Source organism: Streptomyces sp. NPDC048295, assembly GCF_040652135.1.
Classification (GTDB): Bacteria; Actinomycetota; Actinomycetes; order Streptomycetales; family Streptomycetaceae; genus Streptomyces.
In genome coordinates this window covers 227,408-342,750 of the sequence record NZ_JBEZLL010000002.1, presented here as the reverse complement: position 1 = coordinate 342,750, position 115,343 = coordinate 227,408, and the positions used below count along the sequence as shown (strand labels likewise).

Here is a 115,343-nt window from a genome sequence, read left to right as displayed (position 1 = left end):
GCGGGCGGCAGGCCGGTCCCTCGTTCGATCAGCGCGGCCAGCGAGTCGACGGCCACGGGCCGGCCGGCTTCGGCCAGGCGGCCCCGGGCAGACTCGAAGGCGTTTCGCTGCTCGGCGACTTCGGGACGGTAGTCGAACACGATCATGTGCTGGATCGAGCTTCCCTCGATCACGGCTTCGACAGCGGTGTCCAGACGCTCGATGCTGGTGGCGAGGGCGCGCGGCTCCGTCTCCGCGATGATCGGTGTCAGCTGGGACAGCGGCGCACTGGACTGCAGAGGCACGGACACGGCACCGGCGTGGATGCACGCGAGGTCGAGTGTCGCGTAGTCGGTGCTGGCGAAGCCGAGCGTGCAGATGCGGTCGCCCGCGCTCAGCAGGTGCTGCGGATCGTGGTGCCACGTGGCGGCGACCGCACGGACACGTGCCCACAGTTGGCGGTAGCTGATGGTGTCGAACTTCGGGAGCAGCCGCGCCGTCGAAGCTTCCTCCGCGCGTTCACCGAGGGCCGGCCGGTCCCCGTAGCCCTCCAGCACGGCCGCCATGACCTCGGCGAGTCCCTTGTCGGGATCGCGCACTGCCGCAGTGACCGCCTCCAGTGGATCGGTCATGATCAGGCCTCCCTTGGCGTCCTGGTGATGCCGGCGCGTCCTGGCTGTGGATGTCGCCGGGCACGTGGCTGCGTGCGTTGACCGGCCGTCGATTCCGTGAGTCACTCCTCAAGGCGGCCCGCGGTGCGGCGCGCGCGGTGTGGCGCCCGGCCGTGACCGCGTGCATGTCCGCGACCGTGTCCGTGGCCGCAGATTGAGCACCCGTGGGTGCGTGCGGACCTCACCAGCTGACCGGCAGCGCTTCCACCCCGCGGATCAGACGGTTGGTACGCCAGGAGATCTGGTCGACCGGCACGGCGAGGCGCAGACCGGGCAGACGGCGGAGCAGGGATTCGAGCACGAGCCGCAGCTCCATCCTGGCCAGCTGCGCGCCGAGGCAGTGGTGCACGCCGTGCCCGAAGGTGACGTGTGGAACGCTCCCTCGGTGGAAGTCGATCTCCTCCGGGTGGTCGAACACTGCGGGATCCCTGTTGGCGATCCCCAACTCGGCGACCACCGCGTCGCCCGCTCGAATGGTCTGCCCGCTCAGTTCCACGTCCTCGATGGCGATGCGAGTGAAGCCGGCGGACGCGCTGATCGGGATGATCCGGGAGAGTTCTTCGACCGCGTCGGGCACCAGGCCGGGGTCGGCGACGAGTTTCTGCCAGAGATCGGGCCTGGTCAGCAGCGTGTAGACGAAGTTGCCGAGCTGGTTGGCGGTGGCCTCCTGGCCTGCGGACAGCAGGCTGACCCCGAGGCTGACCAGTTCCTCGTCGAGGAGCCGGTCCGCCTCGTCCTCCACATTGGCCAGCTCGCCGAGCAAGTCGTCGGTGGGGGCGGTGCGGCGGAGTGCGACCAGGCCGGCAAGGTAGTCGTTGAGGTGTCCCCGGGCCTGCGTGGACTGCGCCGGATCGGACAGCATCAGCAGGCCGTCCACCCAGACGTTGAACCGGTCGCGGTCGGCGACGGGCACGCCGAGCAGTTCGCAGATGACCGTGATCGGCAGCGGCCAGGTCAGCGTCCGGGTCAGGTCGGCAGGCCCACCTTCGGCGATCATGGTGTCGAGCAGGCCGTTCACGATCCCCTGGACGCGCGGGCGGAGCGCTTCGACACGGCGCAAGGTGAACGAATTGGCCACCCGGCGCCTCAGTCGGCTGTGCTCCGGCGGGTCCATGCTCAGCATCGAGGTGCTGGGCAGACCGGTGGCGACCGTGCGGGGGATGTCCTCGCCCACGGCGGCGGCACGGCTGAACCGGGGATCGGCCAGTACCGCCTTGACGTCCGCGTACCGTGTGACCAGCCAGGCGTCGCCACCGTAGGGCAGACTCACCCGAAGCACCGGCTGTTCACCGCAGATCTCGGCCAGCTTCGGATCGACTTCGAGTCGGTCGACCGGACCGAACGGGTAGGCCCGTATCCCTTCCCCTGTGGCGGTCATCGTGTCAGTCCTTTCAGTCCTGGCAGACGGTCGGCAGTGCATTCGGTGGCATCGGTGAAGGGGAGTTCAGGTCAGGGCCGCGCTGCGCCCGCCGTCGATGACGAGCGTGCTTCCGGTGATCCATGCGGCGCGATCCGAGACCAGGAAACCAACCGCCTCCGCGATGTCGTCCGACTGACCGATTCGCCCGAGCGGGATTTCGTCGGCCCAATCCACGGAATCGTTACCGAGGTAATCCACGATCTTTTCGCGTGCCTCGTCCGCCCCTGGCGTCATGACGTTCCCGAGAGAGACGGCGACGACGCGGATTCCCTGCGGCGCCAATTCGACCGAAAGCCCCTTGCTGTAGGTCTCCAGTGCGGACTTGGCGGCTGCGTAGTGCAGGATCATCGGATAGGACGCAATGGTGGCAATGGACGAGACGTGTACGACAACTCCGCCTCCGCTCTCACGCATGGACGGGACGAGTGCGGAATTGAGGCGGACCGCGGCAAGGAAGTTGATATCCACCGTGTGCTGCCAGTCGTTCTCGATGTCCAGTGCGCTCTGAAAGGCCCGGCAGCCACCCGCATTGTTGATGACGATGTCCACCCCGCCGAGATTCTCCAGGGCGGCGTCCGCGAACTCGCGCACACCGTCAGGCGTACTGAGGTCGGCTCTGACGAACTTGGCGGCGGACGGGGTCTGCTCGGTCGGATTGCGGGCGGACGTCACGACAACGGCGCCGGCGTCGAGCAAGTTCTGCACGATCGCGGCGCCAATACCGCGGCTGCCGCCGGTCACCACGGCCCGCTTGCCTTCCAGCTCATTGGCAGACTTTCCAGTCTTTTCAGCAAGGCGATCTCGACTCACTCCGGGATCCGCCTCCTCTCTTGCCTCAACAGGCCTTTCCGCGCATTGGATCGATAACGAAGATCAACTCTCCGAATACTTTTCGAAACGAGAGTTTCACTCCGGCCGACCGTGGCGACGCGGAATCACGATGACCACTATCAACGGCCTCCCCTACACGGTCAAGCTGATAATTTCGATGCACTGCATCGCATCATGCGATACAAGCCGGAATGACCTCTGCGACCTGGACATCGCTATCGGCACCGTCAATAATCATGCGCTACCGGTATGCGGCAGCAGCATTTTCCGCACAGCTCGGGAACGTTTCGCCAAGGGCTGCCCCGCACTGCTTGATGGATCAGCGCGCGGCAGTGGGACGCGTGGTGAAACGGGTGCACACGGGGCGTCCGTGTAAGCAGTGCCGACACATCTGGAGGAACAATGGCCAGCCTGGACGAGCCGTTCACCGTGGGCGACCTCACGGTCCCCAACCGGATCGTCATGGCCCCGATGACCAGGATGCAGTCCCCCGGCGGCGTGCCGGGCCTGGACGTGGCGGAGTACTACGCCCGCCGGGCGGCCCACCAGGTCGGACTGATCATCACCGAGGGCACCTACATCAACCGGGCCGCCGCCGGAGCGTACGAGAACGTGCCCCACTTCTACGGCGAGCAACCCCTCGCCGGCTGGGCCCATGTGGTGCGGCGGGTGCACCAGGCCGGCGGCAGGATCATTCCTCAGCTGTGGCACACCGGGGTCGCACGCTTCGGGACGGAACCGCCCGCGGAGGGCCCGTCCGGGCTCGGACTCGATGGCGCCCCGGCCGGCCGTGCCATGACCCGGCGGGACATCGACGACACGGTGGCCGCATTCACGGAGGCCGCCGCGACCGCGGAGCGGCTCGGGTTCGACGGCGTGGAACTGCACGGCGCGCACGGCTATCTGATCGACGACTTCCTGTGGAGCGGGACCAACCGGCGTACCGACCGCTACGGCGGAGACCCGGCCTCCCGCGCCCGTTTCGGCGCCGAGATCGTGCAGGCGATCCGCGCGGCCGTCAGTCCGGGGTTCCCTGTTCTCTTCCGGCTCTCCCAGTGGAAGGTCAACCACTACGAGGCCCGCATCGCGGAGAGCCCGGACGAGCTGGCGCAGCTGCTCATGCCGCTGGCCGAGGCCGGTGTCGACGCGTTCCACGCCTCCACCCGCCGCTACTGGCTGCCCGAGTTCGACGGCAGCCCGCTCAATCTGGCCGGCTGGGCGCGCAAGCTGAGCGGCAAGGCCACGGTGACGGTCGGCTCTGTCGGCCTGGACCAGCAGTACGGTGTGGGCGACTTCGCCCAGGGCTTCACCGAGCGGGCCGGGCTGACCGGCATCGAGGAACTGGTGGCCCGCCTGGAGCGCGACGAGTTCGACCTCGTCGCTGTGGGCAGGACGCTGCTGGCCAACCCGGACTGGGCGGCGAAGGCGCTGCGCGGCGAGCTGGACCGGACCGTCCCCTACGATCCGGCCGTGCTCAGGACCCTGGTCTGACGGCGTACGTCCGCTCCCGGTGAGCGGGGGATCTCCAACGGTCGGCCGGACGATGGGCCGGCAGTTCACGAACTGCCGGCCATGTCCGCAGAGCGTTCCGTGTCACACGGCCGAATTCACCCGGCCGCTGACCGAAACCGCAGAACCCAGCACTTCCAGGAAGGCCCTGCCACGGCTGCTGAGGTGCAGATCGGGCATCATGGCCACGCCGAGGGACGAAGGCGGCACCTCTCCGGCGATCTCGACCGATCGGACCCTCCCGCCGTCCAGAGTCCGTGCATGGGCCGCGCGTTGGTACATCAACGCGAACCCGGAGCCCGCGGCCACCAGTCCGCGCATGGTCTCAGGGCTCGTTGTCGTGATCACTTGCGGCATACGGACGCCCGCAGTGGCGAACATCGTCTCGAAATGGTGGAGTACGGCCGGAACGTCCAGGGTCACGAACGGTCGAGCGGCCAGCTCGTCCAGAGCGATCGAGCCGGTCATGCCCATCGGGTCACCATCCGCCAGCAGGGCATGCACAGGCAGATCGGCCAGCGGGTGAAACCTGGCACCGCCCGACAGGAAATCGTAGGTGACAGCCAGTTCGCACCTGCCGTCCTGCAACAGTTCCACCAGCCTTTCCGATGCCTCGTGAACGTGCAACTGCATGGCCGCATAACGTTCTTCAGCCATGCGGCGGACCAGGGGCAGCAGGAAGGGGGCGATCGAGAAGAAGAATCCGACATCCAGCCGGCCGGCTGTATGGCCTGCCAGGGCATCGCCCTGAGCCTTCAGGTTTCTGGCCTGCCCCAGCAACGCGCGCGCCTCCCGGAGCAGGTGGCGGCCGCTCGGGGTCAGGGTGACACCGCGGGCGTGATGGCGGAGCAGCAGCTGCACACCGAGTTGGCGTTCCAGTCGCATCACAGCGGAGGAGACCGTCGACTGCGATGCGCAGAGCTGTTCCGCCGCCTCCGATATATTGCCGAGCTCGGCGGATACGACGAAGTACCGCAACTGCGTCAGGCTGAAGCCCAGCCGATCACTCATCGCGCACGCCCGGAGAGCTCGTGATGCGCGGCCCGTCCCCGCCGGGCACACGGTTCCGCCAGGGCGCCGGGACGCGCACACGGGCCGGCCGAATGATTCATGATCCCTCTTCTGCGTCTCGTGGTGGTACGGGTGTGGGGAACCGGGCTCCTGCCGGGCCGATCGCATCCCGCGGTCAGAACCGCCGCCGGGGGGCGCCATGTTCGCGGAGCCATTCGTGGACGGCGAGTGCGGTCGGCTCCGCGTACTCCTCAAGCATGGTGAAGTGGTCCCCCGCCACCTCCGTCCGTACGTGTTCCAGCGGCCAGTCGGCGCGCGCTTCGTTGCCGAGCAGTCCGAGCAGGGTCTTGTCCTCCGCCGCGCTCACCAGGAGGGTCGGGGTGGACACCGGCAGCGGGCGCCAGCCTTCGAGCGACTGCGCGTACCACGCCATCGCCGTGAGCTGATCGTCGAGGACGGGCAGTTGGGGGAAATGGTCGAGCAGCCGCCGTGTGAGTACCGACATTCCCCGGATCATGGCGGTTCCGGCGGGCTGGAGCGTATCGAGCAGCACCAGTGCGGCGGGTGGAGCACCGGCCTTCTCCAGCCGCCGTACCAGCTCGTGGGCGGGCCACCCTCCGGAGGAGTAGGCGACGAGCGCGAACGGCCGGCCGTCGAACCGTCGGAGCAGTGTCCTGGCAAGCCGGTCCGCGGCCGCTTCCAGGTTCACCGGAAGCGGCTCACCGGTGCCGTATCCGGGAAGGGAGACCGTCCACACCTGGCGGCGGCCGCGGAGTGCGGCTGCGAACTTCACGTACTGGTGGGCCCCGGTGGGGGCGATGAGGGAGGGCAGGCAGACCAGAGCCGGTTCCTGGTCGCCGTCCGACAGCCGCAGGGTTTCCGGCTCCGGCCCTTCTCCGGTCGCGGAGGTCGGACGGAGCCGGGCGGCGATCGACAGCAGGTCACCGGCCTGCTGTGCGCTGCCGGTCCGCACCGCCGCGCGGAAGAGCGCGGCAATGGGCTGTGCCGGTCCGGTGGCGGGAAGCGCGGACGGCTCCGGCGGCCGGAACGCGGGGGTGGGGACGGGTGTCCCCACCGGCGCGGGGTTCAGGCGAGCCAGGAGGGCGTCCACCCGAGTGCCGCCGGCCGCCAGGAAGTGGCCGGCGAGTTCCTCGACGGACTCGGCGTCGAAGAGCAGAGTGGACGGAACCTCTCCGAGGTCCTCGCGCAGCGCGGTGGTGAGCTGGAGGACGAGGATGGAGTCCATCCCGTAGTCGCTGAGCGGCGCGGAGTCCGCGATCTTGTCCGGCGGAATACCGAGGGTCCGTGCGGCCTGGTCTCTGAGGTACGCGGCCATGATGCCGGCCCGGCTCTCCGCACCGGTGCCCGGGGCACCGGCTGTCCCGCCGCCGGCCGGGGACTGTGCCGGGGTGGAGTGGGGGTGCGGGGTCGCGGTGGCCTCCGGCAAAGGCTCCGGGAGCGCCCGGGGAGCGGCGGTCTCCCGCTGTGCCGGCTGGGCCACTGACTGCCGGGTGATCCCGTCGCTCTCGGCGGCGATGATCTGCTGCCCGAGCTCAAGCGTCTCGGGCAGCACGGAGACGACGGAGGAGAAACCTTCGCTCACCAGCACCTCACGCCAGTTCGCGGGCGAAAGCGCGGGCGAACCGGGTATGCGCAACGCATGGTCCTGGAAGAGCCACCAGCCCTCCAGCAGTCCGAACGTGAGATGGCTGGAGACATCGAACGCCGCCAGTTCGTTCAGCAGGAGCCATCCCCCGTCGCGCAGCGCCGCCTTCGCGTTGCGGATGGTGTTCCGGGTGTCGCGTGTAGCGTGCAGCACGTTCGCGGCGATGACCAGGTCGTAGCTCCCGCTCTCCATTCCCTGCCCGGCCAGCGGCTGCTCCGCGTCGAAGCGGGCGTAGGCGAGATACGGAACCTCCGGTCCGTACTCGGTCCTGGCGTGGTTCAGGAACGCCTTCGAGAGATCGGTGTACGTGTAGGTCTCGATGTGGTCCTGGAACGGGCGCAGGGCGGCGAACATCCCGGCGCTCGTGCCGCCCGTACCGGCGCCGATCTCCAGGATGCGCAGGCGTGCGGCCGGGTCCAGACGCAGCCGTTCCGCGACGATGGCGGCCGCCGTGTCCGTCATGGCCCGGTTGTACATGTCGGCCACGCGGTTGTTGCGGTACGTGCCTTCGACGAGCGCGACGGAACCGCGCGGGAACAGGATGTCGGTGGGCCTGATCCTGCCGGTGAGGATGTCCGGCAGCGCACGGAGTGCGGCATCGAGCAGGGCGAGCTCGGCCGCCTTGTCGGGATCCGCGGACCACTCCTCGCGGCGCCGGTCCCATTCGCGGCCGAGGACGTCCAGCGGCGGGGCCGACGGCGGAACGATACGGAGTGCGTGGTCGAGCCAGGTGTCGTACCGCTCCAGGATTCCGGCACGGCGGCGCGGCCCGGCGACATCGCCGCGGGACGGCGGAGTACCGAGGCCCCGCAGGCCGCCGAGTGCTTCCAGGTGTCCGCGGACCATGCGGGCGAGGAGCGGATCGCGCTCGCTCCTGCGCCACTGCGCGATCGCGCGGATCGCCTCCCATGCGGACGGCGCCCCGGTGCCCGCCACAACGGCGGCGGATGTGACGCGTGACCGTGCCCTTCCGTGGACCGTGACCCGTGTCGCCGGGTCGATCGCCGCGATGGCGTCCGGCTTCTGCGCCTTGATGAAGCTCAGTTGCCGCTGCGGCCCGCGGAGCAGCGTGTCGAGTGCCTCCATCGCCTCGGGCGGCTCGATCGAGAGGAGGCCCCAGCGTGCCATGCGTTCCCGGTGGAGTTCGGTCGAGGCGCTGCCGATGCTCCCCCACCACCCCCAGTTCATCACCTTCACCGGGCATGCCCAGTGCCGGGCGAGGAACTGGGCGTAGGCGTCGCTGAAGGTGCATCCGGCCGCGTAGTTGCTCTGCCCCGCGGCGGTCGCGAACGACTGGACGGACGAGAAGAAGAGGACGAAGTCCAGGGTCTCGTCCGCGAAGACCTCTGCCATGGCCACGCTGACGTCGGCCTTCGCGGCGAGGCCGGCGCGCAGTGTTGCTTCGTCCATGCGCGCCAGGCTCTGGTCCCGCAGGTCCAGCGCCGCCTGGATGACGCCGTGGATCCGCGGATGGTGTCGCCTGATCTCCTCGTGGGCGGTACGCAGCGACGCGGGGTCCGCGGCGTCGGCGGAGAGGTAGCGCACACTGCCGCGGCCGGTGCAGGTGCTCAGCTTCGCTCCGATCGACGCGTCCTGCGGGCGCCGCCCGATCCAGATCACATGGGCGCCGTACTGCTGGACGACATGCCGGGTCCATACGGTGCCGAGCCCGCCCGCACCTCCGATCACGACATAGACACCGCCTTCCCGGTACGCGGCCCGCGGTACGGTCCCGGGCCGGCACGGCACCCAGCGCCGGACCAGCCACTGGCCCGCGCGGCGCACCAGGGTGTCGCTCCCCGCGCGGTCCGGGAGTGTCGACAGCTCCTCGGGGAGGTCGGCGGTGTCGATGTCCGTCCGGCGGACCGACCAGTTCGTGTACTCCTGCCCGAGCGAGCCGAAGAGGCCGTGCAGCCCGGCGTGGGCGGGTGCCGTCGGCTCGGTGTCATGGGTGGCCAGGGCGCTCCGTGTCACCAGTGTCAGGGCGAGCGCTTGTGCGTCGTGTCCCGTGCGGACGAGGGCCTTGATCATGCGGAAGGCCGCGATGACGCCGTCCTCCTGGGCCGCGGTGAAGCCGGCCGTGTCGGTCGGCCGGAGCGCGCCCGGGTCCTCCGGCGCCGCGCCGGGCGCGATCCAGACGAGGTGGCCGACCGGCGCCAGGTCCCGGAGCCGGAGCGTGATCTCGTCCGTCGAAGCGCTCGGGGCGAGGTCCCATAGCGTGACCCGCGGGTACCGGCGGGCGAGCGCGGACCGCTGCTCGGTGGTCCCTCCCACCACGAGGACGTGTGCGGCAGGCGCCAGGGCACCGGCTCCGGAGGTGCGCTCGGACACGGCTTCCCAGACCGGTGCGAACAGCGAGGGTGCCGGTTCCTTCACCCGGCGCGAGGTGTAGCCGGTCATGCGGACACAGACCTCCCCGTCGCCGTCGACGAGGTCCACGTCGAGTCGGCTCAGCGCGGTCGCCGTCTCCGTGCCGTCCGCGACACGGACGACAGCCCACATCGAGTCGGTGCAGGGTGCGAAGAGTTCGCACCGGTCGAGCGCGAACGGCACCACGGTCTCCACGGAGGCACTGCCGTCGGCGAGTTGCAGCGCGATCGAGGACTGGATGGCCGAGTCGAGCAGCGCCGGCGGCAGAACGTGTCCGGCGTCGGCTGGGTCCGACTCCGCCGGCAGGGCGAGCCGTGCCAGCACGGTGCCGGTGCCGACGTGTGCCTCGCGGACTGCGCGGAGGGACGGCCCGTGGACGATGCCCATCGCCGCGAGCGCCTCACGGACGCGTTCCGCGGATACGGCCGTCACACACACCGCGCGGATCGACGCGAGGTCGACGCGGTCGGGGCGGGCTGTGCCGGAGGGTGACATGCGCCCGGTGGAGAACACGACGGGGCCGTCGTCCCGGCCGGCGTTCGAGGCGATCTCGAAGGTGAGTTCCTCGCCCTCCGCCGGCCTCACCAGGACATCGACGCTCAGTGGCGCGCCGTCGAAGGCCACCGGCCGTACCCAGGTCATGTCGCGTATCAGCAGTGGCGTTGTCGCCTCTGTGCCCCACGCACGCGCCGCGGCCTCCCGTGCCATTTCGAGGTGGGCGGCGCCCGGGAGGACGCGCTGACCGCGCACCGTGTGATCGCGGAGCACGGCCTCGTCGCCCTTGAACACCGTCGAGGCCCGCAGGGTGCCGGGAAGGTCCGCCATTGCCGACGACCGGTGGATCGGCGGCTGGTCCGCGACCGGCCGACTCGGGGTGACAGGCCGAGGCGGCAAGGGCGGTGGCCCGGCCCAGTGGCTCTCTCCGGCGAACGGGTAGGTCGGCAGCGGGACCCTGAGATGGGCCCCTGCCACGAACGCCGCCCCGTAGTCGAGCTCGACCCCCTGCGCGAAGTACCTGGCGAGGGCGGTGAGGTCCGCCCGGTACGGTGCGGCGTCCTCATCGGGTTCCGTCGGGTGTGCGCAGCGGTGGAGGCATTCCTCGCCATGGCTCTTCTCCGCACCGGCGCCGGCGCCCGCGGCACCCTTGCGCACCGGCACCGCTTGGCCGGTGAACGCCCTTGCTCCGTCCGGTCCTTCGCCGAGGATCCGCAGCAGCTCCGTGCGGTCCGCCGCCACGCAGGCGAACCGGTGGGCGAACCAGTCCCTGCCGGCGGCAAGCGTGTAGGCGAGGTCGCCCAGGTCCGGGAGGTCCGTGCTACGGCAGTATTCCGCCAGCCGGGCCATCTGCTGGACCAGCTGCTCGCGCGAGTGCGCGGAGAGGACCACGAGATACGCGGGACGTGGCGTACGAGCCCGGGCACGGGCAGCGGGGGGCGCTTCCTCGATGACGAGATGCGCGTTGGTGCCGCTCGCGCCGAAGGAGCTGACCGCGCCCCGGCGCGGTCCGCCGTCGGCCGGGGCCTCCCAGCGATGGCTGCGTGTACTCAGGTAGAAGGGGCTGCCTTCGAGACCGACGGCGGGGTTCGGCTTGTCGAAGTGGAGTGAGGCCGGGATCTGCTGGTGCCTCATCGCGAGGAGGATCTTGAACACTCCCGCGACACCTGCGGCGAACTGGGTATGGCCGAGGTTCGTCTTGACCGAACCCAGAGCGCAGTAGCCGGACTTGTCCGTACCGGCCCGGAACGCGCGACTGAGCGCCGAGAATTCGATGGGGTCCCCGAGCGGGGTGCCGGTGCCGTGCGCCTCCACGAGCCGGATGGACTCGACGTCGACGCCGAAGGACTCGTAGGTGTCGCGGAGCAGACGTTCCTGCGAAACGGAACTGGGTGCGGTGATGCCATTGGTCGCACCGTCGTGGTTGACGCCCGTGGCGCGGACCACGCCATGGATGTGGTCCCCGTCGGCGACGGCGTCGTCGAGTCGCTTGAGCACCAGCACACCGACACCTTCGCCCGGTACGAATCCGTCGGCACGGTGGTCGAAGGTGTGGCAGCGTCCCGTCGCGGAGAGCATTCCGGCGCCGTCGGCCAACTCGTAGAGGCGGGACGTCGACTGGACGAAGACCCCGCCCGCCAGCGCCATGTCCGTCTCGCCCGACCAGAGCCCCCGGCACGCCAGGTCGATCGCGACGAGCGAGCTGGAGCACGAGGTGTCGACCGCCAGCGCGGGCCCCTTCAGATCGAGGAAGTAGGAGACGCGGGCCGGGATGAGGGATGCCATGTTCCCCCAGAACGCCTGAGCGGGCGCGTCGTCCCCGACGGCCTCCTGGTAGTCGCCCTTGTAGCAGCCCACGTACACGCCGCAGCGGGTCCCGCCCAGGTGCCGGCCGGCGTACCCCGCGTCCTCCAGTGCCTTCCACGCCTCTTCGAGGAGCAGCCGCTGCTGGGGATCCATGGCCGCGGCCTCGACGCCCGAGATACCGAAGAACAGCGGGTCGAACCGGTCGATCCCGTGGAGGAATCCCCCTTGCGTGCAGCGCGCGGAGCCGTCGGCGCCGGTGTCCGCGAGATTCCAGCGGGTCGCCTCGGTGATGAGATCGTCACCGTTCACGAGATGCGTCCAGAGGTCGTCCAGGCTGTCGGACCCGGGGAACCGCCCGCTCATCCCGACAATCGCGATCGGGGCGTGGACGGTGGGCCGTTCCGCGGGAAGCAGGCCGGGGGTGGTCCCCGGACGCGCTTCACCGGCGACGGCCGGCGGCGGGGCGGCGGGGCCGATGTCGGCGTACTCCGCGAGCAGATGCGCGACGAGTCGGTCGGCGGAACTGTGGTCGAAGACGACGCCGGTCGACAGGTCGAGCCGGAGGATGTCGTTCAGCAGATGGACGAGACGGACCGCGAGGATGGAGTCGAGTCCGTAGTCGGCGAACGCGAGCCCGCCGAGGACCTCGTCCGGCTCCATGACCAGCACCTGCGCGATCGTCGCACGTACGGTGCGGGCGACCCATTCATCACGCGAGACATCGGGCGCGGCGTCCGGCGTGCCGTCGGATGTGAGGCGCGGCCCGGCCTCTTCGGGCTGCGGTGCGGCGGCGACCGGAGCCGCGCCGGGCGACGCCTCCCCGACCGGCTCCAGGTCCCCGATCCAGAACCGGTCCCGTGCGAACGGATACGTCGGCAGGGATATCCGGCGGGGCGACGCGGTTCCGTGCAGCCGCCTCCAGTCCAGGTCCACTCCGCCGACCCAGAGCGCGGCCAGCTTGTCGTGCTTCCCCTTCCGGGCCCACCGTTCGACCAGGAGTTCCCTGAGGTCGTCGTCGGCCGAGATCTCGGCGACGGCGCCCAGGACCTGTCCGGCGCTGCCCCGGTGGAGGCCGGGTGTCCCCGCCCCGTCCCCTTCCTCCGCGTACCCGCGCAGAACCCGCAGGAGCTCGGGCACCGAGGCGGTGGTCACCGCCAGGCGCTCCTTCATCGCCTCGCGTCCGACCTGCAGGGTGAAGGCGAGATCCGCCAGACCGACCGCTCCCCGCTCCGTCCTCCCGCGTTCGAGGAACGCCACCAGACGCGCGGCGGAGTGCCGCAGCCGCTCCGGTGTCCGCGCCGAGAGGACGACGAGTTGCTCGCCCTCCTCGGACTCCGGCCGGTCCGGAGCGGGGTCCGGCACGTACTCCTCAAGGATCACGTGGGCGTTCGAGCCACCTGCTCCGAAGGACGAGACCGCCGCGATCCGTGGTGTCTGCGAGTCCCAGGGTGCGAGCGTCCGCTGGACGAAGAACGGCGTCTCCTCGAACCTGATGCCGGGGTTCGGCTCTTCCGCGTGCAGGCTCGGAACGAGCGTGCGGTGCCGGAGCTGGAGTACGGCCTTGGTGACACCGGCGATTCCCGCGGCGGCCTCCAGATGTCCGATCACCGACTTCACCGAGCCGATCGCGCAGAACTGCCTTTCGTCCGTGGACTCTTCGAAGGCGAGCGAGAGACCCTTCACCTCGATCGGGTCTCCCAGCTCCGTGCCCGTGCCGTGTGCCTCGACGTAGCTCACCTCCCGGGCCGGAACCCCGGCACGGCCCAGTGCGTCGCGGATCAGTTCCGCCTGGGCGGTCGGGCTCGGCACCGTATAGCCGTGGGACCGCCCGCCGTGGTTGATGCTCGTCCCGCGGACCACCGCGAGGACCTGGTCGCCGTCCGCCAGAGCGCGGGCGAGGGGCTTCAGCAGCACGGCTCCCACACCCTCGCCGGGCACGAATCCGTCGCCGCCGTTGCCGAAGCTCCGCACGCGGGGCTGCGAGGACAGCATGGTGGAACGGCACAGTTCGACGTAGTCGGAAGGATGCAGGTAGAGGTTCACCCCACCCGCGATGGCCAGCTCGCAGGAGCCCCGGCGCAGGTGCTCGCAGGCTTCATGGATCGCCGTGAGCGAGGAGGAGCACATCGTGTCGATCGTCAGGCTCGGGCCGTGGAGGTCGAGGACGTACGAGGTCCGGGCGCTGAGCGAGGCGAAGGAGAGCGAGGGCACGACCGTCTCACCGGACGGCAGCCGGGCCGCGCCGTGCCGTGCGTGGCCGGACTTGGTCACACCGGCGAAGACGCCCACGCGCCGCCGATGGCGTCGGGCCAGCTCCGCGCGGGTGTAGCCCGCGTCTTCGATCACTTCCCAGGAAGCCTGGAGGAAGAGGCGCTCCTGCGGGTCCATGGCGTAGGCGTCACGCGGTGCGATCCGGAAGAATTGCGGGTCGAACGCGTCGAAGTCCCGCAGGAATCCACCCCACTTGCTGTAACTGCGCCCGGTGGCGACGGCGGTGGCGCGGTCCGGCTCGTAGAAGCCGTCCAGCGGCCATCGGTCGGGGGGAATCTCCGTGATGGAGTCGTGTCCGGCCGTGAGGTTCGCCCAGAACTCGTCGGTGTTCTCGGCCTGCGGATAGCGCCCGCTCATCCCGATGATCGCGATGGCGTCGTCGGGCACGGGCGGGCCGGGAGCAGGTGCTGCCCCGGGTGTGTCCCGCGCCACCGGCACCCGGACCCCGCCGGACGGTCCGTCGGCCCGTGCGCCGGGGGCCGGCGGGGTGGGCGCACCGGCGAGTGCTCCGGCGACGGCGCGCAGCGTGGGGAATTCGTAGAAGAGCGTCGTCGGGACCTCGCCGTACACCGAGGACAGCTCCCTGTTGAGCTGCACGACCATGACCGAGTCGAGGGCCAGGTCGTCGAGCGGCCGGTCGGCGTCGACGTCGTGGAGCGGAAGCTTCGTGACCCGCGCGAAGAGCTCCACGACCGACCGGAGTGTCTCCCGGTCCGTCCGTCCGTCGGCCGTCTCCGGTGCAGGAGAGGCAGCGGCGGGCGGGGGCACGGATGCGGGCCTGGCCGGCTCGCCGTGGTGCACCCAGATCTGGTGCTCGCCGGCCTCGCCCAACCGCCAGGCGCCCAGGAGGGCTTCGAGTCCTTCGTCCGACTCCATCGGCACGAGACCGCGGCTGCGCCGGAGGTAGGCACGGGTCGCGTCGTCGACCGCCATTCCGCCGTCTTTCCAGAGCGGCCACGCGATCGCGACCGTACGTCCCGAGCGTTCGGCCGCCGCGACGCGCGTGTTGCGGCCGGCGGCGTACTCGCCGAGATAGCCGTTGGCCGTGGCGTAGTCGGACTGGCCGGGATTTCCGGTGACTGCCGTACCGGAGGAGAAGACGAGGAAGGACTCGATGGGCATGTGCGCCGTGGCCCGGTCCAGGTGCACCGCGCCGTCGACCTTCGGGGCGAGGACCTTGTCCCACTCCTCCGTCGTCTTGTTCGTGATGTACGCGTCGTGGATCACGCCTGCGGCGTGCACGATTCCGTGGATCGCACCGGTCTCCTCACCGACCCGCGCGATGAGATGGCGTACCTCCTCCCAGCGGGAGACGTCCGCGACGGCGTACCGGGCCACGGCACCGGCCTCCCGCAGCTCGGCGAGGAGTCGGCCGGTCCGGGCATCCGGTGCCGAGCGTCCGACGAGGAAGAGCGTCGGGCGTACGGCGTCCCGTGCGATCCGGCGGGCGACCACGGCGCCGATGCCGCCGGCGCCTCCGGTGATCAGGTACACGCCTCCCGAGCGCCAGGGCGTGCCCGTGCCCTCGGCCGCCCGCGGCACCCAGGTCCGCACCCGTCGCTCCGTGCCCCGGTACAGAACGAGTGCGTCGTCCGCGTGCCGGGCGTTCTCCAGGACGATCGCCGCGATGCCGTCCGCGTCGCGCCCGCCGTCGAGAGCGAGGACCTGCCCGGCGATGTGCGGGCATTCGAGCGCCGTCGTGCGCAGAAGTCCCGCGAGCGCGGGCCCGAGCGCTTCGTCGCCGTCCGCCGGTGTCACGACCTGTACGAGGGTGGCGCCGTCGCGCGCCTGCCCGGCCAGCACCCGGACGATCTCGAAGACCTGTCGCGAGAGGTCGGTGAAGCGGGTCTCCGGGCGCCGCTTGGTGGTCGTGACGGCATGGCAGTGCGCACTCGGCAGGCGGCGCTCCACGCCGTCCCGCACGGCCGCCGGCGCTCCGCAGAGGATCACGACGTGATGCGTGTACGGGGTCCCGTCGGCCAGGTCCCGCGACGCGGGCTTCGGGGTCCAGCGGGGTACGGACAGCGTCGTACCGACCGAAGGGCTGTGCTCGGCGACGCTGTTGACCTTCTCAGCGCTGCCGGGGAGCCAGTACCTGTCGCGTGCGAATGGGTACGTGGGCAGGTGCGCGCGCCGGGGCAGGGCCGAACCGGCGGCCCCGTACGACCGCCGCCAGTCGACTTCCTCCCCTGCGCTCCAGCGCGCGAGCACACCGGCGAGGCCGTTCGGTGCCGGCCGGGCACCGTGCTGCGGCCCTCTCGCCGGTCCGTTGATGAACTCCCTTAATTTCTCGCCGAGTTCCCGGCGGGAGGACACGACCCAGCCGACCCGTTCGGCCATGGCTTCGCGCCCGGTCTGGAGCGTCCACCCGATCGAACGGAGCGCGGCGGGACGGGGCGTGTCCTCCAGGTAGGCGAGCAGGTTCCGCGCCCGCTCCCGGAGCTGCTGCCGGGTACGCGCGGACAGAGGTATGACGACCTGGCTCCCGGGGCCGTCCGCGTCGTGCGCCGGACTCGTGTGCGCGGCCTCCCCGGTGTACTCCTCGATGACGACGTGGCAGTTCGCGCCGCCGAATCCGAAGCTGCTGACCCCCGCCCGCCGCGGCGCGGGCCCACCGTCACGGTCGCGGGGCGGCTCCCACGGTTCATTGGCGCGCACGATGCGGAACGGGCCGCCGTCGAGCTGAATGTAGGGGTTGATCCGGTCGCAGTGCAGGCTCTGCGGGAGGGTGCCGTGCCTCATCGCGAGGACCACCTTGAGCAGCCCGGCGATGCCGGCGGCGGCTTCCAGATGACCGATGTTGGTCTTCACGGAGCCGAGCCCGCAGGTGGCGGGGCCGTCGCCGCCGAGCTGCCGGAACGCGGTCCGCAGCGCGCGCACCTCGACGGGGTCGCCCAGGGCCGTGCCGGTGCCGTGGGCCTCCACATAGCCGATCGTGCGGGGGTCGATGCCGCCCATCGCGCGCACCACGAGGTCCGACTGCGCGGTGCCGTTCGGCGCCGTGAGGGAGTTCGCCCGCCCGCCGTGGTTCTCCGCGGTCCCGACGATCACGGCGAGGATCGCGTCCCCGTCGCGCTCCGCGTCGGCGAGGGGCTTCAGTACGACGGCACCGACGCCCTCGCCGCGTACGTATCCGTTCGCCTCGCTCGCGAAGGTCTTGCACCGTCCGTCGGGACTCAGCATGCCGGCCCGCCCGGCGCTCACGAAGGTGTCGACACTGAGCAGGAGGTTGACCCCGCCCGCTATCGCGGCGTCGCACGCCCCGGAGCGGATGGCTTCGACGGCCCTGTGGACGGCGACGAGCGAGCTGGAGCAGGCCGTGTCGACGGGCTGGCTCGGGCCGTGGATGTCGAGTACGTAGGAGATGCGGTTGGCGAGCATGGAGTGGGCGTTGCCCGTGGAGGTGAAAGCGTCCGGCGGCGTGCCGTGGGCCGCGAGCAGGGTCGCGTAATCGGTCCCGGAGACACCGAAGAACAGCCCCGTGTTCGCCGGCAGACCGGACGGGGCGTAGCCGCTGTGCTCCACTGCGTTCCAGGCGGTCTGGAGCGCCAGCCGGTGCTGGGGGTCCATCAGCTCGGCCTCGCGCGGCAGGATGCGGAAGAAGGCGGCGTCGAACGCGTCCACGTCGTCGAGGACGGCCGCGTGGTGCGGAAACTCGGCTGCCTCCGCGATCCGCGCATAGGCCCTGTCGTACCGGTCGAGGGGGAAGGCCGTGACGCTGTCGGTCCCCGCTGCCAGGTTCGCCCAGTACGCGTCCAGATCGGGGGCGCCGGGGAACCGGCCCGCGGCTCCGATGACGGCGACCGCCAGGGGTGGGTCCGCGGGCGCCGGGCGCTGTGGGCCGGCCGGCACGACGTCAGGAGACCCGGCCGTCCCTTCGGCCGTTCCGGCCCTCTCACCACGGGGCCGGCTTCCGGGACTCGGTGCGGGCTCCCCGGCGGGGTCCGGCGGGAGCGTCTGCTCGTACGCCGCGCGCAGCAGGACTTCGTGCTCCGTGAAGAGGTGCCTGCCCAGCGAGTCGAAGGTATTCCGGTCGAAGAAGACCGCGGGGGTCAGATCGATCCCGAACCGCTCGCGTACCTGCTTCGACAGGGTGACGAGCGAGATCGAGTCGAAGCCGAAGGCGTCGAAGCCGGTACGGGAGTCGAGTTCACCCAGCTCGAACTTGAGTATGCCGCTCGCCATACCCCGCAGTTCGTCCACCGCGAAGGAGATGACGCCCTCGCTGTCCTCCCCCGGTGTCCCCCGGTCCGCTGCCTCGGATCCGTCCACCGCTCGTTCGCTCATACCCGGGTCCTTCCGTGGTCCTTCGTCATCGCCGCACCACATGTCGCAGAGCACGCCGAGCACCCGGCCGTTCCGGTCCAGCAGGCCGACGGAGCCGCCGAGGCCCTCTGCGTCGGCGGTCACGTCGAAGACGACGTAGGCGACCGGGACGGCCCCACCGCTCGCGTCGGTGAAGAGCCGGATCTCGTCGATCCGGTGGGGCACGGTCCGTGCCCAGTCCGGTGAGCCCTGCCGCTTCGCTTCGGACTGGAGGCCCTGCGCGACGGCGGCGAGGACGTGCGGGGCGAGGGTGACATGCGGCTTCACATGGTCGCGCTGGAGTTCGGGGGTGCCGACCTTGAGCACCAATCGTCCGTCGCGCAGCCGGAATGCGGCCTCTGTGCCGCTGAGTTCCGGGGCGTATCCGATTCCGCCCTCCGCGAATTGTGCGAGGAACTCCGCCGGGGAGAGCGGCTCTGCCCGGTCGGGCGCGAGCACATCGGCGGCGATTCGCGCGAAGGAGTCCGTGCGGGGGTGGCCCGACGGCGGCGTACGGTTCTCCTCACCCGCCGGCACGTCGAACGCCGCCACGGTCGTCCGATTCCCCGCCGCGTCCTGCGCGAACACGAGTCCGGAGGCCGGCTTCCCGTCGAAGGTGTCGAAGACCGTCACCAGGCGGGCGGCGGTCGCCCAGTCGACCGGCCCCAGGAGGCGGAGCCGGTGTACGACCGACCCGTCGGCGAATCCGGAGACCTTGGTGGCGGCGATCGCCAGGTCGATGGCGAACGTCGGGACCACTCCGCGCCTCTTCTCCTGCCGCTCCCCCGAGGTGCAGGCGTAGTCGAGGAGATCGTCCAGGTGCACGTCGAGCACGTACCGCAGCCCGTCGGCATCCGATTCGTTCCTGCCGAGGAACGGGTGGAGCTTGTCGCGCAGCGCGAGCGGCTCGATCACGGACGGCGCGCCCTCCTCCGGGGTGACCCAGCAGCGCACACGCTCGAACGGGTACGCGGGCAGAGAAACCCGCCGGGGTGTGGGTGCTCCCCCGTCGGCGTCCCGCCAGTCGACGCTCCTGCCGCCCACCCAGGTGGTCGCGAGTTTCCGGACGCCCTCGTTCCGCGAACCACCACTCGCGAGCGCCGCACCGAGGTCCCGGTCTCCCGCCAGGTAGCGGTCGACGGCGGCGACGGCTTCCCCCGTGGTCTTCGCGAGGAACGCCCAGCGGTGCGGGAGTTCGTTCTTGCCGACCCGGAGTGTGAACGCGATCGCCGCGGGGTCCGTCTCCGTTCCGGCGGCCAGGTATGCGCGGAATCGGGTGAGACATTCCTCCAGGGCCGAGTCATTCGTCGCGGAGAACACGAAGAGTTCCTCTCGCCCGCCCTGTGCGCCGTGCGGATCGCTGTCGGGCTGCGGATACTCCTCCAGGATGATGTGCGAGTTCATTCCTCCCGCGCCGATCGAAGTGATCCCCGCCCGTCGAGGATGCGTGATCCTGCGTCCGTCCACGGTTGTCACCGCGGGCTGCCATGCGGTGAGCTGCCGCTGCAGACGGAACGGTGTACGGGAGAAGTCGATGTCCGGATTGGTCACCGAACTGTGCAGCGAGGGTGCGAGTTTCCCCTTCTGGAACTGGAGGACGACCTTGGCGATACCGACCATTCCGGCAGCGTGCAGAAGGTGTCCCATGTTCGACTTGACGGAGCCGATCGCGCAGAACTCGGTGTCCTGTGTGTACTTCTGAAAGGCCGTGGTCAGAGCCTTCACTTCGATCGGGTCGCCCAGTGATGTCCCCGAGCCGTGTGCTTCCACATAGCTGATGGTCCGCGGATCGACTCCCGCGTCGTCGATCGCCTTCTCGATCGCCCGCGCCTGCATGCGCGGGCTGGGGACGGTGAAGCCGTTGCGTACTCCCGCGTTGGCGAGGGCCGTTCCCTTGATGACGGCGTACACGTGGTCACCGTCGCGCTCGGCCTCGACGAGCGGCTTGAGGACGAGGGCGCCGACGCCCTCCCCGAGAATGGTCCCGTCCGCGCCCAGGCCGAAGCTCCGGATGACATCGGAGGTCGCCGTCGTGAAGTGCTCCTGCGACGAGCTGATGAGGTTGTAGGGGTGCAGCAGCAGATTCACTCCGCCCGCGACCGCCATCCGGCACTCGCCGGCCCTGAGCATCTGCACGGCCTGGTGCACGCAGGTGGAGGACCCGGAACACATCGTGTCCACGAATATCGAGGGCCCGGTGAATCCGTAGAAGTACGAGAGCATATTGGGCAGCGTCGCCGTATAGCTGCCGCTTGCCGGGGAGCCGCGCTTCAGACTGTTCTGAAATCCGTACAGGTTGTAGTGGTTGCTCATGGAGCCGGCGAGCACACCGACGTCTCCGTCGTACTGCCGCTGGATCGTCTCGCGTGAATAGCCGGCGTCTTCGAGCGCCTCGACGCCCGTCTGCAGGAACAAACGGACCTCTGGCGACATGTTCTCCGCATCGCGCTTGGAGATGCGGAAGTAGCGGGGATCGAACATCTCGATGTCCCGGAGGAAGGTCCCCGTGCGGATGGAACTCTTGCCGAGAACGCTGCGGTCCCTGCTGTAGACCGCGTCGTGGTCCCAGCGTTCGCGCGGTACTTCGCGGAACTCATGGCGGCCCTCTTTGAGCACGGCCCAGAGTTCACCGAGGGTGCCGGCTCCGGGGTAGGTCCCGGAGATACCGATGATCGCGATGTCGTGGTGATCGTCGCGCCGCCCGGGTGCGGCAGACCTGTTCCGGGCGGCGGGTGTGCTGCCGGTGTCAGGAGCGGACGGTACGGGTGGGGCGGGGGCCGGCGGCTCCTCCGTCCCGGCCGCAGGCACTGCGGCTGCCGGCACTGCGGCTGCCGGCACTGCGGCTGCGGCTGACGGCGCCGGGGTTCCGGCGCTCAGGATCGCGCGGAGCTTGTCACGGTGTTCCGCGACGAGGTGGCCTGCGACGCCCTCGATGGTCGTGTACTCGAAGAAGATCGTCTTGGACAGCGGGCCGAAGAACACTTCGAGCGACGCGGTCGTCTCCAGGATGGCGAGCGAGTCGATCCCGTAGTCGACGAGGTTGACCGTCTCGTCCAGCGTCAGGGGGTCGCGGTGCAGCACCCCGCCCACGATGCGGCACAGGAGAGCCGTCGTACGCTCCGTCAGCTCTTCCTCCGCGACGGGGGCCGCGGGCTCCATGGGGTCGGTGCCCGCGGGTGCGGAGCGGGGCGCTTCCGGGGGCGGGGCGGCGGCCGTGAGCGTCGCTGCGGGGCCGTACGCCACCACGGTGTGGGCGGGCGCGTCGCGCAGTACCCCGCCGAGAACCCGGAGGCCGTCCTCCGTCGGGAGGGGTTCCCAGCCTCGGTCCCGGCGCATCGACTCCTGTGTCACGGGGTCCATGGACATCCCGCCGTCGGCCCACAGCGGCCAGCTGACGACTGACGTCCTCCCGCTCCGCTCGCCGATGTCCGCGAGGGCCCGGCGATGGTGGGCGAAGGCGTCCAGGAAGGCGTTGGCCGCAGCGTAGTCCGACTGCCCGGAGCCGCCGTACACCCCTGCCACGGAGGAGAAGGCGACGAAGAAGTCGAGCGCGAGGCCGCGCGTGGCCGCATCGAGATTGAGAACGCCGTCGACCTTCGGTTCCAGGACCGCCCCGACGTCCGAAACATCCTTGGTGAAGAGGTACGCGTCACGGAGGACGCCTGCCGCGTGGACGATCCCGTCGATCGCTCCGTGGTCCCGTGTGATGGCGCGTGCCGCACGGTCCACGTCGTCCTTCGAACCCACGTCGACGGGGAGGTAGTGTGCCTCGACCCCCGCTTCGCGCAGCTCGCGCAGAGCCGTCTCGCTCGAGGCTCCGGGCGCCGATCGGCCGCTCAGGACGACGACGACGCCCGCACACCGCCCGAAGTACCGTGCGACATGCAGCCCCAGGCCGCCGAGACCGCCCGTGACCCAGTAGATCCCGCCCTCCTTCAACGGCGGGATCTCCGCTCCTTCGCCCAGGCCGAATCCCACGGGCCGTGCCGCGTGACGGGTGCCGTCGGCCCCGTAGCGGATCTCGCAGTCGGCCGACGGGTCCGCCGCCTCTGCCCGGAAGACCTCCGCGATCCGCTCCGGCGACGCGGTGTCGAGTCCGGCGACGCGTACGACACGGCCGGTGACACGGGGGTTCTCCAGAACGACGGTCCTGAACAGACCGGTCAGCGGCGCGTGGTAGTGCCGCGGCACCCGATCGTCCACCAGGACCACGAACCGGTGCGCTCCCCCGGGCCTCGACCTCACCAGCTCCATCACGTGCTGGAAGACCAGGTCCGCCACGGCCCGGACGCCTTCGGCGACATGACCGGGCGCCACCTCGGGAAGACGGGCGAGGGTGAAGCCGGTCGTGTCTTCCACGACGGCGGCGTGTGCGGCGGCCCGTCCACCGAGGTACCCGCGCACGGACGGGCGGGCCGTTGCGGTGTCCTCCTGTACGCCGAGGGGCGTCCGCACCCAGGGAACGGCGGCGGTGACGATGTCTGCGCCCATTCCACGTCCGGACCTCGCCCCGTGCGGCCGCTGGACGAGCCCACGCAGGCTGACCCGCACCACGCCCTCGGGGTCGCAGAGGTCGATGTCGAACACGTCCAGTGTGCTCTGTCCTTCGCGGCGCCGTACCCACGCCCATGTCTCCGACGCACAAGCGCCGTGGACCGTGAGCTCCTCGAACGCGAAAGGCAGTGCCGGGCTGTCGGCCGGCTCCCGTGAGGTCTCCGCCAGGAGCACGACCGAGGACTGGAGAGCCGCGTCGAGCACGCTCGGAGGCAGGACGTATCCGGCGTCCGCCGTCTCACCTGCGGCGGGCTTGCCGATACGCGCGATCAGCTCCCGCGTCCCCAGCCGGAGCTCCATGAGGCCGCGCATGGCCGGTCCGTACTCCATGTCCCGGTCGTGGAACGCCGCGTACACGTCCACCGGGTCGCGCTCGACGGGGCAGGCTGCCAGCAGCGCCCCGAGATCGACGCGATCCGGCTCCTCCGGCCCGCCGGCCTCGACGACTCCCGAACTGTGGACCACGGCCGGGTCCGTGCCGGTGGCGACCTCGAAGGCGAGGGTGGCGCCGTCCTGCGGGGTGAGCCGGACACCGACGTCGACCGGCGCGTCCCGTACGACGAGCGGGCGCCGCCATGCGACGTTGCGGAGCCGGACGACCGCCGGCCTCGCCGCGTCGGGCCCCATCGCGTGCGCGGCCGCGGCCCGGACCATCTCGATGTGAGCCGCCGCCGGCAGCACAGGGGCACCGCCCACGACGTGCGAGGCGAGAAACGGCTCCTCCCCGGTGAAGGTCGAGCGGTACCGGTGTCCGGCGGGGCCGGAGATGTCTGCGTGAACGAGTGGATGCGCGGCGGCGGTGTTCGCTGCCGATGGTGTCGCGCCTGCCTCGGCGTCCTTCTGCGGAACGCTGAACCAGTGCCGCTCGCGGGCGAAGGGATATCCGGGCAGCCGTACACGTCGTGGACGTGGCCGGGGTGTGCCGTGACCGGGTCGATCCGCCCAGTCCACCGCCCCGCCCTGTACCCAGAGCGACCCTGCCGTCCACAGCTCGGCCAGTTCCGCTTCCGTACCCTCCACCGTCCCGCCCAGGTGGAGTTCGCCCGCTGCGCGGGTGCCGTCCGTGAAGTCCCGCAGAAGCGAATCGAGTTCGGCGCGGTCCGCGACGGCGAACGCGACCCGGGCGGGCATGGGCTCGCGGCCGACCCGCAGGGTGTACGCGATGTCGGCGAGCGCCTGCGACGGGTGCTCGCGCAGGTGGGCGAGCAGATTGCCCGCGACCGCGCGCAGCCTTTCCGGGGTCTTCGCGGAGAGCGGCAGGAGCTGCGGGCCCCGGAGGGGCCCGTCCTCCACCCCCGCATCGGTCTCATCGGTGAGATGTTCCTCAAGCACGACATGCGCGTTCGTACCGCCGAATCCGAACGAACTCACCCCGGCCCGCCGTGGCCGGATCCTTCCGTCCGCGCCCGGGGCCGACGCGGCCCAGGGCCCGGTGTCACGGATGACGTGGAACGGGCTGTCCTCCAGCTTGATGAGCCTGTTCTGATTCCGGAAGTTGACGTTGGCGGGCAGGATCCGAAGTGCCAGCGAACTGATCACCTTGGCGATTCCGGCAACTCCGGCGGCCCCTTCCAGATGCCCGATATTGGTTTTGACAGAACCGATTCCGCAGCTCGCCGGCTGGGCCACGGTGCCCTGTGCCGCGTGCAGGTTCCGGAAAGCTTCCTTCAGAGCCATGATCTCGATCGGATCACCGACGGGCGTTCCGGGGCCGTGCGCCTCGATATAGGTGACAGTCTCCGGCCGGATCCCGGCGCGGGTGTAGAGCCCCTCGATCAGATTCGCCTGTGCCGTCGGATTGGTGACAGTGAGAGACTGGGTCCGGCCACCGTGGTTCGTGGCGACGCCCTTGATGACCGCGTGGATGGGATCGCCGTCCGCGAGGGCCCGTGCGAGGGGCTTCAGCAAGAGCATTGCTCCGCCTTCGCCTCGGACGTAACCGTCGGCACTCTGGTCGAAGGCGCTCGCGCGGCCGGTGCGGGACAGCATGCTCGCCTGGCTGAACGCGACGAAGTGCTTCGGCGACCAGATCAGGTTGACTCCGCCGGCCAGGGCGACACCGCACTCGCCGTTGCACAGCGCGCGCACCGCTTCGTACACCGACACGAGCGAGCTCGAACATGCCGTGTCGTTGGTGATGCTCGGGCCCTGGAAGTCGAAATAGTAGGAGATGCGGTTCGCAATGATCGAGTAGGCCGTCCCGGTGGGGAAATAGGCGTCCGTCCTCACCCCTTCACGTTCCATCATCTCCGCGTAGTCCGCATGGCAGACACCCATGAAGACGCCCGTCTCCGTACCGGCGAGGGCACTCGCCGCACAGCCTGCGTTCTCTATCGCCCGCCAGGCGAGTTCGAGAGCCATGCGCTGCTGGGGGTCCATGCTCTCGGCCTCGCGAGGCGAGATATTGAAGAACTCGGCATCGAAGCAGTCCGCATGCTCGACAAAGCCTCCCCAGACGCTGTTCGTCTTCTGGGCCCCGAGTCTCGGATCACCGAAGTACTGGTCCTTCGACCAGCGTTCCGGCGGGACTTCCGAGATGAGCGACCGGCCCGCGGCGAGATGCCTTCCGAGCTCCTCCAGTGTCTCCGCTCCGGGGAATCGCAGAGCGAGCCCGATGATCGCGACATCATCCGTCGCGGGCGCCGGTCCGAATGCACTCATCGGATTCCTCCTGCAGAGGGGAAGTTCTGGCCCGCCGGCCCCGATCCCCGTGATCTCCGTTGATCAATGATGGTGCCCACCTTGAAGTCGGCCTGTGCTGCCGGATCCTCGGGCATTCCCTGTCCGAGGACGAACTGCTGATTGAGGACCGCGGTCGACAGCAGGTAGACGAAGGCCTGGTCCTCTTTCGTACTGATCTCATCCGTGGGCGTGGCCATGATCTTCTTGACAAGCTTCCGGGCGAACACCGGATCGATGCCGTCGATCTTCTCCAACTCCGTCGCCGAGAGGAGGAGTTCCAGGTAGCCGGGCCGCTGCTGCTTGAAAACGGCTGCGCCGGGGGCGCGGTACGGCTGCTTCCGGCGAGTGAGGCTGGATTCGGGCAGCTCACCCCGGAATGCCTTCTTGAGGATGGCCTTCTCATCGAGACCGTCATCGAAGCGCAGATTGATCGACGCCGCCGTCCGGACGACCGCCGGATCGAGGAACGGGCACCGGTTCTCGACACCGTGGGCGAGACTCATGCGCTCTCCCTGGGTGGAGAGGAGATAGCCGGGAAGCAGCGTCTTGAATTCGAGCCACTGCGCCTTGCGGACAGGGCTCAGCGCGGCATAGCCGGGTGTCGCGTCCGTCAACGCCATGAGGTCCGCGAACGGCTCGTCATGTCGTCTCAGCAGACGCGCGGCGAAGCGGCCGTTCTGGTAGCGGAGTTCGTGGGAGAAGAGACCGGGCAGCCGTTCGACGGCGAACTGCTCGAACAGGCCTTTCATCCGCGCCCGGTTCGCGGGGCCGAAGTGGCTCAGCTCCGGGTGGAGGCTGCCGAGCCTGGCCATTCGCTCGTCATCCGACAGATCGCTCCATGAAGCGCGCAGCAGCGTCTCGCGGAAGAGCGAATAGCCGAGGAACGCCTCATCGGCACCCTCACCACTGAGGATAACTTTGATTCCGGCGTCCCGCGCGTGGCGGGACAGGAGGTACATGGGAACGAACGCGGCACGGAACGCGGGTACTTCCGCGTGATACACGGCGGACGGGAAATTCGCTGCGATATCGGCACTCGATACGGAAATGGAGGAGTGGCGGGTCCCGAGGTGCGAGGCAACGACCTGCTGGCTGCTCGACTCGTCGAAGACCGCGTCGTCGAACTCCACGGAGAAAGTGCGGACCTCGTGCGAGGAGAGGTCTGTCGTCAGCTTGGTCACGATGGAGGAGTCGAGGCCGCCGCTCAGATAGACACCGACCTCGACGTCGCTCCTCAGCCGCATCTCGACGCTCTCGCGCAGGGCGTCGCGGACCGATGCGGCCGCTTCCCGTTCAGAACCGGTGAACGGCGGTACGTCGAGTTCGAGCTCCGCGTAGTCGGCCAGAACGGCCCGCCCGCCGCGGACGGTCAGGTAGCACCCCATCGGGAGCTGGCGGATGTGCTTGAAGGGGGTCCGGTCGGGCAACGGCGTCCATATCGCGAAGGTGGTGGCGAGTTCGCGGGGATCGAGCTCGAAACGGAACCCCCGGAACGCGCGGAACGCCTTCATCTCGGAGGCGAAGAGGAATTCTCCGTTCCCGCCCGCCTGGGCGTCGCAGCCTTCGCGGTCGACGTAGAAGAGCGGCCTCTTGCCGTATCTGTCACGTGCCAGGAAGAGTTCTCCCGACCTCGCGTCCCGGATCGCGGCCGCGAACGCGCCGTTGAATCTGGGCAGGCACGCGGGACCCCATTGCGCCCATGCCTGCAGGAATACCTCTGTGTCGGAGCGAGTGCGGAACCGGTGGCCGAGCCCTCTCAGTTCCTCACGCAGTTCGATGTGGTTGTACAACTCGCCGTTGAAGCAGATCCAGTAGCGTTCCGTCGGGTCGGCCATCGGCTGGGCGCCCATGGCGAGGTCGACTATCGACAGCCGTGCTGTGCCCATGGCGATGCCGTCGTCCAGGTAGTAGCCCGCCTCGTCCGGCCCTCGGTGGCGGATGAGCGACAGCATCGAGGTCATCACCTCCGGCGTTTCTCCGGCGCGGAGCGAGGGCGCGACGAAGCCTGCGATTCCGCACATGCGGGGTCTCCTTCTCCAGTGATCGTCGCGGTCTCAGCGGCCGTCGCGCTCAGCGAGCTTGTTCGCCACGAAGGCATCGATGGCCTCCAGTGAAGAGAAGATGTTCCTGAGGAATTCCTCGTCCTTCAGCTGGAGCGAGAAGTCCCTTTCAAGAGCGGTCAGGAGCTGGATGTATCCGAAGGAATCCATCACCCCCGTCTTGAACAGATCGGTCTCGGCGGTCAGTTCCCCGTCGAACTCCACGAGGAACTGGTCCTCGATGAGCCTCTGTATGTGCTGCTTCCTGCCCATGTCTCACACCCCGCTCTTGATGGGAGCGTCCTGATTACCGGTCTTCACAATGCTTTTCATCATACGGAGAAGGGATTTACCGCCTATCTCCTCGTACTCGATATCATTGCCGAGAGAAAGGAGGTACCGGATGCTGTCGGCCCATTGCACCGGCTCCACGAGCTGCCTGCCCAGCATCTCCGGTATCGCCCCCCGCTCATAGGGTCGCCCCGTCACATTGGAGATCACGGTTGTTCTGGGCTCCGCGAACGTGAACCCTTTGAGAAAACTCTCGAATTCCGAGCGAACAGGCTCCATGTGGCGGGAATGGAAGGCAGCGCCCACCCGCAGCGGGGCAAAGCGAATACCCCGTGCCTTCAGAGAGGCATGGGCGGCACGCAGCGCACTGTCGCTGCCGGCGATGACGACCTGGGCGTCGGTGTTGTAGGCCGCCACGTCCACCCCCTCGACGCCGTCCTCCCGCAACACGTCGAGCAGGCGCGGAGCAGGGGTGTTCATGACCGCGCTCATCCCGCCGACCGATGTCGCCGCCATGAGTTCGCCGCGCTTCTTGACGAGCCGCAGCCCCGTCTCGAAGTCGAAGACCCCGGCCGCCAGGAGCGCGTTGTACTCCCCCAGGCTGTGTCCGAGACAGTAGTCGGCAGGCGGGCCCTCGCGGTGCTCACGCTCGAACGTATGCAATGCGTTGACGGTGAACAGGGCCGGCTGTGTGCACTCCGTCCGTGAGAGCACATCGTCCTGATTGTCACGGCAGCGCGAGACGAGGTCGTACCCCAAAAGGTCGCAGGCGAATCGCGTCATGCCCGGATAGCGGCCGAAAACATCTGCGCCCATACCCCGGAACTGTGCTCCTTGCCCAGGGAAGAAAATCGCGAACACCGTGATGCCTCCAGGGTCTGCGCCGGTGGTTGGCCCGCACCACGCGGCGACGTCGGTCCCGCACATGCTGTGCCACCCCCCTTGCGGTCCACTGGCCGAAATGCTGACGACCCGGCGCGATCCCTTGTCCGGACACTTGCCTGCCGGCTGCCGTTCGCTTGCCGGTCGCTTCGGCATGCAGGTGAAGCACATTGCCAATTACGTGATCGTTTATTGGCCATTCATCAGCCGAATCACGTGACTGAACACCCGCTGTTCTAGGATCAATTCACCGGAGAAGTCTCAAGCGTGAGAACGAATGGGGCCGAAGATGTCTGTACGTCAGGCTCAGAGCGCACTGCTGCCTCCGCTGTCGGCCGCCCGCTCCGGACCGGTGCTGCAGGTCCTGGGGCCCATGTCGGCACAGTACGGAGGGCACGACATCCCGCTCGGCCCGCCACGTCGCAGGGCGCTGCTTGCCCTCCTGCTGATCAGGCTCGGCCGGGTCGTCCCCACCACTGTGCTCGTCGAGGAGCTGTGGCGGGATGACCCGCCTCGGCGTGCCGTCGCCACACTGCAGAGCCATATCTCCCATCTGCGCCGGGCACTGGCCCCCGTGGCCGGCCCCGATCGAACGGCGGTCCTCCGGTACCGGGCCCCCGGGTACGTCCTCGAGCTGCCTCCGGAGCTCGTGGACGTCCACCAGTTCGAACAACTCTTCTCCGCGGGGCGCCGTTTCCTCGCCCGCCAGGATCCGGTGGCCGCCCGCGACCGGCTCACCCGCGCGCTCGAACTGTGGCGCGGCTCCCCGTACGCGGAGTTCGTCACTCACCAGCCGCTCGCCGACGAGAGCACCCGGCTGGAGCAGGTCCGGCTGACCGCCCTGGAGGCCTCCGCGGAGGCCGGTCTCGTCCTGGGCAGGACCGCGGAGGTGGTCACGGAACTGGAACGCGAGGTGCGTCAGCACCCCACCCGGGAGCGCCTGGTGGGCCATCTGATGACCGCGCTGTTCCGATCGGGCCGGCAGGCGGAGGCACTGGAGGTCTACGAATGGACCCGCAGCTACCTGGTCGAGGAGTACGGCGTGGACACGACGGCCGAACTCCAGCAGCTGCACACCGCTCTGCTCCGGCAGGAACTCGGTGGGCAGCGGGCGCATACCGTGCCGAGTACCGAGCTGCCCGCCAGGGACGAAGAATTCCCCCGGCCCGTCCGGACCGTGCTGTCCGGCGCAGCGGGGCAGGTGGCAGAGGACTTTCCCGCGACCGGGAAGACCGCCATGCGCAGTATGGGGAAGCCGAGGGAACCGGACCGTACGGCAGCGGCCACGTCCATGGCCCCTGGGCTCGCTTTCTTCGAACCGGTGCTGCCCCCGCCGTTGATAGGGCGGGAACGGGAGTTGCGACGCCTGGTCGCCGCGACGTCGGGTGCGGCGACGGGTCGTGGACATCTTGCCTGTGTGTTCGGCTCGTCCGGGCTGGGCAAGTCCCACCTCATGATGGAGCTCGTTCAGCGCCTCCGGAGCAGGGACGAGGGCATGGAGACGGTCCGGAGCAGTTGCTTCTCCGGTGAGGGAGTCCCGCGGTACTGGCTGTGGACCCAGGTGCTGCGCCGGCTGTCGGCGGCGCGACCCGACGCCTTCGAGGCTGCTGCCGCGCCGTTCGGCTCGCTGCTCGCCTCTCTGCTGCCCGGACCGCAGGCCGGGTCCGGCGCCGGGAACGGCCGCGCCCCTGACAGCCCACAGAGCCCCTTCCGGATCCACGACGCGCTCTGCGAAGTGCTGTTCTCGCTGGCGGCGCAGAAGCCTCTGGTGCTGGTGCTGGAGGACGTGCACTGGGCGGATGCCGTCTCTCTGGACCTGCTCCGGCTGCTGACCACCCGCCGCCAGGGGCATTGCCTGAGTATCGTACTGACCGGCTGGGACCTGGAGGCCTGGCCCGATGCCTCGCGGTTCCGGGTGATGACCGAGGTGCTCAAGGGCCCGGACGTGGAGATACTGCGGCTCACCGGTCTGGCCCGCCCGGATGTCGCCACGCTGGTCGACGCGCACGCGGGGCCGGGCGTCGACGAGCGGATCATCGACGCTCTGCACCGCCAGAGCACGGGCAGTCCGTACTTCGTCCTGCAGATGCTCTCCCTCCTCTGCGATGTCAGGGACCTGCGCGATCCCGGCGCCACGGACGACATCCTCGGCCTGATCGTGACGTGCGCGCGCAAAGTGCTGCGTCAGGAGTTCGCCATGCTGCCGGAACCGGTCCTGCGGCTTCTCCGGCTGTGCGCGGTCGTCGCACCCGACATCGACCTGGACACGGTCTGCCGCGCCGTCGGCAGCAATGCGGCCATCGCCATCGTGGAGTCGGCCATCCGGTACGGCCTGCTCGCTCCCGACCGGCAGCACACCGGACGGCTCCGCCTCACCCCTCCCCAGGCTCAGGAGGTACTCGTCGGCGAGCTGACGGAAGAGGAATGCCAACGGCTGCACGCCCGGTACGCCGACGCGCTGTCCTCGCACATCCGGCTCGGAGACGATCCGGAGGAGACCGATCGCGTCGCTCGCCACGCCTGGCTCGCCAAGGACGTCATGCCTGCGGAGCGGGTGCTGGCCTGGCTTCTGCGCGCGGCGGAGAACGCGGAACTGCGGCTGGCCTCCGAGGAGCGCGAGATGTGGCTGCGCCGTGCGGTAGGGATGGCCGGCTCGCTGCCCGACGGCACGACCGTCCGCGACCTGAAGCAGTGGCTCCACCTGGAGTTGGGCCATGTGCTGGGCCAGGTACGCGGATTCGGTGACGCGGAGGCGGAGGCCGAGATCACCCGGGGACACACCCCGGATACGGCACCTCATACGCCGGACGACCCGGCGGTCCTGTCGGTACTGGCCGTGTCGCTTCTCGTCCGCGGCTGCTACGACGAGTCACGGCAGTTGTCCGTCCTGCTGAGGAACATCGCGGAGCGCACCGAAGGGCCGACGGCCCGGCTCGGCGCGGCGTACGGCGAGGGAATTGCGCTGTTCGTCCACGGGCACCTGCCCGATGCGCTCAAGGAGCTGGAGCACGGCGCGGAACTGGCGGAGCGCCTCGCCCGCGAGGGCCGATTACCGGGCGGAATGTACCGGTCCGACCCACGCGTCTACTTCCGCTGCTACTGCGTCCTCACCCGCTGGCTGCTGAACGACCGCGCGGCGGCCACGGAACAGCGCCGTCGCCTGTTGCGGCTGACGCAGTACGAGAGCAGGCCGTGGGACCGGGTCCAGGCCCTCTATGTCAATGCAATCGTGGCCGCCTGGGAGGGGGACGTGGAGACAGCGCGAACCTCCGGCGCCGAGGGCGTCGCGCTGGCCGCCGAGCATGGGCTGCATTACTGGAAGGCGATGCTCCAGCTGCCGCTGGGCTGGGCCCTCACCTGCGCCGGCCGCCGCGAGGGGATCTCGGCCATGAAGAACTCGCTGGCCGAACTGCGGCAGTCCAGAACGACCATACGTCTCCCGCTCCACCTCGGGCTGCTGGCCCAGGCCCAGCACCACGCCGGACAGCGCGAGGACGCCGTGGACACCCTGCGCACCATGGTGGCGGTGGTCGAGCACCGGCGCGAGTACGTGTACCTCAACTCCGCTCTGCCCGCCACGCACCTTCTGCACGAGCTTCTGGGCCCGGAATCAGCGGAAGCGGTGCTGCCTGAGTGAGTGGTGCTCCGCACCACCGCCCGGTCGGGCTCGAACAGGAACCCGGCGGCGGCCCGCCACCTCCTCCCTCGTGTTGATCTCGCCGCGCTGCCCCTTCAGGGGAGGCAGGCCCACGGGAACGCGTCCGCCACAACTCCCGGCACCTGCGCCGTCGTATCGACCAATTCGTCCACGCCGCACGGGAGTCGGATGACGTCGTCGCCGAACACATGTGCGCTGTCACGACGTTGCCGGACGGCCGACCCGCACCAAGCTCGACGACGTACGACGAGGGGGTGGCTTCAGGCGTTGAACAGGCCGGGGTTCTCGCGGACGTAGTCGGCCACTCCCGAAGGGGACCGCCCGATGACCCGCTCGACCCCGTCCGTCTTCCGGTCGTACCGGTTCTCCGCGTGAAGCCGGGCCATGGTGGAGATGTGCTGGAGAACGTGGTCGGGCAGCCCCAACGGCCTGAGATCGTCGTCGATCCATTCCTGCAAGGGGACGTCGGTGTAACCGACCTGTCGGCCCAGGGCTGCGGAGACCTCCGCCGCCATGTCTGCGACGTCCTGCGAGCGCGGGCCGGTCAGCTCATGGATCCGGCCGACGTGCGGGGCGGGATCAGCCAGGATCTCCTCCACGACCGCGGCGACGTCCCTGGCCGCCACGGGGGAGGTCTTCGCCCGGCCGAAGGGCAGCCTGATGCTTCCGCACTTCGCGATCGAGGAGAAACCCACACGGAACAGCGGGTTTTCCATGAACACGGTGGGTCTGATCTCGACGACGGGCAGGCCCGACCAGCCGAGGACCTGCTCCACCAGCCACTGCTGCCGGTGCTGCACGGACTCGGAGGTACTGGTGAGGTTCATCTCGGAGACAGTCAGCTGCGACATGTTCACGAACACATCCAGGGCCCCGTACGCACGTGCGACGGCCGCCACCGTCACGGCAGCCTCCAGATACTGCGCCGACACGCCCATGCCGAAGTACATCCGTCCGCAGCCGGCCACGGCGTCGGCGACGTCGCCCGCGCGCGTCAGGTCTCCGACGACGGTCTCGGCGCCCGTTGCGCGCAGCGCCTCGGCCCGCTCGTCGTCGCGGCGCACCATGGCCCGGACGGGCAGGCCCCGACGCCGGAGGCCTTCGACCACGGAGCGCCCGACGGCGCCGACGCTGCCTGCCGCGCCTGTCACCAGAATGGGAGGCACGCTGGTTTCCTGGGTGCGGTCCATAGGAGCAGCTTGTGGTGGGTGCGACCAAGGCGCCACTGGAGCCCGCCGAACCGTAGGTGCTGCGAGAACGGTCGGCCCCTGTGGCGGAATCCCCATGCCCAACCGGCCGGCGAGGTGCTCAGCAGCCGGCTGAAGCGCACTGCCACACGATCTGCAGTGGGCTGTGCAGCGGATCCGCGGCGCAATCCGACCGCTGCGTGCCCGATCGCAGCCATACGACGGAGGACCCGGGCGCATGCCGGGCGCGGGCTCGATACGGAGCTGGGCGTCGATGTCGTGGTGGCCCCCGCCCACAGCACGGTCTGCCCGGCCCGGTGCACTGGGGCGACGCTGTCCTCGAAGGCATCGGCCATCTGGGCGCCGGAGCGGGTCCGCTGTCCGTTGACCGGATTCCAGTCGTCGACGTCGGCGCGCGAGATGACGTACTCGGCACGGGGGAATTCCGGTCACCACTCTCCGTCGTCCGTCACAGGGGTGCGGGACGGGATTCGGCGCCATGCAGCGAGGTGTTCCGTTACTGCCCCTACGTTCCCGGCGACTGCCTCCCGGCCGGGACGAGTCTGCTGCAGATCACCGGCGTCCCCCGGGTCGCCACGGCCGCACGGATGGGCGACAGCCTGCTGGGGGACACCGAGATCACCATCGGTCAGTGCCTCGAAGCGGTCGCCGAAGGGTCCGCACTCAGCACCCCCACGCCGAGGGAAGGGCCCCGCAAGCTCCCACCGACAGCGGGCCACCCGCTCACGCCTCCGGAGGCCTACGCCTTGCTCTGCTCGGCGGCTTCGGGGTCGGACCCGCGGGGCCGCTCAGCGGGTTCCGGCCGGAGTATCCGCGCTCAGCCAGGGGTCGCCGCCGCATTGCGGGCGAGCTGGTCGTCTCTGGTCGCAGCGGTCGGCACAGCCCCGTCGAGAAAACCCGCGCAGCAGCGGCAGCAGCAAGACCGCCGCTCCCTCCCCGGCATCGTCCACGACGGCGGCCGTCAGGGCGGACAGCTGCTCTTCCTCCGGCCGGAGCAAGGCACGGGCATTCACGAGGACCCGGGCCTGTTGCCGTGCGGGCAGCAGCTCCGGCACTCGCGCCGCCCATGATGGAACGCCGGTCGGCCGGGGCGGAGTCCGGCGGTACGGCCCGCCCCGCAACAGCATAGCGGTGCCTCCCATTTCCCTCGGAGGCCGCTCGTGAATACTCGCCGGAGAACAAGTTCTTCATTCCGCCACGATCTTGCCCAAAGCCCTTCTAAGATCGCTGACAAGGCGGTTCTCCGCATCTCTATGTACTCCCTCACGAGCAGGGCATCAGGCCCTTCTGAACGCTGAGAGCAGGAGATGACATCTACGAATGAACATGTGAAGGGAGCCGCGCCCGGGCCTCGTCGGCGACGGCCGGGCATGCCCGGTCGCCGTACCCTCGGCTGCCTGGCCGCGCTCTCCTTGGGAATCGGTAGCAGCTCGTTAGCCGTGGCGCCCGCGGCGCACTCACAAGCAGAGGACGGGTCGGTGACGGTCCGGGTGATCCGGGCCGTCGACAACAGCGGAGTGTGGACACCCGCGCTGGAACCGGGCCTCGCGGGCGTCAAGGTGACCCTCACCGACGACGCCGGAGGGGGCATCGAAGGGGTCACGGCGGCCGACGGCACCGTGACGCTGACTCCCGCAGCGGGCGGGTCCACCAGCGGCAAGTACCGCGTGCAGGTGGTGAATCCGAAGCCGGGGGTGATGTTCCCGGCCTTCGCCTCGCGCCAGGGACTGGACGGTGCGCCCAACCAGTTGAGCAGCAATGAGGAGTTCGTCGACCTCTCCGGCCAGAAGAACGTGGCGTACACCACCGGGTTGTGGACCCCGGGTGACTACTGCCAGAAGAACGCGCCACTGGTGACGAGCTGTCAGCCCACCACGCGCGAGGGCGGGAACCAGCGCACGCTGGTCTCCTTCCCGTACGACGCGCGCGGCCAGGACGGCGTCGACGTCAACGTCACGGACATCGCCACCAACGCCGAGACCGGCACACTGTTCGGCATCACGTGGAACAAGGCCGACCAGCGGGTGTTCTCCTCGGCCGTGGCCAAGCGCACCACGGACTACGGTCCGGGCGGCGCCGGGGGCATCTACGTGACCGATCGCGCGCAGAAGAAGACCACTCTGTTCACCGTCGTCCCGGACGTGGGGACGACGGCGCACGGCTCCGGTACCGACGACGGCTTCCTCGCCGTGCCGGGCAAGGAGAGCCTGGGCGGTATCGAGATCACCGATGACGGCAGGGACCTGTTCGTCGTCAACCTCAACAACCGCAAGCTCTACCGCTATGACGCCACGGTGGCGACCGCGGCGGCGCCGAAGGCCGTCTACACGATCCCGGACCCGGGCTGCCCTGCGGCCGGGGACTGGCGCCCCTTCGGCCTGGGGATGCAGGACGGCACCGGCTACCTCGGCGGGGTCTGCTCCGGCGAGTCCACCGGGAAGGTCTCGGACCTGCGCGCGGTGGTTCTGCCCTTCGACCTGGGCACCGGCGCCTTCCGGAAGGCCGTGCTGAACCAGCCGCTGGACTACCCGCGCGGCTCGACGGTCGGCTCCGGCCCCTGCGACGGCACGGGCTGGTTCCCGTGGACGAACACCTACCCGGTCTCGCAGAACGGCCGGCAGTGCGGCAACTCCACCATCGCGCAACCCGAACCGGAGTTGGGCGAGGTCGCCTTCGACACCGACGGCTCGATGCTGCTGGCCTTCCGCGACCGCTTCGGCGACCGCGCGCCGGCCGGTCCCACGCCGAACTCCGCCGCCGTCGTCATGTCGGGCGGTGACCTGAACAAGGCCTGCCCGGTGGATGGCATGTATGTGATGGACACCAACAACGGCTGCGGGCTGTCCCCTCGGGGCACCCGGTTCTTCGACACCAGCTGGGGTGGTCACCGCAACACGGCGTTCGCCGGCATGGCGCTCTCCAAGGCCGAGAACACCATCGCGACCTCCGCTTTCGACCCCAACCACACCGCCCTCGGGTACGGCACGTCGTTCCTCCAGCGCGATGGCACGCAGGACCCGAAGTTCGGCCTGCGCCTCAACCCGGCGGGGACCGTGGCCCCGTTCGGCAAGGGTGCCTCGATGGGCGACCTGGAGGTGCTGTGCGACCAGGCCCCGCTCCAGATCGGCAACCGGGTCTGGTACGACCCCGAGCGCAAGGGCATCCAGAGCCCGGGTCAGCGCCCGGTCGTGGGCGCGACCGTCAACCTGTACGACGAGTCGGGCAAGCTCGTGGGGACGACCGAGACGACGGCGCGTGGTGAGTACTACTTCGACGACTCGAATGTCACCGGTGGCCTGAAGCCGAAGACCAAGTACACCATCCGCCTCGACAAACCGGCCGACTACGCCAAGGGCGGTCCCCTCCACCAGTGGGTGCCCACGGAGGCGGATGTCGGCGACAACCACTTCATCGACTCCAAGGGCATCGTCCCGCGCGACGCACGCTTCCCGGAGCGGGCGTTGACCACCGGAGGGCCCGGGGAGAACGATCACACCTACGACTTCGGCTTCCGGCAACAGGAAGGCGTGCTGCGCCTGGTCAAGCACGACCAGGACGGCAAGCCGCTGGCGAAGGCGAAGTTCCAGCTGTGGAAGGAGACGAATGGTTCCGACGGCTTGCAGGCCACCGGGACGGAGCCGGACACGCCGGTCGACAAGCCCTGTCTGACCGGGACCGACGGCATCTGCCAGGGCGCCGGCGCGCCGGGGACGTACTACTGGCAGGAGGTCAGCCCGCCCGAAGGGTACGCCGTACCCGCCACGGCGGTGTTCGGGCCGCTGGTGCTGACCTCCGACAATCTCGACGAGGGGGTCTCGGTGACCGCGGTCAACCAGCGGCTGCCCGGCCCCACTCCGACGCCGACGCCGACCTCGACGACGCCGGCACCGGGCAAACCGGGTTCGCCGGGGGCTCCGGGCGCACCGGGTGCACCTGGTGCACCGGGTCACACGTCCAACTCGGGTCTGGCGTCCACCGGCACGAGCCAGGCGGTTCAGCTGGCCCTGGCCGGCTGCGCCGCGCTCACGGTCCTCGGCGCGGCACTGGTCGTACTGATGCGCAGGCGAAGGGCACAGCACCGCTAGCCCGGGAGCGGTGCGACCGGCACCGATGACCGTCCGGGCCGGCTCGGGCGGGTTCGCGGACCAGCGGTTCGCGAACCCGCCCTCCTGTGTGACCGACCGAAGAGAGAAGGCGACCGCATGGCTCGGAAGAGGAAGACCGGCGGCCGTACGCCACGTCGGGCCCTCTGGTTGAGAACACTGATCGCGATCACGGCGTGCGGCGCGGCAGTGGGCGGCCTGGCCGCCTACCGGGCCTCCTCCGACGACACCACCACGGAGCGGCCGGTGACGACGGAGGAGGCGTCCCGGCTGGCGCTGTCGCGGCTGAATCTGTACCAGGCCAGTCCCGTGGCGGTGACCCTGACCGCCGCCGAGGGCGGCGAAGTGGTCGTGCGGGTCAAGGGGGTCGTGGACTACCGGACCCACCGTGCCGTGGGGAGCTATGAAGTCTCCGGTTCCTCCGGCACTTCCGGTCCCGCCACCGGGCAGCTCGACCACGGGCTGATCGTCTGGGACGCCGGCGGTCTCGGCCTGGCCCCCGCTCCCAAGGGCGACGACGGACCGCCCTGGCAACAGGCCGAGCACATCCCGCGCTCGGGCTGGTCCGCGCGCTCCTACACGAGCGATCCCCTGGACTCCGGGCTCCAGTTGCTGATCGGGCTCGGCGCGGACCGCCCCGACAATCCGCTGTTGCTCGCACAGTCCGGCGCTCGCCGACTGGGTGGCGAACGCATCGACGGGCGCAGCTACGACCGGTTCTCCGGGCCACGCGCCCAGGGCGCCACGCCCGGTGCGGGTCCCGACGGTGGGCGGTCGCCGCTGACGTACTGGGTCGACACGGACGGCGGCCTGCGGCGGGTGACGATGCGGATGCCGGGCCTGGGTACTCCGACAACCGTGGAGTTCTCCGGGCGCGAGGGCCGCGCGAAGCTCCCCGAGGCGCCGTGGGGCACCGGCTGACGTCTCGGTGCCGATGCACCCCGGCTTCCGCGGTTGCCGACGGCCCTCCTCGCCCCACGCTTCGGGGCGGCAGGGTGAACGGGGGCCGCGGACGCCGGGGCGCCGTGCTCAGTGCGTACGCGGCACGGCGTCCACGTCCTTCGGGAGCGGATAGGCGGCCACGTCGATGGTCCCCGGCAGGCCGGTCGCCGGTCTGCCGGGGACCATCGGGTCCGGCATGGACGGCTGGGCGGGCGGGGCCGGAACCCGGCTGAACGGGACGCCGGGCGGTGCCTGCACCGACGCAGTCCGGCCGGTGGGCAGTGCGCCCCTCCCGCGGGTGCCGCAACCCGCGCGACCCTCCAGGCCGTTCGGGCTCTGGGTGCCGGGCCGGTTGTCCGCGAAACAGTTGCCGGGGTCGGCCGAGGCCAGCACGAGGTCGATGCCGTTGCCGGAGGCGCGGTTGCCTTCGACGCGGTTGCCGCTCGCCGGATGCCCCGGCGGGTCGGTGACGATCACTCCGGCCGCCCGGTTGCCCCGGACCAGATTGCGCTGGACGCGGTTCGCGGTGCCGCCGCCGATGCCGATACCGATGCCGAAGCCCCCGTCCGCCTGCTCGGGCGTGTCGGCGGCGTTGTTGTCGGCGACCACGTTGCCCGCGATCACCGCGCCGTGCTGTGGGGCGAGGGCCTCCAGGTCGTTGGAGTTGACCGTGACACCGACCCGGTTGCGGGCGACGCGATTGCCCAGCACCGACAGGTCGTCCGAGGCATTGGTCAGTTCGATCCCGACCGCGTTGCGCTCCACCGTGTTGCCGCGGACGAGGGTGCCACAGGGCTTGCACTGGCCGACGTAGATGCCGGAGTCGGCGTGCCCGGAGGCGTAGGAGTCCTCGATCACGCCGTCGCGCGCGTCAAAGGCGTAGATGCCGTACAGGCCGTTGTTGTACGCCGTGACCCGGGTCGCGCGGAAGCCCCGGACGGGAGGGAAGCGGGTGGTGTCCAGCGGGTCGTAGGCCGAGCCGCCGGCGCCGCGCTGCTGGAGCCGTTCGTCGGTGACTCCGGTGAACAGTACGCCGTTGGCCAGGTAGCCGTGCACGGTGAGGTTCTCGACCACCGAGCCGGCGCCTGTCACGGTGATGCCGTTGGCCCGGCGCAGACCGCCGTCGAAGACCACCTTGTTACGGTCCGTTCCGCGCAGCACCAAGCGGGCCTTGGTGACGCGCACGCTCTCCCGGTACACGCCCGGGCCGATCAGCACCGTCTCTCCCTCACGAGCGGTGTCCACCGCCTGCTGCACCGAGGAGAAATCCTGCGGGACGCGCAGCACGCTCCCCGCCGGATGCCGCGCATCCCCGGATGTCGGCCCCGTCCCGGAGCATCCGGTGGCCGCCAACGCGACCGCGACGACCAGTACCGACAGACGCAGCGCCGCCCGGAACACCTCCTTCGGGACTGCCGAGCGGTTCAACAGGCGTTCCGTAGACAGGGTTTGCATGGCAGATGTTTTATCGTCTCCAATAGGCCTATGCCCACCGAACAGGGAAATGCGCAGGATCCGTCCCGACCCGCGGAAACCGGTTTCGGGCGGCGTCGGGCACTGCTCGCAGCCGGAGCGGTGCTCGCTGCCGGAGTCGGCGTGGCAGCCGACGAACTGGCGAGCGACGACCGGACCGCCGGCCGTGCCACCACCGGCGCCCCGGCGCCGGAGGCCGCGATCCCCTTCCGCGGCGCCCGGCAGGCAGGCGTCACGGCTCCCCAGCAACCGGAGACGTACCTGCTCTCCTTCGACCTCCCCCAGACCCCGGCCGCCAACGGCCGGAAGGCCCTTCGCAGTGTCCTCGGCGCGCTGACCAGCACGCTCGCCACCGCGGCCTCGGACGCCCCGCCGGACCCGCGGCTGCAAGGCGGTGGTGCGACCCGGCTCACCTCCCTGGTCGGCATCGGTCCCGCTCTCGCCGCTCGGCTCGGCCTCAACGTCCCGTCCTCGCTACAGGAGTTGCCGCAGTTCCCCGGCGATCGCCTCGACCCGCGCCGCAGCAACGGCGATCTGTTGGTCCAACTGTGCGCGGCCGACCGCTGGACGCTCACCGTCGTTGCCGAACTCGTCGGCGGGGCCGTCCACACTGCCGGCGCCGTGCCTCGCTGGACGCAGTCCGGCTTCCTGCCCCACACTCCTCCGGGCACCACCCCGCGCAACTTGTTCGGCTCCAAGGACGGCACCGCCAACCCCGATCGCGCAGCGGCCGAGCAGTGGGTCTGGGGCCCTCCCGGAGGCCATGAGGACGGCACCGTTCTGGTCTACCGCAGGATCCGCATGGACGTCACCGGCTTCGCGGCCCTCTCCGAGGACCGGCGCGACCGGGCGATCGGCCGCCGTGCCCGTGACGGCGTCGCCCTCAGTGGCACCGCCGAGCACGACGAACCGGACATCTACGCCAAGAACCCCGACGGTTCCTACGTCATCCCCGCCACCGCCCACGTGCGTCTCGCCAGCCCCCGCTTCGACGGCGGTGCCCGGATGCTCCGCCGCAGCTACAGCTACGACGACGGCCCGGCCGACCGCGGCCTTCTCTTCTGCGCCTTCATGCGCGACTCCGCCCAGTTCACCCGCGTCCAGAACCGCCTGGCCGGCCGCGACGCCCTCACCCCGTTCCTCCAGCACCGTGCCTCGGCCGTGGCTTACGTCCTGCCCGGCGCAGTATCCGCCGGGACTCTCGGCGAACAGCTCTGGACATGAAGTCCGCCTCTCTTCCTCCACCCTGACATGCCCCCGGAACGGCTGGTGGGAGGTGGCGTGTCCAGGAGGACCCGCCCTTCGTCGAGGCTGTCGAGGCCGCCGGCCGCAAGAAGCCTGGCCTAGCGCCGGCCCGTGGACCGAGGTGCGTGTTGTCCTGCCCCCGGTCCGCCATCGGTCAGGGCCAGGAGGTGTACGTGGTCACCGGCGCATCCGGCGGTGTCGGCCCGCAGGCCCACGAGCACACCGTCGGCGGATCCCTCCCCACCTCACCGAAACCACGGACCGGGTACGGCCTGTTCCTGGTCGCCGGGCTGCTCACGTCCCTGGCCGCGACGGGCGCCTCGGGTGTGACGGCCGGTCGCCGCCGGCACCGTCAAGTGGCCCAAGGCGCTGTGGGTGCGGAATGATGGCTACGAGTACCCGCTGGTTCTCGTAGTCGTCTCGGCGGCGCTGACGCTCACCGGGCCCGGCCGGAGGTCCCTCGACCACACGTCGGGCGCCACCGGCCGGCCGGTGCGGGTCGCCGTCGCCGTGATCGCGCTCGGGCCGGCGGGCGGTGTGTGACCCGCCTGGTGCTGCACCGTCGGCCCTTGGCACCGGAAGCGAGGACCCATGCGCAAGCTGCTGAGTGACGCGGCCCACACGCTCGCGCCGCCCCGTGGTGACCGCCACGGTCCGCTGCCACCCCTGCTGCTGACGCTGACCGTGGTCACCGGTCTGGTCGACGCGGTCAGCTATCTGGGGCTCGGGCACGTGTTCGTCGCCAACATGACAGGCAACGTGGTGTTCCTCGGATTCGCGCTCGCGGGCGCACCGGGTCTGTCCGCCCTCGCCTCCGTCGTGGCGCTCGTCGCGTTTCTGGCAGGAGCGCTGGCGGGCGGCCGACTGGGCAGCCGTTTCGCCGCGCACCGCGGCAGGCTGTTGAAGACCTCCGCGGCGGTGCAGACGCTCCTGTTCGTCGTCGCCGTGGCCGCCGCGTCGGTCACCGGCGGGCGGGTCACCACTGGTGTCCAATACACGCTGGTCGTGTCCCTGGGGGTCGCGATGGGGATGCAGAACGCAGTCGCCCGGCGTCTCGGCGTCCCCGATCTCACCACGACCGTACTGACCCTGACGCTCACGGGACTCGCCGCGGACTCCACGGCTGCGGGCGGCGCGGCACCGCGAGCAGGACGCCGGATCCTGTCGGTTCTGGCCATGCTCCTGGGCGCTCTCGGCGGAGCCGCGCTGGTCCTGAACGGCCATGTTGTTCTCGCCCTGGTACTTTCGGCCTTGCTGCTCGTGGTGATCTCCGTGGTGACGCACCGGCTGTCCGCGACCGACGCGCCCTGGACCGAGTCACCGTCCTGAGCCGCCCTCCTCCGCCGGTCTCCGATACTCCACGAAGGCTGCCTGCGCCGTGTGCCTTTCGCCGGGCGCTTCCACCACTCCGCCTCTCGACTGAGCCCTCGCCGGGTCGCCGCTCTCGCAGAAGCCGCGTCGGCCCGCCGGCACCGAAGGCGTTGCGGATCAGGCTCTGGACGCGTTCCGGATCAGGCTCTGGACACGGTCGGACGCCATCCGGTCGTTCCAGTCGTCGGTGGCCTCGCCCCGGATGCGGGCGAACCGGTCGCCCATCGGCGTCCGCTGTCGTACCCGTGTGCCAGGGTCCTTCATGAACGCCCGGGGGAACGCCCTCGCATCGGCGACGACCTCGGTCGTACAACCGCCCAAGGAGCACACACCATGTCCTTCACCGACCCCGTCCGCAGCTCTCTCGAAGCCATGGCATCGCTTCTCGCGCCGGCCCATCCGGACGTCGCCGAGCGGGTGTTGCGCGCCCACGACGATCCCGGGAGCTATGTGCGGTCGCATGCGGACCAGCTGGCTGAGCGCGGCATCGACGAGCCCGTCGCGAACCTCGCGTGGATAGCGCTCGTGGATGCGCTCTGCGATCACCGGCTGCTCGTGGAATTCAACTGGAAGGAGGATCCACAGGAGATCCGGGCCCGGTTGAGGATGCTGGCTTCCTGGCCGTCCGCGGACTCCTGGGTGCTGTTCGACGCCGACGAGATGTCCCTGCCGACATACGAGTACCTGGCGGCCTGCGGTCGGCGCTGTCGCGATGTCGGTGCTGTGCTCGCCGTCCTCGACATCGAATCGGACTGCTACCCGGTGGTGTGCCTGCGCGCGGCGCATGCGGAGGAGTTGACGGCGCTTGCCGGCCGTGCGGGGTTCACCGCTCGAAGTCTGGGAGCCTGAGCGGGGCTCCGCGATCCGCGGTGGCCGAGAGGACGGCGCCCCAGGACGGCACGGACTACTGACTCCCGTTCCGGATGCCGTCCGACGCCAGCAGGACTTCCCGCGGGACGAGGACGGTGGAACCCGGAGCGGTGCAGGCGTACGCCCCCGCCACGGCTCCGAGGCGACCGCATTCCAGTGGATCCCGCCCGGCCAGTCTCCCGTACAGGAAGCCGCAGACGTACGCGTCCCCCGCGCCGTTGGAGTCCACCACCGGTGCCGGTGGGGCGGTCGCCGGGATGTGGTGCGGAGTGGAACCGCCGTCCCGGGTGAGTACGTGGGAGCCGCCCGAGCCCGCCGTGGCGACCACGGTGTCGGCGCGGCCCTCGCGGAGGATCTCCCGCATCAGGGCGAAGGTGTTTTCGCCCGCGCCCGCTGCGCTGAGGAAGACCAGGTCGGAGCGGAGTGCGAATTCCCGGTGATGGTCCGCCAGTCCGTCCCAGTCATGCAGGTCCGTGGAGACGGGGACACCGAGTTCCTCGATGTCGTCGTAGAGGAATCGGGCGAAATTCATGATGGACAGGTGGACGTGTCGGGTGCGCCGCAGCCTCGGCAGATAGAAGTCCCGTGGCATCCTCAGGTCGGCCGGGTCGCGGGCGTCGTAGAACGACATCCGGCGTCCGGTCGCGTCCACCAGGTTCACGGCGCGGCGGGTGCCCGCCGAGGAGATCAGCGGGACGAACTCCACGTCCCCCGCCGCCAGTCGCTCGCGCACCTGAGCACCGATCCAGTCGTCGCCGATGCAGTCGAGGAGTGCGACTTCCAGTCCGAGCGCCCGGGAGCCGAGGGCCACGTTCCCTCCGGTGTGGCCCGGCCATTCCTCGATCGGCCCGACATGGACCGAGTCGGCGAGCGGGACGGGCAGGGCTTCGACCCGCACGATGGTGTCCACCCCGCTGCCTCCGACCACCAGGACGTCGTACTCCGTGTGCTGCCGCGTCATGACTGAGCCTCTCTTCTCCCGCAGCGGCCAGTATGCCGTGGACAGGAGCAGCGGCCTCCGGCCCCGTGCCGCCACGGCATTTCTGGGCAGCACGCGGGGGCGATGTGAGCATCCACCCCGCCACTCCAGGCAATGGGCCAAGGCGAAGAGACAGAAAGTGAGGCAGCACAGCAGCACCCGGCGCGCCATGGGCTGTCGGATGCACTGGCGCCTCGCGTCCGACGCGGCGGGCAGGCGTTCGTCGCCGAATCCGACGCCCTGGTGAGCCAGGACCGCGTAGGAATGGCGGACCGAGATGTGGTGCGCCCGCGCGACGGACGACGGAGCGCGCTCGGCCCGCGCCTTCTGCCCGGGCATCGGCCCACCCGTCGGCAGGCGAATGGAGCATGGCCCGCTCCGTGGCCCCGCTCCAGGCGGTCATCCATCCGTCGGTGTGGTCTCAGTCGGCTACCGGCCTCAGGCGGACGGGCAGCGCGACGTGTCCGTTGCTGATCAGGGTGGGGACAGACTGAAGTTCCGTGGCAGGGACGGCGAGTTGGGCGTCGGGAAAGCGCGCGAACAGCTGACGCAGGACCGCGACGACTTCGAGGCGGGCGAGGGGCGCACCCAGACAGAAGTGGACACCGTGTCCGAAAGCCAGGTGATCCTTGGTGGTTCGGGTGGCGTCGAAGAGGTCGGCGTTCTCACCGTGCCAGTCCGGGTGGCGGTTGGCGGCGGCGTAGGAGGCGAGGATCGCATCCCCGGCCCGGATGACCTGTCCGCCGGGCAGTGGGATGTCCTTGAGCGCGTAGCGCAGGGGCAGGTGCTTGAGGGCCGGCTCGTGGCGCAAGGTCTCCTCGACGACGTCACTCCAGGCACACCGGCCGGCACGGACGTGGGCCAGTTGCTCCGGGTCGGCCAGCAGGGATGTGATCGCCTGGTCGATGACGTTGACGGTTGTCTCGTAACCGGCGCTGATCATCAGCACGAGGGTGCCGCGTAGTTCGGCGTCGGTCAGGAAACTGCCGTCGCCGTCCTCGTCCCGTGTGGCGATCAGCAGGGAGGTCATGTCGTCGCCGGGCGAGCACCGCTTCGCGGCGATCACATCGTCGAGAAGCTGGTACAGCACCGCCGTGTTCGCCGCGGCCTCGTCAGCGGAGAGGGTAGTGGCGAACACCCGGTCCACCACCGTACGGAGACCGTTCAGCCGGGCGGAGGAAAGCCCCAGCATCCGACCGATGACCGCGATCGGCAGCGGATAGGCCAAGTGCTCGCGCAGGTCGACCACTTCGCCGGCCGGGAGGCCATCCAGGTCGTCGAGGATGCCGGTGACGAGATCCTCGACGACGGGCGTCAGTGCGGCGATGCGGCGGGCCGACAGGGCAGGGGCGATCAGTCGACGCAGACGGCGGTGGTCGCTGCCGTAGGCAGTGAACATGTTGTCCACCGTCACCCAGAGAGCGAGTGGCCAGGTGGTGACCGTGTCCGCGAAGGCAGGCCAGTGCGCCCGAGCGTCCTTGGAGACGTCCGCGCGCATCAGGAGTTGCTTCAGGAGTCCGGGATCGGAGACGGACCACGCGGTCACCCCGAGGATGTCCACTAGTGTGGCCGCCCCGCGGGCACGTAAGGCATGGTGCTCGGCGTGGTGGTTGGAGCCGGTGGGGTCGAGGACGAATGGCTGCTGCTCGGGCACGGTGAGGGCTCCTTCAGCGGGGTGGGGAGGACACGGGACAGGCCGCGAGGGACTTGTGGAGCCGGCCGGGACGCCGGTGGTCGGTACGGCGGTCGAGACCAGGGCCGGCAACGTGTCCGGGCTGAGCAGCCTCGACCGCTTCCCGCTCCATGCGTACTGCCCCACGCCGTCGGCGTGAGGCGGGCACCAACCCGCTCCATCCGCATTGCTCACCTACCACGGGATACAGCCATCGCCTCTCCGTGTCAGGCAGTTCGGCAGACATCACACCGACGAGTCGAAGCCAGGTGACACAATCAATCGGATTAGCAATGAGTTATGGACGCTGCTGCCTTCCGGGCTTGAGCAACTTCCAACAGCGTCTCCGTGGACTCCTGCCGGCTCACGTGAATGATCTCACCGGGGAGGCCGGGGATGATGCCGATTCGCCCGGTGGGGCCGGAACCCGGCCGGCCCCGGCTCCACCGTGTCGTCCCGGACGAACTCGGCGCGGGGTGAGCTCGACCTGCCGCTGGCGCACGTTCGACTTTGCCGGTGTCCGGGTGAAAGAAGGAGGCCACTGGCCGAGCCGAATCCGACCGACCGTGGCAAGCCTGCATCGCGCCATCGGGGACAGCGGTGCGCGGCCCGGGGCACATTCGTCGCCGGCATGGTCTCCTTCGCTTCAAAGCGTATGCAGGCAGCGTCTGTTCAGCAGTCCGGTGAGCGGTTGGCGAGCCGCGACCCCGCCGGTGTCGACGAGAACAGAAGGCACTCCGGCCTTCGCACCGCCTTACGTCAGGCAGCCGGGCCGACAGCGACTGCTCGGCCGGCAGCCCATTCGTACCGTCTGCTCAGCGGAGATCCTTTCGGGACGGCAACGGTTCGAAACGCTGTTTCACGGCGGCTGTACCGGTCAGGGAGCGGGGACGGGGCCGCCGGGCCGGAACCGCTCCACCCCTACGATGTGCCGCACCTTGACCGGGCGCACGATCACCGCGACCCGTTGTTCCCCTGGCATGGTCCATTCGAAGCGCTCGACGCCCAGGTACTTGCGGGCCAGCCGGTCCATCCGGTCGTGCGCCTCCTCGCCCTCGATGAAGCGGGCCACCACACCACTGATCTGCACTCGGTCGAAGGGGTCGGTGGCGTCCGCATGCGAGAGGTAGACGCGGGGGTCGCTGCGCAGGTTCTCCTCCTTCACCCGACCCACCGAGGTGTTGAACATCAGCTCCCCCTCCCCCTCCAGATCCACCCACATCGGGCTGACCTGCGGTGCCCCGTCGGCAAACACGGTGCCGACGTACCAGATGTTGGGGGCTTGCAGTCGGGCACGGACGGCTTCATCGAAAGGCGCAGTCATCCCGGGAGGTTACCAACCGTGATGGACCGGAGAGTTCGGGGGAGCCGTGGAGTCCGCCAGGTGAAGCCGATACCGAGAATCCGTCCCCCGCCCCTTTCCCGTCGGCCGATACGTGGTGGCAAACGCCACTGACCGCAAGGAGCCCGGCGACGCATGGCCGACGTGGCCCCGCGTCGACTCCACGTACGCCACCGCGTCCGAAGCAACCAGATGGTTCGTCAACTATGCATGTAGTGCCACTGGTTCTCCGACCCGTAGCGGCTGAACAAACGCCGACATCCCACTCGGCCACGCGTTCGCGACCGAACCGGGAATCGCGAAGGCGCAAGCCGAACCGGCCCTCGACGCCGGAGCCAAGGCCGCAGGACCGCGATGGGCGATGGAAGACGGCTTCCAGGACTCGAAGGACACGGTCCGCCTCGGCCGGCCCCAGGTCTGCACGCACCGGACGTGGAAACGGCACGCCACCTCCGCTATGGCCGCCTACACTCCCACCGGCGGTGGCCACCGCCGGCACGCACCGAGCACATCCAGCCCCGGTACCGCCCCGCGCTGCCAAGTACCGGCGCCCACGACGAATGAGGCCGACTCATGCCCGATGACGAGCAACCGGAAGCACTCTTGATCGGAGGACGAGCCGGGGCCGGAAAGACCACCGCCGGCTGGGAGGTCTCGGTGCAACTCCAAGCCGCACGGATCGCCCACGCGCTGATCGAAGGCGACAATCTGGACCAGATCTTCCCCGCACCCCCGGAAGACCCGTCCCGCTCCCGGATCACAGAGGCGAACCTGGCCGCCATGTGGCACAACTACTCGGCCCTCGGATGCCGAAGGATGATCTACACGAACACCGTCTCCGTCCTCGAACCCGACCTGATCACCCGGGCCATGGGCGGCACCCCGCGCATCACCGCAGTGCTGCTGACCGCGAACGACGCCACCGCCCGGCAGCGCCTCAGCGGCCGCGAGATCGGCAGCCAACTCGACGCCCACCTGACCCGCAGCGCGAAAATGGCCGTCCACCTGGAGACCACCGCACCAGCGTGGGTCCACCGCATTCCCACCGACGGACGCAGCACCGTCGACATCGCACGCGACATCATCACCGCAACAGGCTGGGCATCCCCTCATGCCCAGAAAGCGGGCCTCGAAGGGCAGTTGGAGCATTAGAGGTGTCACGCAACTCGTGATCCCAGCGCGGGGCGCCCTAGGGCGCCGGCTGCCGCCTCAAGGGCAATGGCGTTGGCCAGGTCGGCGGAGGCGGTGCCCGCGTCTGCAAGCCGATCCTTCGAGTCTGATCACGCCGTGTGTTTCGCAGGCGGCTCCGGCGTATACAGGACTCACTTCTGCAGGCGTCGTCCGAGTTCGGCATAGGCGTCGTTCGCAGAATCACCTGGGTGCTCGTACAGGTGCTCTACTGCGTGGCACGCGACTTCGCACGCGACTCCGTCCAACTCACCGCCCTCCAGCTTGTGCACCTCGCCGACGAAGGCGGGGAACGCGGGGTCGTCGAGGATGCGCGCGGTGAGCTCTTCGCCGTAGTCCTCGCACAGCAAGGCCCGGTACCGCTCCAAGGTGTTCATGGACGCATTCTGCCCGACACACGCGGGACCCTCCATGGCATGAGGGCTCAACCAGCCCGGCCTCCCACGCGCGGGTCGACCGTGGTGAGAACTCCGCGCCGGTCCTCGACCGCCTGGGCCGCATCCAGGCGCAGGCCCTCCCGGAACGCGCGCCCGACGATCTGCACTCCACAGGGGAGCCCGTCGATCACGCCGGTCGGTACGGCCACACCGGGCACGCCCACGAAGCTGGTCACGCGGCACAGGCGCATTCCCGACCCGACCCGGCCCGGTCCCGACCCGGTCCCGGCCTGCTCTGCCGCGTGACTCCAACCCCGGCGGGGCAACCAGGCCGGCGAGCCCGGCGATCGCCTCCGGCCGCCCTGGCTGCGGAAAGGGCTCCGCGACAATGATCGTCCGCGCCGGAACACGAGCGCGGGCGATCGAGTGCGGTCAGGTCCTCTTGGTGAACAGTCGGTCGAGGTGCTGGTCGACAGCGGTCAAGGCATCTTGGGGCTCGATCACGCCCAGTTCGATGAGCGGCGTCAAGCCGGTGAGCGTCAGGAGCAGGTTGACCTCTGTCGCCGGGTCGCGATCGGGGCTGATGAGACCATCGGCGATTGACTGACGGACGATCTGCTCGACGAGGTGGCGGCCGTGAGTCAATCCGTCACGTGCGCGCGTATGGATGCTCGCGTTGTGCAGTGCCTCCAGGACGTAGGCGGCGCTCATCCGGCTCGTCACGCGTGCGTCGGGATGCAGCGGCAGCATCTCCGTGATCATCACCCGGAGCAGGTCACGCGGGTGTGGCGGGTCACCGAGTTCTCCGACGCCTTCGGCGACGCGTAGTGATGTCTGTTCGGACGCGAAGTCCATGGCAAAGACCAGCATCTCTGCCCGGGTGGCGAAGTAGTGCTGCACCGCACCGTGGGAGATGCCCGCTTCCTGGGCTACTTCACGGACGCTCGCGTGTGCGATGCCGCGTTGTTCCACTACGCGCCACAGCGCTCGGGCGATCGTCTCGCGGCGTTCGCGGTGATCCACCTGCTTGGGCATCGTCGGCCTCCTTCATTTCAATACAGTTGACATATTACAGCTGACCGGTAAAAGCTGGGAGTCCGCTCACGGAGGAAGGGTGTGGCATGTCCGGACAGCCAGGAGCACGGACCGCGGAGGGCCTCGTCGAAGGGCGCTGGAGGGGAGAGCATGCGGTGTTCCGTGGCATCCCCTATGCTCAGCCGCCGGTCGGGCCGCTGCGCTTCCAGGCGCCCGCCCAGGTCGAGAAGTGGGACGGAACGAGGCGGGCGACCGAGTTCGGCCCCGTGGTCCCGCAGGCGGGACCGACGGCCGAGAGCTCGGTCGGGAACGACTGGCTCACGCTCAATGTCAGCACCCCGGCCCTGGGGACGACCGGACTGCCCGTGCTGGTGTGGATCCACGGTGGCGCCTACATCGCGGGGGCCTCCAGCGATCCGATGTACGACCCTGCGGCCCTGACCAGCGCGGGCCTGGTCGTGGTGAGCATCAACTACCGGGTGGCAGCCGAGGGTTTCGCACTTGTCGAGGGCGCCCCGGCCAATCGCGGGTTCCTCGACCAGATCGCGGCCCTGGAATGGGTCCAGCGCAACATCGCCGCTTTCGGCGGAGATCCTGACCAGGTCACCGTGGCGGGACAGTCCGCCGGGGCGGGGTCGATCGCGGCCCTGCTGACGATGCAGAGGGCGCGCCGATTGTTCCGTAGAGCCATCGTGCACTCGGTGCCGGGATCGCTGTGCACCCGGGCGCTGGCGGAAGAAGTCGCCGCCACGCTCGCAGGCCGGGTCGGTGCGGCGCCCGACGCTGAAGCCCTGTCCCGCATCGACCCCCTGCGCCTGGCCGGCGAGCTCACCGCCCTTGGCGTCGACCTTGCCGTCCACCACAAGAGTTGGGGCCGGCTCTCGCAGTTGGGGGTCGCCGTGTGCCCGGTCCTCGACGGAGTGGTGCTCACCGAAACGCCCTGGACGGCGCTGGCCGGCGGTCGTGCAGGCGGAATCGAGCTCCTCGTCGGCCACACCCGCGATGAATTCCGGCTGTTCAGCGTCATGATGGGGCGGCTGGGCACCTTCACCGAGGACCAGGCCCGTACGGCCCTGGGTCTGTTCGCGCCGGCACCGGACGGCGCCGACGCCTACCGCACCGCCTACCCACAGGCCACCCCTGAAGAACTGCTCGAACTGGTGTACTCGGATGCCCTCTTCCGGATGCCCTCACTGCAGCTGGCCCGGGCGAACCAAGCGGCGGGCGGCACGTCGTTTCTCTTCGAGCTGCAACTGACGGCTCCCGCGTCCGGCGGAGTTCTGGGCGCCTGCCACAGCATCGACGTTCCGCTGGCGTTCGGCACATTGGACAGCCCTGCCGGCCGGCAGCTCTTCGGCGACCGGCCGACGCCGGAGGTCTCCGCGGTATCCCGGGAGCTGCAGCGCGGGTGGGTCCGCTTCGCCACGGCCGGCGACCCCGGGTGGCCCGCCCATCGGCCCGACCGACAGTTGACGCGTGTCCTGGATATCGAGTCCAAGACCTTGCCCTACCCGGAAGAGCCCTCTCGCCGGATCTGGGAGCACCACGACCCGGCCCCTTTCGACCTCGGGTAGACGAGGGTCCAGTCCGCCTCGGTCTTCCCGACCGGCGGGACACAGGGTTGGCCCGACATGGCGCCGATGCCCTTGTGCTGGATTCCTGAAGGCGGAACGTACGGCGGCAGCGCAGGTGTCGGGCGGGTGGCACGGATCCGCCCCGGATCCAGGGTCCGGATCGGGCATCGAGCCGGGCTGTTGGACGGACTCGATGCCCGGGGCGATCCGGACTGGTCGTGGTGCGTGATCGGCTCCGTCAGTGTCCGCCGCGCAGCCGGGAGAGGCGGCGAGTCATCACAGAGGCTCGGCCGCCAACGCTGGGGCGTCGGACGAGCCGCTTCCTGGCTGGCGGGCTGCCGGCGCCTCCACCGCCGCTACGAACGCAAGCCCGAGCACTTCCTCGCCTTCGTGGGCATCGCCGCCACACTCATCCGTCACCGCTGTCTCGCCAGGTAGACCGCTCTCAATCCCACCAGAGCCGCTACTCGCGACGCTGCATGAGCTCCTCGTGGTACGTGGACCAGTCCAGGTCGGGGTCCTCATGGAAGACATCCGGGCAGGCGAGGTAGTGCTCCGCGGCAACGACACGGGCCTGGCGGACGTCCGTCGGCTGAGCAGCGACCGAGAGATACAGTCTTCCGTGCCCAAAGCCCACGACACGGACGCCGAACCGGTGCTCCCAGGAGCGCAAGCACTGCCGACAGTTCCTGCGCGGTCATGTGATTCGTCATGCCCAGCCAGCTGAGGGCAGCGGGTGCATCAGCGCCCCGCGCGACCTGGACGAGTGCGAGACACCGGGCTCGGCCGTCGCGGACGACGGCAGTCGCCACTTCCCCCGCGCACACGTCGGCGTCCGTCACCACCGCGGCGGGCGTCGCGAGACCGGGCCACTCCCTGAAAGGCGGCCACGAGTCGTCCGTCCACGCGCTCCGGAAGTACGAGCCGGCATCGGCGCCGGCCCCGTAGCCACCGCTCGCAGGCTGGAATGAGTCGTCGGGGTACTCAAGCAACGGCGGGTAAAGGACGGTCTCACAACGACGCGCGTGCAACCGCTTCCACCACTCAGCCGCGCCAGTGACGGGGCCGTCGCTCATCCACACCACTGGGTGCGGATGATGACACGGCCCTATCAGTTTGCCAGGTGGCAAGTCGTCCAACAGCTTTCTGAGAACTTCGCACAAAGGCCCTGGATCGCGACCTCCCGCGCTTTCCCCGTTCTCCGGCCTCTACGGCCCTTTCGAATCCGTCGCACACCTTGACGAGTTGAGAGTCCTGAAATCAGCGGACGAATTCCCGGACAGTAAGGCTCTGCCGGCCACGGTCACGGGGCCAGAAGCGGGCCAAAGGTCTGCCGTGCGATGGCCTCGGCGCTCGCTTGGTCGACGACCCCGCCTGGCACACCGGGGTGGTCCTTCGCCCAGGCGCGGGCGGAGGCGGCAGAGGTGAAGAAATTCAGCGCGTCGCAGCACGCCGTGGCCGCGGGCCCGCCGCCGGGGCGCTGCCCGACGAACACCACTGCCTGCTGTGGCTCCCAGACGGTCGCTCCGTCGTGGGTGGTGACGGTGACCGGCTCGCCGGTCACCGGGTCGGTGGAGGAAATGACCACGTCCGCGTTCAGCATCGCGGGGATGCCGAGCGCGTCGACCGCGCACATCGACCACACTTCAGTGCCGCCGCCGATGCGCACGCGGTGACGGGTGGGCACGGCGGAGAAGGGGTAGGCCGCGCTGATCTGTCCGGCCTCGTCCAGGGTCAGGAAGTCCTCGGCGGCAAGCTCGGCCAGCACCTCACCGGCTGTGCGGCCCGCCGACGCGGCGAGCGGCTCCAGCACGTCCGGCCGCGGCGCCGTCCCTGCGGTGGTGAAGTGGCGCAGCACCGCCTGATGCACCGCACGCAGTCCCCGCTCGGCCGGTGCGCGGCGCCCGCGCCCGGCCCGGCCGACGACATCGAGCAGGCCCGGCTCGCAACACTCCCCCGGTGCGACGGCCTGGGCCTGGTACGTGCCACTGAGTGCCTCGCGCAGCGCGGTCACGCTCGGAGCCCCGTCCACCGTGCCGTCCGCGTCCCGGTACAGCCGACACGACACACTGGCCACCGCCCCGGCCGCTGCGAACGGATCCACGCCGTCCAACAGGATCGTCGGCGAGCCGTTCATCCCCAGCTCGGCGGCCCGCGTCTGATCGTGGATCTCCACCAGCTCCACCTCTGCCGCCCGGCCCGCCAGCGCGGCAGTGACCCGCGCCAGGGCCAGCGGGGCGTTCGGGCATTCCGGCACCGTCAATACTGTGATCCGCATACTGCTCATCCTCCCGGCGCGTCGTCCTGCCCCGAACCTAGACCTTCCCGTGCATCGGAAGGTCACGCAGGGCATAGGTCCTGGAATGGCCTGTCGTCCCGACGGCGCCCTGGCCGTCAAGATCCTGAAGCATATGGTCGCGGCCATGGCAGAAGGGGATCCCCCGCACCCTGGCGGGGCCGAGGCCGAGCTGCCGGCCCAGGGCCTCTCGTTTGGATCATGCCGGGCTCGTGGGGTCCAGCACGTACGCACCAGAACTCGCTCCGTGATCCGGCCTGATCCGGACGAAAGACCCTGGGTCGACCGGGACGAGAGCGACCGTGACCTCGACCTGGCCCTGACGGAGTTCCGTAACTCCCAGCATGGCATCCTGCCCGTCGGCTCCTGCTTCCACAGCCTGGCCGAGCTCATCGTCGGCATCGATGGACACCTCGGCACCTCCGCGTCCGCGTCGGCATCAGCGTCGAAGGCCGAGCGCGACGACCGCGACGACCGCGACGACCGCGACGACGTGCTGAACCTGCTGACCAGACGCGCGGACATCCTCCGCCTCGGCCCGGCGAACCACTACTGGTCCACGCCCCTCCCGAGGCCCCGGCCGAGCAGCCCGGGCAGGGCCTGCAAGACCGAGTACTTCCGCCTGCAGACCGACCATGACCGGGCGCTTCGGGTCATCGCCGATCGACGCAGTCACCACCGGCCAGCCCGAGGAGGACACCGCACGAGGATCGCCCCAGGCCAGCGCGACGAGACCACGCGCCTTCGCAGGTCGGCGGCGACGGCCGGCCTCGTAACACGTCTCCCCCACCACCCGAACCGCAACGATCGGACCCTGCAGTCGGACCACCGTTTCGGCCTCCGGCGTCGTCAGCAGCGAAAAACGGTGATCTGCCCGTGCGTGTTCAAGACGCCGAAGGGCCGGGGGCTGGGAACGAGTGGTCGAGCGGCACCAACGCGCTGCGGACCGTATTCGAGGGCTCCTTGACGGTCTCGGGGAACCCTGCGACCCACCACCCGGAGCAGGCGTGACCGTCAAAACTTCTGGCCCCGGATCGCTGATCACGTGAGGATGCCTTCATGTACTTTGCTCGTGCCTCCGACCCCGAGCTCCTCGACGTCATCGATCGCCACGTCAAACCAACGACGCAGGGGGTCGGGCGCTACCTGCACCTGCTGCACGGCAACTTCGCGCGCGACGACGAAACCGAGCGCACCCCCTTTCTCCGGTCCCTGAGCGCTGCCGCCCGAGAGATCACCGACGAAGAGCTTGAGCTCCTGCTGGAGAGCGAATGGCGCTCCCGACTCACGGCCGCCTGGCTGATCGGCTTCGACCGCCGCGAGCACTTCCGCGACGTCCTCGGCGACCTGCTCCTGGCCAGCCGACTCTGCTTCGCCGGCCAGGGCTACTGCTTTGCCCTCGCATGCTTCGGCGCGGACGAGGACGCCCAGCACCTGGCCGCGTACCTGGACCGCTACCTCCGACGACCTGACTGTCAGTACGACCAGCGCTGGGCCATCAGTGCGCTCCTCCGCATCGACAGCCGTACCGGAAGCGAATACGCCGCCCGTTTCGTGGCTCCCGGCGGCCTCTGGCACCAGTGGAACGAGGCCCAGCACAAGCCGTCGCCGCCAAGCCGGTTCATCGACGAACTGTGCGCTCTCACTGTCGAAGACGTGGCCGTCGGAGGCTCCGGATCGGTGCCACAGGAAGGGGCCTGAACGATGACCGGACCGCAGGGCGTGCCGATGCCCGGCCAGGTCCGGGGCCTGGCGGCACCGAATGCCGACGGGGCGATCTTCGTCACCAGCTACGACGGAAAGAACCTGTTCACCACCGTGCTCACCGCCGTTGACATGGCCGGGGAAGTCCTGTGGCGCCGCGGGTTCGAGGGACACCCCGGTCGGCCGTGCGTCAGTACCGACGAATCCGTATGAGTCGCCCATCGCGGGCCGACGGGTGCCGTCCTGACCCAACTGGACGCCACAGGCCGGGCCGTGGGCTCGATCACGCCCGAACACGAGCCCTTTGAGCGCCTCGGTTCATTCGCCGTGCTGCCCGACGGCATCTGCGCGTCCTGGCTGCCCGCCGAGCGGAACCGCTGGTGTCCGGGCCAGGGCTCCGGGGCCGTGAGCTTCACGATTTCAAGGAAACTTGGGGTTCCTCATGGCCAACCCACGGGCCGACAGGTACATCAGAGCAGTTCCCGTGCGGCGTAGTAGGCGTGCAGCGCAGCCTCGCTGCCGGAGCCCAGGGCGGTCATGATCCGCTGGAAGCGGGCGGAGCGCAGGTCACCCGCCACGATGATGCGGGGGTGCTGGCCGGTCGGCGGACAATAGCCGTCCGCATCACGGTCGAGGTCGCCGGACGGGGCGGTGGGCGCGCTCCCGATACAGATGTAGACGGCGTCTGCCGTGACCGTACGCTGTCCGCCGTCCCGGCCCACCGTTTGCGCTGTCACCGTGACGCCTTCAAGGGGGTGCAGGGTCAGGTGCTCGACGGGCAGGAGCGCGACGCGGGGGTCGTCGCGGATCTCCTCGGTCTTGTACTCGTCGGCCTCGGGGTGGGCGACGAGCAGACGGGTGTCGGTGGTGGGGTGGGCGCGCAGGAAGGTGCCGATCGGGCGGTCGCCGCCGAGGACGAGAAGGGTGCGGCCCTCGGCGTCGTCCGCGCCGGCCTGCCAGAGCGGGGGCAGGGTGAGGCCGCTGGGGGCGGTGATCCAGGCGGCGTCCCTGGGCTGGAGGGGGCCGACGCCGGTGGCGACGACGGCGTACGGAGCAGTAAGACGAGTACCGGTGTCCAGGGTGACGGTGACGTGGTCGTCGTCGGCGCGGAGGTCGACAGCGTAGTGGCCGAATTCCAGGCGGCACAGCTCCGTGCTCTTCAGCTCCGTGGTGATGGAGCCGGCGAGCTCGGGGCCGCTGGTGCAGCCGCCGAGGACGTTGTTCAGGACCGGGATGCGGTACAGGTTGCGGCACAGCGTGTCCGGCTCGATCAGGACCGAGCGCATGCCGACGCTGGCGGCCATGCGGGCGGCGGCGCAGCCCGCCGGTCCGCCGCCGATGATGATCAGGTCGGTGTCGTGGGTGGTGGGCGAACCGGTGTGGGGCGGTGTGTCGGACATAGGGCTATTCCAGCACCGATCCCCTTGCGTACGCGGTGAGTCGTCCCACCACATGCTCTTCGATGACGAGTTGGCCGGTGCCGATCAGGCGGCGGGCGACGACGACTCAAGGGCCCCACGATGCGCCCCCTCGTACCGTTCCTGTCGTTCACAAGGATCGTCTCTGTCGTTTCCGCTTGGGGCCGATGTCCATGCCGTCCTCGACGAGCTCGCGATCGAGCAGGCCGGTGACTGCAGGTGGTCGGCCACCGCGAAGGCGGGCCCGATCAGCAGGACACGTTGCAGTGCGCGAAAGACCCGAGCCCGGTCACACCGCGGTCCACGGATGCCGCGTTCCCCCGGCCTCGATTCCGGCAAGATGCGCCGCCGGCACCAGCGTCGGCAGCAGCAACCGCCAGAACCGCGTCACCGTCGAGGTCGAGAGCCAGGCCGATTCCCGCACCCCGAGCACCTCGAACCCGATGGTCGCGGCCACCACGGCAGTCACCACGTCCTGGACCCCCGTCCCCCGACGCAGTTCGCCTGCGAACTCGGCCTGCTTCAGGGTCTCCTCGGCCCAGCAACGCCAGCGATCGCGCAGATCCAACCGGCACTGGCGGGACGCCTTGCCGCTCAGTGCGAAGCCGACCCGCAGCACCACATCGCCGCGCAGCGCGTCGGTGAGCGCATGGGTGACATCGACGAGGAGCTGCACATGGCTCGTCCCGAGCGGCAGCGCACTGTTCGTGATGGCCAGCAGTCTGGTCAGCGCCTCCTCCTCGACAACGTCCACCAGGGCGGCCTTGCTCGCGAAGTGAAAGTGCAGCGCCCCATTGCTCACCCCTGCCCGCGAACTGATCGAGGTGAGTGACGCCGCCGAGAAACCCTCACGGTCGAAGACCTCGGCCGCAGACCGGATCAGGGTGTCACGCGTACGCGCCGCACGTTCCTGTTTGACCATCAACTACTCCGTCACTGCGAGAGGTTGCCCCGTCTACCGACGAACGGATGTCGACTATAACAAACCGCCCGTGCGGTTTTCGAAAAGATTCTCCACTCGCCCAACAAGCCCGGAACCGACCTGCCCCTTCCCTCAGGGGCAGGCGGATCAAATGAACGGCTCCGCTATTTTCGGGACGCCAAGGAGTCAGTAGTACTAGAAATTAAACCGGTTGGTATGTATTTTCAGGCCAAGAAACAGCCCTGAACACACCTTTCGCACCGACCCAGGGGGAGCAATGTCCGCGAGCACGTTCCAGGTCGAACAAACAACGTTCGACAGAGAAATGACAAGAGGAACCAAGGCTTCCACCACCAAGCCCGGCGGCTTCTACCCCAACACTCTGACTATGACCGTTCCCAAAGAACTCGTACACCGGTCCACCGTCGCAGAGGTCATGCTCACCGACTGGGACCGTGTCGACGACACCCACTTCGTCATGTCCGCCGAATGGCCGCGCGGCCACAGCTTCTTCACTCCGGTCGCGGACGGCTACCACGATCCACTCATAGGCTGCGAGACGGTCCGCCAGATCGGCATACTCCTGGGGCACGCGGAGTTCGGCGTCCCCTTCGGCCACCAGTTCCTCGTCTGGGATCTCGACCTCGCCGTACGTCCACAGCACCTGCGAGTGGGGTGCGGGCCCGCCTCCCTCAGCATCGACGTCCACTGCACGGAGATCAACCGGCGGGGCAGCAACCTGTCGGGGCTGCGCTTCGAGGCGGTCTTCCGCCGCGACGGGAACATCGTCGCGACCGGTGGCGGCTCCTTCTCCTGCATGGCACCCGCGGTCTACCGCCGGGTTCGTGGCGAGCGCATTCCCGGCGGCAACTGGGACCAGCTGCCGCTGATCAGCCCGGCGGCCCCGCAGAGCGTCGGGCGCGTGTCTCCCATGGACGTCGTGCTCTCCCCCACGAACGAGCAGAATCTCTGGCAGCTGCTGCCCGATACTCGGCACCCCGTGCTCTTCGAGCATGCGGTCGACCATGTGCCGGGCATGGTGCTGGTCGAAGCCGCCCGCCAGGCCACGGCGGCAGCCCTCGGCCGGCCCTCATACCTCCCGCTCGCCATCGCCAATGAGTTCAAGCGGTACGTCGAGCTGGACTCCCCGTGCATGATCGAGGCGTCCCTGCTGCCCAACACCTCCCCCGAAGGCGAACAGAGCGTCCTGGTGACCGCCCGTCAAGGCGGCTCGTTGGTGTTCAACTCCACGGTGACCGCAGGGTCGCACGGGATCTGACCGTGGCGAACTGCGACTTAGCCATGCCGAACGGCGGCTGCCCGCCGGGCAGCCGCCGTCTTCCGCCTTCAGTGGCACACTCTCAACGATCCGCGTTCCCGAAGGCGCTCAGGTGATCCCCAGCCCATCCCCGGAACGTCTCGGCCGGCCGGCCGAGCAGACCGGCGACCGTGTCGTCCACTCCCGCCTTCGCGCCCTCACGGCCGCGCTCCGCGCTCTCCAGCAGCGCCTCCACGATGTCCGCCGGATAGCGCGCGCACAGCGCGGTACGCGCCTGCTCCAGGCCCAGTTCCTCGAAGCGGAGGGGACGGCGCAGCAGTTCGGCGAGCTGGGCCGTCTGCTCGGCCGCGGAGATCGTCTCCGGCCCGGTCAGCGTGTGGATCCTGCCCGCATGACCGTCGTCGGTGAGGGCACGTACCGCCACCTCCGCCACGTCACGCGGATCGACGCAGGCGTTGGCCGACTCTCCGTACAGGGCCCTTACGACATCGTCCGAGCGGATGGATCCCGCCCAGGAGAGCACGTTGGACATGAACGCGCGGGGACGCAGCAGGGTCCACTCCATCCCGGAGTCACGCAGCAGGTCCTCGTTGCGGCGTTGCCACCGGGTGATCAGATCCTCGGCCCGGCTGTCCGCAACGGCGGCGGCGGACAGCTTGACCACCCGCCGCACCCCCGCCGCCCCGGCGGCCCGGAGGAAGCCCGCGTCGTCGTCACCGCCAGGGTTGGTCACCAGAAAAACGGTGCGAACCCCACGCAGAACACCCGCCACCGAGGCCGGATCCAAGAAATCTCCATGGACGATCTCGGACGACCCGCCCGCTCCCGTGACCCGCCCCGGATCCCGGGCCATGATGCGAACCCCCAGGTCAGACGGGATCCTTCGGACTACTTCCCGCCCGATGGTCCCCGTGGCACCGGTGACAAGAATCATGGATTTACCTCTCTTGTCCGATAATTCCCCGGCCGGTACGGACGAGGAAGCGACCTGTAAGATACGAACTGGACGGTTTCTTTACCGGCCTCCCGACGTTCACCACCCTGAGGAGGGAGGAGGCAGAGTGGCTGAGCAGCTGCGAGCCATCCGTACCCGTCAGACCATTCTTTCGGCAGCGGCCAAGATCTTCGAGGAACACGGGTACCAAGCGGCCACGATCTCCCAGATCCTCACCGAGGCAGGCGTCACCAAGGGCGCCCTGTATTTTCACTTCCACTCCAAGGAAGACCTGGCTCAGGGCGTTCTCGCCGAGCAGGACCAGCGGATCATCGTCCCTTCCCGCGCCTCCAAGGTGCAGGAGATCGTGGACGTCGTGATGCTCCAGGCCCACCAGCTGCAGACCGATCCCATGGTCCGCGCCGGCGTGCGGCTGACCATGGACCAGCTGGCGCAGAGCCTCGACCGCAGCGGCCCGTTCCTGCGCTGGGCCGAGGTCGGCCTCGACCTGCTCCAAAAGGCGCAGGCTCAGGGGGAGTTGCTGCCCCACATCTCGCCGTCCGAGACGGCCGATGTCATCGTGGGCTCCTTCGCCGGCATCCAGTCCATGTCGCAGGCCGTCTGCGAGTATCGCGACCTGGTCCGCCGGGTCTCCGCACTGACGCGTCACGTGCTGCCCAGCGCGGTGGTGCCCTCCGTCCTGGCCTCGCTCGACCTCTCCGAGGGCCGGGGAGCCGCGGTCTACGACGAGGCACTGAAGGCGGCCGAGATGCGGGACCTCGTCGAAACGGCCGGCTGAGCACCGCTCGTGTCTGCGGCGCACTGTCAACAGTGCCCCGCAGACACGGCACCCTCGACGAAGTACGCCGACAGTGCCTCCTTCAGGTCATGGCCGCCCGACACCCAGGCGATGTAACCGTCGGGCCGCACCAGCACCGCGTCGTACGGCACCTCGGCGGTGGGCCGGGCGCGGACCACGTCGAGGATCCCCTCCCACCCCCGGGCCGCCTGCTGGTAGCCGTCGCCCTCCTCGCCGAGGAGCAGCAACAGCGGCCTGCCCGCGCGCAGCAGCCCGATCACATCCGTCTCGCCGTCCACCGTGCTGAGCAACGCATTGCGCAGGAACGTGCCCGTCGCCCCGCCGGACGGCTCACCGGTGCGGTCCGGGAGCACCGTGTCCTGTGCGCTGATCAGACCGGCGAGATACCCGTTCTCACGGTCTGCCGACAGAACCCCGGTGAACACCCCGCGCAGTGCGTCGAGTTCGGGACCGGGACGCATCAGCGCGAGCTGGGCCTGTGTCTGGTCGATGACTCGCCGGGCGACGGGACGGCGCTCCAGGTCGTAGGTGTCGAGCAGACTCGCGTCCGCCGTTCCGTGCACGGTCAGCGCCAGCTTCCAGCCCAGGTTCAGGGCATCGAGCACACCGGTGCTGAGGCCCTGTCCCCCGATCGGGAAGTGGACGTGCGCCGCGTCACCCACCAGAAAGACCCGCCCCGCCCGGAATGTTCGGGCCAGCCGCGCGAAGTCGCTGAACCTGCTGAGCCAGCGCGGCGCGTCCATCGCGATCTCGCGGCCGGCGATCCAGGACACTTCGCGGCGCAACTCCTCCAAGGTGGGCGGCAGTTGCCGGTCCGGGTGCGCACCGTCGCAGTTCAACGTGCGGATGTGCGTCCTGCCCTCCGCGTCGAGTTTGGCCACGATCCAGCCGCGCTCGGTGCGGTGCCAGCCCTTGGGAAGCTCGTCCGGCCGCGCGAGCGTGACCGCCCCCATGAGCGCGGACACCGTCGCCGGATGGGTGTCGGAGGCTATGCGCACCTGGTCACGGACCGCGCTGCGGGCCCCGTCCGCCCCCACCACGTACTCGGCGAAGCAGACCGTGGTGCCCTGCGGCCCGTCGGCCACGACCCGTACCCCGTCGCCCTCCTGAACGACCTCAAGCACCTGGTGCTCGCGCAGGATCCGGGCCCCGGCCGCCCGCGCCCGTGCCTCGAAGTGCCGCTCCAGCTCCGCCTGAGGGCACTTGAGGATCGGCTCGGGTTCGCGTGCGGGAGCAGAGATGGTCAGACCGGGCAGGCCCGCGAAGTGGAACGGGCTCTCCGCCGCGCCTTCGGTGTACGGGTACCCCTGCCCCGGCAGGTGACCGCGACGTGCCAGGGTCTGCACCGCCCGGGCGTGCAGCGTGGTCGCCTTGGGCTGCTCGGACACATCGGCCCGTGATTCCAGGAGCACGGTGTCGACTCCGTACCCGGCCAGTTCGGCGGCGAGCAGCATGCCGACCGGTCCCCCGCCGACCACCACGACCTTTGCCCGTACCGGGCTCTCCCCCTGCACAGCAGCGCCTCCCCTGGCTTCCGACCATCCGCCGAAGGAAATATACCGGACGGACTGTTTCCCATCCATCCGCCAGGGTCCTCTGCCCAGGGGTACGTGCCCGGCGTGGAAGGCACACTCATCCAGCCGGTCGACGGGCGAACCCGGCGTCGCTTCTCCCGCTGGGACGCATCGATGACTCGCGGTCAGAGGCCGAGTTGTACGAGGCGATCCGCCGGGATCACCGAATGGGGCGACGTTGCGGCGCTTCGGCACACGCACAACATGACGTCGCGGACTGGTCCGGCGTTTTTTTGGGGGGGTGGCGACAGCAGCGGCGCAAGGAGTCGAACCAGGAGCCGGGTCGGTCAGACCTGGTTCCGCCATCTCCTCGTCAGGCTTCGTGGACTCGGGCGTGCAGATGCATGTCGTGCCAGCCGTCGGCGTGGAGCAGTGCTTGACGCCGTACGCCCTCCAGGGCGAAGCCGGTCTTCTCGGCGATGCGGCAGGACGCGATGTTCACCGTCGAGTGGCCGAGTTCGAGTCGGTTGAAGCCGGCCTCTTCCAGAGCCCAGCTCGACACCCGGGCCACAGCCCGGGAACAGACACCCTGGCCACGGGACTCCGGGGTGGTCCAGTAGGAGATCTCCGCCTGACCGCCGACCATGATGACGGACTGGAGGGAGACCCGTCCGAGAATCCTGTCGCTGCCGGCGTCGACCACGGCCCAGTGGCAGGCGGTCTCGCTCTCCCAGCCACGTCGCCACTGTCTGATCCACTCTTGGGCTTCGTCTTCGGAGTCCGCCTTGCGCAGATGCCAGTGCTGGATCGTCGGGTCCTGGAACACTCGCGCGACGGCGGCTGCGTCGGAAAGCAGCCATGGCCGCAGAAGTATGCCGTCATCGATCGGCAGCATCGGCTGGGTAGCTGCGTTGAGACTGCCGGCGGGCATGACAGGAGTGACCAGAGAAGGCATGGTCGCCATCATGGCAAATCTGCCTCCGGGCCCGCGAGCAATCGTCAAGGCTCGCGGACCAGCAGTGTCAGGGAGTGCTCCGGCGGTAGGTCCACATCTCGGCCATCCGACCGTCGAGGAGTCGGATCAGCCAGATGAGATGGCTGTCGATGGTGCCGGGGCGGCTTTCGTGGCCGACGCCACCGACGACGGTCAACAAATCGTCGGTGCCGAGGATCGTGTCGATGTGGAAGCGGAGTCCTGGTCGGCCGGCGTGGGTACGCGTGACGGCGCGCTGAACGTCGCCGGGCCCGGTCACCTCCGGGTGTGCATGGTCGACCCGGCAAGCGCGGCACGCATGTGGAGAGCCACCTGTGGGCGGCGGGCCGCCGCGCGGCACTCAGTACGTCTGGATCTCCAGGAGATTCCCGTCCGGGTCGCGCAGGTGTGCCGCCCTCAGCCCCCAGCCCGACAGCTCCCGGGCCGGCGCCACCAGGACCCCGCCATGCCGCCGGCACAGCGCGACCGCCGCGTCAACCGCCGCCGCGTCCGCAACGGGTACCACGAGGGTCGCACCGCCCGCGGCAGGAGCCGGCGGTACCTCACCGACGAATGCTTCCCGCCGGATCACGGCGAACGCGGTCGCCCCCTCGAGCGTGTCCCAACTGGCGTAGCCGGACGCTGCGTCACCGCGCGCGAGCACATACCCTGTCAGCTCGGGCAGTACGGCCGCGTAGAACGCGAAGACGGCCGGGTAGTCCCCGGCGAGTACGCGCGGATGCAGAGCAAACATGCGTACCAACCTACTGGCCAGGTTCCCTGAACCAGGTCGGATGCCGGCGTTTCCTGCTCATCGGTGCGGTCGGCTTCGCCACGGTGTCCGTGTTCCCGCGTGGCATCCGGTGTCGGCATTCGGCACAGTGCGCAGCCCTCCGTTTGTCCTCCTGGGGCTGCCGGGCTTGTCCGGCCGCTGCCCTGGACAGTGGCCGATCGGACAGCGAACTGTCCGCCTCTTCGGCGCGAGGTTCGAATGAGAGAGCGGCTGTTCACGCTTCGTCCAGGACCGGAACCAGAACTGTCGTGGACGGGCCCTGGTGTCATCGCGTCGCGGGATGCCGTCACGCCCGGCCTCCCAGGCAGGGCTGCGCGCGAGGGCCGCGGAGACCCGACTTGGCGGTTCCGGACCACCCGGGGCCGGGCAGTCCCTCCTCGGCGACGTTGGAGGAGACCCATGCGGTGCGGCCCCAGCCGTGCGGGCGCAGGCTCGGCAGGACAGCGCGGACCTGGGCGGCGACACCGATCGGCTCGGCTCCGGTCATGGCCGGCCACTCCGCGAGCGGCACGTCCTCGACGTGGTTGCCGGGGGCCGAAGGACCGTCGCCGCCCCGGCGGCCGGCACTGGCCCAGCGTCCACGGGCTCCACGTCCTTCAGGCCGAGTACGAAGAACCCTCGCGTCCGCGTACGCGGCGCGCAGGTCACTCCACTGCCGAGGCGAGGGGCTGCTCGCTCCAGATCGTCTTGCCCCGCTGGCCGTAGCGGCTGCCCCAGCGGGTGGTGAGCTGAGCCACGAGGTACAGGCCGCGGCCTCCCTCGTCGGTCCAGCGGGCCCGGCACAGCCGCGGCTGGGTGTTGCTGGGATCGGACACCTCGCAGATCAGCACGTTGCCGCGGATGAGCCGTAGGACGATCGGGCCGCCCGCGTAGCGGACCGCGTTGGTGACAAGTTCGCTGACGATGAGTTCCGTGGTGAATGCCAGGTGGTCCAGGCCCCAGGCAGCCAGTTGCCCTGTGGCGGCCTCCCGGGCCTCGGCCACGATGGCCGGGTCGGCGGGGTACTGCCAGGCGGCGGTCGAGTCGTCCGGCAGCGCCCTGGTACGTGCGAGCAGCAGGGCCACGTCGTCCCTGGACGGCATCTCGGTTGCCCGGGAGAGCAGGGACCGGCCGATTCCGTCCAGGGACGGAACCCCGTCGCCGGCACATAGCGTTGCCATGCTTTCGACCAGCTGCGACATCCCGTCTTCGATGTCCTGCCCGTCGAGGGTGACGAGACCGTCCGTGTACAGGGCGAGGATGCTGTCCGGCTCCAGTCGGAGGTTCGTCACCTCGAACGGCATGCCGCCCACTCCGAGGGGTGGGCCGGGCGCGATCTCGATCAGCTGGGCCGTGCCGTCGGGGTGGACCAGAACGGGTGGTGGATGGCCGGCGCTGGCCAGCGCGCACTGGCGGCTGACCGGGTCGTACAGCGCGTACAGGCAGGTCGCACCCGTGACGCTCGGCTGGGCGGGGCCGCCTTCCTCAGCGAGTTGCTGGACCAGGTCGTCGACGTGGGTGAGCAGTTCGTCGGGTTCCAGTTCGAGGTCCGCGAGGGTCTGCACCGCTGTACGCAGCCGCCCCATGGTCGCCGTGGCGTGCAGACCGTGTCCGACGACGTCGCCCACGACAAGTGCGACGCGGAACGACGGCAGCGGGATCACGTCGAACCAGTCACCGCCGATGTCGGCCCCGCCTCCGGCGGGCACATAGCTGCCCGCCGCCTCGACCGCTGGAATGTCGCTGGTGGTACGGGGCAGCAGGCGCCGTTGCAGTGCCACGGAGGCACGGTGCTCGCGGGTGTACCGGCGGGCGTTGTCCACGCTCGTCGCGGCCCGGGAGGCGATCTCCGCCAGGAGTTTCCGGTCCTCCTCCACGAAGGGATCGGGACGGTCGGTTCGCCAGACCACGACGGCGCCGAGCAACAGGCCACGGGCGAACAGAGGAGAGTAGAGGACCGAGTGACCGCGCTCGGGGACGAACAAGGGAGCCAGTTCAGGTCCCAATTGCTCGCTCGCCTCCTGTACGGAGGCGAGGACGGTCTCTCCGCACCGCAGCCTGCGCAGAACGGGTGGGTCGGGCAACGGAGGAACCGACTTGCCCGGTTGTAGAAGCTCGCCGGGGACGGATCCGGTGGCCGAGACCACTGCGGCGCGGCGCAGGTGCCACAGCCCGGCGCCGACCAGCTTGGGGGGCTCGTCGCCCTGGAACACGGCTTCCGCGAGTTCCACCCAGGCCATGTCCCCGAAAGCCGGGACGAGAACTTCGGCCAGATCCTGGGAGGTGCGCAGGACGTTCAGGGAGGTACCGATCCGTTCGGATGCCTCGTGGAGCAGATCCAGGTGGTGGAGGTCCCGCTGCTGGGCTGCGGAGGGCATGAGCATGGTGGCGACACCCGTCGGCTGCCCCTGGCCGTCCTCCAGCCGGAAGGCGGACAAGGACCACTGGCTGCCGTGAGCCTGCGGGGGCCCCACCCGCTGTTCCCACGCGATCAGCGGCACTCCGGTGTCCAGGACCCGGCGCAGCACCGATTCGACCTCCTCCGCGTCCTGCGCGGAGAGTGCCTTCCCCAGAAGGCCGCCCACAAGCGCGGCGGAACCACCGGACGGCCCGGAAGCGGCGGCATTGGTGCGTACGGTGCCAAGGTCCAGACCGCGGATACCGATCTCGATCTGGTTCTGGGCGAACAGTGCCCGCGCGAGAGCGGTGTTCTGGTTCCACATGTCCAGGTACTGGGACGGGAGAGCCAGGACAAGGCTCTGCGACGAGCCTTCCAGCCGCACCACACGAAAGGCGACCTCGACCTGGTCACCGAAGGAGCTGCGGAGCACCGCGCGGCCCGCCGACGGGATCCCGGACTGCTGGGGGCTGTCCCGGCACCGTCCGTGGGAGAGGCGGGCTAGAAGGTTCCGCACCGGGGAGCCGCAGGCTTCCTCGGCCGTGTGCCCCAGCAGGTCTGCTGCCGCCCGGGACCAGCGCAGTACGACGCCCTGATCGTCGACCACCGCGGTCGCGATGTCGTCGAACGAGAACGACCGGCCCCAAGCGTCATCAGTGGATGCGCCCATCCCGCTGTCCTTTGCCTCTACGGAAATACCTCAAGGTAAGTACATTGTGAACAATTCCGGCGCGCGCTGTTGCGCCATCGGGAGCCAAAAACACTCATTGCGACTCCCGGCCGACGGAGACACATCGATGACCGGCGACACATGCCGCCGTACGTGAAGCCGTCCGAAATCGCTGTCGAGCGCCTGGAACGGCCCGGCCCGACGGCGGAGCTCCGCTCGCGGGGGCTGCGGGCTCCGGGTCCGCCCCCGATCTATGCGAGGTGTTGCCGGACCAGGCCGGCCAGTCCGTCGATGAGGGGGCCGGGGTCGACGGACGGGTCGAGCGACCGCTGGAGCAGGTAGCCGTCGATCGCGGCTGTGAGGGTGACCGCGATGACGAGCGGTTGCGTGACTCCCCGGGCGGCGAACCAGTCGCACAACCACTGCCGGAACTCGGCCAGCGAGGCGGCGAGCTCGGCACGCAGTTGCTCGTCGCGGCTCGCGGCGACGAGGGACTCGTACAACAGCAGCAGTTCCGGGTCGCGCGGGTCGTCGGCGGACAGCGCGCGCAGCATGGTTTCGACGGCCGCGACCGGGTCCGCCTGTGCCAGGGCTTCGCCGGCCCGGTCGAGGAAGAACGTCCGGATCTTCCGCACGGCGGCGATGCGCCGGAGTTCGCCGATGCTTTCCACGTGGTAGTGGATCACTCCGGTGTTCACGCCCGCGCGCTCCGCGACCCGCCGGCTGCTCACATCGCCCCAGCCCAACTCGGGAATGAGTGAGGCAGCGGCCTCGATGATCTTTTCGCGTGTGTCCGTCCGGCGCGAGGGTTTCGTGGGCTCGCTGTTCACAGTCGCATTCCCTGGATCAAGATCACCACGTTCACGCCGGCCGAGGCCGGTGCGATCGCTTCGAGGACGAGCAACTGTACCGGCAGACGGTCGGGCACGGCGGGGAAGACCGCACCGAGGCCGGCCGCAAGGACCGCGATGCGGCCGCGGCCCCGCACCAGCGCCGCCACGAGCGCCCGGTGATGGTTCGTCATGGCGAACCCGGCTGCCACGAAGCCGGTGGGCCGAGAGAGGCCGGACATACGTTGAAGCTGTTGTAGCGCCACCGCGGAAGCGGGGAGAAGCCCCTCGTGTCGACCAGCTTCCCCGGGACCATGGAATGAACAGGACCGTTTCCCGTGTCGCCGGTCGATGTGATCGTCGGCGGGACGGTTGCCCGGCCTCGGCCGGCTCGCCGCTCGGCCCGGTCAAACGCCAAGCACCTCGTCGGCGCTGCGGGGCTCTTCGCGCGGCTGCTGGTTGAGCTTGTGGCGCGCGATGGAGGAGTGCCGGTAGACCTCCTTGCGGGCTCGCATGATGTTGCCCAGAGGTGCGTGCTCGGCGGTGACCCGCCATGGGGTGAAGGACAGCGAGTCCATCTTCTCCAGGTTCTGCGGGCCGGAGATGTCCTGCTGCGGCAGCCGCAGCTTCGCCACGGTGACGGACGGCGAGAGCTGTTCGGGCCACTCCACGGTGGTGTCCTCCACCGGCATGCGCTCCAGGTCGGTGCAGAGCTGGATCTGGATGTCGAAGGCGTAGGGCCGCTCCTGCAGTTCGGCTTGCAGAGCCGGCCGGAAGACCTCCTGCGCGGAGGCCGGGTCGATGGCGCGCCGGACCACCGCGGCGGCGGAGGCCGGGTCGGGGGTGATGCGCACCTTGGCGATGTACTCCCCGTGCCGGACCGCGCCCATCGTCCAGTAACTCGACAGCAGCAGGTTGGCCGGAGGGGTCTTGGACAGGCGCAGGAAGGCCAGGAACTCGTCCCATGCCCAGTTGTCCTGGTCCAGCGTTCCTTTTCCGGTCACGAACTCGGTGAAGAAACGATGTGCGCCCGGTCGTCCCTGGGAGAAGTAGGCCGGCGCGTTCAGGAACAGTTCCTGAATGAACAGGTAGTGCTCGACCGTGTTGCAGAAGAAGATCGGTGCGTTGATGTTGGCGTAGTCGAATGTGCCCGTGTCCGGCTCGTCCTCCAGCAGGGTCGGGCCGGGGACGTCGAAGATCTTCAGTGCGAGTCCGGTGGCGGCGCCCAGTCGTGCGTCGGCTCCGGCATGGGGCGAGCCGTTGGAGAAGCGGATGAGCGCGTCGTGGGTTCCCGGTGTCGCGTAGATGCCCTGGCCGTACTCACGGGGAAGCCCGTCCAGGATCTCCACCTCCCCTCGGACCAGGCCGTAGCCCTTGGCATGGGCATCGCGAAGGGCACATCCGGTGCCACCGGCGCTGACCGACTCGGTGATGTAGCTCTCGGTCCTCTCGATCACCGTCCGCAGGTTCTGGTCGAAGTGCGGATCACCGTCTTCGATGTCCGGCGTGTAAGGAACGAAAGGTGCTGCCATGACTACCACCTCTCCTCAAGGACCTCGGTAGGGCCTCGGGCGTGGGAGGGTGCCGTCAGTCCTCCAGTTCAGCGAGCCAGCGCAGGGCACGCAGACCCGGCACGAAGCAGTACTCGCCGCCGCGGGTGACCACGAAGCTGGGCAGGTTCCGCAGGCGGCGCCGGATCGGCTTGTCCGGGATGGTGGCGCTGCCGGTGCCGCCGTGGTGCCCTGCCACCGGGTCCTTCTCGCCGGGGTGGCCGATGAAGTTGCCGTCGTTGACCCACTCGGCCTTGATGAACTCGAACTGTCGCTCAAGATGGGCTCCGACGAAGACTCCGACCAGGCCCCGGTCGGCTCCGTCGTCCTCCAGCACGCCCTCGGGCAGTGGTGGGCCGTAGGTGGTACCGCGGCGGATGAGGCGGTGCATGCGTGCGTCGCCGATGATGGTGGCATCGCGGGGATTGGTGCGGCGGATGTGCGCACCGGCGGGGCACCGGAAGCCTCGGTCGTCGTTCTCCCGGTACAAGAAGTTGTTGACGCGGTGCGGATCGGCCGCCAGCTCCGGGTCGTCGTGTTCCGGTGCCAGGGTCAGCGGCGCTCCGCTGGGCCAGCGCCCCACCATCTTCGCCGCCAGGAGCGCCTCCTCCTGTGCGCTGGAGGCGTTCGCGCGCAGGTACCGGCGCCAGGCCGCCACATCGGTGTGGATCTTGCGTACGGCCGCGTAGGTTCCGTTGCGCCCCAGCACCTCCGGACTGGGCATGGGCGGCAGGCTGCCGGTCTCGTCGGGGTAGCCGAGGATGAACTCGCCCGCCTTGATGGGAGCTTCCTGCGGGTTGGAGCCGGGCAGCCCGACGCCTTCGATGTTCGGGTGGCTGATGCCGTCGCGGAATCCGAAGGTGGTACGTCCCGTGGGGAGCTGGTGGACGTCCTGCTGCCAGATCACCTGGACACCGGGGGTGTCCTGGTAGGCGACGCGGGCCCGTTCCAGTTCCCTGTCCAGGTGCGCCGCATCGGAGGACAGGGCGCTCAGGGCGATGTGGACGTCGCCCGTTCCGAACGGTGCCTCCCAGTGGGCCGGAGCGCTCTCGCCCACGTCGCCGATCAGCTCCGCCCGGGCGGCCATGCCCTCACGGAACGCCTGCGGAAAGCTGTCCAGCGAGTCCTGCGGCACCCCCAGGGCCCTCAGTCCCTGGTAAGTGAACGCCACAGCCACCCAGGCGTCCTGGCTCCGGTCCGCACCGGGCAGGCCGCCCGGGGTCAACGGGAGCAGCCGCCGCAGCAGGGCCCGCCCGGCGTGGCGGTCCTCGACGCGCAGGAAGATGAACCTTCCCTCGTACGGAACCGGCCGTGGGCGCAGTGCCCCGCTCTGGACGTCGTCGATCTCGACGCCCACGCCGGCTGCGCTGCTGCTGTCCGCCGTGTCCATGTTCGCTTCTGCCTCCGCATCGGTCTCTGTCCGAACAGCTCCACAGCGGCCGACCGACGTGCGTCGAAGCGGGTCCACGGTGTGGTGTCGGCCACGGGGGTCGGCCGTACCCGGGTGCCAGGGCCTGTCCGGCCCTGATCCGGTCTGGCCCGAACGAGAGGCCCTAGGCCGCGGCTTCCTCCATCAGCTTCTGGAAGGCCGGCGTGGCCAGCAACTCGGCGTTCGCCGGGTTGTCCAGCGCCGCACGGAATTCGGAGGTGTCCAGTAGCTCCTGGAAGGCCTCGTCCACGCGCTGGTCCTTCCAGATCTGCTGGACGGTCAGTTCGGGGTACGAGGTGACGAAGACTCCTGCGGGCTCCTGCTGGGAGACGAACCAGTCCTTCACCCCGGGATCGGATACACCGGGGAACCCTTCGGTGTGCGAGAAGACCTTGTCGAAGCGTGCCCCGACCACGGTCTTGGCGAAGTCGTCGATGTAGGTGTCCCAGGAGCCGTCGAAGACGCTGGCGAACATGAACCGGGTGTCGTTGTCGAAGATCACGTGCCGCGCGTCGTGCAGGGTGCCGATCTGACGCAGCGCCGCACGGGTTTCCTCGTCAGCCGTCGCCTCGGCGAGCGCGGCAAGGTCCTCACGCAGCGCATCCGCGTGGCCCGCCTTGATCCTGGTGAAAACGGTGAACTCGCTGCAGACCCCGTCTTTCCTGCCCGGGCGCCCGGGCTGAGCCGACCGAGTCGCACCCGTCGTCGCAGTCATCGGAGATTCTCCTGCCACGGGTCGGTGCGAGGGTCACCGGGCACCCGAATACGGGGCGCCGTCGCCCTCACCTCTTCATCCTGACCGCACACGCGTCGCTCCGCACCCCGGGCCCGGGGCTATGGGAATACCCGGGGGCGGTACGTTGCAGGGCTCCGGCACCGCAGGTCCGGCCCGATCGGTTCGTCAGCGCCTCACAGTGGCCGCATACGGTCCGTGCCCGCACGTACCTCCGGGGTGCGCATCGCCCGCCGTCCGTCACGGTGCCGGGAGGGCGTTCGCGGGGGACGGCCTGCGTTCGGGCCCGATCGAGCACCGCCGCGGAAACGAGCAGGCCAAGGGCTTCGCGCTCCGGGAAGCTCCCGAGGACAGATCCGCGTGGGCGCAGGAACATGGAATGGGGACCTGAGGAATCCGTCGTCGCGTTCTGCGGCAACTGCTTCCGCTCGGCCGGAAAGGGGCAGCCACGCAGCCGTCCGGGTGATCCGCGGCGCTACTGCGGCTCCCCCGTGAGCGGGCAGGAGCGGCGAACCGCTCGGAGGTCCGGAACACCGGGCCGGGCTGCGGACACGGTAGTTCCCGCCGAAGGTCACTCTCCGGCGGGATCACTTGCGGAGTGGTGGCGGCCCGGTTCCGGGGCCCCACGACACGTGTCGGAGGCGTCCACGACGGTTCCGTGGCCGCGCATGCGGACGGATCGGGTCATGCACTCCCACCCGGCCCTGCGCGACTCGGTCACCGCCCTGAACCCACCTGGAGGCGCTCATGGGCACGGTTCTCGGTGACGTACTGGGCTTCGCGGCAGGCGTCGCGGTCAGCCCGCTCCCGATCATCGCGATCATCCTTGTCCTCGCCACGCCTCGGGGACGTCTCAACGGACTGCTCTTCGCCGTCGGCTGGATCCTTGGGCTGTCCGCACTGGGCGCGGTGATGCTGGCGATCGCCTCCCCCGCGGGCGCCTCCGCCCACAATCACCCGGCCGTCTGGGTAGGAGCCCTCAAGCTCGCTCTGGGCGTGCTCCTCGCCCTCTTCGGCGCCCTGCAGTGGCACCGGCGCCCCAGGGATCCCTCGCAGGCCCGGCTGCCGAAGTGGATGGGCGCGATCGACCGCCTCACCCCGGTCAAGGTCTTCGGGCTCGGAACAGCTCTGGCCGCACTCAACGCCAAGAACGCCCCGCTGACCATCGCCGCGGGCGCCACGATCGGCTCGGCAGGACTGCCGGTCGGGCAGCAGATCGCATCGCTGGCCGTCTTCGTCCTGATCGCCACCCTCGGCCTGCTGGCCCCCTTGGGGGTCTTCCTGCTCGGAGGAGAGCGGGCGAAAGCGACACTCGGCAGTTGGAAGAACTGGGCGGCCGAGCACAATGTCGCCGTCATGGCGGTCCTGTTCTTCGTTCTCGGGCTGAAGCTGCTGGGAGACGGGATCTCCATCCTCACTTCCTGACGTTCGTTCGCCGTCAGTGACCGGCGGGTACCGGTCACGCTCACCTGGGCACGTGCACCTGGGGGCGCCATCCCGCGTGCGCGGTGAACGGCGCCCCGGACGCACCGGACCGCCTCGCCCCGGCAGGCCGGGCTGGCGGAACTCGTCCCCGGCGGGCACACTGCCACGGTGCCGGCGGCCGCGCACCACCCCCGGACATGAGGAACTCGGCCCCTGCAGACCCGAACTGACGTCGTTCCTGGAGACCGTATGAGCAGCGCCCTTCTCGTGATGGATGTCCAGCGAGCCGTCGTGGACATCGCCGACGACGGCTCCGGATACCTGCCGCGCCTGCTCAGGGCGATCGATGGTGCCCGAGCGGCAGACATTCCCGTGATCTACGTGGTCATCGCATTGCGCCCGGGCTTTCCGGAAGTCGGGCCGCGTAACAGGGCCCTCACCGCCGTCGCACGGGCGGGGCTTCATGTCGAGGGCGACCCCGGCACCGAGATCCACCCCGATATCGCGCCCCGGCCGGGCGAGGTGGTGGTCACCAAGAGGCGGGCGAGCGCGTTCTCGGGCAGCGACCTCGACGTGGTGCTCAGAGCTCGCGGCATCGACAGCCTCGTCCTCACCGGCATCGCCACCAGCGCCGTGGTGCTGCACACCCTGTGCCAGGCCAACGACCTGGACTTCGGCCTCACCGTCCTCGCCGACGCGTGCCTGGACACCGACGCCGAGGTTCACCGGTTCCTCACCGGGAGCCTGTTCCCGCAATGGGCGGATGTCCTCACCGTCGACGACTGGGTCAAGGCCACCGCGTCCCGTTGACGGACGCCCACGCCGCCCTCTGTCGAGCTCATGGCACTGGCTTCGTTCCTGCCGAGGACCTCGGACGTCGTTCTCCGAGTCCGGTCGGACCGCTACGCGGGCTTCTGAGGCCGGATCGCGCCGCACTGGGCGCAGGACCAGGCCGACCGGGCAAGCCCTAGTATCGGACGGCATGCGCATACTCGTCGTGCAGCACGACTCGCAGCTTGCGGCAGTGATTGCCGCGTGCCTGAACGGGATCGGCTTCGATGTCGAGGTGGTCGCCGACCTCTCCGACGCCGACCTCAAGTTGAGCGGCACCGAGTGTCACGGCCTCGTTGCCGACCGGGCGCAGCCCGACGGAGACGTCCTGCGTCTGGTCGCCGACCACCGCCGGGCCGGCTGGACCCGCCCGGTCCTGATGCTCACCGCGCTCGATTCGCACGCCGAACGTGCGGCCCTCATCGAGCAGGGCGCGGACGACTATCTGGTCAAGCCCTTCAGCACCGCCGAACTGGCCGCCCGGATGCGCAGCCTCTGCCGCGCCCCCGTGGTTCCCGCCCTGGAGTCCCGGCCACGCGTCGGGACCCTGGAATGGAGCCGTCACGACGATGTGTTCACCCGCGCCGGGGTACCACTGCTCTTGACTGTTCCGGAGGCTGCGGCCCTTCGGGCCCTGCTGCTGGCCGGCGGGGCACTGGTGACCCGCGAGCGACTGGCCGAGTACTGCGCTGCCGAAGGGGACCAGCCGGAAGCCTGCCCGGTCGACGCGTTGATCGCCCGACTTCGCCGTCGGCTCGGTCCCCCGGACCCGATCCGGACCGTCCGCCGGATCGGCTACCGCCTGGTCGCCCCTGCCTGACACACGACCCTGGCGATGGCTCTGGACCATCCGCTTCTCTACAGGATCCCCGCACGTTTGAACCGGTGGAACCGATCACGGGTGGGTGGACAAACACGCGTAGCTCCTGACACGTGCGGGCGACCTTGGTCGGGGCCCCGTCCCCAGGAGCTTCGCCGCCTCGCGCAGCCCCGCTTCATTCACCTGGACCTGGCACACCATCAGATGGGAAAAGGGCCATTGCCCACGACTCCGGTCACGGCTGTAGTGGCCGATCCGCGCCAGTGACACTCCTGGGCACCGGGCGCACGCAGTACGGGATACCGTCCGGGAGCCGCCGACGAACGGCGGCAGCGAGAGTGCCCGAGCAGTGCCGGAAGGCCTCCGTCACCACCGAGGGGGAACGTGACGCCGAACTCGAAGAGGCGCTCGGCGATCTCCGTCTCGTCACGGTCGGACGAGTGGAAGATCGCCGAGCTCCGCAAGGCCGTGGACGCCAGGTGTGCGGATTCGACGAAGGCCCGTGACGTCGGACGGCCGTTGTCGGCGCAGCGGCGGCGGCCAGGTCATGGGCTGCCGTACGGACATCCGGTCAGGGCAGACCGAGCACGAGCTGCGGCTCGGCGAGGGAGCGGTGCCGGCCCGTGTGGACGACCGCACCGTGCCCGAGGGGTGGCGCGGCATCGGCGTCCGGACGGGGGCGGCCCGGTCGTCGCCGGTGGTGGCCGCGAGAGCCTGTCGACGGGCGAAGTCGAGGCGTGGATGCCCCGTTCAGCGGCTGACAGCATGGTCTCCGGCACCAGGTTCGCCGGGGGCTTCTACGCCGTGCTCGCCTTGACCCTCTGCCCCACGTGATCCCGAGCCGGCGGTTCGTCGGCACCGTTTCGGTTCCGGCCGCCTCACTTTCTGCCCTCACCAGCTCTGTGGAGGACCTCATGACCATCCATCAGGTAATCACCACCGACTATCACACCGGTGGTGAACCGTTCCGCATCGTCCCCGAACCGCCGGTCGCCATCGAGGGGGCTACAGTCGCCGAACGTCGCATGTTCGCCATCGGCGACCCCGGCGTGGACAACCTGCGCAAGCTGCTGTGCTTCGAGCCCCGCGGACACGCCGACATGTACGGCGGGTTCATCACCCCACCCGATGACGAGGGCGCCCACTTCGGAGTGCTGTTCTGGCACAAGGACGGCTTCTCAACAGCCTGCGGCCACGGTTCCATCGCGCTCGCCGCCTGGGCCGTGCAGACCGGACGCGTCGCCCACGACCCCTCCGGCATCACCACGGTCGTCATCGACGTTCCCTCGGGCCGGGTCACCCTGCGCGTGCACACCGCCGGCGAACAGATCACCGGGGTCGACTTCGTCAACGTTCCCAGCTACCGGCTCGCCGAACGCGTCACCGTCGCCACGTCCTACGGGGACGTCGTCGTCGATGTCGCCTACGGCGGCGCCATCTACGCGCATCTGGACGCCGCCACCGCGGGTCTGGCCGTCACCCCCGAGCACTACTCCGACCTCATCACGATCGGACGCGAGGTCAAGTGGGCGCTCAACGACAGCGAGCATGCCCGTCACCCCGTCGACGACCGCCTCAGCGGCATCTACGGCACCATCCTGTACGACGACCTCGGCAGCGACGAGAACGGCAACCCGTACCAGCGCAACGTCACCGTCTTCGCCGACGGCCAGGTCGATCGTTCCCCGTGCGGCTCCGGCACCTGTTCCCGCGTCGCCGTGCTCGCGGCGACCGGTCGTCTCAAGCCGGGGCAGACCCTCGTCCACGACTCGATCGTCGGCACCCGCTTCCACGCGCGGATCGTCACGGAGTTGGCCGTCGGCACCCACCCCGCCGTCGTTGCGGAGGTCACGGGAAGGGCGTATCGAACCGGTGAGCACCGGTTCGATCTCGATCCCGGGGACGACCTCGGCACCGGCTTCGTCCTGCGGTGACTGCCGTGCCGGCCGGCTGAACACGTGCGTGCGCCGTGCCGGTGCACGGTGTACCGAGGTACGGCAGTGCGATGCCGGTGCCGAGGAGCGGCCGGTGAACGGCGTCCGAGGAGCCGCTTTCCCCGAGGCGTTCGGTGGTGGTGGCGGCGATCGCGGTGCGTACACCCGTCGGCGGGGGCACGGCCGGCCGCCGCGGCGAGTCACCACCGGCGGGAGCGAGGACCGCTATCTGCGGGCCAGCCCGTGGCGGTCCGCCCAGGCGTTGATCGCCGCGGCCAGTTCCTCGGGGCGGTCCTCCGGGGAGTGGTGGCCGGCCGGGCCGTGGCGGGAGACCTCCAGGCCCGCGATGTTCTCCTCGCACCAGGCAACCGTGCTCCGGCCGGTCATCGCGCCCGGGCCCGGCTCGAACGCGGCGAGCAGCTTGGGGACTTCGGGGCTGGCGGCCAGCCAGGCGTCGTAGCGTTCGACGCGGGCCACGACATCGGCCGGCTCACCGTCCAGAGGCATCATCCGCGTCCACGCCAGTACCGGGCGGCGGCTGTGCGGGGTCGGGAAGGGGCGGCGGTAGGCCGCCAGGTCTGCGGGGTCGAGCGGTGTGGCGAGCGTGCCCGGGAGCCCCTCGACGAACAGCGACTTCTCCAGGATCATCTCCTCCCCCACCCCGGGGGTGCGCAGCAGCGCGAACAACTCCCGGCCCGCCGCCGGGAACTCGTCGCCGACCAGCGGCTTGATGATCGTCTCGGTGAAGGCGAGGCCACGGACGCGGCCCGGGAGACGGGCGGCGCGGTCGAAGGCGAGTGCGCCGCCCCAGTCGTGGCCGACGAGGACGGCCTCGGCAAGACCGAGGGCGTCGAACCAGGCGTCGAGGTAGCGGGCGTGGTCGTCGAAGGAGTAGGCGAGATCGGGCTTGCCGGAGTCACCCATGCCGATGAGGTCGGGGGCGAGCAGGCGCCGGCCTGCCGCGGACACCCCTGGTAGGACGTTTCGCCACAGGTGGGAGGAGGTGGGGTTGCCGTGCAGGAAGACGAACGGCAGGCCGTCGGGGTCGCCGGACTCACGGTAGTGGAGGGTGGATTCGAGGACGGGGAGGGTGGGCATCGTGGTGTCTCTTTCGCTTTCCGTACGGGGATTCAGAGGTTGAGGTTCAGGACGCGGTCGACGGCGATCTCGATGACGGCCAGGTCCGGCGGGGCGGGCGGAGCCGCGCGGTAGCGGGCGGTGTAGCGACGGATCGCCTCGGCCAGGCGTGCGGGGTCGTCGGTCACGGTGGCCCGGCCTTCGAGGGTGACCCAGCGAAAGCCGTCCGCCTGGCAGAGTGCGACATGGGCCGACGGGCCGCCCGCCGCCACGTTCCGGGCCTTGCGCGCTCCCGCCCGGGTGGTCACCCGGGCCAGGCCGGTGGCCGGGTCGAAGGTGAATCGGACGGGGGTGACGTGCGGGGTGCCGTCGGGGCGCAGAGTGGTGAGGGTTGCCGTGCAAGGGGCTGCGAGGAACGCCCTTGTGGTGAAGGAGAGTCGGGTCACCGGGCGGCTCACTGCTTCTTCACTCGCTCGCTCCGGGCCGGCTGGGCGAGGTGTGGCTTCACGACCGTGGTGTCGACGCCCATGGCCGTACGGACGTACCGCCGCTCCTCCGGCCCGCTCGGCTCGCTCATGGCCAGGTCGGTGAGGCGGCGGCCGGTCGGTCGGTCCATTGGCGCCGAGGGCTGAGATACGCATGGTGTCGGGTCATCCCATCGTGTGGTTCGCGGAACGCCCTTGACTGTCCCGGTCACCGAACGCAGGCTCAACGCTGATGAATAACGCCGCCCCTGCCCCCGCCCGCACCCGAGGCCGCCCACGCGGCAACCCGCCGACCCGCGAGTCGATCGTCTCGGCGGCCCGTGCGCTGTTCCTGGAGCGCGGCTACCGGCGTGCCACTCTGCGCGCGGTGGCCGGGGCAGCCGGAGTCGACCCGGCGCTGATCACGTACCACTTCGGCTCGAAGAAGGGCCTGTTCGCGGATGTGATGCAGTTCCAGTGCGCCAATGCGCTGGCGGTGGACGACGTCCTCGGCGGGGACCCGGCCACCCTCCCCGACCGCCTGATCGACGCGGTGACCGGCCTGTGGGAGGACGCCGACTTCCGACAGCTCACCGCCCGGGGTGACGAGGCCGCCGAGGTGATCCGCGAGTACCTGGAGCATGAGCTGCTGGCCCGGCTTGTTGAATTTATCGGTGGCCGGGACGCGACCGGACGCGCCACGGCCGTGGTGACGGTCCTCGGCGGCCTCATCTACACCCGCTACCTCAATCCGCTGCCCACCCCCGCCGCCCTCACCCCGTCCGAGACCCGCCGGATCCTCGCCCCGGCACTGAACGCGGCCCTGGCCCCGAGGCCGCGCACTGCGACAACCACCGGTGCGGGCCGCCGCGGCTGACCGGCGGAGACATACCCGACGGCCCGCCCGCACTCGGTGGAATGCGGCATAGGGGGGCGGGGCGGCCCGCACCCGCAGCTCCTCGTGATCAACGGTGTCGCGGATGCTCGCGAGGCCCCGTCGCGCGATCAGGCGGAGCCGGGCTGCCATGAGCACGGCGTGACCGGCCGTCTGCGGGTCCACGCGCCCGGCTGTGTCCACCGAGCCGGCCCGGCCGCGTCGGCGAAGGCGTTCTGCCCGTCGGGCGTCCAACCCCATGGCGCCCCCGGCCACCGGTTGCAGAACCCCGGTCGCGGTGAAGGTCCTGGTGTTGCCGCCTGTCCGACATGCCCGTTCGTGGGCGGCTTCGCGGTCTCGCCCGGCTTCCGTTGCCCGGCGCTGCCGGCCCACTCACCGTGGATCGCCGACCGGACGGGATCGTCATGCCCGGGGCGTACCCCTCCTACAGGCTGCGGGCGGTGATGTCGCCGTGGGCGGTGGTCGCGTGGATGTTCAGGCCGGCGGTACCGTCGGTGTTCTTGAGCGCGTTGTGGATCCGGCCGTAGGAGGTGTCCGCGTCCAGCGAGGCGGAGACACCGCGGGCGGCGCCGACCGAGATCTCGCCGCGCCCGGTGCGCAGCGTGACCGTGCCACGCACGGCCTCGGTGATGCGGAGGTCACCCTTCTGGGTGCTGATCTCCGCAGGGCCGCCGAGGCGGCCGACCGAGACGTCCCCGGACTGGAGGACGAGGCGGGCACATGCGGTCTCGTCGAGCCTGACCGTGCCCTGCGCGCCCTCGATGAAGACGTCACCGAGCCGTCCGACACCCCGGAACTCGGCGAGGGCCGCCTTCGCCTCGATCCCGGAGCCCGCGGGCAGCTGGACCGTCACCTCGATGGATCCGGAAGGGCCGAGAAGCTGGCTCTTCGCCTCCGGGGCCTTGATCCGCAGGACGCCGTCGCCGTACACGACCTCGGTCTGCTCCGCCGCCTTCACATCGCGGCTCCTGGAGGCATTCGCGGGGAGGACCTCGACCGCGGTGTCGGCCCGGTCGGCGGCGATGAAACGGATGTGGCCGGCGGGGACGTCGAGGACGGCGGTCACCGGGGTGGGGGTGTCGAACTTCTGCATCGTGGCTTCCTTCGGCTCGTTGTTTCTGATGACGGAAAAGCTACGTTGCCTTTCTTTATGAGGCAATGAAGTTGTTGCAGATGATTTAGATCATCGCAGCTCATCGCAGATAATTCGTTGCAATGATTTAGACATTCAACGCAACGTCTCTCATTCCGTTCGTTGCAATGAACCGAGGATGAACGCTATCCTGGAGACTCCACGGACCACGAAGGAGACCACGATGCCGGGAGGCAGACTCACCCAGCAGGAACGCCAGCAGATCGCGCTGGGGCTGGCCGACAGCCTCCCCTACGCGGAGATCGCCAGGCGTCTCGACCGTCCGACCTCGACCGTCACCCGCGAAGTCATGCGCAATGGAGGCCCCACCACCTACCGCGCCGACCTCGCCCACCGCGCCACCGAACACCGCGCCCACCGCCGCAGGAAGGCCGCCCCCCGGGACCCCAACACCCCTCCACAGGCCCACGGACGCGATGCCGAAGCAGTACGCGAGTACGAGGAGACGTTCACCACCGTCTTCATGCAGTCGGGGCTTCCCAAGATGACGGCCCGGGTGCTGGCCGGTCTCTACACCACCGATGCCGGCAGTCTCACCGCCTCCGAACTCGCCGGACGCCTCCAGGTCAGCCCGGCGTCCGTCTCGAAAGCCGTCACGTTCCTCGAAAGCCAGGGCCTCATCCGCCGGGAACGCGACGAACGCCGCCGCGAGCGCTACGTTGTCGACGACGACGTCATGTACCAGTCCACGATCGCCGGCGCCCGCGCCACCGCCCACCTCGGTGAGATCGCCCGACAGGGAGTCGACGTGCTCGGCTCCGGCACCCCGGCCGCCGCCCGTCTGGAGAACATCGCCCGCTTCGTCGACTTCGTCTCCGAGAGCATCGCCCGCGCCGCCGACCAGGCCCGCGAGATCCTCCACACCAAACCCGAAGGGGCCTCGGACAGCGATACCTGAGCCGCCGTCGGATCACGGGCAGGCGGTCTCGGCGGCAGCGTTCAGTGTGGAATCACCCAGCGCGGCACCCAGGTCCCCGGGGCATCGTGGCCGGCTGTTGCGGCGGCCAGGTGCGCGCGGAGGGTGGCCAGCGCCGGGTGGGGGTTGTCGCGGTGCCAGATGAGCGAGTGCGGGTAGACGGGCGTCGGGTCGGTCACCGGGATGCGGCGCAGGCCGTGGCCGGCGGGCCAGATGAGACGGGTGTGCTCGCCCATGAAGGTGGCCAGGGCCGGGGTGTCGGCGATGGTGTCGAGGAGCGCGTCGGAGCCGAAGTTGGGGCCGGTCGCCTCGATGGTGAGGCCGAACTCGGCGACGAGGTCGTCGTAGTAGGCACCCCACTCGGTACCGGGGACGATGCCGGGCATCCAGATCCGGTGCCCGGCGAGCTGCGCGACGGTCACCGACCGGGCGCCCGCCAGCGCGTGGGCGGGGCCAGTGAGGAGCTGGAGCGGCTCGTCGACCACCCGGACGGACGCGATGTCCTCGGGGAGGGGCCGGCCGGGCGCGGCGACGGCGCGGAAGGACGCGTCGATCGCACCGGAGCGGATGGCGGTGACGGCCGCCTCGATCTCGAACAGCATCACCACGTCGAGGTCGGTCCCGGGGTGCGCGCGGTGGAAGCCGCGCATCAGGCCTGACGCCGCGCCGCGCGAGTTGATCACGTCGACGCGGAGCGGACGGTGCCCTGTGCGTACGGACGCGACCGCGCGCTCGGCGACGCGCAACATCTCGCGCGCGTGGGGCAGGAACGCCTGCCCGTCGATGGTGGGCTCGGAGCCGCGCCGCGGCATGCGGGTGAACAACCGTACGCCGAGATCGCGCTCCAGCGCGGCGATGCGCTTGGAGACGGCTTGCTGGGTGATCGACAGGTCGTCGGCAGCCTTCTGGAACTGGCCCGCTTCCGCGACGGCGACGAAGGTGCGTACGGCTTCGAGATCCATGACAAGCCACCTTAGTTAACAACAGACGGTTGTGAAGAGAAGGCATGGCAGTTGTTTGACCTGCTCTTGCCCCGCCCGCTTAGCTCTCATCGGTCAACGCTGGTTTGTTCGGATGGGACGTCGAGGGGAGCGGGCCGGGCATGGTGGACAGAACACGACTGGGTCGGCAGTTCGGCTGGCTGTGGGCGGCATACGCGGTGAGCGCGTACGGGTCCGGGCTGGGGTTCGGGGCATTGCCACTGATCGCGGTGCTGGTGTTGCATGCCGGCCCCGCCGAGGTGTCCGCACTGTCCGCGGTGGGGCCTGCGATGGGCGCGCTGATCGCGGTGCCACTCGCGCCGTGGGTGGAGTTCCGGCGCAAGCGCCCGGTCATGATCACCATGGACCTGACCCGGTTCGCGGCCATGGCGACGATCCCGGTCGCCTATGCCTTCGGCCTGCTCGGTTTCGTCCAGCTCCTCGTGATCTCGGTCGTGGTCGCCGCGGCCAAGATCGCGTTCAACGCAGCCAGCGGCGCGTACCTCAAGGCCCTCGTCCGGCCGGAGGACCTGCTCGTGGCCAACGCGCGGTTCGAGTCGACGAACTGGAGCTCCATCGCGGTCGGACCACCGCTTGGCGGGGCGGCGATCGGCCTGTTCGGGCCGGTCACCACCGTGGTGGCCGACGCACTCAGCTACCTGTTCTCCGCGCTCGGCATCACCGCGATCCGCGGCCGGGAGGAACCACCGCAGCCGAGCGGCAAGAACCCGGTCCGGGCGGGCGCGGTACTTGACGGCTGGCGACACATCATGGGCGATGCCGGTCTACGGGCGCTCTACCTCAACCAGATGCTCGTCGGCGGTCTGATCATGGCCACCGAGCCGCTGCTGGCCGTACTCCTGCTTCGCCAGCTCGGATTCCCGCCCTGGCAGTACGGCCTCGCCTTCGCCGCCCCCTGCGTCGGCGGACTCATCGGCTCCCGGCTGGCCCGCCGTGTCGTGGCCCGCCACGGACGGCAATGGGTCTTCCGGACCGTCGGCACCCTGCGTGCCGTCTGGCTGATCGGCCTGGCCTTCGTCCGTCCCGGCGTCGTCGGCCTCGTCACCGTGATAGCCGTCGAGCTGGCGATCATCATCAACATGAGCCTGTACACCCCCGTGCTCGCCACCTACCGGCTCGAACGCACGCCCAAGCATCTCGTCGCCCGCACCCTGACGGCCTGGTCGATCGGCCAGCAGGCGTCCATCGCCGTCTTCACCGCGCTCGGCGGGCTGCTCGCCGACGTCACCGGCCCGCGCACCGCTCTCACGGTCGCGGGACTGCTCATCCTGGCCACCCCGCTGCTGCTGCCCCGACACGGCCAGACATCGCAGCACGAGCCGGAGCCGTCCCGCAGCCACTCATGACATCACGCCGCTCAACTCACCGCTGAGGCACGCAGGCCGCAGCCGGTCCGCCGGTGCGCGTCCGCGCCGGCCGGGCACCCCACCAGCAAGGAGAACACTCCCGTGAGCACTGCCCCCGCACTCGATCCCGAGCACACCGCACTACTCGTCCTGGATTTCCAGCCCGCGATCCTGGCAGCTCTGCCCGGAGGCGGGAGCTGCGAAGCCCTGCTCGGTCGCGTGGAAGGGGCCGTAGCCGACATCCGTGCCAAGGGCGGCACCATCGCCCACGTACGTCTCGGCTTCACCGAGACCGACTGGGACGCGATCCCGGCCGTCAACAAGTCCTTCGCCCCGCTGGCCCGACACCGTGTCATGCACCACGAGGATTCCACCACAGCCATCAACGAGCGCCTCGCTCCCCGGGACGGCGACATCGTCGTGCGCAAGATCCGCTACGGCGCAATGTCCACCACCGACCTCGATCAGCAGCTGCGCGAGCGCAACATCACCACTCTCGTCGTCTCCGGCGTCAGTACCAGTGGTGCCGTCCTGTCCACGGTCATCGACGCGGCCGACCGCGACTACCAGCTCTACGTCCTGTCCGACGGCGTCGCCGACCCGGACGCCGAAGTCCACAACGCCCTGCTCCAGCGGGTTCTCCCCTCCCGGGCCCACGTCATCGACACCGCCGAGCTGCGCACCTTGCTCGGGGTTTCCTGACCCACGACGAACGGGTCCCACCCGCGGGCACCGCCGTACTCACCCGGTACGGCGCTGCCCGCACTCCGGTACCGGCCCGGCGGCAGCCCGGAGCTCACACGGCCACGCGCAGCCCCCCCACGGCCTCCTGCCGACCGGCTCCGCGGAATCCGTGGACCGACGCCCACCCCGTAGACGTACGCGGGTCCCGACGCCGGAACCGGCCCAGCCCGTTCCCGAGCGGGAGAAGTTCAGAGATCCCTGCGGATCACCCAATTCGTCCGGCGTTGAACGCCGGCTCGCGTAAGGTGCCCCAGTCATCGAGGCGAAAGGCGGTCGTGGGCGTGGCACCAAGGAAAGTGACGCGGGATCAGCTGGCGGGTGCGGCGCGGGCCGCGCTGGGTGGCGGGCGCCGGCTGGAGGCGGTCGAGCGCCTCTCGGGCGGCACCACGAAGGGCGTGTACCGGCTGACGATGGACGACGCCACGACGGCGATCGCCTATCTGTGGGAGGACTCCGAGAACTACTGGCCGGCCACCGAGCACGACGGCGACCTCACCGACCCGTTCTCGCCCGGCATCGGGCTCGATCTGTTCGAGGCCGCGCACGCGCGGCTGGCGGCGCTGGGTCTTCGGGTCCTTGAGATCCACCTGGCCGACCGGGACCACACCCATTACCCGGCCGACCTCGCAATCGTCGAGGACGTGCCCGGCGAGAACCTGATGGACCTGCGCGACCGCGACCCTCGCGCCGCAGAGCCGGCCATGAGGCGCCTCGTCGAGAGTCTGGCAATGATGCGCGGCCACCGGGCGCCGTCCTTCGGCAAGGTCGCCCTGATCGACGCGGGCGGCACATCACGGCCGGCCTCGTGCGAGCAGGCAGCGCTCGCCTTCGCGCTGCGCTGCCTCGCCGAGGCGACCGCGCGCGACCACAGGATCGCCGACGCCCGCGATCAGCTGGAGGAGCGGCTGCGTCAGCTGGCCGCGGCGGTACGGCCACGCGCCGAGTACTCCGTCGTCCACGGCGAGCTGGGCCTGGACCACGTCATGGTCGACCGGGACGGCCGGCCCGTCGTGATCGACATCGAGAACCTGCTGTACTTCGACGTCGAGTGGGAGCATGTGTTCCTACGCCTGCGCCATACCGCCGGCCAGTACCAGCAGCTGACGGTGGACGGCCTCGACAAGGACCGTCTCGCGCTCTACAAACTCACCCAGCATCTGTCGCTGACAGCCGGCCCGCTGCGCCTGCTCGACGGTGACTTCCCCGACCGGGAGTTCATGCTGGGCGTCGCCGAGCACCACCTGAACGAGGCGCTGGCGCTGGTCGCGTCGGGGTGAGAACGCGACCAGCGGGTTCATGCCGGTCAGCGGACCGGCGGGGTGAGGCCGCAGCGTCGGGGACCCGGCCGCTGCAACAGAACTCGGCGCGCCCCGGCCGATGCACGTGCGTGCCGGTAGGCAGAGTGTTCGCCAGGACCTCGGCCGTGCCCGGGCCGGGCTGCACGCGCAGGACCGAGAGCTGCGGCACCCCAGGTGCGCGGCCGGCCTCACAGCGTCCGAGGGGTGTCCGAGGCTGCGGTTACGATCCCGGTCATGCGTCTTGAAGATCAGCTGGACAGGCTGGCCGAGCTGGGACTGCCGCTCGCGGCCGGCCGGACCGTGGACGAGTTGCTGTGCTCGTGGTCCCGGGAGGACTACGAGCGCAAGCCATTCGACCTGCTGCTGTTCGCGCTGGGCTGCGCGGTCGAGGACGAGCCGTGGGAGCGCTGGTTCTGCGACCGGGCGTGGCACTTCGACACCGAGTGCGTCCGCGGCCGGGGTTCGTACGTGGCGATCGCCCGGCAGCTGTGCCGCATCGCGGGCCTGCCGGACGCCCTGTCCGGCCTGCGGGACCACGTCGACCTCGGGTCGGAGGAGGCGTGGATCGAGTACACGGCCGATGGCAGGCGGGTCACGTGGCCCATCGAAGTCAGGGACGACTGGGCCGACCTGATGGTGGTCGGTTACCTCATCGACGAGCTGGACCACGGGGACCGGCACTTCCACGTCCGCCACAACGGCCAGGCCATGACGTTCTTCTTCCTCGACGACGAAGCGGCGGCACGGCTCAACGAGTTGGCCGGAGAAAAGGCGGTCGCCCCATTCCCGGGATGACGGCCCGCACGCCACGGAATGCCGCTCGCCGCGCAGGCCGGTACATGGACGCCGTGGCCGGCCGGCTGCGCGCGGACGAGTGCCGACGTCCCCCCGTTGCAGAGCGCGCGGCCAACTCATCGAGTTGCCACTGAGCACCAGCACAGACCACTCCCCACGTGCCCGTCGCCCGGACGCGCTCGAAGCTTGGGGTCACAACACTCCGCTCCGGAGAGCGCGGACGCACCGCAGCCCGCGGACGTCGCTCCCGTCGGGTCGCCGCACAGGAATCCTGGATGGGCGGCAGCGCCCGGAAGGCGAGCCAGAACCGCTCGTGATTCCTGCTCGGCTTCCGTGGCACGCGCGCTCAGCGGTCACACGGAGCCGAAGAAGCGGCCCCACCGGCTGGGCCGGCTGGAGCGAAGAAGGCTCGGTCCGTCGCAGCCGAAGGCGGTCTTCGTCATGCCACCGTCCTGATGCGCTGGATACGCACCGGCCCACAACAGGTGGTCGGAGACCTCATCGGTTCACGGTGGCCGACGCCCGCCTTTGAAGCGCCGTCCTTCCCGAGGTCCCGGCCGGGGGCACCGTGTCGAGGCCGGTGCCCATCCGTTGCTGCTCGGTACCGCGGCTTCCTCGGACCAGGACCGTCGGGCACAGCGGGGCAGGGCTCGGACCCGTACAGATTTCGATGCTCAGGCGTGAATGGCTTCATCATCTTCCATTCACGGGAGTGCGACTGCCAGCATCGGCGCACCGCCACCCGTGAGGGAGAAATCCAATGAATCGTCCCCGTTCTCTGCGCTGTCTGGCAGCCCTGGCCGCAGTGGTCCTCATGGCCACCGCCTGTGGGCGTTCCGGTCAGGGCGACGCCCCGTCCGGAGCCGAGTCCCGGGCCGCCTCCGGCCGGACCGCGGCCGAGCTGCTGCCGGCCCAGTACCGGCAGAAGGGTGTGCTCCGGGTGGCCACCGCGGTCGGCTATCCGCCGATGGAGATGTACGAGTCCGGCACCACCCGGCTCACCGGCGTCGACCCCGATCTGGCCAAGGCCCTTGCCGAGCGGCTCAAGCTGAAGCTCGAACTCACCAATGCCGCCTTCGACGGGCTGATCCCCGGGCTGGAGTCCGGACGGTTCGACCTGGTCATGTCGTCCATGACCGACAGTGCCCAGCGGCGCCAGGCGGTCGACTTCGTCGACTACTTCCGCACCGGTGGCGTCATCATGACGAAGCAGGGCAACCCGCAGGGCATCAAGTCGCTCGCGGACCTCTGCGGCAAGACCGTGGTCCTCGCCAAGGGCAGCTCCAACCTCCACATCGGCGAGGAACAGAACGCCAAGTGCCAGGAGAAGATGCGGATCTCGCAGAGCGAGGACGCACCGACCGGGCTGCTGCAACTGGACAGCGGACGAGCGGTCGCGACCATCGTCGACTATCCCGTCGCCAAGATGTTCACGAAGAAGAGCAGCGCGTACGAAGTCCTGCCGGAGCAGTACGGCACCGCCCCCTGGGGCATCGCCTCCGCGAAGAGCCAGGGCGGACTGCGTGACGCCGTCCACAAGGCCCTGCAGGAACTCATCGACAACGGCCGCTACCGGAAGATCCTCGAAACCTGGGGAGTCGGCGACAGCGCCGTGACCGAGGCGACCGTCAACGACGGGCAGTGAGAACCGATATGAACCACCAGAAAATACCCGGCTCGCCCCCCGGAGGAGAGCCGGATGTCATCCACGCCGACGAAGCGCCGCAGGAGGACGACCTCTCCCTCCAGGTGACCGGACGCCCTCGCCCCGGGCGCTGGTTGGCGGTCCTCGCCGCCACGCTGTTCGCGGTGTGGCTCGCCTACACCGTCATCGTCAACCCCAATCTTCACTGGGACATCGTCGCCAAGTACCAGTTCGACGGCGTGATCCTCGAAGGCCTCTGGGTGACCGTTCAGCTCACCCTGGTCTCGATGGTTCTCGGCATCGCCATCGGCATCGTCGTCGCGGTGATGCAGCTGTCCGACAGTCCGGTCCTGCGGCTCACCGCGGGTGCCTACACCTGGTTCTTCCGGGGCACCCCGCTGCTGGTCCAGCTCATCTTCTGGTTCAACCTGGCCCTGCTGTTCCCGGAGATCAGCATCGGAATCCCGTTCGACGGCCCCAAGCTCATCAGCTGGCAGTCCAACCAGGTGATCACCGGATTCGTGGCCGCGCTCCTCGGTCTGTCCATCAACGAGGGCGCCTACATGGCCGAGATCGTGCGGGCGGGCATTCAGAGCGTGGATCCCGGCCAGCGCGAAGCAGGGGCCTCCATCGGGATGTCGAACCGCCGGATCCTGTCCCGGATCATCCTTCCGCAGGCGATGCGCGTCATCATTCCGCCGTTCGGCAACCAGTTCATCTCCATGCTCAAGACGACCTCGCTGGTCTCGGTCATCGCCGGGGCCGATCTGATGACCGTGTCCCAGCACCTCTACCTCGCCAACTTCGAAGTGGTCGCGCTGCTCCTCGTGGCCTCGCTCTGGTACCTCGTGCTCACCACGATCGCCACCGTCGGCCAGCACGCCGTCGAGCGCCGCTACAGCCCCGGAGCCGCTCCCGTGCTACGGAGCAGGGTCCTGGCCAATCTCAGGCCCGGACGCACCAAGAAGGGAGCAGCGGCATGAACGACGTGATCCTCAGGGCCCGCGGGGTCCGTAAGAGGTTCGGTGACACCGAGGTGCTCAAGGGCATCGACCTCGATGTCCGCAGCGGTGAGGTGCTCTGTGTCATCGGTCCCTCCGGGTCCGGGAAATCCACACTGCTGCGCTGCTTCAACCACCTTGAGCGGATCGACGCGGGGCGGGTGTGGATGGACGGCGAGCTGGTCGGCTACGAACAGCACGGCCCGTCCGGCCGGGTGCTTCGCGAGCGACGCGCCCGGGACGTCCGGCGGCAACGCGAGCGGATCGGCATGGTGTTCCAGCGGTTCCACCTGTTCCCGCACCGCACAGCGGTGCAGAACGTGATGGAGGGTCCGGTCGCCGTCAAGGGCCTGCCCCGTGCCCAGGCGGAGAAACAGGCCCGCGAGCTGCTGGCCGATGTCGGTCTTGCGGACCGGGCGGACCACTACCCGGAGCAGCTGTCCGGCGGACAGCAGCAGCGTGTGGCGATCGCCCGCGCACTGGCCATGGAGCCCACCCTCATGCTCTTCGACGAACCCACCTCCGCCCTCGATCCCGAACTCGTCGGCGAGGTGCTCGGCGTCATGCGCGATCTGGCCCGCAGCGGGATGACGATGGTCGTGGTCACTCACGAGATGGGCTTCGCCCGCGAGGTCGCCGACCGGGTCCTGTTCATGGACCGCGGCGCCGTCGTCGAGGCCGGGAGCCCGGATCTGTTGTTCACCGCCCCGCGGCACGACCGCACGCGGGCCTTCCTGTCGACGGTGCTGTGATGGGCCGCCCCCTCGATCTGCTGCTGCGCGGCGGAACACTCGTGGACGGAACCGGCGCACCCGCGCGGGAGGCGGACATCGCGGTGGTGGACGGGCGGATCGCCGTACTCCCCGCCGGGGCTCCCGCCTCGGCCGTCGAGACTGTGGATGTGACCGGGCGGGTCGTCACCCCCGGCTTCATCGATGTCCACACGCACTCCGACGCCCTCGCGGCGCCCCGCGGAGCCGGCGGTGCCACGGCGCCGATCGACGACCTCCGTCTCGCTCCGCTGCTCCAGGGCGTCACCACGGAGATCTCCGGCAACTGCGGTACCAGCCTGTTCCCCTCGCTCCCCCGGCGGCTGCCGGACCTCGCCGAGCATCTCAGGGTGACGTTCGGGCTCGGACCGGTGCGGCCCGCCGTGGACTTCGACGCGTTCGCCGCCGGGCAGGACCCCGCCCTGCGCCGCACCCATATCGCCTCGCTGGTAGGCCATGGCACACTCCGCGCCGGAGTGATGGGCTTCGAGGCCCGGCCGCCCCGGCCCGACGAGCTGGACACCATGTGCGCCCTGCTCGACCGGGCGCTGGCCCAGGGGGCGGCCGGTCTGTCCACCGGGCTGATCTACCCTCCTGGTACCTACGCCGACACCGAGGAGATCGTCGCGCTGGCCAGGGTCACCGCCCGTCACGGCAAGCCCTACGTCACCCACTTGCGCGACGAGATGTCACAGGTGGAGTCCGCCCTGGAGGAGGCCCTGGAGATCGCGGTGCGCTCCGGCGCCCCCCTGCAGATCTCCCACCACAAGACCGCGGGCCGGCACGCCTGGGGTGCCACACTGCGTACCCTGCCGCGTCTGGAACGGGCCCGCGCCGAGGGCGTGGACGTGCTGTGCGACGTATATCCGTACACGGCGGGAAGCACCGTCCTGCATGCCATGCTGCCCCCGTGGGCGAGCGAGGGCGGCGTCGGCGCCCTGCTGGAACGGCTGCGCCGCGCCGAGACGCGCGACCGGATCAGATCGGACATCGACCGGGGCGTCGAGGGGTGGGAGAACACGGTGGGAAACGGCGGCTGGGACCTCATCTCGGTGGCCGCCGCACAGACGCACCCCGAGGCCGAGGGGCGCAGCATCGCCGACCTCGCGGCCGAGCGCGGCGTCGATCCGGTCGACCAGGCGTGCGATCTGCTCCTGGCCGAGCAGGGCGAAGTGACCATCATCAGTCATTCCATGCGGGAGGACGACGTCCGCCGGGTCATCGCCAGCCCGTTGTCGATGATCGGATCGGACGGCGTCCCCAAACCCGGGCGCCCGCACCCGCGCTGGGCGGGGAGTTTCGCCCGGGTGCTCGGCCGTTACAGCCGCGACGAGCAACTGCTGCCGCTGGAGAGCGCGGTGCACAAGATGACCGGACTGCCTGCCGGGCGGTTCGGCCTCACCGGCCGCGGCACGGTCCGCGACGGTGCCCTCGCCGATCTCGTCGTGCTCGACCCGGCGTCGGTGCGCGACACCGCCGACTTCGACCGCCCCCTGCTGGCACCCGAAGGCATCGATATCGTCGTGGTGTCGGGACGGATCGCGGCAAGAGATGGCCGCCCGACCTCGGCGCGGGCGGGAGAAGTGGTGAGGATCCGATGAGTCTGGCCCAAGTGGCCGCGGCGGCACGGCGTTCGGCCGCGCTGCCGCTCACCCTGGCCGTCGCCGCCGTCGACATCGACGGCGGCGGCGCGGTGGGGGTGGACGAGCGCACCGTGCTGCCGGTGGCGTCCGCCTCGAAGCTGCTGCTGCTCGCCGAGGTCGCGCGTCGGCTGGACACCGGGGAGCTGTCCGCCGACCGGGTCGTGGAGGTGCTGGACGAGGACCTGGCGGAAGGGACCGGTCTGCTGCGCCGGCTGAGCGGGCGCGGCTGGACCGTCGAGGATCTGGCCTGGCTGACCGCCTCGGTGAGCGACAACACCGCGACCAACGCGCTGTTGCGTCTCGTGGGCCCAGAGTCCACGGCCCGGCTCGCAAAGGAGCTCGGGCTCGATCACCTCACGCTGCACGACAAGGTCCGCGACGTCCGTGGCCCGGGCGTGCCGCCCGTCTTCGCCACCGGCACCGCACACGACCTGGCGCGGCTGGTGACACACGCGGTGCGCGGCACCATGAGCGGCCCGGCGTCCTCGGCCCGGCTGCTGCACTGGATGCGCTCCAACACGGACCACGGTCTGGTGCCCGCGCTGATCGACCACGACCCGTACGACCCGGGCTTTCCCGAGCCGCTGCGCGACGGGTTGCTGGTGGCCAACAAGACCGGCACCGACACCGGGGTCCGTGCCGACGCCGGGGTCATCATCGGCAGGCGCCGGCTGGCGTACGCGGTGGTGGCGCACTGGGACACGGCGCTGGGCCCGAGCACCGAGCGGGCCGCGGTGCATGCCATTCGGGACGTGGGCCGGACCCTCGCGGCCTGTTCCGGGCGCGCGGCCGACGCCTGAGAAGCGGCTCGGCCCCGAGACGCGGTGGTCGTGACCGGCGGACCGGTCACGACCACTGCACCTCCAGCAGCGACCGGATCTCCTCGGCGGCCGACCGCAGTTCCGCGAGGAAGATCCGGAGCAGCGGGTTGCGGTTGGTGGACCGGGTGGCGACCCCGATGCGCCGGTGCAGCCGGGGGTGGTCCAGCCGGCAGACGTGCACGCCGGTGGTGTCGCCGAGTCCGAGGGCCGGGACGAGTGCGATGCCCATGCCCGCGCGCGCCAGATTGATCGTGACCTGGTAGTGATCGCTGCGGCAGCGGACCCGGGGCCGGAATCCCTCGGCCGCGCACGCGCGTTCCAGGACCGGTTCGCCGGTGTGGCCGCCGTGCGTACCGATCCAGCTCTCCCCCTCCAGGGCGGCGAGCCGGACCGTGGCGTGCCGCCCGAGGCGGTGCCGCAAGGGAAGGACCACCAGCTGCGGCTCATCGAAGAACATCTCCACGTCCACGGCCGCCTGCCGGCACCAGGGGTCCAGTGGATGCTCGAAGACGACAGCGGCGTCCAGTCGGCCCGCCTCCAGGTCGGGCACCAGCTCGTGCGGCTGCCCGAGGATCAGTTCCAGCTCGACCTGGGGCCGGTTCGCCGCGAACCCCGACAGGGCCCGGGGCAGCAGCTCCAGGCCCGAGGACGCGAAGAAGCCCAGCCGCAGGACACCGGCCTCCCCCTCGGAGTGCGCCCGCAGGTCGTCCTGCGCGACGGCCATCAGGTCGGCGACCGCCTGCGCGTGCTCGGCCAGTCGCACCCCGGCCGCGGTCAGCCGCAGGCTCTGCGGCTGACGTTCCACCAACGCCACGCCGAGCTCCTGCTCCAGCCGGGCGAGTTGATGCGAGATCGCGGACGGGCTCAGATGCAGCGCCTGGGCCGCGGCCACGATGGTGCCGGTACGGGATATCTCCAGCAGGACGAGCAGTCGGGCACTGTTCAGCATCGGGTCAGATTAGGCCGTGCCGACGTACTGCGCCGCTCCGGCACCGGACCGGCCCGACTCCGGCGCGAGGAGCGCGGCGGGCTCGTCCACGTCCAGGCGCAGCAGGTCCTCCTCGGTCTCCCGGCGCACCACGGTGCGGGCACGGCCGTCGCGTACGAAGACGACGGCCGGGCGCGGCAGCTTGTTGTAGTTGGAGGCCATGGCGTATCCGTAGGCGCCGGTGACCGGCGTGGCCAGGAGATCACCCACCGCGATGTCGGCGGGCAGGGCGGCCTCGTCGACGATCACGTCGCCGCTCTCGCAGTGCTTGCCGACCAGCCGTGCCCGCATGGGCCGGAGGGCGCGCGGGCTGCGCGGCAGGAACACCTCGTAGCGGCTGCCGTACAGGGCGGGGCGCAGGTTGTCGCTCATCCCGCCGTCCACACCGATGTACGTCCGGACGCCCTCGATCCGCTTGATGGTGCCCACCCGGTAGAGGGTCAGCCCGGCGCGGGCGGCGATGGACCGGCCGGGCTCCACGGTCACCGGGAAGCCCCAGCCCGCGTCGCGTACCGCGCCCCGCACCCGGGCCGCCCATTCGGCGAACGACGGCGGGGTCTGTCCCGCCTCGTACGCGACGCCGAGGCCGCCGCCGACCGTGAGCCGTTGCATCCGTGTGCCGACCGCGAACCGGGCGACGGCAGCGGCGCCGGCCGCGAGCTCCGCCGTGTCCAGCACCTGCGAGCCCACATGCGCGTGGACACCTTCCAGGATCACCGCCGAGGAACCGGCGGCCCGGCGCACAGCGGCCGTGGCGGTTCCGCCGGCGAGGCCGAAGCCGAACTTCGAGTCGTTGCCACCGGTCCGGATCGCCTCGTGCGCACCGGCGGCCACTCCCGGCGCCACCCGCAGCTGGACCCGGGCGGGCGGCAGGTGTTCCTCGGCGTACAGGCGCTCGATGCGGTCCATCTCGTCGAAGCTGTCGACCACCACGTGCCGTACCCGGGCTGACATGGCCGTGCGCAGTTCCGCCTCGTCCTTGTTGTTGCCGTGCAGGACGATCCGCCCGGCCGGCACCCCGGCGTGCAGAGCGACTCGCAGCTCGCCGCCCGAGGCGACATCGAGCAGCAGCCCCTCTTCATGGGCCAGCCGGGCCATGGCCGTGCACAGGAACGCCTTGGAGGCGTAGGCGACGTTGTCCCGGCCGAAGGCGGCGACCGCCTCCTGGCAGCGTCGGCGCAGATGCTCCTCGTCGTACACGAACAGAGGTGTTCCGAAACGCCGCGCCAGTTCGGTGAGCAGGACGCCACCGACGGCCAGCCCTTCCGGACGGAATTCGGATGTGCCGGGCAGCAGGCCCGTTTCGATGGCTGACGTCATGCGTTCCTCCCCGGAAGCCGGTCCGCAGCCATCCTGCGGCCTGAACAGGGGGTCATAAAAGCGCATTCTTCTATGGCTGAGCCTCACGACTTTCGATGCTCGTGCGGTGCGGACCGCCCGGTCCGACGGCGGAACCGGGACCGGGCGCACGGCGCCTCTCGGGTCGGTCGCGCCGGAGGGTGTCCGTCTCCGGCACGACGCCGCCCACGGCGTGCCCGTCCGCCGGTCCGTTGCCGGCCGCTCCGCCACTGCGCACGTCATCGGTGAAGTGCGGCCGCTGCTCGCCGGGGCACCCTCACACGGTGGCTCCTCCGTCGACGGGGATGCACGCCCCCGTGATGCCGGAGCCGGCGTGGGAGGCGAGGAGCAGGACTGCGGCGGCGACCTCCTCGGGCCGGGTCAGGCGGCCGGTCGCGGTGCGGCCGGTGAAGTGGCGGACCAGGCCGGGGTAGTCGGTGCCGAGAACACGTGCGGCCCGGGGGCCCTGTTCGGTGAACCAGTCGGTCTCGACGGCCCCGGGGCACACGCAGTTGGCGGTGACTCCGTACGGGCCCGCCTCCTTGGCCAGGACCCGGGTGAGCCCGATCAGCGCGTGCTTGGCAGCGGCGTAGGCACACAGGCCCGGGTCCGGGTCGCGGCCTTCCATGGAGGAGATGTTGATGACGCGACCGGAGCGCTGTGGGATCAGGTGGGACAGGGCGTGGCGGGTGGTGTAGAGGGCGGAGTCGAGGTTGAGGGCGACGGTTTGGTGCCAGGTGGCGTCGGTGATGTCGGCCACGGTGGCGAAGTCGGTGGCACCGCCGACGTTGTTGACGACGATGTCGAGGTGCCCGTAACGCTCCACCGTCTCGTCGACCGCGCGTTCGGCGTCGGCCCGGTCGGTGGCGTCGGCCACGCACAGGGTGACGTCGTCTCCGGCGTCCAGGCGGGCGAGGGCGGCCCGGCCGCTCTCCTCGGAGCGGCCGGTGATGACGAGCCGGGCACCGTGGGCGTGGAGCGTGTGGGCGATGGCCAGGCCGATGCCACGGGTGGCTCCGGTGATCAGCGCGGTTCTGCCGGTGAGGTCCATGCGTTCTCCCGTCGTGGGCCGGATGGCGGGTGGTGGGTGACGAGGGTGATGGTGTGCGGTGTCCCGGGCAGGTGCAGGGGGAACAGCTGCCAGCCCAGGGGTGCCGGGTCCTGACCCAGCCGGGCCAGGGAGAGCCGCGGACGCAGGGTGATCTCCACATCGACGAGGGCGCGCAGCAGAGACCAGCCCAGGGCCTTGGCGATGGCTTCCTTGGCCGTCCACAGGGTGAGGAACTCCGCGCTCCGTACGGTCGCGGGCCGGTGGGCCAGCGCAGCACGCTCGCCCGGGCTGAGGGCGTACCGCAGCAGGTTCGGGGATGGAGGGGAGGCCAGTTGCTCGATGTCGATGCCGATCCGGGTGCCGTTCCCGGGCGCTGCGATCAGTGCGGCCACAGTGACGGGGCCGCAGTGGGCGGCGGTGAGGCGGAGGGGAGGCAGGTTCTGTTCCGGTGCGAGCGCGGGGCGGCCGAGCGGATCGCGGACCAGGGTGACGGTGTCGGCCGGGCGGTCGTTCTGCGCCTCGACGGCATGGCGCAGCAGGACCCGCCCGGGTACGGGGCGCGCCTGCGGGGCGGTGTACCACCAGAGGCCGACCGGGCCCGCCGCGGTGGTCACCCGGCGATGGCGGGCGTCGGTGAGTGGGTGGAGCGTCGGCGTCACGGGGCGTCGGCCTCGGCGCGGAGTCCGTCCCCGGCGGGTGCGGTCGGGGTGGCCGAGGAGTGGGGGCGGGCCGGGACGCGGGCCAGGACGGTGGCACGCATGCCGGAGATCTGGGCGACGACGCGGCCGTCCTGGGTGGTGGCCGTGCTGGTGTCGGTGGCAGGTGAGTGGTGGAGCCGCAGCCCGTCGGGGTGGGTCCGGATGAGGTCGTGGTCATCGCCGGACTCGTACAGGGCGATGCGTTCGATGTGCTGGGGGACGGCGACGGGGTGGTGTCCGTCCGGGGCGGGTTCGAGGGCGGGGGTACGGGCGAGGCTGTCCAGGAGGACGGCCGGGGTGGAGAGCCGGGGCAGTGCGGACAACTGCTCCGGGTCGGGGCGCCAGCGGGCACAGGTGCCCGAGGCGGTGGTGCTGCACTGGTCGGTCGCGCGGAAGGCGCCGGTGAGCAGGACCGGGGAGCCGGCGTCGTAGTACGGGTCGTCGACCGTACGGCGGGTTCCGGCGAGCGGGCCGTACGGCTCGGGCAGCGGGACCGGGCCGCCCAGGCGGACGGTGGCGCGGACGTGCTCCCGGTCGTGCGACAGGACACGTCCGTCGGGGGCGATGACGTCGGAGCGGATGGTCACGCCGACCGAGCAGGCCGTCCTGGTGCCGCGGCGGCGGGCCTCGACACGGAATCGGGCGGGTCTGCCGTCGGTACGGGCGCGGACCCAGGCGTTGAAGCCGAGGTCGTCGATGCCGCGTGGTGTCAGGCCGGGAGCAAGGGCACGGGCCGCCTGGACCGCGATGTCGGCCAGCATCACGCCCGGCACGGTGGGTCTGCCGTCCACCAGGTGGTCGCGCAGGAAGCCATGGGTGTCCAGGTCGAGGACCAGGTGCCAGGTGGCGTGGTCGGCGTGGTGGGTGACGGGGTCACCGAGCAGTCCCGCCGGGGTGTCGCCGGGCGTTCGGGGCGGGATGTCGTCATCGGTGGTACGTGTGGTGACTCCGGGGGCGGCCGGGTGGTGCCGGCCGGTCCTGCCGGTGGCGCGCAGGCCCGGGAAGCGGGTGTCGAAGGAGCGGTGCTCGGCCTCGCCGACGAAGGTGACGTGCCTGTCCTTCCCGCCTCCGTCGTGGCTGCGGCGACGCAGCTCGCTCAGGAAGTGGGCGACTCCTTCGGCGGTGGTCATGCGGGACAGGCGGGCGGTGCGCGCGGTGTGGGACTGGACGATGGCCCCGGAGCCGAGGCCGGTCTCGTCCCAGACGGTCCAGGAGATGGTGAACTCGCCGTCGTCGCCGACGAGTGCGGCGGCGGACAGGAAGTCGTTGGCCGGGGAGTAGTCGCTCTCGCCGGGCAGACCGGCCACGCCGGTGACCGAGCCGAAGTTGCACCACAGGCGCGGGGCGAGCGCGCCGGTGAACGCGGCGCGCAGATGGTGGTAGCCGGACAGTTTGACGTCGCGGATGCGGCGCATGCCCGGCAGGGTCTTGCGGGTGATGTCGCCCGGGTGGTGCAGTCCCGCGCCGTTGACGAGCAGGTCGACGTGGCCCTCCTGGTCGCGGACGGCGTCGGCGAGGGCACGTACGGCGTTCGCGTCCGTGACGTCGCAGGTGTGGAAGTGGACCTGGTCGGCGCCGCACAACTCGCTCAGGGCCCGCAGGGTCAGGGCGGACTCACGGGCGTGCAGGAGGCGGTCGAAGGCGGCGCTGATCTCGCCCACCGGACGCCGCGGCGTCCGGGAGCGCTGGTCGGCGATGTAACGGGCGCGCACCGCGGGCAGGTCCTGGTCGGGGCTGCTCAACAGATCGTCCGGTACGTCGGCGGGACGGCTCGACCCCACCAGGTGGACCCGCAGAGGCAGGTGATGCGCGAGGCCGAGCAGGCAGGCGGCGGTGATGCCGCGGGCGCCGCCCGTGGCCACGACCACCGCCCGGGGAGTGAGCGGCAGGGCTCCGCACGCCGCGGTAGGGCCGTGCTCGGTGATTCGCTGGACGAGACGGGTGGCGCCGCGATGGCGGACCACGGGCAACCCGTCTGCCGGACGGGCGAGTTCGTCCTCCAGGGCGGCCAGTACGGCCAGGGGCTCGGCGCTGTCGGCGACCACCGCGCGCACGGTGCAGTCGGTCAGTTCCCAGGCCAGGGACTTGACGAAGCCGGTGAACAGATGGGCGTGCGGGGCGGCCTCCTCACCGAGGAACGGCGCCGTCACCCCGACGGCGACGGAGCCGCCCGCGGCGATCCGGTCGCGCAGCAGGCGCACCGCCCAGAACGCCGCCTCCTGCACGGCCAGTACGTCGGCGGTGGGCGGGGCGGGCCAGGCGGGTGCGGGGTGCAGATCGGCGACGACCCGCAGATGCCGGAATCCCTCGGGGTTGTCGCGCAGGACGCGGTCGACGGCCTGCTGCGGGTCCTGGTCCCCGTCGACGGCGGCCAGGCGGCAGTGGGCACCGGCCTCGACCCGGGCGCGCAGAGCACTCGCGCAGCGGGGGCCGGTGATCACCAGGGTGCGGGCCGGCAGCGGCCGTGCGCCGGTGCCGCACGGTCCGGCCGCCTCCCAGCTCAGGGTGTGCCGCCAAGTGACCGGGGCCGGGGCGCCTGCGGTGGGCCGGTCCGAAGCCGCCGGTGCCTTCGGCGCGGGGGCCGGCACACGGCCGGCAACGTGCCGCAGGACAGCCACCAGGTCGTCGGCTCCCGGGTAGCTCCAACCGTCCGGTTCGTGGTGCTCGGTCGGCAGTTGACCCAACAGTGCATCGAGAGCGGCGAGGCGGGGCCAGCCGTGGTCGCGTGCGACGGAGTCCCGGGTGAGTACCAGAGCGAAGGCCCCTTCCGCCGGCTCCCGGGACCCGGCGGTGTCGTGCAGACGTGCGAACAGGGGCCCGGTCGCACCGTTGACGCCCAGTACCAGCGCCAGCTCCAGTTCCCCGCGCCGCAGGTGCGCGGCGGCGGCTCCGAGGGCGCTGCGGCCCGAGGTGAGCCCGGTGTCGAGGGTCATCGTGGGACCGTGCAGGTCGTGCAGGGCGGCGACCCGGGCGGGGATCACGTTCGGCATCAGCCCGGCCAGGGTGTCCTCCCCCGGCCCGGTGCGCGCGCGCACCGCGTCGAGGAACGCCGAGGTGGCCTTCCGCAACGCGGCTCGGTCGAGTCCGCGGGGCAGCGGGCGCCGCACCGCCTCGGCCAACGAGGCGGCGTGGCAGCGGACCGTCATGTCGGGCGACATGGCGGGGACACCGGTGTGGGCGGCGAAGACCCCGCAGGTCTCCCCCAGTCCCTCCCACCAGGGCGAGGCGCCCGGCGGGACGAGTGCGGCGACGGCCTGCAATGCCATGAGCTGGGCCCGGTCGATGCTCTCGGCGGTGGGTGCGGGGATGCGTACCTCGGCGAAGGGCGGGAGCGGGTAGCGCGCTCCGAAGGTGCGCTGTTCCGCGGGGTTGCGGCCATCGGCCAGACGGCGTGCGACGTCTGCCGCGTCCGGGCTTCCGGGCAGGTGGGCCGACCAGGCCACGACGACCACCGGATCGTCCTCGACAAGGGCGGGCAGCGAGGCCGGTGCGGCCTCGCCGGGCCGGGGTGCGTCCTGGAGCAGCAGATGGCCGTTGGTCCCGCCGAACCCGAACGCCGAAACCCCCACGGTCCGTGGCCGGCCGGCCGGGCGTGGCCAGGGCACCGGATCGGTCGGCACCCGCAGTGGCGGCGCTCCGTCAGGGACGCGGTAGGGGATCTGCGGCGGGATCGTGGAGTGTGCCAGGCCCTGCAGTGCGTGGACGACCGAGATCGCACCGGCCGCCCAGCCGGTGTGACCGAACACCGACTTGTTCGATGTGCACCAGGCTTCGGGCAACTGCTCGGACAGCACTCCGCGCTCGACCCGGTCGCCGACCGGTGTGCCGGTGGCATGGGCGACCACCCAGTCGATCTGCTCGGGCGCGACGCCGGACACGGCGCGGGCACGGGCCAGCGCCCGTTCCTGACCGCCGGCGTTGGGGGCGTGGACGGCCCTGCCACGTCCGTCGGACGCCGCGCCGAACCCGGCCAGCACCCCCAGGACGTGGTCGCCGTCGGCCCGGGCGGCGTCCAGCCGTTTCAGGGCGACGAACGCCGCCCCGTCGGCGAACAGCACCCCGTCCGCGTCCGCGTCGAAGGCACGGACCGTACCCGACCGGCTCAGACCGCGCAGTCGGGAGAACAACACGCTGTAGCGGGGACCGAGGGAGAACACCCCGCCGCACAGGGCGAGGTCGCACTCCCCGTCCAGGACGGCGCGGGCGCCAAGGTCGATGGCGTAAAGCGAGGAGGAGCACGCGGTGTCGACGACCTGCACCGGCGTCGGCGTGGAAAGCAGCGACGCCACGGCGGCGCGCAGGGCCGCCGGCGGCAGGTGCCCGGCCGGCTCGCCCGCGTGCCGGTGCGCGGACCGCAGCCATTGGACGAGCAGCGCACGCAGCGTCTCGGGATCCTCGGCCGTGCTCCCGTCCCAGTGCTCCGCGATGCCGTCGGCGGCGGCCTCGACGAGCAGGCTCTCCTCCACATGCTGCGATCCCTCGGCCCAGGCACCGGCGAAGCACGCGGTGCGGACATCGGCACCGGACGCCAGACGCGGTGCGTCGCACTGGACGAGCGCGGCGCGCGTCCAGCCGGTGAGGAAGTCCTCCTCGGCGTCCCGTTCGGCATCCTTCGCGGTGTTCTCGTCGATGTCCTTCCCGGACCCCGGCACGGGGCGGACATAGCCTGCGACCCGACTGCGGGTACGGTCCACGGCCTCCTCGGGCGACCAGAAGTGCTCCAGCACAAACCGTTCTCCGGGCTCACCGAACTGGGGGACGCCCTCCATCAGCCGTCGCCGGAGCGCCTCCGGACTGTTGGCCCCCGGGGCCACCAGGCCCATGCCCACGACGGCCACCGTGCGTGCCGTCTCCCGCGCGGCGCCGGCACCGACGCGCAGGGCTGCCGGTGCGGCCGGGTTCCTGTCCGCGGCGGGAGGCCGCGTGGCCGCCGCAGCGGGCCGGGGAGAGCGGACGGCCGGGGCGGGACCGGTCCCGGCCGCAGACGGAGGGGACGGGGCGGTGGATGGCGCGGGTCGGTGCGGAGAGAGCATGGCGCGGCCCACGGACAGTCCGCCGTCGGCCAGCAGGCACTGACCGGAGATCCAGCGGGCCTGCGGAGAGGCGAGGAAGGCCACCAGCCGGGCGAGGTCGTCCTCGTGGCCCACCCCGCCGAGCGGGGCCGCCGCCGCACAGGTCTCCCGCAGGGCGTCCGCACCGGGGAACAGCGCTGCCGTGGAGTTGTCCAGCAGCCCGGCCGAGGCGGTGTTCACCCGGATTCCCGACGGGCCGAGATCGGCGGCCAGGTACCGGGTCATCGCTTCCAGCGCCGCCTTGCACACCCCCACCAGCAGGTAGTTGTCCATGGCCAGTCCGGCGCCGATGGACGAGACGTTCACGATGGCACCGCCACCGCGCGCGGCCATCAGGGGTGCCGCCTCAAGGGCGCACCAGCGGGCTCCGTGGACGTTGGTGTCCAGCGCCCGCTGCCACTCGGAGTCGGTGAGGTCGTGGAAGGGGGCGAACACGCCCCGCGCGGCGTTGTTCACCAGGATGTCCACACCGCCGTGCTTCTCGGCCAGGGCCGCGAACATCGCGGTGACCTGGTCGTGTTTGGCCACACTGGCCCGCCACGTCTCCGCCCGGCCCCCGGCGGAACGGATCGACGCGGCGGTCTTCTCGGCGGCCTGCGGCGAGTGGAAGGAGTTGACCACCACGAGGGCGCCGTGCCGGGCCAGTTCACGGCTGATCGCCGCGCCTGCCCCCTTGCCTCCTCCGGTGACCAAGGCGATCTTTCCGGCGAGATCCGGCGCCGCGGGCAGGTCGGACCGGCCGCTCATGCCGGCACCCCCACGTGTGTGCCGTCCATGGGCAGCGTTCTCAACAGCCCGGCCAGCGCGTCCAGGGTGGTGTAGCTGGTCAGACGGGAGCCGTCCGCCGGCAGGGCACGTCCGAAACGTGCGGCGGCCTGGGCGAACAGTTCGGTCTGCTTGATCGAGTCCACCCCCAGATCCGCCTCCAGATCGGCGTCGTCGGTCAGGACCTCGGGCGGATACCCCAACGCCGCCGCGTACAGCGACCGGAGTGTGGCCACGACGGACCGCCGGTCCGGGAGCGCCTCCGCACCCGGCACGGCTTCCTCGGCCGCGGTGCCGGTCTCCGCGCCCGCACGCGGGACGGCCGCGGCGGCCCTCCCCGCCCCGGTGACCACGACCGCGGTGGAAAACGTGGTCAGCCCGCCCAGCGCCTCCGACAGCTCGGGGCCGCTCACCCGGCGTCGCAACGGGGCGACGACCCGTACGTCCGGCACCGTCGCCGTCACGAGATCGCTCAGTACACCGCGAGGTCCGCACTCCACGAACACCTCCACGCCCTCCGCGTGAAGCAGGCGGACCGCATCGGTGAACCGCGTGCGCCGCACCAGGTGGGCGGCGACCAGCTCCGCCACCGCGTCGGTGCCGTCCACCCGCTGCCCCAGGATCGCCGAGTGCAGCAGATGTCGCGCGGGGCCGGCCCGCAGCGCGGTCGCCCGGCGGGTGAAGTCGCCTGCCACGGCGGCAAGCATGCGGTGATGGAAGGCGTACGGGACCCGTAGCGCGGTCGCCCTGACACCCACCACCTCGGCGGCCAGCCGCACCCGGCCCAAGGGTTCGGCGGGGCCGGACACCACGCATTGACGGGGGCTGTTGTCCGCGGCCAGGGTCACCTCCCACTCCCCGATTCCCACCAGCAGTCCCTCGGCCCGGGAAGCGGACATCTCCAGTGCCAGCATTCCGCCGCGCTCCGGCGGGCAGGCCGCGAACGCCTCATCGCGGGCGGCCACCAGCGCCATGCCGTCCTCCAGCCCGTACACACCGGCTGCGGTCAGCGCCACCAGCTCGCCGAAGCTGTGGCCCAGCAGCACGTCGGGAAAGAGTCCGTGACGTTGCGTCAGTATTCGGAACAGCACCATCTCGGCGGCGAACAGCGCCGTGTGCAGGTCGGCCGGGGCCTCGTCCGCCAACTCGGACAGCACCGGCGCCCGTTCATCGAGAAGAAGACGGGAAGGGGCCCTCCGCCCGAGACGGACGGCAGCGGCGTCCAGAAGATGCAATGTCTCCTCGACCAGTGGTTCGTCGACAGCGAGCCGGGCGAGGACGGCGGGCAGGTAGGCACCCTGCCCCGGGAAGACGAAAGCACACCGCGCGACCACAGCAACTCCTCTGTAAAGAAGGACACTTGGAAGATTCGGGGAAAGGCCGGCGTCATCCGGCCCGCGCAAGCGGGGACGAACGGCTCGGGGCCGGGGACGGGGCGAGGAAGCCACCTCCGACGGCCCCGCCCCCCGGGCGGCGTACGGCACTGCTCGGAGGCCTGCACCGGGACATGTGCGGGGGTGCGAGGTGATGTGACAGCTGGAACGAGAGCCAGGACAAGTACCGGAACAGAGAATGGAGCCAGGGCGAATGCCCACCCCTTGCAGACGCAGAGTCAGCCTACGGACGAGGGCACCCACAGTCGCCACCCGAACGAGTGACAAGAGGGCGTCCGGGGTCAGAATCCGCTCGCCGAACGCGCGGGGTTGCGCCTGTTCACTCCCCCGGGCGCTCCCGACGGCCGCTCGGTCCGGGTTTCTTCTTCTCCATCGCCTTCCGGCCGGTGAAGAGGCTCGATCGGCGACCCTGCGTGGCAGCGAATCTCTGTTGCCCGGCTGGTGGGCGCCCAGCAACAATCCCCTGTGTGTCCGACACTGAGACTGCGGGTTCCGCACTACGTCCTTATCCCAAGATCTCCGCGAGGGAACGGCTTGGCATGTCCGGAGCCCGGGAGTGGATCGCGGCGGAGAAGGTGCACGGGGCACACTTCGCGGTGGTCTGCGACGGCACCGGCGTCCATCCGGCGAAGCGGCGTGAGCTGCTGGGTGACGATGCATTGGACGGCTTCTTCGGCGTGAGCAGAATCTGGCCGGCGCTGTCGGTGGCGGCGTCCCGTTTCGCCTCGGCGATGCGCGGTGCGTGGGGTGATGCGGCGGTGGTGACGATCTACGGCGAGCTCGCCGGTGGCCGCTATCCGCACGCGGATGTCCCCGCCGTCGAGGGCGCCGAGCCGGTACAGACCGGCGTTTGGTACGCGCCTTCCCTGCACTGGCTGCCGTTCGACGCCGTGGTCGAGAAGAACGGGGGCCGGTGGTGGATCTCCGACGGTGTGCTGCGTGAGGCCGCGGCTGCCGCCGGGCTCAGCTGCGTTCCCGCTGTCGGACACGGCTCGGTGAACAGACTCCAGGAGCTGCCCAGCGCCTTCCCCACCAAGGTCCCGGCCCTCTTCGGGCTCCCCGAGCTGGCGGACAACCTCGCCGAGGGCTACATCCTCAAGCCGGCCGGCGAATGGCAGGAGGCAGGTCCTGCGGGCCCAGGCATCCGCCCGGTGGTGAAGGTGAAGCAGAAGGCCTTCGCCGAGGACGAGCGCTTCGACGGCGCGCGCCCCTATCTGGCACCGCCGCAGGGTGCAGCCGGTGTTCCCGCCTGGCTCCTGGTCCAGGCATCGGCACTGCTCACCCCCGCCCGCGCGGCCGCCGCGGTGAGCAAGCTCGGGCCCCGCACCCCCGTGGACGCAGTTGCAGAGGAGATCACACGGGATGTGACCGAAGAGCTCTCCGAGACCCTGGGAGGTATGGAGGACGAGCTCCTGCGCGCTCTGGAACAGGCCCTTCGGCCCGGAGCACACACTCTGGTGGCGTTCGATGCCCAGGACCGCCACGCCTCACGCACCGACCGGACAGGCAGGAAGCGCGGCCGATGACGCCGGCGAACAGCCGTGTGCCGGGCACGAGCTGGGGCCAACACCGTATGGAAGGGGCGTCGTTGCCGTGGGGATCCGGTGTCCTGCCGCCACCGACTACGACCGTGGGCTGTCCGGACGGAGCCGCGCCGGGACGGACTGCGGATAGCCGATGGCGTCGATCTCGGCCGTCAGCTGTTCGAGCGTCACATCCGGGTTGAGCGCCGCCACGACCTTTGGGGTCAGCGGGCGCAGCGCGTGGATGTGACGTACGGCATCGAGGTCCACCGGGGTGTCGTAGTAGCCGCGGGCCCAGTCGGCGTATTCCTCGGGCGTACCGTCCCCGAGGAGGGAGAACAGGTACGACGCCCCGTCGGGGTCGCTTCCTCCGCCGTCGTACTCGATCCGTCCCGTTCGCCACCGGTCGTCGCCGGTCGCGCGCCACAGGCAGGCCGTCACATGCGGTGTCCCTCCCGCGGCGAAGGACGGTTCGTCGACACAGGACCGGAAAACCTCCGGCACCGAATCCACGACTCCCGGCCAGACACTCCCGTCACCCGCGTACGAGCTCATGGGCGACTCGTGATCGAATCCGCGGATGTACACACCCTCGGGCGAGAAGACGACCGAGTACTCGTCGCCCGCTCCGTTGTCCATCCAGCCCAGTTCACGCCCCGGGGACCAGTGGGCGTCGAACCCGTGGCGGCGGTACGGGCTGCGGGGCGCGAGGATCGCCTCCGTCATCGCCATGGAGCGGCACCGGTCGCGCAGGGCCGGGATGTCGGGAAGTCGCCGTGCGACGTCATGAACGGTCATGCCCGCATTCCAGCAGACGCCTGTGACAACCGGCCGCCCGACCGTGGCTCTGCCGTGCTCCCACCCCGGACGTCTGCCCCGCGAACCGACTCGGGTACGCCGACAGTCTGACGGAGCGTCCGTCCCCCGGACACGTCCGGCAGCACCGACGCACCGGCTACGCATGGACGATGCGCTCCACCAGTTCCGGGACCCACTCCACGTACTCGACCTCTGCGCCGCCACGGTGGCGCGCGTACAGAAACCGCCCGGTGGCACTGGTGCCTTCCGGTGTGGTGATCTCGGCGCCGGCGGCCGCGAGCGTCCTGGTCAGGTTGTCGAGGTCGTCGACGATCACGGTGGCGCCGGCGTGGGAATAGCGGGCGCGTTCCGACGCTGCTGGTGGTCACCGTCCTCGGCGAACGCACCCTGCGCTTCACACAACTTCGCGGTGAGGTGGAGGGCATCAGTCACAAGATGCTCACGCAGACACTGCGTGGACTCGAACGCGATGGGCTCGTCGAGCGCACCCGTCTACCCGACGGTACCGCCACGTGTGGAATACGCGCTCACGGACGCGGGCCAAGCACTGCGGCACACCGTCTACGGCATGTGCGGATGGACACGCCACTACTTGGAACACATCGAGGAATCCCGCGCTCGATTCGACCGGGCACCGCAACGGGCCGCGGCCGCACCCGTCAGGAGCCGACCGGAATCGGCGTCGCGCGGCGGGCCATCGGAAACTTCCCGGGCCCGAAGCCGTGCCGGGGCGTGACGGGCCGGCTGCGCGTGCCGGCTGCGCCGCGGGCCCGTCGACCCGCCGGTGTCGAGCAGGTCACTGATTCGCGTGCGCCCGGAGGACCAGACTGCTCCATCGGACGGTGTCACGGCCATGAAGATCGGGACGTTCGGAGCGATGGACGGTGTGCAACCCGTGCGCACTGCCCAACTCAGCTGTCTCCGCCGCAGAGACATCGAACATGTGGCGGCCCTCGGGCACAGGGCCATGACGGACGTTCACGAAGAATCGGCCGCCGGGCACCAGCAACTCGGCGATCCTGGCCATCGCGCGTCGGCGTTCCCCGGCATCCAGATGCATCCACACCGCGGTGACGAAGACCGCGTCGAACCGGCCCGGGTGACCGCTCAGTGTCAGGTCCGGAAGAGCGTCATCGACCCAGTCGATGCCACTGTCCGCATGAAGCCGCTGCGCATGCTCCCGCAGTTCAGGAGTCGGCTCGACGGCCACGACACGGTGTCCGCGAGCCGCCAACGCGGCGGCATCGCGCCCGGTCCCTGCTCCCACGTCCAGTATCCGGCCCGGCTCGACGGGAACGAATTCCAGCACGTCACGGTGGACTTCGCCGAAGGTGACCTCCTCGTACTGAACAACGAGCGCATCCGCCGCCTCGGCATACCCGGCGACGCCCCTCGGCAGGCTGCGACCGTCCACGGCGGGAGTTGACAGTTCACTCATGCCCGAAGGGTACCGACTCCATCGCCGCCCGCCCGATCACCGAAGTCCTGTCCGCCGCGGACCGGGGCTGACGCGCGGTTCATCGGCCTGAACCTGCCCGGTGCGTCGCGGGTTTCGGTCGGCCGGCCGGCTCGACGCGAGCCCGCGGCCGGCCGGCACGGTCGAGTTCCGGCGGCGCGGACCCGCGTCCGTCAGGGCCCTGACGGCCGGCATTCATCCCCTGGCGCCCTTGACCCCCAGACCGTCCATGTAGTCGCGAGCCCGCACGATCAGTCCGCCGTGGACGTGGAGCACCAGGAGTCCGGGGACGGTGAAGGTGGTCCCCCGGGCCGGCAGTGTTCCCACCGCGACGTGCTCGGAGACGACCACTCCGGGGTCCGCGGTCTCGTGGACCGCGATTTTCCTGATCTCGTCGATCCGGACAGGGCTGGAGCCCCAGGCCGCACGGTATCCCGCACGCACGGCCTCACGCCCCTCGTAACGTGGGGGGAATCCGGGAGAGTCGAACGGGAACTCGTGCACCGCGTCGATGGTGTACAGGTCGGCGAGATCGTCTGCGGACTTGTCGAGTATGGCCTGGTAGAAGCAGGCCAGCACCTCTCGGGCGTTTCGGACAGCAGGCGTCGCCAACTCCGGCACAGGGTCACTCCGTCGACTCGACACACAAAGGGATTCGATCGCACCACCATTCGCGCCGTAACGGCTGCGGCGGGCGTCGGCCCCCGGTTCAGCCCTCACAGTACTCCGGCTCGAAGCGCGAGCCGTTCACCCGAGCCGCGCAGGCACTCCCCGCGCCGCCGACGGCCACTGACTCCGGTGTGCGCGTCGAACAGCTGCCGGCCATGCCCGGTATCAAGCTCGGCGGCCTCCCGAAGAACACACCGGCGATGCTGCGACCCGTGCTCACCGACCCGCCGGCAGCCGATCACGTCCGCACCGCCGTCCCCGTGAACGGCATGGATCCCGGAGACGAGTGCCGTCACCACTCGGTTGCCGGGGGAACAGATTCACGTGGTCACCCGGCAGTTGAGCTCGGCACGGCGATCAAGGAGCACCCCGCTCCCGGCTTCCCGGGACGGGTGTGGCGTATCCACGTCACGGCGTGAACGCGCACGCTCCTGGCCGCCCCGGCCTCGACTTGTTTTGCCACGCTGGGGAGGGACGGGGTCTTGCCGCACGGGTGAGGCAGCCCGGTGTTGGCGTATGCACCGACTCATCTCCAGGACGGACAGCGGATTTTCATGCGGAACAGCATCTTGCGCGGCCAGGAAACAACCTCCCCCGGCAGCTCGGCGCCGGGCCGCGGGACGGGGGCCCGGCCAGGTGACGGTGCGGCTGCCGCCGCGCCCTTGTGGATCACCGCGACACCCATCGCTCCCCGGGGCGAACTGCATCTCGGACATCTGGCGGGTCCCTACGTAGCGGCCGATGTCATGGCGCGGTTCTTGCGGGCCGAAGGAACGAACGTACTGTTCACCACCGGCATCGCAAACCATGCCGGCTCGGTGGAGGTCAGGGCACTGGACACGGGAAGGACGCCGGCCGATGTGGCCGACGGGCATGCCGTGGCCATCGAGGCCGATCTGCTGCGGGCCCGCGTCGTGTTCGACCGTATTGCCCGGCCGCAGCATCCCGGTGGCTACAGCAGCTGGGTGCAGAACGTCGTCGGCCGGCTGCATGCCGAGGGGATAGTCGTTCCGCGGGTGCGCCCCCTGCCGTACTGCGAGCCGTGTGGACGGTGGCTCCACGGCGTCCAGGTCACCGGCGGATGCCCGCACTGCGGCACCCTCACCCCTGCGGGCGCGTGTCGTGCCTGTGGACGCCCCGGTGAGGGGGGTGACTTGAGGGATCCGCGGTGTTCGCGGTGCGGGGCGGGCGCCGCCCTGCGGCGGATGCGCCGTCTTTACCTGCTCCTTGAGCCCTTCCGCGCGGACCTTGCCGCGCACTGGGACGGAGCCGGGCTGTCGTCCCGGATCGCCGCGCTGTGCGAGGGGCTCGCCGAGGAAGGGCTGCCGGACGTGGCCGTTTCGCATCCGGGACGCTGGGGCGTACCGGTGCAGGTGGAGGGGTTCGAGGACCAGGTGGTCGACGCGGAGTTCGAGGCGGTCGCGTTGCAGCTGTGCGAACAGGAGGGTGAGAGGCCGTTGCCCGGCCGAGCGGTCCGCTTCCATGGCCTCGGACACGCCTTCCACGACGCCGTGCTGCTGCCCGCGCTGTTGACGGAGCGGGGGGTCGAGCCGGACCAGACGTACATGACCAGCGAGTTCTACCGTCTGACGCCGGAGGGCGGAGCGGGTCTGTGGGCGCTGGACCTGCTCAATGAGTTCGGTTCCGACACGGTCAGGCGCCATGTCCTGGAGATCTCCGGAGCCGAGCGCCGGTCCGGGTTCCGACCGGAGCGGCTGGAGCGCACTCGGCGGGTGCTCGACGGTACGTGGAACGCCTGGTTGAGCGCCCTGTTCGGGGATGTCCGGGCCGAGTGCGGCGGTCGTGTGCCGGACATCGCGCCGGGTGGGCCCGGCTGGGACACGGAGCTGCGACGGCTCACGGCCGCGGTTGCCGAATTGCGGCAGGCCTACGGTGTCGAGGGCTTCGATCCCCGTCGGGCGGTGGCCCTGCTCGACGAGGTCGTCCGGTCGGTTTCCGCTTTCGCCGAGGCCGGTTCCCACGAACGTCACAGGCCCGGTCGTGGTGAGCGCCATCTCGCTCTGATCGCGGCCCAGTTGAGTGTGGCGTCCGCGCTCGCGTCCTGGGCCGGTCCGGTCATGCCGGAGGGGGCGGACCGGCTCGCCGTGGTGCTCCGGATCCCCGCCGGGCGTCCGGTCGGGATCGAGGCGCTCGTACCGCCGCCGCCCGGAAGCCCTATCGTGGCGCCCAAGGAGCCGGTCTTCGGCTTCTGACACCTTGGGATCCGGAGGCCGGTCCGAGCCCGGTCCGTGTCGACGCGGCTTCCTCGGCCCTCAGTCGACCCAGCCGAGCCGCATGGCCCGCACCCCGGCCTCGAAGCGGCTCGAAGCCCCCAGCTCCTGCATCAGTTCGGAGAGCATGCGGCTGACGGTGCGCAGCGAGACACCGAGGTTGCGGGCGATCTGCTCGTCCTTCATCCCGGTGGCGAGCATCCGCAGAATGGCACGCTGCTGGTCGGTGAGGCTGGCGGCGTCCTGCTCGTCCCGGCGCCGCTGCTCGAAGGGGACGGCGCCGCGCCAGCACTGCTCGAACCAGGCGCGGTACGAGCGTACGAGGGACGGGCCCCGGGCCAGGATCGCGCCCGCTTCGTGGTGGTCCGGGTCCATCGGTACCAGGGCGAACCGCCCGTCGGCGATGATCATGTTCATCGGGAGGTCCGCGGCCACCCGTATCTCGGCTCCCGCGACCGCCTTGTGCGTGAGGTGTTCCATGCCTTGCGGAGTACCGGCGCTCGTACTGGAGAAGATGTAGCGCACCCGTGTCCCCCGGGCCAGTTGGCGGCGGTCGCGGGACAGTGTCCGCTCGGGGATCTCGCGGCTGTGGCTGACCTGGGTCTGCAACGCGCAGAGGTCGTCCTCCACGGTCTCGGTGATGTCCTCCAGCACCTGCTGGATGCGCCGGTAGTCGGTGATGACTTCGACCTCGACCTCGGCGGACGGTGCGAGTACCTCTGCGCGCAGGAAGCGGGTGGCCAGTGACTCCAGTCGGCCGTTGACCTCCTCGGCGTGGCGCAAGTCCGCTGCGAGGCGGCCCCGTTCGCTCTCCAGGAGCTTGATCAGCGCCATCTCCGGGCTGACCACGGCGACCGCGTCGGAGTCCGCTTCGGGCGCGCCGCCGGAGGCGAGGGCCAGTCCGTTGTCGTGTTCGGTGCCCGTGGGCACGATCAGGACGAGGTTCAGAAGATCGCGGCGGCAGCGTTCGCGCTCGCCCGGTCCGAGGTCCAGCTCGGCGACGGCCTCGTCGAAACTGGCGGCGCCTCGGAGCCTCAGTTCCTGGTAGAGCGCGAGCGCCGGGTCGTCGGCTCGTGCCCCCGTCGTGCTCGCTCTGCCAGCGCTCACCGCGAAGCCCCCTCGGCTGAAGATCCACGACGGGAAGCCCCCTCCGCGTGGAATGCGGCTCAATCCTATGGGGCCTGCACATCTGAAGATCATGCCGCCCTTCGCGGGGCGAGGGCGGGGTCGAGGGGGCCGTGGGGGTGTGATCCGCCCCGAGGGGTCGCCCGTGCGCCGCGCGGCGCCGTGTCCTCTTGTGCCCAGCGCCCCGCGGGTGTCTCGGGGCTCAGGAGCGAGTCGTCGGGGCCACTGGACCTGTGATGGTGGGGATGTGGTGGCCGTGCCGCCGGGGCGGCCCCGGATCGGACGATCGGGGGCCGGCCCGGCGGCGTGGATGCGGTCAGCCCGCGAGGACGGCGAGCTTGCCGGGCTCGTAGGCGCCGCCCTGGTTGTTGAGGATCACGCCGAGCCGGTTGGTGGCGTTGATCATGGCGATCAGGGAGACGAGCGCGACGGTCTGGTCGTCGTCGTAGTGCTTGCGGACCCGGGCCCAGGTCTCATCGCTGACGCCTTCGTAAGCGTCGATGATGCGGGTGCCTTCCTCGGTGAGGGCGAGCGCGGCCCGCTCGGCCTCGGTGAACACGGTGGAGTGGCGCCAGGTGGCGACCAGGTTCAGCCGGGCCGAGGTCTCGCCGGAGGCCGCGGCGTCCTTGGTGTGGATGTCGACGCAGAAGCCGCAGCCGTTGATCTGGCTGGCTCGCAACTGCACCAGTTCCTGGGTCGGCTTCGGCAGCGGCGACTCCTGGATCACCTGGCTGACGGCGAAGATCCGCTTGCCGATCCTGGCACCGATCTCGTGGTCGAACAGGTTCATGCGGGTTTCCATCACAACGTCCTCGCTGTGGAATCGTGTGCCGCGCGGATCGTCCGCGCAGCGTCCTGACGCACATGAGGTGCCGGACGCCATGCCCCTGTGACAGCACGGCGATGTGACGAAGGCCACCACCCGGCAACGTCACAGGAGTGCGGTGGGTGGTGTCCTGTGCGCGACACGGACGACAAGAGACGCAACAGGCAGGAGCCGACCATGGACGAGCGCACCGGGCGGACGGCCGGCACGGCCGGGCCCAGCAGTCACGCCGGGCGGACGGACTCACCCACCGAGGCGTTCGTCGCCCATCGCAATCTGCTCTTCACCGTTGCCTACGAGATGCTCGGCTCGGCCGCCGACGCCGAGGACGTCCTCCAGGAGACCTGGCTGCGCTGGGCGGACGTCGACCACGACGCGGTGCGGGACCCACGCGCCTTCCTGGTCCGCGTCACCACGCGCCAGGCGTTGACCCGGCTGCGCACACTGCGCCGGCGCAAGGAGTCCTACATCGGCCCATGGCTGCCCGAACCCCTGCTGACCGCACCCGATGTCGCCGAGGACATCGAGTTGGCCGACAGCGTCTCCATGGCGATGCTGCTCGTACTGGAGACGCTCGCTCCGACCGAGCGGGCCGTTTTCGTGCTGCGCGAGGTCTTCGATCTCGGGTACGACGAGATCGCGCAGGCGGTCGAGAAGACCCCTGCGGCGGTCCGGCAGATCGCCCACCGTGCTCGGGCCCATGTCGCGGCGCGACGGCCGCGCGAGGTGGTGTCCCCGGCCGAGACGCGCAGTGTGCTCGCGGCTTTTCAACAGGCCGTCGAAACGGGTGACTTGCAGCGGTTGCTCGACATGATCGCTCCGGATGTCGTGCTCTTGACCGACGGCGGCGGAGTCGTGCGGGCCGCGCTGGAGCCCGTCGTGGGCGCCGGGACGGTGGTCGAGGTGCTGAGCAGGCTCGTCTCCGCGACCCTGCAACCGGCCCAGGTCAACGGCCATCCGGCCCTGATCCTGCGCAGGGACGGCCGGATCGACACGGTCCTGGCGGTGCGCCTCGAGAACGGCCTCGTCGCGGGGCTCTACGCCGTCCGCAACCCCGAGAAGCTCTCACGCATCGACCGGGAGACCGCAGTCGGCCGCTGAGCCGGAAGGTGCGCCGTACGCCCGGACGTCCTGTCCCATGAGGTGGCTGGGACCACTGACGTAGGCGCACCGTACTGCACAGAGACGATGACCAGGTGCCGGGCCCGGTGAAAGGCTGGGCCGCGTGACGAGAGCACCCGGGGCCGCGGGTTGACGAAATCTCCCGGGGCCGCGGGTTGAGGACGCTTCCCGATGCACCCGCCTTCTGTCTCTCCGGCCGGTCCGGGCCTCCTCGTTGTTCTCGTCGCCGTCTTCCGTACCGCCGCCCCCTGCACCAAGGAGACCGTGTGACCACCATCAGCGCAGCTGCGCGCCGCGCATCGGCCGTGGGCCTCGCCCTCACCGCCTGTCTCACCGCGCTGCCCGGCGCGACGGCGACAGCCGCGGACCGCGACGGCACAGCGATGACGGCCGGGGCAGGTCTCGGCCGCTACTACCACCAGCGCCTCGACTGGAAGAGCTGTGTCCTCGGCCCGGACGACGCCACCGGCCGTGGTCTGGAGGAGGCCGGCGCACGCTGCGCCGATGTCACCGTTCCGCTCGACTACGCCCGCCCCCGGGGACGTAGCCTCAAGGTCGCGATATCCCGGATCGCTGCCACTGACAGCCGTCATCGGGCCGGCTCTCTGCTCTTCAATCCCGGAGGGCCGGGCGGGCCGGGTCTCGGCTACTCCCCGCTCGTTCGCCAGGTGATGAAGGAGACCGGCGCACGCTACGACGTCATCGGCTTCGATCCCCGTTTCGTCGGGCGCAGCAGCCCGCTCGACTGCGGCTGGCCCGTCGGTTCCTCGGTGCTCTCCGCCGGACCGGGCCGGGCGGGCTTCGAGCGCCAGGTCGCCCTGCAGAAGCGGCTGGCCGACAAGTGCCGGGCCACCAACGCCTCCGTGCTGCCGTACGTCACCACACGGAACACGGCCCGCGACATGGACGTCGTCCGGGGCGCGCTGGGCGAGCGGAAGATCTCCTACCTGGGCTGGTCCTACGGTACGTACCTGGGCACGGCCTACACCCAGATGTTCCCCGGCCACTACGACCGGGTGGTCCTCGACGGGGCGCTGGATCCGCGTCGCTACAACCCGCGGCTGATGCGCGGTGTGGAGCGCGAGAACGAGCAGGCCCTCGCGGACTGGGCCGCCTGGGCGGCGCAGCGCCACAGCGTCTACGGTCTCGGCCGCACACGCGGCCAGGTGCTCGCCACGGTCGACCATGTCGTCGCGGCCTCCGCGCGCCACCCGCTGACCGTCGGCACCGGTGCGGACACGTTCCGGCTCGACGACACCCAGGTGCCCTTCGTGGTCTTCTCCGGGACCGCGGACGACACCGATGAGGCGCGGGCTGCGGCCGGAGAGCAGATGTCCGTACTCGCCAGGGCCGCGGCGGGCAGGCCCACCCGGCTGTCGCCGCAGTTCGCCGCGGTGCTGCGCGGTGCGCTCACCGACGAGGGGTCACGCAACGGCAGCGCGCAGTCCGCGATCCTCTGCGGCGATGTGTCCGTGCCGCACGATCCCGAGAGGTACTGGCGGGACATCGAACGCAGCCGGGCCTCACACCCGTTGTTCGGTCCTCTCACCAACAACATCGGGCCGTGCGCCTTCTGGGACCGGCCTCGGGAGAAGCCCACCCAGGTGCACCATGACACGCCGGCCC

The 115,343-nt window shown here is 70.2% G+C and carries 85 protein-coding genes and 4 pseudogenes (2 of these 89 running past the window's edge); 39 read left to right on the top strand and 50 right to left on the bottom strand.

Going from position 1 to position 115,343, the window contains the following annotated elements; translation table 11 throughout:
- From car to AB0D53_RS03855, 3 genes are all read right to left on the bottom strand, one after another.
- Positions 1-611, bottom strand: the beginning of a protein-coding gene (gene car / locus AB0D53_RS03865; protein ID WP_362439639.1) for a carboxylic acid reductase. 2,788 nt of this gene lie to the left of the window's left edge; the window shows 611 of its 3,399 coding nt (coding positions 1-611); the start codon lies at positions 609-611; its stop codon lies beyond the left edge, outside the window.
- Between the two features lie 220 nt (positions 612-831).
- Positions 832-2,028, bottom strand: coding sequence for a cytochrome P450 (locus AB0D53_RS03860; protein WP_362439636.1), 1,197 nt, complete (start codon positions 2,026-2,028; stop codon positions 832-834).
- Between the two features lie 66 nt (positions 2,029-2,094).
- On the bottom strand, positions 2,095-2,880 hold the full coding sequence (locus tag AB0D53_RS03855) for an SDR family oxidoreductase (RefSeq protein ID WP_362439633.1): 786 nt from the start codon (positions 2,878-2,880) through the stop codon (positions 2,095-2,097).
- 423 nt (positions 2,881-3,303) lie between these two features.
- Here AB0D53_RS03855 and AB0D53_RS03850 point away from each other — a divergent pair, with 423 nt between their 5' ends.
- A complete protein-coding gene (locus tag AB0D53_RS03850; protein WP_362439630.1) occupies positions 3,304-4,392 on the top strand; it encodes an NADH:flavin oxidoreductase in 1,089 nt (362 codons plus the stop codon).
- Between the two features lie 102 nt (positions 4,393-4,494).
- Here AB0D53_RS03850 and AB0D53_RS03845 read toward each other — a convergent pair whose 3' ends face one another.
- The 5 genes from AB0D53_RS03845 to AB0D53_RS03825 all read right to left on the bottom strand — a co-directional run bounded on the left by AB0D53_RS03845 (position 4,495) and on the right by AB0D53_RS03825 (position 28,761).
- On the bottom strand, positions 4,495-5,421 hold the full coding sequence (locus AB0D53_RS03845) for a LysR family transcriptional regulator (RefSeq protein WP_362439627.1): 927 nt from the start codon (positions 5,419-5,421) through the stop codon (positions 4,495-4,497).
- 175 nt (positions 5,422-5,596) lie between these two features.
- Positions 5,597-25,549: an SDR family NAD(P)-dependent oxidoreductase gene (locus AB0D53_RS03840; protein WP_362439624.1), complete on the bottom strand. Its 19,953-nt coding sequence runs from the start codon at positions 25,547-25,549 to the stop codon at positions 5,597-5,599.
- Positions 25,546-27,591, bottom strand: coding sequence for an asparagine synthase (glutamine-hydrolyzing) (gene asnB, locus AB0D53_RS03835; protein ID WP_362439621.1), 2,046 nt, complete (start codon positions 27,589-27,591; stop codon positions 25,546-25,548). Before asnB ends, AB0D53_RS03840 begins: the two co-directional genes overlap by 4 nt.
- Before the next feature lie 33 nt (positions 27,592-27,624).
- Entirely contained in the window at positions 27,625-27,882 is a 258-nt protein-coding gene (locus AB0D53_RS03830; protein ID WP_362439618.1) for a phosphopantetheine-binding protein, read from the bottom strand.
- Between the two features lie 3 nt (positions 27,883-27,885).
- Positions 27,886-28,761, bottom strand: a complete 876-nt coding sequence (locus tag AB0D53_RS03825; protein ID WP_362439971.1) for an ACP S-malonyltransferase — start codon at positions 28,759-28,761, stop codon at positions 27,886-27,888.
- 100 nt (positions 28,762-28,861) lie between these two features.
- Here AB0D53_RS03825 and AB0D53_RS03820 point away from each other — a divergent pair, with 100 nt between their 5' ends.
- Together AB0D53_RS03820 and AB0D53_RS03815 are read left to right on the top strand one after the other, a co-directional pair.
- A complete protein-coding gene (locus tag AB0D53_RS03820) occupies positions 28,862-29,002 on the top strand; it encodes a hypothetical protein (RefSeq protein ID WP_362439615.1) in 141 nt (46 codons plus the stop codon).
- A 69-nt stretch (positions 29,003-29,071) separates the two neighbouring features.
- Positions 29,072-32,419, top strand: a complete 3,348-nt coding sequence (locus AB0D53_RS03815) for a BTAD domain-containing putative transcriptional regulator (protein WP_362439612.1) — start codon at positions 29,072-29,074, stop codon at positions 32,417-32,419.
- Positions 32,420-32,700: 281 nt separating this feature from the next.
- Here AB0D53_RS03815 and AB0D53_RS03810 read toward each other — a convergent pair whose 3' ends face one another.
- Entirely contained in the window at positions 32,701-33,606 is a 906-nt protein-coding gene (locus AB0D53_RS03810) for an NAD(P)H-binding protein (RefSeq protein WP_362439608.1), read from the bottom strand.
- Between the two features lie 1,520 nt (positions 33,607-35,126).
- On the opposite strand from AB0D53_RS03810, the gene AB0D53_RS03805 reads away from it, so the two are divergent.
- Both AB0D53_RS03805 and AB0D53_RS03800 read left to right on the top strand, forming a co-directional pair.
- Positions 35,127-37,733 (top strand): SdrD B-like domain-containing protein, encoded by a 2,607-nt coding sequence (locus tag AB0D53_RS03805; protein ID WP_362439605.1) that lies wholly within the window; start codon positions 35,127-35,129, stop codon positions 37,731-37,733.
- A gap of 117 nt (positions 37,734-37,850) precedes the next feature.
- Positions 37,851-38,672, top strand: a complete 822-nt coding sequence (locus AB0D53_RS03800) for a hypothetical protein (protein WP_362439602.1) — start codon at positions 37,851-37,853, stop codon at positions 38,670-38,672.
- A gap of 108 nt (positions 38,673-38,780) precedes the next feature.
- Here the strand turns inward: AB0D53_RS03800 and AB0D53_RS03795 are convergent, their stop codons facing one another.
- A complete protein-coding gene (locus AB0D53_RS03795) occupies positions 38,781-40,121 on the bottom strand; it encodes a right-handed parallel beta-helix repeat-containing protein (protein ID WP_362439599.1) in 1,341 nt (446 codons plus the stop codon).
- Positions 40,122-40,289: 168 nt separating this feature from the next.
- Here AB0D53_RS03795 and AB0D53_RS03790 point away from each other — a divergent pair, with 168 nt between their 5' ends.
- From AB0D53_RS03790 to AB0D53_RS03775, 4 genes are all read left to right on the top strand, one after another.
- Entirely contained in the window at positions 40,290-41,390 is a 1,101-nt protein-coding gene (locus tag AB0D53_RS03790; RefSeq protein WP_362439596.1) for a Dyp-type peroxidase, read from the top strand.
- A 194-nt stretch (positions 41,391-41,584) separates the two neighbouring features.
- Entirely contained in the window at positions 41,585-41,797 is a 213-nt protein-coding gene (locus tag AB0D53_RS03785; RefSeq protein WP_362439593.1) for a hypothetical protein, read from the top strand.
- On the top strand, positions 41,787-41,954 hold the full coding sequence (locus AB0D53_RS03780) for a hypothetical protein (protein ID WP_362439590.1): 168 nt from the start codon (positions 41,787-41,789) through the stop codon (positions 41,952-41,954). The genes AB0D53_RS03785 and AB0D53_RS03780 overlap by 11 nt, the downstream gene beginning before the upstream one ends.
- Positions 41,955-42,002: 48 nt before the next feature.
- Complete coding sequence (locus tag AB0D53_RS03775) at positions 42,003-42,740, top strand: YoaK family protein (protein ID WP_362439587.1); 738 nt, start codon at positions 42,003-42,005, stop codon at positions 42,738-42,740.
- 159 nt (positions 42,741-42,899) lie between these two features.
- On the opposite strand, the gene AB0D53_RS03770 is transcribed toward AB0D53_RS03775, so the two are convergent.
- Positions 42,900-43,103: a hypothetical protein gene (locus tag AB0D53_RS03770; protein WP_362439584.1), complete on the bottom strand. Its 204-nt coding sequence runs from the start codon at positions 43,101-43,103 to the stop codon at positions 42,900-42,902.
- 12 nt (positions 43,104-43,115) lie between these two features.
- Here AB0D53_RS03770 and AB0D53_RS03765 point away from each other — a divergent pair, with 12 nt between their 5' ends.
- On the top strand, positions 43,116-43,631 hold the full coding sequence (locus AB0D53_RS03765; protein ID WP_362439581.1) for a DUF6630 family protein: 516 nt from the start codon (positions 43,116-43,118) through the stop codon (positions 43,629-43,631).
- 55 nt (positions 43,632-43,686) lie between these two features.
- Here the strand turns inward: AB0D53_RS03765 and AB0D53_RS03760 are convergent, their stop codons facing one another.
- The 3 genes from AB0D53_RS03760 to AB0D53_RS03750 all read right to left on the bottom strand — a co-directional run bounded on the left by AB0D53_RS03760 (position 43,687) and on the right by AB0D53_RS03750 (position 47,627).
- Positions 43,687-44,613 (bottom strand): carbohydrate kinase family protein, encoded by a 927-nt coding sequence (locus AB0D53_RS03760; RefSeq protein WP_362439578.1) that lies wholly within the window; start codon positions 44,611-44,613, stop codon positions 43,687-43,689.
- 439 nt (positions 44,614-45,052) lie between these two features.
- Entirely contained in the window at positions 45,053-46,285 is a 1,233-nt protein-coding gene (locus AB0D53_RS03755) for a cytochrome P450 (RefSeq protein WP_362439575.1), read from the bottom strand.
- An 895-nt stretch (positions 46,286-47,180) separates the two neighbouring features.
- Positions 47,181-47,627 carry a TIGR03618 family F420-dependent PPOX class oxidoreductase gene (locus AB0D53_RS03750; RefSeq protein WP_362439572.1) on the bottom strand — a complete coding sequence of 149 codons (447 nt, stop codon included), beginning with the start codon at positions 47,625-47,627 and terminating at the stop codon, positions 47,181-47,183.
- 591 nt (positions 47,628-48,218) lie between these two features.
- Here AB0D53_RS03750 and AB0D53_RS03745 point away from each other — a divergent pair.
- The gene (locus AB0D53_RS03745) at positions 48,219-48,797 is read left to right on the top strand and encodes a hypothetical protein (protein ID WP_362439569.1); all 579 of its coding nucleotides are present in this window, start codon (positions 48,219-48,221) and stop codon (positions 48,795-48,797) included.
- 170 nt (positions 48,798-48,967) lie between these two features.
- On the opposite strand, the gene AB0D53_RS03740 is transcribed toward AB0D53_RS03745, so the two are convergent.
- The 3 genes and pseudogenes from AB0D53_RS03740 to AB0D53_RS03730 all read right to left on the bottom strand — a co-directional run bounded on the left by AB0D53_RS03740 (position 48,968) and on the right by AB0D53_RS03730 (position 50,245).
- Positions 48,968-49,210, bottom strand: coding sequence for a hypothetical protein (locus AB0D53_RS03740; RefSeq protein WP_362439566.1), 243 nt, complete (start codon positions 49,208-49,210; stop codon positions 48,968-48,970).
- A gap of 47 nt (positions 49,211-49,257) precedes the next feature.
- Positions 49,258-49,528, bottom strand: a pseudogene (locus tag AB0D53_RS03735) (indole acetimide hydrolase); the annotation flags it as partial.
- Positions 49,529-49,642: 114 nt separating this feature from the next.
- The gene (locus AB0D53_RS03730) at positions 49,643-50,245 is read right to left on the bottom strand and encodes a TetR/AcrR family transcriptional regulator (RefSeq protein ID WP_362439563.1); all 603 of its coding nucleotides are present in this window, start codon (positions 50,243-50,245) and stop codon (positions 49,643-49,645) included.
- A gap of 86 nt (positions 50,246-50,331) precedes the next feature.
- On the opposite strand from AB0D53_RS03730, the gene AB0D53_RS03725 reads away from it, so the two are divergent.
- Positions 50,332-51,819 (top strand): carboxylesterase family protein, encoded by a 1,488-nt coding sequence (locus AB0D53_RS03725; RefSeq protein ID WP_362439560.1) that lies wholly within the window; start codon positions 50,332-50,334, stop codon positions 51,817-51,819.
- A gap of 249 nt (positions 51,820-52,068) precedes the next feature.
- Positions 52,069-52,257: pseudogene (locus AB0D53_RS03720) on the top strand (IS5/IS1182 family transposase); the annotation flags it as partial.
- Positions 52,258-52,282: 25 nt separating this feature from the next.
- Here AB0D53_RS03720 and AB0D53_RS03715 read toward each other — a convergent pair.
- Positions 52,283-52,492, bottom strand: a complete 210-nt coding sequence (locus AB0D53_RS03715; RefSeq protein WP_362439557.1) for a DUF4253 domain-containing protein — start codon at positions 52,490-52,492, stop codon at positions 52,283-52,285.
- 630 nt (positions 52,493-53,122) lie between these two features.
- Positions 53,123-54,097, bottom strand: coding sequence for an alkylmercury lyase family protein (locus AB0D53_RS03710; protein ID WP_362439554.1), 975 nt, complete (start codon positions 54,095-54,097; stop codon positions 53,123-53,125).
- A gap of 265 nt (positions 54,098-54,362) precedes the next feature.
- Here AB0D53_RS03710 and AB0D53_RS03705 point away from each other — a divergent pair, with 265 nt between their 5' ends.
- From AB0D53_RS03705 to AB0D53_RS03695, 3 genes are all read left to right on the top strand, one after another.
- Positions 54,363-55,082: a hypothetical protein gene (locus tag AB0D53_RS03705; protein WP_362439551.1), complete on the top strand. Its 720-nt coding sequence runs from the start codon at positions 54,363-54,365 to the stop codon at positions 55,080-55,082.
- A gap of 92 nt (positions 55,083-55,174) precedes the next feature.
- Positions 55,175-55,816 carry a DUF6000 family protein gene (locus tag AB0D53_RS03700; protein WP_362439548.1) on the top strand — a complete coding sequence of 214 codons (642 nt, stop codon included), beginning with the start codon at positions 55,175-55,177 and terminating at the stop codon, positions 55,814-55,816.
- 3 nt (positions 55,817-55,819) lie between these two features.
- Entirely contained in the window at positions 55,820-56,032 is a 213-nt protein-coding gene (locus AB0D53_RS03695; protein WP_362439545.1) for a hypothetical protein, read from the top strand.
- Positions 56,033-56,289: 257 nt separating this feature from the next.
- Here AB0D53_RS03695 and AB0D53_RS03690 read toward each other — a convergent pair whose 3' ends face one another.
- Positions 56,290-57,219, bottom strand: a complete 930-nt coding sequence (locus AB0D53_RS03690) for an FAD-dependent oxidoreductase (protein WP_362439542.1) — start codon at positions 57,217-57,219, stop codon at positions 56,290-56,292.
- Positions 57,220-57,526: 307 nt separating this feature from the next.
- Entirely contained in the window at positions 57,527-58,159 is a 633-nt protein-coding gene (locus AB0D53_RS03685; protein WP_362439539.1) for a ScbR family autoregulator-binding transcription factor, read from the bottom strand.
- A 388-nt stretch (positions 58,160-58,547) separates the two neighbouring features.
- On the opposite strand from AB0D53_RS03685, the gene AB0D53_RS03680 reads away from it, so the two are divergent.
- Positions 58,548-59,438: a ScbA/BarX family gamma-butyrolactone biosynthesis protein gene (locus AB0D53_RS03680; RefSeq protein WP_362439536.1), complete on the top strand. Its 891-nt coding sequence runs from the start codon at positions 58,548-58,550 to the stop codon at positions 59,436-59,438.
- A gap of 82 nt (positions 59,439-59,520) precedes the next feature.
- Here AB0D53_RS03680 and AB0D53_RS03675 read toward each other — a convergent pair whose 3' ends face one another.
- Positions 59,521-60,372 carry an SDR family oxidoreductase gene (locus AB0D53_RS03675; protein ID WP_362439533.1) on the bottom strand — a complete coding sequence of 284 codons (852 nt, stop codon included), beginning with the start codon at positions 60,370-60,372 and terminating at the stop codon, positions 59,521-59,523.
- A gap of 127 nt (positions 60,373-60,499) precedes the next feature.
- Between AB0D53_RS03675 and AB0D53_RS03670 the strand changes: the two genes are divergently transcribed.
- Positions 60,500-61,171 (top strand): ScbR family autoregulator-binding transcription factor, encoded by a 672-nt coding sequence (locus AB0D53_RS03670; protein ID WP_329815813.1) that lies wholly within the window; start codon positions 60,500-60,502, stop codon positions 61,169-61,171.
- A 26-nt stretch (positions 61,172-61,197) separates the two neighbouring features.
- Here AB0D53_RS03670 and AB0D53_RS03665 read toward each other — a convergent pair whose 3' ends face one another.
- The 11 genes from AB0D53_RS03665 to AB0D53_RS03615 all read right to left on the bottom strand — a co-directional run bounded on the left by AB0D53_RS03665 (position 61,198) and on the right by AB0D53_RS03615 (position 72,043).
- Positions 61,198-62,706: an FAD-dependent monooxygenase gene (locus tag AB0D53_RS03665; protein WP_362439529.1), complete on the bottom strand. Its 1,509-nt coding sequence runs from the start codon at positions 62,704-62,706 to the stop codon at positions 61,198-61,200.
- 373 nt (positions 62,707-63,079) lie between these two features.
- Entirely contained in the window at positions 63,080-63,661 is a 582-nt protein-coding gene (locus tag AB0D53_RS03660) for a GNAT family N-acetyltransferase (protein WP_362439526.1), read from the bottom strand.
- 67 nt (positions 63,662-63,728) lie between these two features.
- Positions 63,729-63,959, bottom strand: coding sequence for a hypothetical protein (locus tag AB0D53_RS03655; protein WP_362439523.1), 231 nt, complete (start codon positions 63,957-63,959; stop codon positions 63,729-63,731).
- A gap of 81 nt (positions 63,960-64,040) precedes the next feature.
- Entirely contained in the window at positions 64,041-64,433 is a 393-nt protein-coding gene (locus AB0D53_RS03650) for a VOC family protein (RefSeq protein WP_362439520.1), read from the bottom strand.
- A 325-nt stretch (positions 64,434-64,758) separates the two neighbouring features.
- Positions 64,759-64,959 carry a hypothetical protein gene (locus AB0D53_RS03645; RefSeq protein ID WP_362439517.1) on the bottom strand — a complete coding sequence of 67 codons (201 nt, stop codon included), beginning with the start codon at positions 64,957-64,959 and terminating at the stop codon, positions 64,759-64,761.
- 157 nt (positions 64,960-65,116) lie between these two features.
- Complete coding sequence (locus AB0D53_RS03640) at positions 65,117-67,519, bottom strand: SpoIIE family protein phosphatase (RefSeq protein ID WP_362439514.1); 2,403 nt, start codon at positions 67,517-67,519, stop codon at positions 65,117-65,119.
- 251 nt (positions 67,520-67,770) lie between these two features.
- Complete coding sequence (locus tag AB0D53_RS03635; protein WP_362439511.1) at positions 67,771-68,349, bottom strand: TetR family transcriptional regulator C-terminal domain-containing protein; 579 nt, start codon at positions 68,347-68,349, stop codon at positions 67,771-67,773.
- Positions 68,346-68,615, bottom strand: coding sequence for a hypothetical protein (locus AB0D53_RS03630; RefSeq protein WP_362439508.1), 270 nt, complete (start codon positions 68,613-68,615; stop codon positions 68,346-68,348). Before AB0D53_RS03630 ends, AB0D53_RS03635 begins: the two co-directional genes overlap by 4 nt.
- Before the next feature lie 141 nt (positions 68,616-68,756).
- Positions 68,757-69,881, bottom strand: a complete 1,125-nt coding sequence (locus AB0D53_RS03625) for a catalase family protein (protein ID WP_362439505.1) — start codon at positions 69,879-69,881, stop codon at positions 68,757-68,759.
- A 55-nt stretch (positions 69,882-69,936) separates the two neighbouring features.
- Positions 69,937-71,289, bottom strand: coding sequence for a Dyp-type peroxidase (locus tag AB0D53_RS03620; RefSeq protein WP_362439502.1), 1,353 nt, complete (start codon positions 71,287-71,289; stop codon positions 69,937-69,939).
- A gap of 163 nt (positions 71,290-71,452) precedes the next feature.
- A complete protein-coding gene (locus AB0D53_RS03615; protein WP_362439499.1) occupies positions 71,453-72,043 on the bottom strand; it encodes a hypothetical protein in 591 nt (196 codons plus the stop codon).
- Positions 72,044-72,808: 765 nt separating this feature from the next.
- Here AB0D53_RS03615 and AB0D53_RS03610 point away from each other — a divergent pair.
- The 4 genes from AB0D53_RS03610 (at position 72,809) to AB0D53_RS03595 (ending at position 77,071) form a co-directional block, all read left to right on the top strand.
- On the top strand, positions 72,809-73,486 hold the full coding sequence (locus AB0D53_RS03610) for a GAP family protein (protein WP_362439496.1): 678 nt from the start codon (positions 72,809-72,811) through the stop codon (positions 73,484-73,486).
- A 249-nt stretch (positions 73,487-73,735) separates the two neighbouring features.
- Positions 73,736-74,296 carry an isochorismatase family cysteine hydrolase gene (locus tag AB0D53_RS03605; RefSeq protein ID WP_362439493.1) on the top strand — a complete coding sequence of 187 codons (561 nt, stop codon included), beginning with the start codon at positions 73,736-73,738 and terminating at the stop codon, positions 74,294-74,296.
- Between the two features lie 172 nt (positions 74,297-74,468).
- Entirely contained in the window at positions 74,469-75,137 is a 669-nt protein-coding gene (locus AB0D53_RS03600; protein WP_362439490.1) for a response regulator transcription factor, read from the top strand.
- A gap of 914 nt (positions 75,138-76,051) precedes the next feature.
- On the top strand, positions 76,052-77,071 hold the full coding sequence (locus AB0D53_RS03595) for a proline racemase family protein (RefSeq protein WP_362439487.1): 1,020 nt from the start codon (positions 76,052-76,054) through the stop codon (positions 77,069-77,071).
- Between the two features lie 225 nt (positions 77,072-77,296).
- Here the strand turns inward: AB0D53_RS03595 and AB0D53_RS03590 are convergent, their stop codons facing one another.
- The 3 genes from AB0D53_RS03590 to AB0D53_RS03580 are packed head-to-tail and all read right to left on the bottom strand — an operon-like array spanning position 77,297 to position 78,764.
- Positions 77,297-78,205: a haloalkane dehalogenase gene (locus tag AB0D53_RS03590; protein ID WP_362439968.1), complete on the bottom strand. Its 909-nt coding sequence runs from the start codon at positions 78,203-78,205 to the stop codon at positions 77,297-77,299.
- Positions 78,202-78,594 (bottom strand): TIGR03618 family F420-dependent PPOX class oxidoreductase, encoded by a 393-nt coding sequence (locus tag AB0D53_RS03585; RefSeq protein WP_362439484.1) that lies wholly within the window; start codon positions 78,592-78,594, stop codon positions 78,202-78,204. The genes AB0D53_RS03590 and AB0D53_RS03585 overlap by 4 nt, the downstream gene beginning before the upstream one ends.
- Before the next feature lie 8 nt (positions 78,595-78,602).
- Positions 78,603-78,764, bottom strand: a complete 162-nt coding sequence (locus tag AB0D53_RS03580; RefSeq protein ID WP_362439481.1) for a hypothetical protein — start codon at positions 78,762-78,764, stop codon at positions 78,603-78,605.
- A 101-nt stretch (positions 78,765-78,865) separates the two neighbouring features.
- On the opposite strand from AB0D53_RS03580, the gene AB0D53_RS03575 reads away from it, so the two are divergent.
- Positions 78,866-79,489: a TetR family transcriptional regulator gene (locus AB0D53_RS03575; RefSeq protein ID WP_362439478.1), complete on the top strand. Its 624-nt coding sequence runs from the start codon at positions 78,866-78,868 to the stop codon at positions 79,487-79,489.
- 442 nt (positions 79,490-79,931) lie between these two features.
- Here the strand turns inward: AB0D53_RS03575 and AB0D53_RS03570 are convergent, their stop codons facing one another.
- A complete protein-coding gene (locus AB0D53_RS03570) occupies positions 79,932-80,600 on the bottom strand; it encodes a DUF4097 family beta strand repeat-containing protein (protein WP_362439475.1) in 669 nt (222 codons plus the stop codon).
- Between the two features lie 223 nt (positions 80,601-80,823).
- Between AB0D53_RS03570 and AB0D53_RS03565 the strand changes: the two genes are divergently transcribed.
- Positions 80,824-81,558 carry a helix-turn-helix domain-containing protein gene (locus AB0D53_RS03565; RefSeq protein WP_362439965.1) on the top strand — a complete coding sequence of 245 codons (735 nt, stop codon included), beginning with the start codon at positions 80,824-80,826 and terminating at the stop codon, positions 81,556-81,558.
- Between the two features lie 41 nt (positions 81,559-81,599).
- Here AB0D53_RS03565 and AB0D53_RS03560 read toward each other — a convergent pair whose 3' ends face one another.
- Positions 81,600-82,538: a LysR family transcriptional regulator gene (locus AB0D53_RS03560; RefSeq protein ID WP_362439472.1), complete on the bottom strand. Its 939-nt coding sequence runs from the start codon at positions 82,536-82,538 to the stop codon at positions 81,600-81,602.
- Positions 82,539-82,678: 140 nt separating this feature from the next.
- Between AB0D53_RS03560 and AB0D53_RS03555 the strand changes: the two genes are divergently transcribed.
- The 9 genes from AB0D53_RS03555 to AB0D53_RS03515 all read left to right on the top strand — a co-directional run bounded on the left by AB0D53_RS03555 (position 82,679) and on the right by AB0D53_RS03515 (position 92,619).
- Positions 82,679-83,923 (top strand): MFS transporter, encoded by a 1,245-nt coding sequence (locus tag AB0D53_RS03555; protein ID WP_362439469.1) that lies wholly within the window; start codon positions 82,679-82,681, stop codon positions 83,921-83,923.
- 102 nt (positions 83,924-84,025) lie between these two features.
- Positions 84,026-84,625, top strand: coding sequence for a cysteine hydrolase (locus tag AB0D53_RS03550; protein WP_362439466.1), 600 nt, complete (start codon positions 84,026-84,028; stop codon positions 84,623-84,625).
- A gap of 338 nt (positions 84,626-84,963) precedes the next feature.
- Positions 84,964-85,944: a phosphotransferase gene (locus AB0D53_RS03545; protein WP_362439463.1), complete on the top strand. Its 981-nt coding sequence runs from the start codon at positions 84,964-84,966 to the stop codon at positions 85,942-85,944.
- A 255-nt stretch (positions 85,945-86,199) separates the two neighbouring features.
- The gene (locus AB0D53_RS03540) at positions 86,200-86,760 is read left to right on the top strand and encodes a hypothetical protein (protein WP_362439460.1); all 561 of its coding nucleotides are present in this window, start codon (positions 86,200-86,202) and stop codon (positions 86,758-86,760) included.
- 760 nt (positions 86,761-87,520) lie between these two features.
- Positions 87,521-88,405, top strand: coding sequence for an ABC transporter substrate-binding protein (locus AB0D53_RS03535; protein WP_362439457.1), 885 nt, complete (start codon positions 87,521-87,523; stop codon positions 88,403-88,405).
- An 8-nt stretch (positions 88,406-88,413) separates the two neighbouring features.
- Positions 88,414-89,388 carry an amino acid ABC transporter permease gene (locus AB0D53_RS03530; RefSeq protein ID WP_362439454.1) on the top strand — a complete coding sequence of 325 codons (975 nt, stop codon included), beginning with the start codon at positions 88,414-88,416 and terminating at the stop codon, positions 89,386-89,388.
- A complete protein-coding gene (locus AB0D53_RS03525; RefSeq protein WP_362439451.1) occupies positions 89,385-90,158 on the top strand; it encodes an amino acid ABC transporter ATP-binding protein in 774 nt (257 codons plus the stop codon). The genes AB0D53_RS03530 and AB0D53_RS03525 overlap by 4 nt, the downstream gene beginning before the upstream one ends.
- A complete protein-coding gene (locus tag AB0D53_RS03520) occupies positions 90,158-91,777 on the top strand; it encodes a D-aminoacylase (RefSeq protein ID WP_362439448.1) in 1,620 nt (539 codons plus the stop codon). Before AB0D53_RS03525 ends, AB0D53_RS03520 begins: the two co-directional genes overlap by 1 nt.
- Positions 91,774-92,619: a serine hydrolase gene (locus AB0D53_RS03515; RefSeq protein ID WP_362439445.1), complete on the top strand. Its 846-nt coding sequence runs from the start codon at positions 91,774-91,776 to the stop codon at positions 92,617-92,619. The genes AB0D53_RS03520 and AB0D53_RS03515 overlap by 4 nt, the downstream gene beginning before the upstream one ends.
- A 46-nt stretch (positions 92,620-92,665) precedes the next feature.
- Here the strand turns inward: AB0D53_RS03515 and AB0D53_RS03510 are convergent, their stop codons facing one another.
- The 6 genes from AB0D53_RS03510 to AB0D53_RS03485 all read right to left on the bottom strand — a co-directional run bounded on the left by AB0D53_RS03510 (position 92,666) and on the right by AB0D53_RS03485 (position 103,886).
- Positions 92,666-93,589, bottom strand: coding sequence for a LysR family transcriptional regulator (locus AB0D53_RS03510; protein WP_329815790.1), 924 nt, complete (start codon positions 93,587-93,589; stop codon positions 92,666-92,668).
- Between the two features lie 9 nt (positions 93,590-93,598).
- Positions 93,599-94,948, bottom strand: a complete 1,350-nt coding sequence (gene lysA / locus AB0D53_RS03505; protein WP_362439441.1) for a diaminopimelate decarboxylase — start codon at positions 94,946-94,948, stop codon at positions 93,599-93,601.
- Between the two features lie 295 nt (positions 94,949-95,243).
- Complete coding sequence (locus tag AB0D53_RS03500) at positions 95,244-96,017, bottom strand: SDR family NAD(P)-dependent oxidoreductase (RefSeq protein ID WP_362439438.1); 774 nt, start codon at positions 96,015-96,017, stop codon at positions 95,244-95,246.
- Positions 95,990-96,676: a 4'-phosphopantetheinyl transferase superfamily protein gene (locus tag AB0D53_RS03495; protein WP_362439435.1), complete on the bottom strand. Its 687-nt coding sequence runs from the start codon at positions 96,674-96,676 to the stop codon at positions 95,990-95,992. The genes AB0D53_RS03500 and AB0D53_RS03495 overlap by 28 nt, the downstream gene beginning before the upstream one ends.
- The gene (locus AB0D53_RS03490; RefSeq protein WP_362439432.1) at positions 96,673-102,534 is read right to left on the bottom strand and encodes an SDR family oxidoreductase; all 5,862 of its coding nucleotides are present in this window, start codon (positions 102,532-102,534) and stop codon (positions 96,673-96,675) included. The genes AB0D53_RS03495 and AB0D53_RS03490 overlap by 4 nt, the downstream gene beginning before the upstream one ends.
- Positions 102,531-103,886: an acyltransferase domain-containing protein gene (locus tag AB0D53_RS03485; protein WP_362439429.1), complete on the bottom strand. Its 1,356-nt coding sequence runs from the start codon at positions 103,884-103,886 to the stop codon at positions 102,531-102,533. Before AB0D53_RS03485 ends, AB0D53_RS03490 begins: the two co-directional genes overlap by 4 nt.
- 599 nt (positions 103,887-104,485) lie before the next feature.
- Here AB0D53_RS03485 and AB0D53_RS03480 point away from each other — a divergent pair.
- On the top strand, positions 104,486-105,472 hold the full coding sequence (locus tag AB0D53_RS03480) for an RNA ligase family protein (RefSeq protein WP_362439426.1): 987 nt from the start codon (positions 104,486-104,488) through the stop codon (positions 105,470-105,472).
- A gap of 96 nt (positions 105,473-105,568) precedes the next feature.
- Here AB0D53_RS03480 and AB0D53_RS03475 read toward each other — a convergent pair whose 3' ends face one another.
- Entirely contained in the window at positions 105,569-106,267 is a 699-nt protein-coding gene (locus tag AB0D53_RS03475) for a hypothetical protein (RefSeq protein ID WP_362439423.1), read from the bottom strand.
- Between the two features lie 157 nt (positions 106,268-106,424).
- Positions 106,425-106,643: pseudogene (locus AB0D53_RS03470) on the bottom strand (VOC family protein); the annotation flags it as partial.
- Here AB0D53_RS03470 and AB0D53_RS03465 point away from each other — a divergent pair.
- Positions 106,643-107,024: pseudogene (locus AB0D53_RS03465) on the top strand (helix-turn-helix domain-containing protein); the annotation flags it as partial. The pseudogenes AB0D53_RS03470 and AB0D53_RS03465 sit on opposite strands and share 1 nt — an antisense overlap.
- A gap of 60 nt (positions 107,025-107,084) precedes the next feature.
- Here the strand turns inward: AB0D53_RS03465 and AB0D53_RS03460 are convergent.
- Together AB0D53_RS03460 and AB0D53_RS03455 are read right to left on the bottom strand one after the other, a co-directional pair.
- Positions 107,085-107,702, bottom strand: a complete 618-nt coding sequence (locus AB0D53_RS03460) for a class I SAM-dependent methyltransferase (RefSeq protein ID WP_362439420.1) — start codon at positions 107,700-107,702, stop codon at positions 107,085-107,087.
- 237 nt (positions 107,703-107,939) lie between these two features.
- A complete protein-coding gene (locus AB0D53_RS03455) occupies positions 107,940-108,365 on the bottom strand; it encodes a nuclear transport factor 2 family protein (RefSeq protein WP_362439418.1) in 426 nt (141 codons plus the stop codon).
- 179 nt (positions 108,366-108,544) lie between these two features.
- Between AB0D53_RS03455 and AB0D53_RS03450 the strand changes: the two genes are divergently transcribed.
- Positions 108,545-108,832 carry a hypothetical protein gene (locus AB0D53_RS03450; protein ID WP_362439415.1) on the top strand — a complete coding sequence of 96 codons (288 nt, stop codon included), beginning with the start codon at positions 108,545-108,547 and terminating at the stop codon, positions 108,830-108,832.
- Between the two features lie 135 nt (positions 108,833-108,967).
- Positions 108,968-110,626 (top strand): class I tRNA ligase family protein, encoded by a 1,659-nt coding sequence (locus AB0D53_RS03445; protein ID WP_362439412.1) that lies wholly within the window; start codon positions 108,968-108,970, stop codon positions 110,624-110,626.
- 60 nt (positions 110,627-110,686) lie between these two features.
- Here AB0D53_RS03445 and AB0D53_RS03440 read toward each other — a convergent pair whose 3' ends face one another.
- Both AB0D53_RS03440 and AB0D53_RS03435 read right to left on the bottom strand, forming a co-directional pair.
- Positions 110,687-111,751 carry a LuxR C-terminal-related transcriptional regulator gene (locus tag AB0D53_RS03440; RefSeq protein WP_362439409.1) on the bottom strand — a complete coding sequence of 355 codons (1,065 nt, stop codon included), beginning with the start codon at positions 111,749-111,751 and terminating at the stop codon, positions 110,687-110,689.
- A gap of 334 nt (positions 111,752-112,085) precedes the next feature.
- A complete protein-coding gene (locus AB0D53_RS03435) occupies positions 112,086-112,571 on the bottom strand; it encodes a carboxymuconolactone decarboxylase family protein (protein ID WP_362439406.1) in 486 nt (161 codons plus the stop codon).
- A 201-nt stretch (positions 112,572-112,772) separates the two neighbouring features.
- On the opposite strand from AB0D53_RS03435, the gene AB0D53_RS03430 reads away from it, so the two are divergent.
- Both AB0D53_RS03430 and AB0D53_RS03425 read left to right on the top strand, forming a co-directional pair.
- Positions 112,773-113,696, top strand: coding sequence for an RNA polymerase sigma-70 factor (locus tag AB0D53_RS03430; RefSeq protein WP_362439403.1), 924 nt, complete (start codon positions 112,773-112,775; stop codon positions 113,694-113,696).
- A gap of 287 nt (positions 113,697-113,983) precedes the next feature.
- A protein-coding gene (locus AB0D53_RS03425; RefSeq protein ID WP_362439400.1) for an alpha/beta hydrolase crosses the window boundary here: on the top strand, positions 113,984-115,343 show its 5' portion. 221 nt of this gene lie beyond the right edge of the window; the window shows 1,360 of its 1,581 coding nt (coding positions 1-1,360); the start codon lies at positions 113,984-113,986; the stop codon falls past the right edge of the window.

Coding starts and splice junctions, on each gene's coding strand:
- AB0D53_RS03435 (WP_362439406.1), bottom strand. CDS start 112,571: ATGGAAACCCGCATGAACCTGTTCGACCACGAGATCGGTGCCAGGATC.
- AB0D53_RS03575 (WP_362439478.1), top strand. CDS start 78,866: ATGAATAACGCCGCCCCTGCCCCCGCCCGCACCCGAGGCCGCCCACGC.
- AB0D53_RS03560 (WP_362439472.1), bottom strand. CDS start 82,538: ATGGATCTCGAAGCCGTACGCACCTTCGTCGCCGTCGCGGAAGCGGGC.
- AB0D53_RS03605 (WP_362439493.1), top strand. CDS start 73,736: ATGAGCAGCGCCCTTCTCGTGATGGATGTCCAGCGAGCCGTCGTGGAC.
- AB0D53_RS03500 (WP_362439438.1), bottom strand. CDS start 96,017: ATGGACCTCACCGGCAGAACCGCGCTGATCACCGGAGCCACCCGTGGC.
- AB0D53_RS03710 (WP_362439554.1), bottom strand. CDS start 54,097: ATGCGGATCACAGTATTGACGGTGCCGGAATGCCCGAACGCCCCGCTG.
- AB0D53_RS03615 (WP_362439499.1), bottom strand. CDS start 72,043: ATGACTGCGACGACGGGTGCGACTCGGTCGGCTCAGCCCGGGCGCCCG.
- AB0D53_RS03530 (WP_362439454.1), top strand. CDS start 88,414: ATGAACCACCAGAAAATACCCGGCTCGCCCCCCGGAGGAGAGCCGGAT.
- AB0D53_RS03660 (WP_362439526.1), bottom strand. CDS start 63,661: ATGCCTTCTCTGGTCACTCCTGTCATGCCCGCCGGCAGTCTCAACGCA.
- AB0D53_RS03815 (WP_362439612.1), top strand. CDS start 29,072: ATGTCTGTACGTCAGGCTCAGAGCGCACTGCTGCCTCCGCTGTCGGCC.
- AB0D53_RS03565 (WP_362439965.1), top strand. CDS start 80,824: ATGCCGGGAGGCAGACTCACCCAGCAGGAACGCCAGCAGATCGCGCTG.
- AB0D53_RS03625 (WP_362439505.1), bottom strand. CDS start 69,881: ATGGCAGCACCTTTCGTTCCTTACACGCCGGACATCGAAGACGGTGAT.
- AB0D53_RS03850 (WP_362439630.1), top strand. CDS start 3,304: ATGGCCAGCCTGGACGAGCCGTTCACCGTGGGCGACCTCACGGTCCCC.
- AB0D53_RS03745 (WP_362439569.1), top strand. CDS start 48,219: ATGCCCGATGACGAGCAACCGGAAGCACTCTTGATCGGAGGACGAGCC.
- AB0D53_RS03480 (WP_362439426.1), top strand. CDS start 104,486: ATGTCCGGAGCCCGGGAGTGGATCGCGGCGGAGAAGGTGCACGGGGCA.
- AB0D53_RS03685 (WP_362439539.1), bottom strand. CDS start 58,159: ATGGTCAAACAGGAACGTGCGGCGCGTACGCGTGACACCCTGATCCGG.
- AB0D53_RS03535 (WP_362439457.1), top strand. CDS start 87,521: ATGAATCGTCCCCGTTCTCTGCGCTGTCTGGCAGCCCTGGCCGCAGTG.
- AB0D53_RS03645 (WP_362439517.1), bottom strand. CDS start 64,959: ATGACCGGAGCCGAGCCGATCGGTGTCGCCGCCCAGGTCCGCGCTGTC.
- AB0D53_RS03765 (WP_362439581.1), top strand. CDS start 43,116: ATGTCCTTCACCGACCCCGTCCGCAGCTCTCTCGAAGCCATGGCATCG.
- AB0D53_RS03760 (WP_362439578.1), bottom strand. CDS start 44,613: ATGACGCGGCAGCACACGGAGTACGACGTCCTGGTGGTCGGAGGCAGC.
- AB0D53_RS03840 (WP_362439624.1), bottom strand. CDS start 25,549: ATGAGTGCATTCGGACCGGCGCCCGCGACGGATGATGTCGCGATCATC.
- asnB (WP_362439621.1), bottom strand. CDS start 27,591: ATGTGCGGAATCGCAGGCTTCGTCGCGCCCTCGCTCCGCGCCGGAGAA.
- AB0D53_RS03725 (WP_362439560.1), top strand. CDS start 50,332: ATGTCCGGACAGCCAGGAGCACGGACCGCGGAGGGCCTCGTCGAAGGG.
- AB0D53_RS03800 (WP_362439602.1), top strand. CDS start 37,851: ATGGCTCGGAAGAGGAAGACCGGCGGCCGTACGCCACGTCGGGCCCTC.
- AB0D53_RS03430 (WP_362439403.1), top strand. CDS start 112,773: ATGGACGAGCGCACCGGGCGGACGGCCGGCACGGCCGGGCCCAGCAGT.
- AB0D53_RS03730 (WP_362439563.1), bottom strand. CDS start 50,245: ATGCCCAAGCAGGTGGATCACCGCGAACGCCGCGAGACGATCGCCCGA.
- lysA (WP_362439441.1), bottom strand. CDS start 94,948: ATGACGTCAGCCATCGAAACGGGCCTGCTGCCCGGCACATCCGAATTC.
- AB0D53_RS03675 (WP_362439533.1), bottom strand. CDS start 60,372: ATGATTCTTGTCACCGGTGCCACGGGGACCATCGGGCGGGAAGTAGTC.
- AB0D53_RS03595 (WP_362439487.1), top strand. CDS start 76,052: ATGACCATCCATCAGGTAATCACCACCGACTATCACACCGGTGGTGAA.
- AB0D53_RS03580 (WP_362439481.1), bottom strand. CDS start 78,764: ATGGACCGACCGACCGGCCGCCGCCTCACCGACCTGGCCATGAGCGAG.
- AB0D53_RS03555 (WP_362439469.1), top strand. CDS start 82,679: ATGGTGGACAGAACACGACTGGGTCGGCAGTTCGGCTGGCTGTGGGCG.
- AB0D53_RS03750 (WP_362439572.1), bottom strand. CDS start 47,627: ATGACTGCGCCTTTCGATGAAGCCGTCCGTGCCCGACTGCAAGCCCCC.
- AB0D53_RS03490 (WP_362439432.1), bottom strand. CDS start 102,534: ATGAGCGGCCGGTCCGACCTGCCCGCGGCGCCGGATCTCGCCGGAAAG.
- AB0D53_RS03570 (WP_362439475.1), bottom strand. CDS start 80,600: ATGCAGAAGTTCGACACCCCCACCCCGGTGACCGCCGTCCTCGACGTC.
- AB0D53_RS03525 (WP_362439451.1), top strand. CDS start 89,385: ATGAACGACGTGATCCTCAGGGCCCGCGGGGTCCGTAAGAGGTTCGGT.
- AB0D53_RS03520 (WP_362439448.1), top strand. CDS start 90,158: ATGGGCCGCCCCCTCGATCTGCTGCTGCGCGGCGGAACACTCGTGGAC.
- AB0D53_RS03650 (WP_362439520.1), bottom strand. CDS start 64,433: ATGTTTGCTCTGCATCCGCGCGTACTCGCCGGGGACTACCCGGCCGTC.
- AB0D53_RS03860 (WP_362439636.1), bottom strand. CDS start 2,028: ATGACCGCCACAGGGGAAGGGATACGGGCCTACCCGTTCGGTCCGGTC.
- AB0D53_RS03610 (WP_362439496.1), top strand. CDS start 72,809: ATGGGCACGGTTCTCGGTGACGTACTGGGCTTCGCGGCAGGCGTCGCG.
- AB0D53_RS03820 (WP_362439615.1), top strand. CDS start 28,862: ATGCTGACGACCCGGCGCGATCCCTTGTCCGGACACTTGCCTGCCGGC.
- AB0D53_RS03740 (WP_362439566.1), bottom strand. CDS start 49,210: ATGAACACCTTGGAGCGGTACCGGGCCTTGCTGTGCGAGGACTACGGC.
- AB0D53_RS03700 (WP_362439548.1), top strand. CDS start 55,175: ATGTACTTTGCTCGTGCCTCCGACCCCGAGCTCCTCGACGTCATCGAT.
- AB0D53_RS03690 (WP_362439542.1), bottom strand. CDS start 57,219: ATGTCCGACACACCGCCCCACACCGGTTCGCCCACCACCCACGACACC.
- AB0D53_RS03775 (WP_362439587.1), top strand. CDS start 42,003: ATGCGCAAGCTGCTGAGTGACGCGGCCCACACGCTCGCGCCGCCCCGT.
- AB0D53_RS03510 (WP_329815790.1), bottom strand. CDS start 93,589: ATGCTGAACAGTGCCCGACTGCTCGTCCTGCTGGAGATATCCCGTACC.
- AB0D53_RS03830 (WP_362439618.1), bottom strand. CDS start 27,882: ATGGGCAGGAAGCAGCACATACAGAGGCTCATCGAGGACCAGTTCCTC.
- AB0D53_RS03540 (WP_362439460.1), top strand. CDS start 86,200: ATGCGTCTTGAAGATCAGCTGGACAGGCTGGCCGAGCTGGGACTGCCG.
- AB0D53_RS03515 (WP_362439445.1), top strand. CDS start 91,774: ATGAGTCTGGCCCAAGTGGCCGCGGCGGCACGGCGTTCGGCCGCGCTG.
- AB0D53_RS03640 (WP_362439514.1), bottom strand. CDS start 67,519: ATGGGCGCATCCACTGATGACGCTTGGGGCCGGTCGTTCTCGTTCGAC.
- AB0D53_RS03600 (WP_362439490.1), top strand. CDS start 74,469: ATGCGCATACTCGTCGTGCAGCACGACTCGCAGCTTGCGGCAGTGATT.
- AB0D53_RS03680 (WP_362439536.1), top strand. CDS start 58,548: ATGACCGTTCCCAAAGAACTCGTACACCGGTCCACCGTCGCAGAGGTC.
- AB0D53_RS03475 (WP_362439423.1), bottom strand. CDS start 106,267: ATGACCGTTCATGACGTCGCACGGCGACTTCCCGACATCCCGGCCCTG.
- AB0D53_RS03695 (WP_362439545.1), top strand. CDS start 55,820: ATGACCGGACCGCAGGGCGTGCCGATGCCCGGCCAGGTCCGGGGCCTG.
- AB0D53_RS03845 (WP_362439627.1), bottom strand. CDS start 5,421: ATGAGTGATCGGCTGGGCTTCAGCCTGACGCAGTTGCGGTACTTCGTC.
- AB0D53_RS03445 (WP_362439412.1), top strand. CDS start 108,968: ATGCGGAACAGCATCTTGCGCGGCCAGGAAACAACCTCCCCCGGCAGC.
- AB0D53_RS03620 (WP_362439502.1), bottom strand. CDS start 71,289: ATGGACACGGCGGACAGCAGCAGCGCAGCCGGCGTGGGCGTCGAGATC.